Origin of the sequence: Methanohalophilus sp. RSK (assembly GCF_003722075.1) — an archaeon.
Lineage (GTDB): Archaea > Halobacteriota > Methanosarcinia > Methanosarcinales > Methanosarcinaceae > Methanohalophilus.
This window is the reverse complement of record NZ_RDSK01000009.1, coordinates 1-114,023: the sequence shown is the minus strand read 5'-3', so window position 1 is coordinate 114,023 and position 114,023 is coordinate 1. Positions and strand designations below refer to the sequence as shown.

Below are 114,023 nucleotides of genomic sequence, written 5' to 3'. Positions count from 1 at the left end.
AGTTCTACAATGTTATATCCATCCATAAATGTAGTTGCACCGCCAAGCCCCATTACATAGGGGTCCAGTGCTTTTTTTCCCAGGAACCTGCCAAGTACAAGTTTGGGGGAAACTACACGATTTGCACCTGCATATTTGAGGTATTTGATATTTGCTGAATCTTCGGCTACTGCTATTATGTGAACATCTGCAAGACTGGAAGCGGTAAGGACAATACTGGCGTTTTCTTCATCAGAGCGATTTGCTATCAAAAAGCGAGCATTGCGAATCCTGGCATTTTCCAGTGTTTCGTCATCTGTAGCTTTACCGTATATGCATGGTCTTTTTTTTTCAATAAGGCTTCGAAGTATCTCTTCATTGTCTTCAATGATTATGAAATTGACTTTCTGGTCCTCAAGTTCATCTATGAGTGTTTCCATTAACCGGTTGTAGCCACAAATGATTATATGGGAATAAAAGGAGTCCTGGGCTTTTGTTGGAAGGGGCATGTTCAGGGCTTTTTCAAACCATGGTGTGATGACAAAAGTAATCAAAATCCCAAATACCATGGCTACGCCACTCAATTCTACGAAGATGGCAAAAATTTTGCCAATTGGACTTGTTAAAACAATGTCTCCGTAACCTACAGTAGTGGTAGTTGAAATCACCCAATATAGAGCATCTACAGGATTATAAAACTGCGTTTGCCCCTCATAATTTACCAGCAGGAGGAAGAAGATCGTATCTATGATTACCAATCCCAGGGAAATTCCCAGGTAATGGTACAGTGATCGTCTCCACTTGGCCGGTAATTTCATTTTCATCCATCCTGTGTTTAGAAACCATGAACTATGTAAGGTCCGAATATCATCAGGACAAAGGACAATATGATTAGGATTGTAAATGTGCCTGCTATGGTTCCTGCAAGAGTGGTTGACTTGATTTCATCTCCTGTAAACCGTTTGAGGAACGATTGGAGGTAATCCCTGAATACATGTCCTCCGTCCAGCGGGACAGCCGGAAGGCAGTTGAATAAGCCTACATAGAAGTTCAGCCATCCAATCCAAAGAAGGCTGTTGGCAACCCAGAATATTCCTACACCGAGAGGCTCGCCCCACCCAACAGGTTCATAGAACTGGGCAAAAGTGCCACTAAAGCCGGGGAATCCTTCTCCTGTAAATCCTATTATGGGCAGGCCTAACATAATTACCCAGCCAGCTACACCGGTAAGCATAGAAGGCAGACCTTTGAGCATATCCAGATATTCGTGGGCGGGGTACTCGCCGATGGAAAGTCCGACCGGTATATTCTTTACGCCATCTGTGCCATAATAGACTCCCAAAAATCCTTTTTCAGAAGTGCCATCCGGATGTTGCCCCAGTGTCAGAGTGTATTTATTATATTCTCCCTCAGTTGTCTTGACCTTTATCTCCACTTCCTGGCCGGCAGTTGTGGTATTCATGAAATTGACAAATTCTTCAGGGGTTTGGGTAGTAACATTATTGATGGATAGTAAAAACATCCCTTTTTCAAGGTTACTTCTTTCTGCAGGTGAACCATCTACAATATCATTGATATATATTCCAAAATCTCCGGTATCCTGCTTGTCGGTTACTTTCAGTTCATACTCTCTTACCTTTCGGTCTTTGGCTGCTTTCAGGGTGACCGTAGATCCAATTTCTGTTTTGTTCAAATAGGCTACAACGTCATTGGCATAACGTATTTCCTGATTATCGATGCCGGTAATTATCATTCCCTTTTCAATACCTGCAATATCAGCTACAGAGTTTTCTTTAACATTCACGACCATTGTATCGCTCATAGGAGCTATAGCCCCCAGCACTGGTCCGAAAAAGAGAACAAAAGCAATCAGGGCCACTGCAAAATTAGACATCACTCCGGCAGCCAGGACGCGTGCACGCTGGTTTCTGGTGGCCTTTTTTTCATTTATTACAGGACTTCCAAATTCGTCTTTCCCTTCCCCGAAAAGTTGCTCCTCATCGGGTTCAGCAAATCCTCCAATAGGCACCAGGGCAAAAAGTATTCCCATGGATTTTACCCTGATATCTTCTACCCTGGCAAGAATGGCATGGGCAAATTCATGAACCACAAGTGTTACTACCAGGGCAATGATGCCCCAGGTAAGCGGGATAAATTCGTTGACACCGGGGATCAGGAATACATTACGTGCCTCGTTGAATTTCCCGGGTTGAGGCATTGCATTCTCTGTAAGGGAAGAAATAAGCGCGATATCTGAAAGAATGACAATAAAAAGCATGGCAAACATGCCTATGAACATTAGCACAATGCCGGTATTTGCAAATACTCTCCAGTAACGGCGGGGTTTTGCAAGTTTATCCAGAAGAGCCACACCCCTGACAGTTCTGATCATGAGTATAGGGCCATATGCGGATATGTTGTACTTCTCCAGTACACCCCTTTTGTTAAGATAGGCAACTGCGGCCCAGTATACTAAAAATATCGCCAATATGAGGTTAGTAGTGTCCAATTGAATTCTCCGAAGAATTATTCCAGTGATGTTTTGATGGTTTAATTAATATCTTTTTATATTAAAATCAAGTGGGCAGAGGATAGTGTTGTCTGCTATATAATAAATTACAAATCGTCGGGATAGACTCCAAATTGTTGGGTAAAATTGAGCTGGTCGACCTCTTCCCATTCCTCGGCAATCTTTTCACCCTTCACCCTGCTTATGGTCATTCCCGTAAAACTAACTTTGTGGTTTGTAGGAAATACACCCTGAAATGCCCTTTTATGGGTTCCTTCTGCTTTCCAGCGCGTAACAACCTTGTCTTTTTCAGCTATTATATCTTCTATTTCAAAATGAAGGTCTGGAAGGGCATGGTGTATGGCACCCATGAATTCCTTGAGATTTTCCCTGTCCAGTTTTTCTCCGCCATAATGCATCAGATAATCATCTGTACAGTGCTTATCTACGATAACAGGATTCCAGCCTTCTCTGGCGACTTTCAGCACAATTTCTTTGTTTTTGTCAAGAGAGCCACAGGTTTGCTCATCGTTAGTCTCATTTTTTCCCATTGCTAGTAATAGACAGGGTCTATATTTAAAAAGTTTATTTCACGAAAATTGCAGAATTATCCTGAAGTATCAGTATATGTCAGGTACAATTGGTTCTGACTTGTGGTTCTGTGATATATTTATTCTATATACTCTGTATATTATATTGTAGAAGTATAAATGCAACAGAGGAATGATTATAACTTCTGGAAGAGTAAGGCGGAGGTAATTGGGCTTAGAAACAAAAAGTCCCGAATTGTATGGTTTGCACCTGTTTTACAATACCTCTGCCTTCTTCCAATCTCTGAATCTTATTTCTAATTATTGAAACCTTGGGCCATCCACATCTGCATTATTATTGTAGCCGCGGCTTTCCCAGAATCCTTCATAACTGTCGTTGTCCGTAACCTCTATCGCTGTGATCCATTTAGCCCATTTGTAACCATATTTTCCCTCTGCTACAAGTTGCAGGGGAAAGCCTCTTTCCTGGGGGAGGGTGACGTTGTTAAGTTTGTAGGCAACGATAATATTGTTATCAATCAGGTAATCCAGGGAAAGGGATGTAGAATAACCGTCTTTTGAATAGAAAATAACCGTATTCGCCCCTGCACTGACTCCCGCTTCTTCTAAGAGGATTTCCACTGGTACACCGGTCCACAGTGCTGTAAAGCGCCAGCCTTCTACACAGTCAAGCGGCACAACCCTGGAAACGGCTGGGTAGGAGGTGAGCTGCTCATAACTTATATTTTCAGTTTCATTTACCATTCCACTGATTTTGAGTGTGTAGGTATCTCTATCAATATACTGGCTTCCCTTGATGCCATTGTTGCGCTGCTCTTCAATAGGTGTAAGTTCAACACCGTCATTTTCCAGTGTTTCTGTCTCATTGTCCTGCACACCACTTTCTGTTTCCTGCGGTGTGTTGGAAATGCAGCCTGCTACAAGCACTATAATGATAAAAAAAAGGAATATTGGATATCTAATGAAACCACCTCTGTATATGGAACTTGGAACTTATTGCAAAAATAGGTTTTGTATGATGTATTGAGGTGTTCCTGCTATCACTAAAAAGGAAAATGTGGGCTTTTCAGCCCCTAAACCAGCCCTTTGTACGCAGGCATATCTTTACCAGCATCAGCATTACCGGCACCTCTATCAATACTCCTACGACCGTTGCAAGGGCAGCTCCGGAGGATATTCCAAACAATATGGTCGCTGTTGCAATGGCTACCTCGAAGTGATTGGATGCTCCTATCATTGCCGTTGGGGCAGCATTTTCATAGGTAAGACCGATTCCTTTTGAGACCACGTATCCCAGGGCAAAAATCACACACGTCTGGATAATCAGTGGTACTGCTATCCACAGGATAGTCAGGGGCTGTGCTACGATCATGTCACCCTTGTAACTGAACAGGAGGACCAGTGTAATGAGCAGTGCAGTGATGGTTATCGGAGTCAGCAGGTGGAGGAAATTGGTATTGAACCATTCCTCTCCTTTTGTCCTCATTATGAACTTGCGTGACAGGTAGCCTGCAATAAGTGGCAGGGCGACATATATGCCAACCGAGAGAGCAAGGGCTTCCCATGGGACTGGAAAACTGCCTATGCCCAAAAGATAGCCTCCAAGTGGGCCATAGAGTAGTAGCATTGCAAGTGAATTGATTGCGACCATGACCAGTGTGTGGCCGTCATTGCCTCTGGCCAGGTGGCCCCAGACAAGCACCATTGCGGTACAGGGTGCAATACCAAGCAGGATAGTTCCTGCAAAATAACTGCGCCAGAGGGGTACCTCAAGCATTTTCACCCCATTTTCAAGCACTACCGTACCTTCACCATAGGTTGCACCCACAGGCAGGTTTAGTCCAAGAGGCATCTTGATTAGATCCACTGCTTCCGGGCCAATGAAATGCAAAAAAAGGCCGCCGAGGAAGAACAGGGATATTGCATACATAGTGAAAGGTTTGACAGCCCAGTTTATGAAAAGTGTCAGGCCGACGGGTTTGAAATTCTTCCCGGCTTTGAGTACTTCATCGAAATCGATTTTCACCATGATAGGATACATCATGAAGAACAAACAGATTGCTATCGGGATCGAGATTACGGGGGCACCGTTGGAATAAATAGCAAGACTATCAAGGTATATTGCAACTCCGGGGGCGAACCTGCCAAGCAGGATACCGGCAACAATGCATAGTCCTACCCACAGGGTCAGGTATCTTTCAAAGAAACCAAGACCTTTTGCTTCTTTTGTAATGCAGGATTTATCTTCCATTTATAAGACCTCTGTTGCCATAATAATGCATTTCAATAATTGTTAAATCGCGTTCTATCTATATCAATATATCTGTTTCAATAAATATTGAAATGGATTCCATATGCACAAAATCACAAAAGTTTCCACATTTCCTGCGATAGATTTATAAAAAATCATGTTATTTAGACGTTGCAATATTTTGCTTGCAGGATAATTATTATCCTTAACTTCAAAACCAGTGTGCGAGAGTAGCCAAGCGGCCAACGGCGATGGACTCAAGATCCATTCTCGTAGGAGTTCGTGGGTTCGAATCCCCCCTCTCGCACCAATCAACATCTAATATTTTAAAATTTGATTTGTAATTTTTTTGGTTTTAAAACAATACTATGTGAATATATTGTAACCCAACTTTGACAGTTTTATTTTTAATCAACTGAATGTCTCTCTTTTTAGGTTCTATTCTAATCTCTATGTTTATCTTTTTTCTTCTGGTCGTTCGCTAGCATCTTTTCTTTCTTCCATGCTTGTTTTTATAATTTTATCCATTTTTTGCCCCATTGATTTGACAGTATCACATAAGTCATTGGATTGTGTTTTTTCTGATTTTTGCCCATTTTTTGGACAAAGAATTTGACAGATGAGCATTATTCTTATGAACATAAGGGTTCAGCGAGTAAATTCAGGCCAAGATTCCTGAAAATTGCATCCATTTTAAAGAAAACCGATGAAATCGGAGTTTTTCACATGAAATTGTTTGAACTGTCAAATAGCTTTTCCTGACAAAAAAAATGAAAATTTTGGGTTGAAAGAGAAGACATTCTCTTCAAGATAGAGTAGAAACTGTCAAACTGGGGTTATTTGATAAAAAGGGAAGAAAGTATCTTCTCAAGACACTTTTTTAACATCCGACACATAATCATAGATTAGCGCTGCAACAAGTGCTCCGATGATAGGTCCGATCAGGTATATTGGGTATTGCCACCACAGATTTTGCCCGCCTAACAGAAAGTCTGCAATATATGGACCAAAGGTACGAGCTGGATTCAGGGATGAACCCGTTATATTACCTACTACAGTGACATCCGCAGCAACCACAAGACCTATGGCAAGACCTGCAAATCCCCCTGGAGCCCTTTTATCCACAACAGTTCCCATTATGGTAAGCATCAGGAAGAATGTTGCTACAGCTTCACATAATATTGCTTGCCCATAGCCCAGACCGCCTAACATGGCAGTTGCGCCAAGGCCGCTTGCAACGGCCCTCGAACCAAGAATGCCCACAATGGTGAAGGATGCAAGACTTGCACCTATGAGCTGGGCTACAATATAACTGACCATATCCGAAGTTTTCATGCGCTTTGTAGCCCACAGCGCAATGCTGACTGCCGGATTGATGTGCGTTCCCGAAATATGCCCGAAAGCATAGATCATTGCCAATACAGCAATTCCGAATGAAATTCCTATGGCAAACCATGCAGCGATATCAATTCCTATATTGAAAGTATTGCTAGGAATCAAAGTATCCCCTTGTGTCAGCAGGACAGTTGTCACAACTGAACCTGTTCCCAGGAAAACCAGTACATAAGTCCCTATCAATTCTGCGATGGATTTTTTAAACAGACTTACTTCTGACATAAAACCTCCTGCCTGAAAACAAAATGTGCCTCATCGAGGCACATCTGTGATCAAACTGCCTCCGTCCAGTTACAGTCCTTGCACTTGTAATCGAAGTAGTTTGCTGCACAGAACTTGCAGGTACGTGCAGGTGAATGTGGTTCGGTCTTGTGCAGAGCTATAATGTTGGTCAGCATTGTAGCAGTTACGGGCTCACTTGTCAGCATGCATGGGAAATCAGCCAGACGCATAAGTGCCGAGAAACGAACGGTGATGGCACAGGCAGGATATGTGTAGCGCTGAGGGTTGTTGAGGACCTCGTTCTTCTCGATCGGACTAAAGTCAATTGGTATGCCCTGGATCATTCCGCCCATTCCCCTTGGCTTGTGATCAATGATACGTTCACCCTTTTCGATCAAGTCCATAAAGTCAACGTTGTGAAGTTCAGCTGCGGCACCTCTTGTTGGATTGGTGAGCACAAAGTTATGGAATCTCTTGACTAGCAGGTCGAGAACCATCATAGTTGTGAATCCATCCATCCAGAGTAATTTCGTAGTTGCTCCTGCGGCTGCATCTGTTGCAATGGTCAGCGGTGAGTACTCATTTTTGAAATTGCCCATGGCATTCTTCATGGTCCCGTCCATGACGTCTGTCACGGCATTGATAACTGCCATTACGACATCATCTTTTGTCATGTTGAACATCGACTGCGATATGTGATGAGCAACATCTCCCACACTATATGCAGGAACTGTGACGATATTACCGTAGAAAACATCAGCATCCATTGCAGCTTTTATAGTTGGCTTCATTCTCTGCTTATACTGGTTCATGTATTTCTTCACATCAAAAGACGTGTGGCCAGCTTCATCCATTAACTTGATCTGTGCAGCCATGGGAGTATCATAGACCATCTGGAGCATCTCAATTTCTTCTTTAACAGCTTCATCAGGAGTCTTGCCGTTCTCAATTGCCATCTGGAACTTGGCACCTATTCCGTATGATGTGTTCATTCCCCATGACTTGGAAGAAAGGATTGCGCGTTTGTGATCTACCGGAATGTCTGTTTCCTGCAGTATTCTGTTAACAACATTACTTGTGCTTCCTGGAGAAAAGGCAAAGTCTACCACACATGTAGGACCATAGAAGCCTGCATATCTTCTCATGGATTCTTTGCCTATAAGTGCCTCTGACCTGCCAATCATGTCAATGAACTTTTCCACTGACTCCCTGAAGGCTGGGTCTTCCTCATACAATATCTCCAATACGGGGGGCGTCTGATAATGTTCTACATAAGGATCGTCTTCCGGCCTTACAGTGTCGGTTAACCCGGAGAGGACCTCATAATGCGTGTTAACTGAATTGATGTGCAGATCGAATACTTCTTTGCACTGTTCACCTTTGGCCTGCATTTTATTGACTGCATCTACGTATGGTTTTGCATCCTCTACTTTAAAGGCAGTGCCTCGCTTCTTATTTATAGTACTTACAACTGCCTTCTGTGCGTTCATGGCTTCCATTGCCATTTTGTCATATATCTCTTTCATTTAATACCCCTACCTAGAAGATATGCTCAAAACAATCAAAATACTCTGCACCCTAGATTTAACCAGGCCTTTAAGGATAAGACCCTGCATTAATACATAGAGCATCGCTTAAATATTTCAAGTTATCTTGGCATACCTCCATAAAAACATGGGGCATGGTGGTATTTATATTTAATGGGACTCCTAATAACCCTGGTCTTGATTTTTACTCTTCAGGGTGAAATGATAATCAAATATCCTCTCCATATTGCCTTGATTGCTATACCTATCATAGTGCAAACATATTTTATATTTGCAATCAGCTATGATGGTGCAAAAAAGCTGAAAATCCCCTTCTATGAAGCTGCACCTTCTACATTTATTGCACCAAGTAACTTCTTTGAACTGGCAGTAGCCACTACATTAATACTGTTTGGTGCAACTTCAGGAGCAACACTGGCAACTGTAGTAGGTGTACTGGTCGAAGTACCTGTAATGTTATCACTTGTAAAGATAATGAAAATTAACAGGCACAAATTCCAGTTTGAAGAAGGAATGTGACAGTTGGTATGAAAATTATGAAATGTACAGCATTTTTTGTAATGCAGGTGATCTTTCTTGGAATCAGGAATTAAACACGAAGACATTGTGGAAGCAACCGTCTCAGCCATACAAAGGGCAGAAACTGAATTGCCGGATGATGTAGTTGCTTGTCTGGAAAACGCTGAACAGGAGGAGAGCAGTGAGATTGCACGCTCCCATTTGCAGGCAATACTGAAAAATACAGGGATTGCTCGCAGGCATTCTGTGCCCATATGCCAGGATACCGGAATTATCATCCTTTTTGTGGAAATCGGCCGCAAAATCTCACCCCTTCCAGATATTGAACAAGCTCTTATTGAGGGGGTCAGGAAAGCCACATCTGCCGTACCTCTTAGGCCCAATGCCGTACATCCTCTGACACGCATTAATAGTGGGGATAATACCGGAGATGGGTTGCCGGATATAAAATATTATTTTAATGACTCAGCAGAACTGAGGATCACAGCCGTTCCTAAAGGTGCAGGCTCGGAAAATATGAGCATACTGAAAATGCTTAATCCAACAGAAGGTGATTCAATCGACCGTCTTGTCCTTGAAACTGTCAGGAATGCCGGGGGGAAGCCCTGCCCACCTGTGATACTGGGTATTGGTGTTGGTGGATCATTTGACAAGGCCGCCCTGCTTGCCAAAAGCGCTTTGCTGGAGCAGGTAAATGACATGGATGAAAAGGAACATGCTCTGCTGAAAAAAGTCAATTCCCTGGGAGTTGGTCCTATGGGTACAGGTGGCGATACGACGGCTCTGGCGGTTCATATCAGGACAGCCCACTGCCACACCGCTTCCCTTCCCGTGGCTATCAATATCCAGTGTTGGGCCAACAGGCATGCCACAGCTGTTATTGGAGGTGATGGCAAATGGAATATCATCTGAAAACCCCTCTTTCCATCGAGGACATAGAATCCCTGCGTATTGGTGATGTGGTCTATATATCCGGCAAGGTTTTCACAGCCCGGGATGAAGCTCATAAACGTATCCTGGAAACTCCTCTGGAAAACATGCCATTTGATCTGGAAGGAGCCGCTATCTATCATTGCGGCCCCCTTATGCAAGAAAAGGAATCCGGAATATGGGAACCTGTGGCTGCCGGTCCGACTACCAGTGCACGTATGTCTGTGATGACTCCTCCACTTCTGGAAAGACACAATGTGAGAATGTTGATAGGTAAGGGTGGGATGGACCATGTCGCCGATTCAATGAAAGGAAAATGTGTCTATCTTGTCTATACGGGAGGATGTGCTGCACTGGCGGTCAATTCCATAACAGAGGTTTGTGATGTTCACTGGCTTGATCTGGGCATGCCCGAAGCGGTATGGGTACTTGAAATGGATGAATTCGGTCCTCTGGTAGTGGGAATTGATACTGAGAGACAAGATATTTTCAGGAATATCAGGGAAAAGGTAAACGAAAATCTTGAAAAGGCTCTCAGATAAGGAAGGTGAAAGTGGCCCAGGCTATGATGGTCAGCAATAAGGAGTGCTTTAAGCCTGCTGATACCTGTCCTTCCCCCATCTGGCCTGCTACGATTCCTGTAACAAACCCCTGGATCACAGAAGCGTGGAATAATATACGGGTGAAATGATCCGGATCAAAAGCACCTATGAATTGACTTCCTGCACCTGCAGATGCTGCTGCATTCCCGGCTTCTGCCATGGTTGGTACGAATTTAGAGGTTAACATAAGAACCACAAAGAGGAAAACAAGGAATGACATGTAACTGATCACAACATAAACCACCATGTTCCCCTTTCTTTCCCTCTGCAAGGTCTTGATCTCATTTGCATCCCTGGCAGCTGCATCAAGTACGGATGAAGTTCTTCCGCCGGCCCTGTTTGCCTGTGTAATTAAAGCTACAGACCTTGATATAAGGGGGGTATTGAGACGTTGGGCAAAATTCTCCAGGGTTACCTCAAAAGAAATGCCCCAGGAAAGGGAAGCATCCATTTGTTTAACTTCTTCTGTTAGTACTCCATAGTCAGCTTTTGTCAATGTATTGACTGCTGCAGGCAATGTAAGTCCGGCACGGCTCATCTCTGCCATGTCCCGGAGGAAATTTGGTATGTATTCCTCTACCTGATTTATAAAACGCCTTTTTTTGAAGAAAGTGTATGCAGGAAGCGAAATTGAAATTAGAACTGAAAATATTATCACATCATCTATAAATGGTGTACCCCACGTCAACTTCAGTCCTATTATCAGAAAGATCAATGAAAGTGGTCCGCTGAAGACTATAGAATATAATGGGTTTTTGAATAAGAATTCCTTTGGGGTTTTAGTAAATTCCTTTATTATCACATGTTCTTTGGCTTTTTCCAGTTTTTCTTTTATAGTGAGGTCTTCAAGTACCTGAAGTTTTTCCTCACTTAAAGGTTCATTACTTTTTACCGGATCTTTGCCAATAAGCTTCATTTTACTCCTCCGGAGTCAAACTACTGATAAGAATTACAAACAAAATACTTCCTACAGGTACTATGGCATACACAAGAATGTAGAGAAACAGCATATTTGCCCCACCCATTATAGACATGATCGATATGACTATTATAAGGAAAAGCGGACCTGCTACAAATGCAGTAACATAAGTTTCGCCGAGAAGTCCCAGTGTTTCAAGAAATTCTTTTTGTCTCTGCCTGTTTTCCACTATATATTGATCGGTCTTTATCTTAAAATATGGTTCCAGTTCGCCCCCTGATGTAACAACCGTAATTGCCCCCTGCAAAAATTCCTGAAGCATAGGTGATGGAGTGGTAAGCGAGATATTCTTCATGGCGGTTACCAGGTCCTTCCCCAACACTTCTATGTCCCTTACCAGATAACGCACTTCAACTGCAACTTCCCCGTAAATGGAATTTTTAGCCAGGGACTTAAAAAGTTCTACGGGAAGCACTCCTGCTCCTGACATTGCAGACATATAATTTATCGCATAGGGCAGGATTTGTTCTATGTTGCGTTTTCTGTCTCCTGCAATCAAAGCTGGATAGAGAACAAAGCCTTTAAAGATGGATACAAAAGATAATAGCAGGATTGCTATACTTCCAGATACCTGCACAATAAGGGCTTTATATGGAACAATGGGAGCAAACCAGTAAGGCAAATATAAACGTGTGCCCGGGACTTCCGGTACACCCGTAATGAAAATTAATATATTAAAGAATAGAAATACAAGTATGCTCCCTATTATAGCAGAAAGCATTGCTCCGGATAAATACATATCATAACCTATGTTCATCCTGCTTTTCAGCAGGTTGTGGCGGAGACGATGGTATTTGAGTCTCTTTTTTGCAAAATGGTCCCCGAAAAGGGTATAGGCATAGCTGAAGTATCGTTTACTCATCTTGCATTTCCTGTTTTACCAGTTTTATTATTGTTTCAGGTTCTCTCTTATAGGCAACAATTATCTTCGAAAAATCCTTGTAATTATTAATCCCTCTTTGCAAAGCCCACTCTATAACATCCTGTCGTTGTTGTAATTCCTTTTTGGCAGTTGCATCATCCCATCCACGATCAAGCATCAAACTTTCAATTACATAGGATCTGCCTGAGTACTGGAAAGAGTCTTTTCCTGCCCCCCACAAAAACACTTCATTTGTAAGCAGTTCACCGGTTCGCGGGTCTACTCCAATTATCTCCGTAATAGACTTGCATCTCCTAACCCTTTCTTCACCAACTTTGACTTGTGCCTGCACACAAACAACATCAAGCGCCTGTATCATAATTCTGGGTACATTGATGGGAGGATTTTCAAGGCGATGGACGATTGATTGTACGGAATCTGCATGTATGGTGGAAAATGTGGTGTGGCCTGTAGACATTGCCTGAAAAAGTACATATGCTTCAGCTCCTCTTACTTCTCCTACAAGTATGTATTCCGGACGCTGACGCAGGGATGCTCTCAGGAGTTCATACATACCTATGGATCCTCTTTCTTCACCTGCAAAAGCCTGCCTTGTTACACCCGGAATCCAGTTGGGGTGAGCAAGATTAAGTTCCCTCGTATCTTCAATCGAAACTAATTTCATTTCGGGCTGAATGAACATGGAAATTGCATTCATGGAAGTTGTTTTACCTGACGCTGTACCACCGGCAAATATGATACTTTTGTTTGATTCAACAGCAAGCCAGAGGTAGGCCATCATGGCTGTAGAATAAGTATGGAAACCGATCAATTGGGATGGAGTTATTGGGTTTTCATTAAAACGGCGTATCGTAAAAGTGCTTCCATAGGTTGTTACTTCTCTTCCAAGGGTCAGCTGTATCCTGGACCCATCCGGCATTGTTGCATCAAGCAATGGATTTGCAATTGAGATGTGTTTTCCACAGATTTGGGCCATTCTTATTACAAAAGAATCCAACTTTTCATCTACATCAAATATTATACTTGAAGGAATTGATTCGTATTTTTTGTGGTAGACATAGATGGGGGTGCCAGGTCCGTCACAGGAGATATCTTCAATATCCGGATCACGCATCACCGCATCAATATCCCCATAACCCAGGAAATCCCGCTGGATATAATAGATAAGTTTTTCCCTGTTTGCAGGGGACAGGTCTATCCTGTAATCTCTCAGGAAATCGACAAACCTGGATCGGAGTACATCTTTTGCATCTGAGTTTTCGGTTTCCTTCAGATCAATATCCAGGGTCTCTATCAGGCGCAATTTAATGTTTTCAAGCAACTTTTTTTCCATATCAGTTAGTTCTGGCTCAATGACCTTGTACTGATATTCATGTATTTCCATGTCATAAAGGATGCGAATGTAGGAATAGGGAGGATTTATGGGATAAAGTTCAATTTCACGTACACCAGGTTTATCTTCTCCGGATAGGTCTACAAGAGGACCATGTTTTACAATATCGTATTTTTCGAATTCAATCTCACGTTTTGTGATTATGTCTTTTATTTTCTGCAACATTGAAGATTTGTGAATTTCAATATTTTTTTCATCAACCTTCATTTGTTCTTCTGTAATTTCCCGGATGGCTTTTTCCCAGACACTTTGAACTTCTTCTGGTATCTTTCCCTGTTGCAGTTCCTGATTTATTAATTCTTTTTCAACAAGTTTGTCAATCCCTTCATTGACATTAGGTTCACTAGCTAAATCTGAAAATACAGTACTCATTGTTTCAATCTGTTTTTCAAGATTGAAATCATCTGGATTATCGCCGTCCCCCCCAGACGCATTTTTATGAATGTCCGTATTCCTCTCTTTATAGGACTCTTCCGTGTCCTCCCTGCCCCTATTTTCTTCCATTCTCTGTATTTGTTCTTCTGAAGAGGAAGCCATATAATTGCACCTTCATTTATTGAGCAAAAAATATACCTTTAATTCTCTGGAAAAAACCCTTTTTAGGCTGCGAACCGGTTTCGTCCAGGTAGGCAGGGTCACTTTCAATACCTGCCATTTGCGCTGCTATTCTTTTCAAACTCAATGATGCAGCTGATGTTGGATAGTTGTAAACGACGGGTTTTTGGAGGGAAAGAGCTTTTTGGATTGCAATATCAGATGGTACTTCACCTATTATGTCCATACCACTTGATTCATGGACCTTGTCTCTCAAATTCTGACTAAGTCGATCTTCAATACGGTTAACTACAACCCCTCTTAGCGGCACATCATAACTTCGGGCTATTGTTGCCGTTTTAAGGGAGTCTGTAATTGAAGTAATCTCAGGATTCATGACCACCACAACATAATGTGAGAGTTTGAGAGGGATTATGATATTTGGATTGATTCCGGAAGGAGTGTCCATTATTATGAAATCAAATTCCCCGTTTAACTGGTCAAGCACTTTTTCAAGCATTTTGATATTAGCTTTCTGATAGCCTTTAATTGTGTATCCGGCAGGAAGTATTTTGACACCGTAGGGCCCCTCATAAATTGCCTCTCTTACATCAATATCTCCTGCAAGCACATCGTGTAGGGTTTTGTTTATATTAAAACTGAAGAGCAATCCCACATTTGCCATACCAAGGTCGGTATCAATAATTAGCACTCTTTTCCCCATACCCGCAAGAGCTGTGGCTACATTGGCAGAAACAGTAGTCTTTCCAGTCCCCCCTTTCCCAGAGGCAAATGTATAAATCGAAGCCACTTTATTACCCAATAAATATTATATTTATTTATTATATATTAAGATTTGTTTTCCTGCAGAAGTTTATATAGCTTTTTCGATATACGACTCCATTACGATTTGCCTTTGAATAAGCATAAATGAAAAGTAGATAATTTGATTAAACAAAATCCTCTTGAAAACTTAAATAAGTTATCAATGTAATATAGTACAAAACTCATATAAGGTGTAAAAATGGAACTTAAAGTCCAGCCAATCGATATCAAAGTCGGAAAATACAAAATTATACTTAACTCCATAGATGCGAAAGAACTGGGTGTTTATGAAGGTGACAGGGTTCGTGTAACAGGACATGTTACAGTTACAGCAATTGTGGATTTTACAGAAGATATGATATCTCCCGGAATGATCGGACTGTATCACGAAGTTAAAGAACAGCTTCAGAGGGAGTGGACCGAAATTGTAGAGATCGAACCTGCAGAGAAACCCAAATCTGCGCGCTTGATCCGCAAAAACATGGATGGGGAAAAACTTGTTCAGGAAGAGATCTACGGTCTTGTCAAGGATATTGCGGAAGAGAACCTGAGTGAAATCGAACTAGCTGCTTTCCTGACATCCACTTATATAAATGATATGACAGATAACGAAACCGAATGGCTTACCCGGGCGATGATAGATACAGGAGAAAAACTTGAATTTGCGAAGGGTCCGATCATGGATAAGCATTCTATCGGAGGAGTGCCGGGCAATAAGATTTCTCTTCTGGTAGTACCAATTGTAGCAGCTAACGGGCTACTGATCCCAAAAACAAGCTCCCGTGCAATTACAGGTGCAGGGGGGACATCTGATCTTATGGAGATTCTGGCACCGGTTGAATTTTCCGCTTCCCAGGTAAAGGAAATGACAGAAAAAGTTGGAGGTGTTCTGGTATGGGGTGGCGCCACCAACATAGCCCCTGCAGATGACAAACTTATCAAAGTAGAATACCCCCTCTCCATTGATCCACACTGTCAGCTGTTAGCATCAATAATGGCTAAAAAGGGAGCTGTTGGTGCTGATAATGTGGTTATTGACATACCCACCGGCCCCGGTACCAAGATTGCAAACGTGCAGGAAGGCAGAAAACTTGCTCGTGATCTTATCAATCTGGGTGAGCGACTCGGAATGAATGTGGACTGTGCCCTTACCTATGGTGCTTCCCCGGTTGGTCGAACTGTAGGACCAGCACTTGAAGTACGTGAGGCTCTTCAGGTACTTGAAACTGGCGAAGGACCAAACAGTCTTATCGAAAAAAGTATGGTTCTTGCAGGAATGCTACTTGAGATGGGTGGAGTGGCTGCCCGTGGTCAGGGTAATGAACTTGCCATGGAAACCCTTAAAAGTGGCAAAGCTCTTGCCAAATTCAGGGAAATAATAGAAGTACAGGGCGGCAATCCAGACGTCACTTACAAGGATATCATTCCGGGTGAATATACAGCTGAGATCACTGCGCCGGCAAATGGTTATGTGCTTGAATTCAAGAACAAGCGAGTGGTACAGATTGCTAGGCTTGCCGGTGCTCCCAACGATAAAGGAGCAGGTGTGCTGATTAACAAGAAACAGGGAGAGCCGGTTAAAAAAGGTGAACCCGTTCTTACCATTCACGCAGAAAAGAAAAATAAACTGGAAACAGCTCTGCAGAATGCCCAAAGAGATTCCCCTATAGTGGTTGAAGGCATGCTACTTGAACGAGTACAATCCTTTAAGGAAGTGTAAAGCGGCCATTACGCTTTAATATTATTTTTCCTATTTTTGCCCATGAAAAGAATTGTAATACTGCGTCTGGGGCACAGGCCTCAAAGAGATAAACGTATCACAACCCACGTGGCTCTTACAGCAAGGGCTTTCGGTGCTGAAGGGATACTCCTTGCAAGTAACGATCCCTCTATTACCCGGAGCGTGACCCAGCTATGCCAACGCTGGGGAGGAGATTTTTATATCCGTAATGATGTAAAATGGAAGACCGAGATTAAAAAATGGAAATCAGAAGGCGGAAAAGTGTGCCATCTTTCAATGTATGGTATCAATCTGCCAGATGCCGTACCCTCTATACAGGAATGTGAAAAACTCATGATCGTTGTCGGGGCGGAAAAGGTCCCCTTTGAGGTATATGAACTGGCTGACTGGAATGTTGCTGTGGGTAACCAGCCTCATTCAGAAGTGGCTGCTGTAGCCGTTACTCTGGACAGGATCGCAGAAGATGATCCCCTGGAGAATGAATTTAAGGATGCACAACTTCAGGTTGTACCAATGGATCACGGGAAAAAAGTAATCGAAAATCCCTGATTCAGTCTTCCTTTTTCTCTTTAACCTCGACACCCCTGTATATCTTATTGCGCTCGTATCCACCAAATCCCCGGTGCTTGCGATCCCTTTTTCTGGATGATTCTGCAAGCATGTCTTCCAGTTCTTCATCCGATATTTCATCTGAATCTATATTCTCACCTCAGGAAGTACGTATCAGGGGATTGTGGTCAATAAATTCGGTGTCGATACCCAGGTCATTTTCCAGACGGGTTGCAAGGGCTTGCATTGCAGGATTTTCGGTGGCATAGTGGGTGGCATCAACCAGCAGCATATCCGTAAAGTTGCGAATCACGTCATGTTTCATTTCAGAGGATACATAGGCATCTACCTCCATTGAATTAGCAATATCAAGAAAAGGTTCTTTAAATCCACTTCCACCGAAGACCATAACTTTGGAAATCATTTCTTTTTCACCGACGTATTGTACATGGGTGTTTAGGGACTTGCACACGTGGTTGATGAAAACATCCTTCGAGACAGGATCCATTTCTCCTATACATCCCATATCCAGTTTCTCAATATTTTTAAGACCCAGCTTTTCAGCAAGGATATCATTCACTCCTCCTTCTGCCCGGTCATAGTTGGTATGCATTGCATAGAGGGAAATATTGTTATCCAGCGCGATCTTCAGGTGTTTTGCCAGGTTGCAGGATATTGAATTAATCGAATGGAACAGTAGTGTGTGATGTGTGATTAACAAATCTGCACCTATATCTGCTGCCCTATTAAGTGTGTATTCGGTAGGGTCAAGAGCCACAGCTATTTTATTAACATCATTCTGTAGGTCAAGGGTCAGGCCTATCCTGCCTTCATCAAAATCTTCTGCAAGTTCGGGAGGTGCAATAATTTCCAGTTTATTTACAATTTCTGAAAGGTTCATATTTCTGAAATTAATTTGTCCCAATATCAAACTGTCGGGTTTTAAATCGATAGCTTTTTATTGATATGTACGCATGTACATAACACATAGGAAATAGCCGATTGTCTCTGTCGGAAAAAGCACTGGCCGAATAGATGTGACTTCTCTTAAAAATCGTTACATGCAGCATTTATCGTTAGTCTCCAAACCCTTTTAGTCTATTCGGAAAGTGTTATTCTATGTGTCTGGCAAAATGAGGGATGTCCAGGAATTTTTATACACTTAGGATTTGAAATGCTGGCGTAAATTAAAGGTTGGTTTAGTATGATAGAGTATTTTGAACATTACTTGCAGGAAGATTGTCCTTATGGGGATGAAACCACAGAATTGCTTCAGATAAATGGTGAAGGTACTCTGAACATTCTGTCACGGGATGAGGGAATTGGAGCATGTGCCGATGATCTGGAACAATTCTACAAAAACAAAGGACTGGATGTGACCTACAGAGTTGAGAACGGTGAATATTTTGAAGGAGGAGCTGTAATATTCTCCGCACAAGGAGATCTCAGAGAATTGTTCAAACTCTGGCGTGTCTCCCAGACTTTCCTTTCAATAGTATGTGCCATTGCAGCGCGGACTCATAATTTCGTAGAAGCTGCAAGAAAAGAAAATCCCGATATTATGATTGCCACAAGTCGCAAAACCCATCCAGGTTTTCGAAAATATGAATTAAAGGCGGTAAAGGTAGCTGGAGGAACACACCACCGTAATTCCTTGAGTGATTCCATTCTTGTGACACAGAACCATCTGGATGTGGCAGATGCACCGGAAAAACTCAAAGCAGTAAAAAAGATAGAAATCGAACCACGGGATAATGACGAAGCATTAAAGTACGCTGAAATTGCCGATGTCCTGTTACTTGATCATTATTCTCCTGAAGAGATGGCCGTGATTGTTACTAAACTTAAAAAGATAAATCCTAATCTGGAAATAGCGGTAGGTGGTATTAAATCGGACGAAATTCCGCAATATGCCCCTTATGTGGATATTATTGTCTCCACTGCGCCTTATTATGCCCAACCTCTTGATCTGACCACAAGAATTGAAAGAACGTGAGATGTACCAATGAGTGATATACTAACCAGATTGATTGACAGGCTTGCTAAAGAAAATGCTGATACTTTTCCTGAAAGCATTGTAGATGAAATAACTCTGGGAGTGGTTTACAGTGGTGCCAGAATTGGTAACCACGGTGGTGTTGCTGCAACTCAGATTCCTCAATCAGCCCACTGTGAAACCCTTTCATCCGCAGGTAATATTCATAATAACCCTTTGCCTCGGGTTCTTGAGATGGGAAAATCACCCAGTTCACTAAAACGAACAGTGGCGACCAGTGCACTCAATGCTTTCATCAAAAAGACCCGGGGCGAGATTTCTTCTTACGATTCGTCAGATGCCAGTGTATTGGATATTATAAAAAATAATGATAGTGTAGCAATGGTGGGTCATTTTGCCCCCATGATTCCCGGTATACTAAAAAAGGCCTCAACCCTTTATGTGGCGGAAAAAAAGCCAATAGAAGATGAAAGGATAACCATTGTACCTGAGGAAGAGCTGAAAGAAACCATAGCATCATCCGATGTTGCTATAATCACAGGTACCACTCTTTTGAACAATTCACTTGATCCTTTGATGAAATCAGTAAGCCAGGCATCTAACGCGATTTTGCTTGGTCCTACTACACCCCTTTACCCGGACCTTTTCTTTGAAGAGGGATTTAATGCTGTAATGGGTACAAGAATCGATGATGCGTCAACAATGCTAAAAATCGTAAGCCAGGCTGGCGGGACAAAACAGATTCACAGGAATTGTGGCACAAAGATATCCTTTGTGCAGTAAATATTAGATCAAGCGCTCAGGATTGGAATAGATGTAAAGATTGGGTCTGCGGGCAAATCCTACAAGTGTCATATTATTTTCCTTGGCATGTCTAATCCCCTGGTTCATTGGTGCTGCTTTACTCACCATAAGGGGGATTCTGGCATTGACAGCTTTTCCCACCATTGTAACGGACAACCTCCCTGAAGTTGCCATTATGCAGTTATTAAGTTTCACATCGTCCAGTGCAGCTTTACCGATTGCCTTATCAACTGCTGATGCCCGGCTTACATCCTCACAAAATGTGAGTATTTCCCCCTCAGAGGTTGCGATTACAGTAGAATGGGCACCACCGGTACGCCTCCATATTTTACCCTTTTCAAAAATGTAGTCGATAAGATCGAACAGGGTTTCTCTCCTGACCCTCATATTGGGGTTGGGAATGGTTTTGTTTTTTGTAAGCTGATGTATCTTCCACAGTGCACAGTCACATAAGTAGGAAGAGATGATAGCATTTTTATCTTCCGAGGAAGATTTTGTTTTACATAACAGTTTATTTTCATCAACATCAATTGAAATAATCTGGTCAATATTTTCAATGTGTCCCTCACATAGGAGGTGGCCAGCAGCCATTTCCTTAAGTTGCCGGGGACTTGCCAAAAAAGAAGATATGAAATTGCCATTCAGGAAAACTTCAAACATTTCCTCAATAACAACATCCACACTGATCTCTTTTGGAGAATTGTCTCCTTTCACTTCGATACATTTTATGGGAATATAAGGAGCGGTATTATCCCGCTCCTCTTCTTTCCACGTAATCTCTGTATCCGGTTTCTTATCGAAGTGCCAGTCTTCCTTACTCATGCTTAACTCTTCAGTTCCTTTATCTTCGCAAAGAGCTGCTTGAGGGTATCCTCATTGCTTTCTGTGAAGTCAAAAGGAGAGGTTGTGAAGGGCTTGAAGTAAACGGACACATTGTCCAGCCTGTAGAATGTACCATCACATTCCATAGCATCAATTACGCCGGGCAGTATTACATCCGCTGCAGTTGGTGTTGGGCCTGGAGCAATGTCTATGCATACCATTGGAATTTCTGCAAGATAGGATGCACAGTTTGCTGGAGTGTGTGCCATAAGGTCGGCACCTACAACCATTGCCGCATCCGTATCCTTTTCCCTGAGAATATCCACACAGGTGGTTTCACCGGGGTTATACCTGGGGTAGCCGCGTGTGAAATCAAGACCGAAGGGATAACCGTAGAGATAGGACGCAACCATGTTAAATCCTGCAACATTGCAGTGGCCACGCAGTGCACCGATACTGGCTTTAGTGCCGTGGTTGTTGTTCAGCTCCTTGACCACGTTAAGTGCCATTTCGATGTTACGATATTTACCATATGATGAACTGACACCCAGACCAACGGCGAAACTGGCAAAGTTGGCATCGAGGATCATGTCCGCCATTTCTTCCATGATGGAGATTGGTACACCGGTGACTTTTTCAACGGAGTGGTGAGGTTCTTTCCCGTTAAGGATTGTCAAAAGAGCATTGAACAATTCATAATCACTGTTGGGATTGAGCTGGACATGAAGGTCTGAAGCATCGGCTGTCGGTGTTCTTCTTGGATCCACAGTAATAACTTTCCTGTCGAAACGTCCTCTCTTTGTCCAGTAACCTCTGGGGAAAATACCATACTTGGACATATGTCTGGGCATGGATTCCAATGGGTTGTTGCCCCAGTAGATGTTTACATCACTGCGGTTCTTTTTTGTACCCGCAGTTGCTGCAGCACAGCCTGCTTCCTGGATACCCATTACAGTTGGACCGTGACAGATTGTCGCATTGGAATCTACTGTTCCACCAAGATATTCGCCTATATGCAGACCTACTTCCTGGGCTTCACAGGAGGTTTCACTACCCATAAAGAGCATGGGTTTCTTTGAAGCAGTGAGGATTTCTGCGGCCTTTGTCAGGGCTTCTTCCCAGCTGACTTCCACGAATTCCCCGTCCTTTTTTACCATGGGTTTCCTGATACGATGCTCGCTTACTACCTCCTGGAACTTTGCATTCCCCATCTTACATGCGTTCTTGACAGTGATGCTGTTATCTTTCAGTTCAACCTGTACATCATCACAAGAAGCACCACAGACGGGACAGAATATGTTCTTGAACATTTCACTTACCTCCTGCATATACTTTCAATACAATATCCTCGGCTGTGAGAACCTCCTCGTCAGTAGGCTCTATATCTACAGGACTTCCCTTGTAAATCGGTGATCCTGTGGAGAAGGTGTGCGGATCGATTACTACGTTGGACCAGATAGCACGGGGCATGAATATGTTACCGCACATCACCCTGTCAGTGCATCTTGTGTATACAGCTACGGTATGTGTACCATCCATGCTGGTTACTTTAACCTTTTCAGGACATCCCATTTCTTCAAAATCCAAGGGAGAGATCCAGCACAGGGCACATTCCTTCATATAACCTTCGGAATATTTTTCGCCACCTTTGGCGAATTGTCCTTCGTAAATTGTACTTCCGGTATTTAGTAATGCTTTCATAATATCACCTCAGAGCTCCAGGTTTGCTTCTTTGCCAGCATACAGGACTCCTTTTGGTTTTTTGGATATGGCAAAGTCACCTGTGAATTTTTTGAATACTCCGCCACATTCGATGTCTTCGAAACATAGATCATATTGCTCGTCTTCATACTGCATACCGGGAGTGAAATTGGTAATATGGCCTTCAACCACAATTGTTCCACCGCTCATTTCGGCACCAATTGCACGTATAGCATTTCCTCTGATGACAATAAGACCACCGGACTGGCGTATACCACAGAAATTTTCGGCATTACCGTTAACAATGATCTCGCCGCCTGTTAATCCTCCGCCGATCTGGCTCTGGGCATTTCCGTCAACAACGATACGGCCTCCGGTCATCCCTTTCCAGCTGCCGCGGTAGGCACATCCCAGGTGATCGACTGTGTTGCCCTTTACATGGAGCAAACCGCCTTTCATCTCGGTTCCTGCCCAGGAATCTGCATCCCCTTCCACGACAATTTCGCCGCCTTTCATCTCAGCTCCGACTTTCAGGCCGGTGGAACCCTGTATAGTGATCTTGCCGGCCGTCATTTCCGCTCCAATCATTTTCACACGGGCTACATCCCCTTTGATCACAATGGAAGTCTCTTCAGCAGAGCTTCCACCCTTACCTTCTACATCAAAGAAGTTCTTCAAGGGCAATTTGTCCGGTCCCTGCCAGACAATCAACTGCTCAATTTCTTCCTTGCTCTTGCCTGCAAACTCATCTGGTTTGATTACATCGGCTTCGATCTTAATATCAATTTCAGTGTTTGGTGTAAGTACTACCTCTGTCATGACATCACTTCTCCATGTTTACGTTGATGGGGGTTGGGTTGACGAGGTATTTCTCAGGCGTCGGATAGTTCTCGAAACCAAGGGTGTAGTACCTGAACCAATTCTTCACGTCCTCAAGCATCTTCTTTTCCTCGTTTGCATCGACCTTTATGTCACTGTAGTAGGTCCTTCTTTCGGGAATCGACATTATCTCGCCGTTATGGGCTGCAATTTCTCCGCCCTTGATGGTATAATCGGCATACCTGAATTTGGTGAACAGATCATTGTAGTTGGCTGTAACGTCCAACCTGGTTGGATCGATATCATAAATAGTTACATCACCATCTGCTCCAACAGCAAGACTTCCTTTCCTGTGTGCCATACCATTGGTCTTTGCAGGAGTGGCACGGGTAATTGTTGCAATGTCATAGAGAGACAGTTCACGGCTGACACCGCCGAGTGTACTTCTGTCATTTGCCCATTTGTGGACTTCGCTGAATGTCTCATTCCTGTAAGCCTCTGACATCAACCAGGTCATGACATTCGGATATTTGGTGAATGGTCCACCGTTAGGATTATCGGTTGTCATGATGGTCTTCCATGGATCATCGATCAGAAGCAGAGATTCAAGTCCCATTGCCCACTGGACACTGTGTACGGGGTTGCTCTTAAGATATGTGAAAGGGCATACACCGGAACCACATTCAAGTTCCACATCACAGTTGGACCATTTACCGCCTGTAAGGACTGCGACATCATGAATAGACGGACCGTCACCGGTCATACATGTGGCTTCACCGAAAGGTACACTACCACTGTCAATTACCACATGGTCCTGACTGTTGACATAATCTGTAATATCCTTCACACCGGATTCAAAGTCTCTCCAGGATGTTCCGCCAAAGGCATTGAATTGCAAGTGAGTCAGGTAGATGGATTTATCCTTTGTAGGATCAATCTTGGTTTCTGCCCATTCAACTCCCATATCCTGATTGGGTTTGACTTTTGATGGAATGGTAAGGGATTCCTTTGTTGTTTCATAACATCCCGGGTGACCCAGGTTGTTGGCGTGTAGGTGTACCGGCATAGGAATACCGAGCATTTCATTGACTTCGGTAAGTCCTTCGATCATTTCCCTTGGTGTAATTTCAAAATGGATGTTGGTCTCATCCAGGGATTCGACATTCTTACCCCATCCCCAGTTCTCCACACCTGCAGGGTTGACACATTTTATACCATAGGTCTTGTGTGTCCTCATCATCCAGGCCACATATGCAGCAGCCTTGTCAATGTCGCCTTCCTTGAGATAGCGCATCATGAACCAGTTGTTACCAAGAACAAGGTATCCTCCCATGTCAAGCATTGGGATGGAATGCATCTCTTCATGGGTGTGACGTGCTTCCAGAGGCGGGACCGCAGCTTCAAAAGCTGTGGTATATCCCATCTGGGCATACTCATATCCTTCAAGATATACGGAAGGTACCGTTTCCCCGGTTCCGCAATGGGTTATTGAGGTCTTTGGACGATTCCACTTGTAACTATCCTCTGGCCGCATCAGACGACCGGAGTTTACTTTGGCACCCGCAATATGGGTGTGGGAATCCACACCACCTGGCATTACAGTTTTACCAGTGGCATCAACGACCTTTGCGTCTTTCATTTCCGCATCAGATAATTCAGGGACGACTTTTCCGTCCTTGATATAGATGTCCATGATATCCCCATTTATCTCATTGAGGGGATCAAAAACATGTCCATTTTTTATTGCAATAGTAGCTGCCATATTATTCCACCTCTCTCTTCTCCAGCCATATAGCGTTTGTCGGGCAGATCATGGCACATGCACCACAGGAGCCACAAACGTCCTGATCAACTACATTAACTGCTCCGTTCTCGACTTCCAGCAATGCTTTTTCATCCATGTTATTGAGGTGCCCTGCAGCAAGTTCCTTGTTTGCATAAGCGTTCACAGGACAGACAATTACACAGTTTCCGCAGCCAAGACAGTCATATTTATCGGTGACAAGTTTGGAAGTAAGTGTTGGCTTGACGGAAGGTTTGTCGAGGAGTTTTTTCTCGAATACTTTCTTCTTTTCCATTTCAGCTGCAATTGCAGTTTTCTTGACATCAATTGCCTGTACTGGACAGGAAACTGCGCATGCTCCACAGTAGATACATGCATCCGGCCTCTGGGCCACTTTGTCAACACGTTCCCCGGCTTCCCAGTCCGGGTTGAATAATGCATTGCAGGGGCATACATCAACACAGGTACGGCATGCCTGGCAGATATCCTCGTCCCTGAACCAGGTTCCTTCAAATGGTTTCTCAACTTCTATGGCATCAACCGGACAAACGGATTCACACCATCCACAGTGTACACAGCATTCCTGGTTGATTGTTGTTGTACCATCGATTTTTGCTTCATTATCGTTGGAGAGCCACTGGTCCACTTCAATGCAACCCTGTGGACATACCTGTTCACAAAGTCCGCAGTGTACACAATCATCATTGACAGTGGTTGGTTTAATAGCATTTATGAGGAAGGTTTTTTCCTCTACTGGCTTTCCGTCTTCTCTCATTTCAAGAGCGCCTGTAGGACAAACTTTGGAACACATTCCACATGTTATACATGTGTTCGGTCTGATATCCAGGAACTCTTTGTCGATGAGTCCTCTGGCAACCGGTCCGACTGAACCGATGACCAGTGTCTCTTTTGGACAAACCATGACACAAGTTCCACAGCCGATACACTTCTCAGGAATGTATACCACCTGTTTGTTGTCCTTTGTCGATATCACTGTTTCATTCATATTGTAGTCTCCGTTTGGCTATCATTACATGCATCACAAAGAACTTCATTGTTTCTTTGAATAAAACTTTCATTACATTTCTGGCATAATTTTATTGTCTTTTTCTTTTTTACCGGCACATCTATATCCACCATTTCATAGGAATAGACATTCTCACCGGCTTCAAGAAGCACAGGAACAACTTCTTCGTGGCGAAGTTTTTGCGTGTTCATATACCAAGCATGTAATTTAGGGTAATCTTTAGTCTTCTCCGGGTCGAGATATATTCTTACTCCCTTAACAGAAGCAATTCCCGATGGAGCTTGTTTGTTCACAGTCACAGCCATTTTACCTGTATCGTGAACTCTCAAACGTTTATTGCCGGTTGTGGCACTTTCAAGTATCTGAAAAGGGTCCGGTATACAGTTATACGTTTCACTTAATGCGTATATCCTTTCCCCTTCCTTTACATCAAGTACCCTTTTTGCAATATTTAGCATGTGGATTCCTATTAAAGCACCACTGCTCAAAAAACCGTGGAATGGGACGACCTTTTCAACCTGTGAAAATAGTTCTGGATATTCCACTTTTATCTTTTCTAGGATCTCATCCATAGTTTCCATATAAAAACCTCTAATAAAGAAGGCCGGTGAGATGCTTATAAGCGTCCGGATGCCTAAAGAACATAGCGATGAAAATTATATATAATTATCGATGTGCATCAACCCCGCAGACGTACCAAAAAAAAAGGCTATGCAGCCTTGTTAAAGGCTGCAATATCTATCTGCAAAGAATCTTGTCCTTCCTTTTATTCGGTTGCTGTGGAATTGTCTTCAGCCAGGCTCTGTGAAAGCTGGTTTAGCACATCTTCCATCTGATCTATTTCTTCCCCATAATCGGCCCAATTGCCTTCTTTCAGATATTCCTGGGCCTGGTTGTAATGGTCCAATGCCTGTTGTGCAAGCTCCCGGGAGGTTTGGGATACTTCCGGCTGATCGGTTCCTTCTTCCCTGTCAACCCGGCCTTCAACCAGCATTTGCAGGGATTCTTTCAGATTCTCTCCCATGACAACCTTTTGTCCCGAAGAAGCAACAACTCTTCTGAGCTCCGGAATTTCAGATTGTTCGGCACTTATGAACAGGGGTTCTGAATACAATATCGAGTTACCTATTGGAATCACAAGCAGGTTTCCCCTGATTACGCGGGAACCGGTTTGACCCCAGAGGGTCAGTTGCTCAGAAATATCAGGGTCCTGATCGATTCTGGACTCTATTTGGGTAGGTCCATAGACAAGTTCTCCCTTTGGCAATTCGTAATGCTTGAGCTGTCCATAGTTTGGCTTATCACATCTGGCTGCAATCCAGGCAATCATGTTCTCTCTGTTACGGGGTGTAAACGGTTGCAGCAACACATACTCCAATCCACCATTATCGGGTAATTTGGTGATCATGTAATAGGGTTCCATCTCAATGCTGCTTCCCCTGTAAACTTCCCTGGGTATTTCCCAGGCATCCTCTTTATTGTAGAATTCTTCTGCAGATTTCATGTGGTAATTTTCGTATAAGTCCATCTGAACACTAAAGAAATTCTTGGGATAGCGAATATGTTTTTGCAGGCCTTCTGGCATTTCATCAAATGACTTAAACAAATCCGGGAATATCTTAGAGTAGGTATTCACGACCGGTTCGTCCTCCATCATATAGAAATCAACCGTTCCATCATAGGCATCTACAACAACTTTCACTGAATTCCTGATGTAATTAATACCGTTAAACTGCGCTCCGTAATAGGTTTCAGAATAAGGATACTTGTTAGACGTAGTGTAGGCATCCATTATCCAGTAGAGCTTGCCTTCATGGATTACCGGATACGGGTCATTGTCATATTCAAGGAATGGTGCTATTTCCTGAGCCCTGTCCTCGATCTGTTGACGGTACAACAAGCGGGATTCATCATCGATATACTGGCTCAGGATAAAATTCGGTTCACTAAAGGTATATGCGAATATCAGCCGCTTTACAAATGAATCCAGTAGTATTCCACCTTTACCTTCATATTGTGTAAATGCATTCTGCCCTTGCTTTGGATAATCAAATTCATCCTTTCCGGTATTTACTATATTGTAATTCCGGTTGATTTCCCCGTAATATATCCGCGGATTATCAACTTCAAATTCTCCCCTTGGAGGAATATCCTGTAAGACGAATTCAGGTCTACCGTCTTCGGTCTTTGTACTGACAGGATTCATAACCATCCCGTAACCATGGGTATATACCAATTTTTCATTGACCCATGTCTTGGCTTCAGGGGATAGTCGAGAGGTATCCAGTTCCCTGGCCGATATCATATACTGCTTGTAGCCGTCGTCCATATGATAGCGATCTGTATCAACATCGTTGAAAGTATAATAGGTTCGGATCTGCTGAAGCTGTTTATAGGTCTGCTCCAGGGCACGCCGGTCCCATATCCTTATATTATCAATCACCTCTGAATTGTCTTCCAGCTCTGATGAAGTCAAATTCATATTGGCTTCGAATGGCTTTTCTTCAACATCAGAAAGACCGTAAGCAGTTCTTGTATAATTGATATTGTATTGCAGGTAGGGTTCTTCAAGCTGGATTTCAGTAGGTTCTACCTTGAATTGCTGATAAACCCCCGGGACAAAGGAACTGGCCACTATAAATAGTGCTATAAGGGCTATAGCCACAAAAGGTATTTTTATGTTTTTCAGCTTTACGTTGGCCAGTAAAGCAATTGAGGTCAGTACTGACAATACAGTCAGGATGGTGAAAATCGGCAGACTTACGTTCACATCGGTATATCCGGCGCCTGCGACAACCCCTTGCTGGGAGAATAATATTTCATACCTTTCAAGGAAAAATCCAAAAGCAATTAATGCAAACAGGAATGCAAGTATTGCGGAAATATGGACCAGAACTTTTGTGGGCAATTTGTCCATAATTTCTTTTAAATCGATTGACTGATTCAAAAAATAAGGTTCTTCAGAGTCTTCTATTTCAATTCTATCGGAGCTGAAAATGGGTTCAAGCCTGTAAAAATAAAGAGCCAGTACCAGTATCAGAGAAAGGATTGTCAGGCCGAGGAAAACGCCTCTTATCATATGAAGGAAAGGTAACTGGAATACGTAAAACCCAATGTCATTCATAAGAATGGGGTCTTCTAATCCGAAAGATGTACTGTTAAAATATAACAGTATAGTTTTCCAGTTTCCACTGAATATGAGGCCAAAGATAAATGATACAGCCACAATTGACACCAGAATTATCTGGGAATCCACTTTTTCGGATGTAATGTTCTTCTCTGTAAGGATCTTATCAATTGAGTCTCGGGCAAATTTTGCATTTATATAAAGGAATACAAATGCAATTATAAAACCGGGAATTATTGCAAGTAATTTCCATTGTAATATTGTTGTAAATACGGATGTATATCCTACCATGTCAAACCATAGGTAATCCGTGTAAATTCCTACCAGGGGACTGATCCCCACAAATAATGCCAGAATTAACAGGAATATAATTTTCATATCTTTCATAATAAACCCCATGAGTAATCTGACTCATATAAAAGTCTCATTTAGAGAAGAAGTTGAACGTTAATAAACCTTTTTTCCCATATCATTGGGATAATTATATGAGTATTGGTACATTAAATCAATACACAAAGTAAATATAATCTGCCTTATATACATCCCCACTAATAAAGAGGTATATCCATGCATTCAAGACTTTTCTTATCCCTCCTGTTAATTTGTGCTATGGCCACCACAGCATCTGCTTACACACTTGATGATATCGAGTGGGACACCAGTATCGATTCTACAACCCTTCATTGGGGAGATTCCGTGGAGGATAATGGCTATACTATTACTGCTGAGGATTTTCAAAAGGATGAACACGTCTATATCAGCATATCGCAAAGTGGACAAACCTTGAAACATGGAGCATTGCTTGTTGGCGATAATCTTGAATACAGGGATACTGAAGAGGGAAAAGACATACGGGTCCATGTAAATAAGGTCGAGGTCAATATTGACGAGTGGACTGGAAATATGGAAGACCCCACCGCTGAAATTCAGATTGATAATCGTGGGGAACCTGAGTTTGACATTAGCATCGAAACAGACAGGGATGAATACGACCCCCGTATAAATTCCGAAACCGAAATTGAAGTCACATTGAATATCAAAAACGATGGTTCAGCCAAAGCTGAAGATGTTCAGTTTACTGTTGATCCGGCAGGAATGGATGTTGTTGAAGGTGATCTTACAGAAACCATATCTTCGCTTGAGATCGATGAGACAACAGATGAATACAAATTGACTTTAAAGGTACCTCACCTATGGGAAGAGACTGACTTAGACATTGTTGTTACAGCAGGTGGATATGATCTCAACGGGGAATTGCATGAAAATGAGGAAAGTGAGACTGTAACCATCGCTCCTAAGGTTGAGTTAATGATAACCAAATCCATACCTGAAGAAATATATATGGATGAAACAGCTCGGGTTTCAGTTTCAATACGTAATAATGGTCTTTATCATGTGGGTGATATTGCTGTAGAAGATGAAATCTTCGATCATATGGAGCTGCTTGATGACGTAGCTCTTAATAAGAAAATTTCTCTTGAGGCAGGAGAAACCATTAAACTTTTTGAATATTCACTGAAACCCACCAAATCAGGAGAATTCACAGCACCCGGTACAGTTGCTTCTTTCAAAGCACCTAACGGGAAAACCTATGAATATGACTCGAATGAACCAGAAATTGAAATAAACGGCCCGGTAATATCAGTTACACAGAGCACGGAAACTTTAACAGTTAGGCCATCAGATGAAGTAAAGGTTTCTGTAAAAGTGAGCAACAAAGGAAACAGGGATGCGAGTGTGAACGCAATATCTGAAATACCAGAGGATGTTACCTTTGTAAGTGGAGAAACCGGTCTGGATCAGGTTATTCCAAAAGATGAATCGAAAAGTTATAATTACATTATTCGTGCAGGAAATGATGGTAATTTCACAGTACCTGCTGTTAGAGCTTCTTTTATTGACATGGAAAATTATAAAGGAGAAAGGGTCTCCAATATCCTGCAAGTTAATGTCACCAACACTTCAACTCAGGAAACAGCAACTGGCACATCAAACAAGGATGATTCACAAACATCTGATGATGATGGAGATGATAATAGTATTTTCAGTGATGATGAATCAAATGGTGGATCCGGTTCAGGTGAAAATAATGAAAACAACAAAGTTGAACCCGGATTTGGTGCATTGATGGCAATCTTTGTATTGGCAGGAATATATGTATTTGGGAAAAAACGGTAAGTGAAGGAAAAGTATGAAGTACAACCTCACATTATTGCCTTTCAGGATTTTTCTTTTTTTTCTGGTAATCCTTTTTGCGGTAAATATAGCTGTAATGGCAGTTTCGGCAGATGATATAGATCGGAAAGACCCGGAAGAATATACTCTCGATTGGGGGTGAAGAGGTTAATAAAAGATTTTGTGAATGTAACAATGAACATCATATATGATTCCCTCAATTTTTAATAATTGTAGTGCTATTGACACAACAAGACATGAAAAAAACTGATACAATTATATTCACACATGGTGATTCGGACGGAGTATGCTCGGGAGCCATAGCCAAAAGTGCATACCCGGATGCCAGGGTCTATTTTACCAGTCCGGTGAGTCTACATAATAGACTTGATATGGCTGAAGATTATGATAATATCATTATCTGCGATATAGCCGTGGATGAACGCTCATGTGTAAATCTCTACAATAAGATTAATGATATTGCCAGTCGTGCAGATGTCACCTATATTGACCATCATCCTCTTCCAAGGATGTGCTGGGATGAACCCTGGTTTTACCATGACCTGGATACATGTGCCGCAGAACTTACATACAAGGTTTTTAAATCCCGTCTGGAAAGGGATATCCGCAGGATTGCGGTGTATGGTGCAATAGGTGATTATAAGGATAATACACCTGCAATTAAGAAATGGACAAGGGATTGGGATAAAAGAAGTCTCTATTTCCAGGCAGGAACATTGATCCAAGCATTGCAATATGTTGGCAGGAACTATGATTTTAAGAGAGAAATCACTGACCCTCTTTCTACTGATCTGATTCCTTCTGAAATACCCAATCTCATTCCCTGTGCAAAAAAAGCATCAAGAATTGAAGAAGAGTTGAGGATACGTGTAAAGGATTTGGTCCATCCCCTTCATTCCATAGCTTATGTACTTGATCCTGAAGGTTACCTTTCCAAATCCGCAATCTATGCAGCTTCTTATGGAAGAAAAGGAATAGGGATTGCAGCCGAACACAGGAATAATAAAGCTGCTTATGATCTGAGCTTGCGCTCCCGGAACAGCAGTGTGGATATCAACCTCCTTTTGCGAGATCTTGCTCCCAAATACGGAGGTAGTGGCGGCGGGCATCCAGTGGCTGCAGGGGCCCGTATTCCGGAAGGAAAACTTGATGAATTCCTTCAGGAATTTGACCGTAGGGTGAGTCTGGCCGAAACAAAGCAGGAGGATTTATGAATCCTGCTGTAATCCCAAAAAACAATGATTTTGAAATTGTATTTGCCGGTCGCTCCAATGTAGGCAAATCCTCTATTGTAAGAGCTCTTTCCGGACGCAAAGTGAAGGTCGGCAAAAGGCCTGGTGTCACCCTGAAACCCACTCATGTGAAGAAAGGGGAATTAGTGATTACCGACCTTCCCGGCTTTGGATTTATGAATGGTGTAAAAGAGCGCAAACAGGATATCGTAAAGGATAAAATCGTACGTTATATAGAAGAGGGAAATCAGCGGATTAACATCGCTGCTATAGTAGTTGATGCAGGTTCTTTTGCTGAGGTTGTGGATCGCTGGGATCAACGGGGCGAGCTTCCCATTGATATAGAAATATTCGATTTTTTTACAGAAATGGATCTTGAACCCCTGATAGTTGTAAATAAAATGGATAAGGTCAAGGAAGAGGATAAAGATAGGGTCCTCGATGCTATTATTGAAAGATTGGGGCTTTTTCCACCCTGGAGACAGTGGATTGGCAGGGTAGCACCGATAAGTGCTAAAAAAGGAGATCTGCAGGCCTTAAATTCTATTCTAAAGAAGCGCATCCACTCGGCTAAAAGGGATTCCTTGCTAAAATACATATGAATATATGTAATTGTTAGCCCCTTATGCGGAAATCCACGCCCATGTCCCAAGCCATCTGGCTGCATTTTTCAGTATCGATTTCAGGAACATCTACCACGCTGAAACGTACATGGAGGCCTGCTTCTTTTGATTCTTCCGCAAATTTCAGCAGGGCAGCATAAGAGTTTTGGTAGAATGGTTTACAAATCCTGTCATAAACTTCTGCGGATTCTGCGTTAAGGCTGACTGAAACTGCATCCAATCCGACATCCACAAGACAATCAACCACATTGATCCCGGGATTTATAAGCTGGCCGTGTCCATTGGTATCCAGTCTTACATATGTTCCCTTTGCTTTCAACCAGCGGGTGACAGCAATCAGTACGTCAAAACGGGCTGTAGGTTCCCCGAATCCTGTGAAAACTATCTCTTTGTACTTTTTCAGATCATGCTTTTCCAGTTCTGCAATTATTTCATTTTCAGAAGGGTCCTTTTGAAGCCACAGATTATATCCATATAATCCTTCTCCCTGGTTGCGGATACAAAAATAACAGTCCGCACTGCATTGATTGGTTATGTTCAGGTACAGGTTACCATGGGCCTCATAGCATATAGAGGGTTCATCAGTTTTCATTTCTTCCAAACTCCATCGGGAATAAGAGGAAAGTTAGAGGTATTACATTCAGAAGTATCAAGAAAATACATCCCGGCTTCTCTGTTGCTTTCCAGTTTTACTTTTTTTCTTGTGAAGAACTTGCCTTCAAGTATATCAAGGCTATTTAACATATCCCTGTCAATACAATATACTTCTCCCTTGATATTACAACAATTGCCAGTGTCCACAACAGCTGGAAAACTACCCAGATCGAACATGCAATATTGATCAGCTGTAGTATCTTTTCCAATAAATACAGAATCCCTAATTATATGATGATTGGAGAATCCATTTTTAAGAGTCCCATAAACAAAAATATCCATGATTAACCCAATCCGAAATTCAGCTTTGTGAGTGTTTTTTTCACAGGATCAGGAAGTTTGCCACACTGGATTGCTTTCATGTGTTGTGGTGAGATAGTCTTTATGGCCTTTGACATCAATCTGTCAGATCTCATCAGGTTGTCCATCATTTTCCGGATATAAACAGCAGTTTTTATCTCCAGTCCCATTTGCTCCCTCCATCTCCTTTCATAAATGGAAAGTTCGCATTTACCTGCAATATATTTTCCAGCCGTTTCTCCTGCCAGTTTTCCCCCTATCATCGCCGTGGGAATCCCTCCGCCGTTGGTAGCGATCAACTGGCCTGCAGCATCACCGGCAAGCATTACATTGTTTGAGACAGTTTTCTCGGGAGCACCCCCTACCGGCACCACTCCGGAAACCACGGAAAGTATCCTTGCATCCTGCAGTTTATCGCTGGCAATCGGATGTTTGTTCATGAACTTTTCCAGATAATCCCGGGCACACATATTCTTCTCGAAAAGCACTTCCCGTATCCCCACACCGACGTTTGCGGTGTTTCCTCCCTGTGAAATAATCCAGGCATATCCACCGGGAACATACTCTTTTCCGAAATACATCTCTACGGCATCCCTGTCCGCCCCGGTGTTTGCAAGTTCATACTCAAAAGCCGTTCCGATTCCCATTGGATCATGTTCCCGTTTCATGCCATGGGCTCTTGCAACAGTAGAATTTGGACCGTCTGCACCTATCAGGACTTTGCCCCGGATTGTCGATGGTCCAAAGACTCCGTCCACTTCAATTGCATTTCCATGAACATTTGTGACATTGGTTCCAACCATCAATTCGGCGCCTTCTTCAGCTGCCCGGGATGCCAGGTGTCTGTCAAACCGTCTCCTGTCTAGTGAATCAGCCTCTACTTCAAAACCCTTTGAGTAGCCGTCGGGTGCAATAAAACGCTGGTAATTGCTGGTAGCATGCACACAGCTCTTCGGATAATCAAGCAGGGTGTAGGGAAGGTCTGCATCGGGCACAAGTTCATGCAGGGTATCGGCATGGGGCATAAACCCACCGCATTGAAGGGGCACACCGATGTCTTTTTTCCTGTCCACAAGTAAAACGGATGCATCTCCCCGTGCGGCATACATTGCAGCTGTGGTGCCCGCAGGGCCGGCTCCGACAACTACCACATCATATATTTCATCGGGATGCATGGGAATAATTGCTACTTTGGTATTGCTTATAAACCTATTTCGTCAATCACATGCCGCCCCCAATCTGGGACAGCTCGAATTCCATGTCATCGGGGACTCTTGCAGTGAATACAAAAACAGTATACCTGAGTTTCCTGGCCTCGGAGATAGCTGTCTTTTGCCTGTCGCTTAATTCCTCAGTAGAACTTATGCACAGCATCTTGCGGTTTGCTCCAACCAAAAAATCAAATTGTTCCGCATAAGCATTCAAGAAATCAACCATATCCCGGAGTTCATCCCAGCGACTGCACATATGCAGGCTTTTCGTAGAAGAATTTTCTACATACCAATCTTTACTCATATAGGGGTAGGAATCATACTGATCCTTAATTTCTTCATAGGCTTTCTGAATTCTGGGCATGTCCTTTGCAAGGTTTACCCATTTCCATTCATTCTGCGAAAAGTATTTCCCGGCCAATATGTCAGCAATTTCTTTTTTATCTTTTGAATCAAGTTTCATGAGATCACCTGTTAAAAATCATCGTCCTGTACATAGCTCCTGTCAAATTCAATCGCAATTTCAGCTTTTTCCAGTTCCCTTCCAAGATAACCGGCATGCTCAAGACTTGTGACAAGTCCTTTATCTATTATCATGTCCAGGATTTCTGCAGCATTTTTACCGATGATAGTTTCCTTTGCATGTTCTGCGACTATGTACCTTTTTCCATCATTTATATGTGTAATTCCTATATGGAATGCTCCGGCTGGATCCAGTTGCCAGTTGGGGTTACTCTTTGCAGTAGATGCATCATCGGGCATATCTATATCCGGTCGCTTTCGTTTTTCTTTGATCATGAACATGTCAATTCCCAGGTCCTTTGGGGAACTGTGCCTTTCCTCTGCCAGTTTCATCATTGAAGAGGCAGTTTTTAGCTCGGCAATGGAACCCTGGGTCTTATCACTGTATTCGGGTGTGAAAAGAATGGCTGCCCCGACCTCATGTGCGATTCCGCACAGGGTTGCATTTATACCTATAGAATCAGCATCCATAAGTTCTGTAACATTGCCGGCCCCAAAGAATAGAGGGATATCCGGGTAAGTATCACGGAAATTTCTGTATCTTTCTACAGAAGATGTAAATCCATGGCCAATTGGATCCAGCACAGGGTCTGCAATTATATTTTCAATTCCTAAGTCCTTTGCTCGTTTGATATTCTGCACCAATGTGTCATATTTGCTGCCACTGTCGGGGATGATCACAACCGCACACCCCTTTGCCGCGATCTCATCTCCAAGCTCATCAATATTTGTGTCATTGAGGCTGAGGATCATATCAATATCAGCATCAATTGCACTACGTATATGGCCAGAATCCAGTGTATCCACACTTAATGGTAGTCCGGTCACTTTTCTTGCATTGAGAATGGCTTCATGGACGTTTTCAGGGGGTGTATCTATAGCCATACCCAGATCGATGATATCAACACTTTTACGGGTGAATTCTGCCACTTTACTCTGAAGATGGTCACAATCCATATTTCCCGCATCAACGATTTCGCCCATGATTTTCATTTGGGAATTGCCCCCTATTTTGGTGTCATTGAGTATTAAAGGAGCAAAAGCATTCTTTTCCATCTGGCCCAATTTTTTGTATGCTTCCTGTTGGCGTATATCTTTAAGCAATTCACAAGCAGGGACTTCATTTGAAAATTGCACATCTCCTGCAAACCGTATCGCGTAACCCAGATCATAAGCGTGTTTTGGACCTAAGTAGACAGGGCAACCTATTTTGTTTGCAACGCCTGTGAAATCACCGGGGACAAGACCGGGAACAAGGACCATATCAAATTGTCCGGGTTTAAAATTATTGTCTTTATAGGAATGAATTAACCTGTGTGGAGTGATGAAAGCAGCCACATCAGTATCCACAATAAGTACACTTGTGTCAGAACCAACCGCATGACGAACTGTGTTTTCCGCCAGCTGACCTGTAGCTACAAGAATTTTCATGGGAGAAGAATCGGTTGGATATTAAAAATAAGTATCTGTGAAAGATGCTTTTGATGCATCTTTCCAGATTTTAATTAATTATGTCTATGATAGAACCGCCATTGTCAGAAGAGCGATTCATAGGTTCAACTACCTGACGGCTTCCATTTGGAACCCTGGTATAACGTGATTCGGTATTCTTTTCTACAATATCGGCCTGATATTGAGGTCCGAGTACCTGTGCTGACTGCACTCCGGTCATAATGGCCATTACACGAATCTTTCCTTCATAGTCATCGCGAATTCTGGCTCCCCAGATTACATTTGCATTTGAGGACAATTCGTATGTCAGGGATGCTGCAACTTCTTCAGCTTCCTTGAGACTCAGGTCCGGTCCTCCGGTAATATGTACCAGGCTACCTGTGGCTCCGCGGTAATCGACATCGAGAAGTGGGTGATTCAAAGCTGCCCGGACTACATCTTCACTCTTGTCCTGGTTCTTACTTTCCCCGACAAGCATTACAGCCACTCCACCACAGCCCATAATAGCACGTATGTCTGCGTAATCCAGATTGATAAGGGATGGCTGTGTGATCGTTTCAGTGATTCCCTTTACGGTTTCAGCGATTAGCTGATCCATTACTGAAAACGCCTGCTCGATAGGAAGGTTTGGTACATAGTTGAGAAGCCTGTTGTTGTCAAGTACAATAACAGTATCTGCTGCATGACGGAAATCCTCAATTCCCTCTTCTGCTTTCACAGCACGGGCCCTTTCTACCCTGAATGGACTGGAAACCATACCTACTACAATTGCTCCCTGTTCTTTTGCGATATCAGCCACAACAGGGGCCACACCGGTACCGGTACCTCCTCCCATTCCTGCAGTTACAAAAACAAGGTCACTTTCCTTGAATACTTCTTCAAGGGTTCCGCGGGCAAGGTCTGCGGCTTTGGCCCCGACTTCCGGGAAGCCACCCGCACCAAGTCCACGTGTTAAGGTTTTACCCACAAGGATCTTCTTGTCAGCACGTATATGATCAAGATGTTGTTTGTCTGTGTTTATAGCAATAGTTTCGGCACCTTCGATACCGATATTATACAGACGGTTGATGGTGTTGTTTCCGGCGCCTCCGCAACCAACAATGGTTATCCTGGGAAGTCCGAATTCAAAATCGTCTTCCTCTTCAAAATTCTTGCGATACTCTCTTTCCTGTTCTGATAGTTTTAATGCATCTTGCACCATGGACTGCACATTCATCCCCTCTTGATGATTCGTGACGTTACGGTTTTTTAGGTAATGACAGGGTATCCAGCATCCCCGATATACGAAGAAACTCTTACCGCTATCCCCAATTAATTCTCTCATGGCCGCCCGCATACTTCACTTACGGACGGGAATCCCGCCGGAACTACATGTAAATCAATCAGGACCAATTGTTGTTTGGAAACCTGAAATTTATCTCTTAATTATTGTAGCCCTCAGGCATTCGACATTCGTTCGAATTAAGTCCGACTTTCAGCGGCCAAGCACCCGCCTTTGATCTGACTGAATTCTTACATTCGTCTGACTTATTATTTATAAATAGTTGTATATAAGGGTATCCATTTATATCATCCTTTTGTGATACAATCGTAATCTACACGGGTTTTGTTAAGCCTGGGTAGATTTCCCCACATACCAACATAATCGCCCTGAATAACAAAGGCACCATTTATTCCCTCAATCCCGTCTACTACTTTAAATGCTTTTTCCACTGCCTCCTTACCAGTATCAGTAGCATTTGAAAGAGCTGTTGCAGCAGCATCAGCAAGGGATACATTTTCTGAAAAAACGACTGCAGCATCTGCCATTCCAAAACTGATCGATGGGCCAACAGTGCCTGATGAAGTACATATCCCGGCCACATTGTCAATAGGTTCAAGCACAAACCCAATATCCTTTACTGCGGATTCTCCCGCATATATACCTACCACAATCTGTCGGTCTGTTATATAGGCTATGTCTCCTCCATTGTCAACCAGTGCAAAACTTGCCCCTGCCTCTACCATTGCTTCAACAGCAAGTGAAGCAATCGTACCGGCCACGGCACTCATTGGACCAAGGCCCATTGTACTTGAAGCATCTGTCATTCTCCTAACGACTTCAGGAGAATCTTCGGAGCATGAATGAGGTTCCAGTGTAATCTGAAAATAAGGGTCCCTTCGAATATAATCCTCAAGTAATGACCTGTGGAAGCCAATAGCTTCTTTGGCTGCTTTCACATGGCTGGCATCATCTGCATGGATGCTAACTATCGTTTCCTTGAGATGGTAATATTCTTTCATGCTTTGTGAGGAGCTTATTTCTCAAGGCTCAGGGCACGATGCGGACACATCTTGATACAGGTGCCACACTGTATACATTTTTCTGTATTCTGGGCAATACCCCAGTCATCATCAAAGGAAAACACATGTGCAGGACAAACCGATATACAGGCTCCACACTCTACGCATTCTTCTTCATCCCTGACTATCGGATAATCTAGAACTGTTACCTTAGCACCCTTTGATTCCAGTGCTTTTCTTATAGCCTTGAAATCGTCAGTTTCGACCTCGGCAATTATCTCTCCGTAAGTGGAATCGAAATGTGCCTGCGAGATGTTCAGGGCAGTTCTAGTTTTAATCATTGATTCTGCAAGTATGGGCTCACCTATGACATTGGATGAAATGTTGATTTTTATCATCATTCTCACCGCCTCCTCGCAAACAGTTTGCTGATATCATTACTCGTGATTATACCGATTACATATCCGTCATTATCTATCACAGGCATTGCTGATACATCCTTCATGTCAAGATTGCGTGCTGCAATATCTATGGGATCAGTGGCATTGGAGGTGAGAACCTTTTTTGTCATGATATCCTTCACATAATTACATCCCGTTTCAGCAACAGCTTTGGATATGTCCCATGCAGTCACAATACCTGCCAGTTTTCCATCCTCTGAGACAACAGGCAAATGGCTAAAAGTATTTTCCATGATCATTTTAGCTGCTTCATGGAAGGTTGCATTCTCATCGATGACTACTACATCTTTTGCCATTATATCCTGTACTAATGGATTTCTGGTTGTTTGTCTCATTGGTTTGCATGTGGCTTTTGCAGGAAGTCTCTGGGAGGGGCTGTTTACAAAAAATTCTCCAGCTGCGACCCATTTTTTCAGTTCCCCTGCAATCTCACGTGATTTTTTGAAACTTGACATAGAGGATGTGGGTGTATCTCTGCCGTTTATTTCGATGCTACCGGTGCGTAGTTCTTCATAATTGACCTTTCTGAGAACAGGCCTGTCCCTACTTGGCACGCCGTAATCCAGTACGTTTGTCACTACATCTTTATCTGTAACTGCGGTTGATTGTGCAAGTTGTTCATTCAGGATAGGTATAGGTATGCCCATCCCAACGTAGAGGGAAGTGCCGTATTCATGGAAATTCGCCGCACGAATATAATCGGCACTCATATCTTTCAGGTCACCCCTAAGCATCAATGTACCAAAATTAGTTTCCGGGCTGTGCTGTGTTCCTTCCCCAATAATATGTCCTTTTGTCCCACCAAGGAAGATAGGGGTACCAACTCCTATTGTCTGGTAATCAGGATCATTGGATAATGGTGACAGTACGCCGGCGCCGGAATAGGTTACATTTCCATAGTTGGGAAGTAACGAACCCATATATGTGTAAATCGTTCTGTTTATCCCGTTAGTAGCAACATTGTACTTCTGATACCCGTTACGGGGGTTGATCATAATTGCCTGGTTCAGGTCATATATGTTGAGTGTAGTGTCAAGCGTTTTTCTGGGATAACAATCAGTACCATAAGATGTGGCATGAAGATCAATGGATTTTCCGCGTATCAGGTCCTCAATTACATGGGCCCCACCATAATCGAAACCTTCAGTCTCGGAAAGTTGTCCTGCGCCTATAAAGGCATCTACTGCAGCTACGCCTGAGTAGGCTTCCACACCATTCAAAAAAACCTTATTCATTTTCATTGGTGGCTCTGGGTGTCCGAAATTGAGCCAGACTCCTGAGGAACACATTGCTCCAAATGTACCGGTAGTAACTACATCAACTTCCTTGGCAGCCTCTTTTGCACCCAGTTCTCCCAATATACCTACCATTTCCTCAGCCGTCACAACATTGACATTACCCTCTTTTATTCTCCTGTTTATCTCCTCTATGGATTTTTCTACCATGAAATCTACCTCTGTTAATATCAATTGGTAATATTAGAGTATATATATATTACTTCTGGTTATTGGATATAATTCTTTTTTGTTTTTGTGAATCAAAGAGTTATTATATTTGGTGAAATATATGGCAAATGGGAGTTGGTATGGTGTTAATGGGTACTAGCATGCATAATTCATTATTTGACGATATGTTTTACGAAATTCTGGCAGAGGATATATCATTTGACCAAAAGATGGAAGAAATTGCAAAAGCCCTTCCTCAAGTACTTCGGTATCCGGAGAAGGCATCTGCAAGGATATTGTTTGGTCCTTATTCTTATAAGTCTCCTGGCTTTAAGCAGGGTGAATATCAAATCTCTTCTTCGCATATATCCAAAAATGAAGAGAAAAGCCATGAGTTATGTCTTGAGTTATTTTATAATAACCTTTCATTGAAAAATAATTACGAACCTTTCACTTCTGATGAAAAACAAAAACTTGAGTTTATTGCAAAAATTTTGTCTGTATTTATTAATAAGGAAATCAAATTGAAAAAAGCCCGGTATGATTACGATTTCCTTTTGGGTAGTACCAATGAAATTCCTTATTCCCTAAACAGTGAAGGAAAAATTGTCTATATTTCACCCAAGATTCAAGAATACGGTTTACGTCCTGAACAAATGATTTCCCGGCCATTTACAGATTATTTATGTCTGGATGATAGGTATGAGTGGTTGAATATATTTAAAAAAATAAAGTCAGTGAATATCTTACCTCTTAAAGCACAGATGCGTATTCAGAATTACAGTAAAGAGTTGCATTGGTTCCAGAATCATATAGATCCAATATATGATGAAATGGGGAATTTTTTGGGAAGTAATGGTTTACTCAGTGAAATAAACAGGAGAAAAGAGGCAGAAATCCATTCTCAGGAACAGTCCAATGCGTTTCGTTTTCTAGCAAGAGCGTGCAATCAGTTCGTAGACCCGTTTTTTGAAGATATTGGTCTGCTTATAGAACCAATTCTGGAAAAGATCAGGGGAATTCTTGATGCAGATTCAATTTTTATCTATGAACTAAACCATAGCGAAAATAATATGCATCTAACACATTACACTTGCGTGCCACTTTTAAAAGGTAGATGCGAATTGGAAATGGATAAATTAAGCTCACTGTCAACTGCACAATTCCCGACTATAATTGAGAAATTCCAGAAAAATGAGCCATATTATGTGAATTCTATAGAGCAACTTCCAGATTCTGAAAAAAATCTGAAGGGACTCTTGACAACATTGGATCTTGAATCGGCTCAGATTATGCCTGTACATGTCGAAAATCAGTTGGTAGGATTTATCGGTGTAGTTTCGGCCACAAAAAACAAACATTGGCCATCCTATAGTGATGATCTCCTCAGGATATTGTTTGATTCTATATTCAATGCAAAGGAACGTGGTAAGACCTATATGATGCTTGATAATACAATGCATCTTTACCGTTCTCTTTTTGACAGATCAAACGATGCTATCTTAATCCACTCTTCTAAAGGTGACATAATAGATGCCAATAGAAGTGCCTGCAAAATAATTGGCTGTTCCCATTCTGATATGTTATCTATGAAATTTGCTGATCTTTATCCTCATGAATCTAAATATATGGCACAGTCACGATCAGCAATCCAGAAAACATTGAATGAAGGATCTACACGTTTCGAATCGAAAATGAAACATATGAATGATTCAGTTATTGATGTTGAGATCAGTTCTTCTGTACTTGATAAAGAAAATAGTATCATGCTCAGTATAGTCAGAGATATTACCGAACGTAAAAAGTACGAACTGGAACTGGAAAGTTATCGCAAACATCTGGAAGAACTTGTGGACAAACGTACCTCCGAACTGCAAACTGCCAATTTCTGGGTCTCTGCTCTCTATGACAATGCTCCTATCGGTATCGGTGTGCTTAATAAAGATCTGGAATTGATTGATTTTAATAAAGGCATGACCGAACTTACTGGTATTCCGAGAGAAAATATTGTAGGTAGATCCCTGTTTTCTATATGCACTGAAGGATCTTCGAAGTATCTTGATAAGGACTTAGGGCCAGATATTCTTGAAAAACAATTTTCCACAGAGTTGCACTGGGTATGCAATAAAAAACACATCTGTATACAGTTCAATTCTCAGCCACTGGATTTGAAAGATTCCCCCCAAAAGGTAATCTTTACTGCACAGGACATTACACGAAGAAAACAGGCTGAAATCTCCCTTATAGATTATGCAGGTCAATTGGAGAAATCTAACGAAATGAAGGACCTTTTTACCGATATAATGCGCCATGATCTTTTAAATCCTGCAAATATCGTGAAAGGTTTCACAGACATACTCATAAAGAAAGAAAAGGAAGAAAAAAAGATTCATTTCCTATCAAGGATCAGGAATAACACAGAACGCTTGATCGATATGATCGAAAACACAGCTTACCTGTCCAAACTTGAATCTACTGAAAACCTTGAACTGCAAAAGATGGACCTGGGTCGAATATTAACTTCCTGCATTTCAGAGATGGCTCCTCTGGCTGAAAATGAAAATATGGATATAATACACGATCTGCAACAGCCATATCCTCTAAAGGCCAATCCTATAATCAAGGAGGTTTTTATCAATCTGCTTTCAAATGCAATCAAATATAGCCCCTCTGAAAGTTCAATTCATGTAGGGGTACATGATAATGACGATTCATTTAAAGTAATGATTACGGATGGGGGTTCTGGAATTGCTGATGACGATAAACCATACATATTTAACAGGTTTAACAGAGCACAAAAAGGAAGCATAAAGGGTACAGGTCTTGGCCTTGCAATAGTAAAAAGAATTGTCGATTTACATGGCGGCAGCGTTGGAGTGGAAGATAACCCGCAAGGGCAGGGTAGTGTTTTCTGGGTATATATGAAAAAAAGACCCTGAAAAACAATACAAATTCAGGTCTTGGGTAATTTCACATGAACTGTAGTACCCAATCCTTCCATACTCCTTGCCCATATACTTCCGTTATGAATATCGATTACCTTTTTGCATATATGGAGTCCCAGGCCAACACCATTATAGATGCGGGTTGTGGAGCCATCTATTTGGTAAAACATGTCATAAATACGCGGAAGTTTTTCTTTTGGTATGCCTATACCATTATCTTTTATCTTTATGTGTATATATTCTTCTTCCTCTTTCAGGGTAATTTTTATTCTACCGGATCCCTGTGTGAATTTTGAGGCATTGTCCAGTATATTCAGGAAAACGTTTGTTAGCCTTTCCCTGTCACCACAGATAGGGGAGAGTTTACTTTGGAGATCAATGCCTATATCGACATCTTTTCCTTCTGTGTGGACTTTCATTTTATCCATAGCATCCTTTATGATTTCACCAACATCAACTTCTTCGAAGTGATACTGGTATTTCCCCTCCTTTTCCATACTCATATAAAGCAGGGAGTCAATTAGCCTTTTGAGCCGGTCTGCATTACGGACAACTGCCAGATTTGCTTTTTTCTGGTCTTCGTTTAATTCACCCAGTCGTCCTTTATCAAGCAGGTCACTGAATCCCTTGATAGATATCAGGGGTGTTTTCAGTTCATGGGTCAGGTTTGCGAGGAATTCACTCTTTAGCTTATCCAGATTTTTAAGGTCTTCATAGGCTCGCTGGGTTATCTCGAAAAGTTGGGCATTTTCAATTGCAATCCCGATGTGTTTGCCTACATGCTCCAATACTTGCAGGCTTTTTTCACTGACCTCATGATTGAGGGGGATAGAAAGCTGGATAAAACCCATTATTTTTTCCCTGGAATAGAGGCGGAATAAAAGATACTTTTTGCGCTGCATTTGGCCCTGGTAATGGAAAGTATCTTCTGCAACAAGGGGGCTGGATGGAGAACCTGCAGAATTATCAAACATGTTTTCGACTGCAGAATAGTGAATGCTTTCAGGATATTCTCTTTCAGGACCTATATAGGCACGCAACACTGCCTCCTTTTCTTCTGGATTTATTATGTATACCCCACCGGCAGTAATGTCAAGAAGGTCTCCCATTTCCATTAGCATTTCATCAAGGAGGTCATCCACATCAAGAGATTCTGATGCAAGAGCAGATGCTGAATATAGGATGGATATGTCACGTTCTTTTTCCAGAATTGTCCTCTCGGACATTTTACGGTCTGTTACATCAAGCAAAATTCCATGGTATTCCAGATTATCATCACATTTGCAGGGGAATGTAATCTCTGAAATCCATTTTATGCTGCCTGAAGAATCTACAACACGGTATTCACAGGTAAACTGATTTGACGAATTTTTCCGGAAACTTTCAAACTCATTATTGACAAAGCTGCGATCTTCGGGATGGATTAATTCATTATATGTCATCCTCCCTTCCAGGAAATCTTCAGGCCTGTATCCAAAAATTGTTACTCTTTCAGATACATAATTTGTCCTGACACGCTGTTCCCCCTCCCAAAAAAAAACAATCATGGGGCTTTTATTGATTATTTCTTCGAAGCTTGTTGCAACTGTGGAAATATCAGTGCCTTTATATTTGTTCCCGGGCTTAAGATAATTCAAATTGTAACCCTGTACGGACTTTTCTGTAACCATTAATATTCATCCCTTCTCCATCCTTAATTAGCAAAATTATATTTCAATGGAGTGCTCTTTTTTAAACATATATAAACTTATATATGTTTTGTGGAATATATAATATTGTTGTCAATGTATAGAAATCAAGTCCATACATATTATAATTGAGATGTTATTTTTATTTTAAATGTATTTCATTTTCGTCATTATTATGAGAAAAATATATATAGCATGTTTTGTTGCACTATTCTTGCATAAATGACTCATATGGTCGTTTTACCCGTTCATCCTGTCGTCTAGTTTCCAAAAAGTTATATAAAGGCAGAAGGCTATACGGGACAGACCTTTAACATATCATACCAAAACTAAATTCAGAGTTGATTATAGTGGCAATCGAGAACGGAGATTTCATAAAAGTATCATATACTGGTAAATTCGAAGGCGACCTGATTTTTGACACTACCGATGAGAAGCTGGCCAAGGAAAACCAGATATTCAATCCACGTGGAGTTTATGGCGGTGATGTGGTAGTTGTAGGTGCCGGTCATACCATTAAAGGACTTGACGAGGATTTTGTTGGCAAGGATGTTGGATACAATGGAGAACTTGTTATTCCTCCTGAAAAAGGATTTGGAGAACATGATCCCAAGCAGGTTGAGACTATTTCCCTGAATAAGTTCGAGGACCGTAAAGCAACTCCCGGGATGGGTGTAGAAATAGAAGGAAAACGCGGTGTGGTCACCAAGGTCATCGGAAGACGTGCACGTGTTGACTTCAATCATCCCCTTGCAGGCAAAGAAGTAACTTATGAATACACCATTGAAGAGAAACTCGAAGGAGATGTCGACAAAATTAACGGTCTGCTTTCCCTTTACACAGGAGTACCAGAAATCGAAGTTGAAGTTGAAGATAAGACTGCCATTATCAATATCCCCGTTGCACTGAGTTTCAACCAGCGCTGGCTCATGTCAAAGAACAGGATTGCTTCTGAAATAATCGAAAACATCGGAATGGAACAAGTCAAATTTGTCGAGACTTATCCGGTAGGATTCCCTGCAGAAGAGGCAGAAGCAGAAAGCGAAGCTAATGAATCAGGTGAAGAGTAATTCTTCGCCAATTTTTTATATCATAAGCGCTGTTCACCAGCTGCTTGTGATTGTTTTTCATTATGCTGAGGTAGCCAAGCGGCCTACGGCGCCGGTCTTGAAAACCGGTGGTGCTCTGCGCCCCGGGAGTTCGAATCTCCCCCTCAGCGTCTCTCTATTTTTCTAATAATCAAAAAAAAGAAGGTAGATTATTCTTTCAGGAATTCCAGAACCTCTTTGCCGAATGAGCGGGCAGCTTTTGGGTCTCTGGCAGTGATTATATGGCCGTCTCTGATAACATCCTGGTCCTTATATTCGGCTCCTGCCTTTTTGATCTGTTTTACGCTTTCCGGATCATTGAATACGGTGCTCTTTTTGCCTTTCAGTATTCCTGCTTTTGCCAGCACTACCGGCGATATACAGATAGCAGCGATTAATTTCCCCTGTTTGTAGGCATCCTGGACAATTTCATGCAGTTCCTTGTTATCCCAGAGATATTGCTTTGCACCTCCGCCTCCTGAAATAACGATGGCATCATAGCTATCTGCCTTTTCAGAGGAAATGGTTGTGTCGGGCTTGACTTTACCTCCAAGCATCCCTCTGGCAACTTTATTTTGGTTTGTTGCAACGGTTATATCAAATCCTGCCTTTTCAAAGATCTCTCTGGGTTGAAGGAATTCTTCGTCACGGAAATTTTCCTGGGCGATTACCATTAGTATTTTCTTTTTATTATTCATATCGATCACCGTATTATGGTATCTGTTGTATCCTATTTGGTATTACCGATTACAATCCTAATATAACAAATCATCCTGGACTTCTCAGTTAATCCTGGTTTATACAAAACTGGTAAATTAATTTTTCATAGTTTTGAGATTATTGATCAGTTGTACAAGTTCCTGACGTCGGAACATTCCTTTATGCATAATGCAGGCAACATTATCGTCAAGCATTTTTCTGTTTTCTTCGGTAAGTTCCTGTGCCGTACAGATAATAATAGATATATTCGAAGTCGAATCCAGGTTTTGAATATATTCAATAACATCATAGCCACTGTACTCTGGCATCATCAGATCAAGCAGGACTATATCAGGTTGCTGTTTTTGGAGAATTTTGATAGCTTCTTCTCCTCCGGCAGCATCCAGTATCCCAAAACCTTCCGAATCCAGCATGGAATGGATAAGTTCCCTATCTTGTTCCTCATCATCCACCACAAGAATCGTTGTCTCTTCTGGTTTCATATTTTTCCTGACTCTTTCAAGTGTTTCGATAAGGTCTGTTTTGTCAACAGGCTTTACAAAATAATCCTCCGCCATCCACATGTTATCGATTTTGGCCTTGTCCAGTACGGATATCATGATAACAGGTATGCCCCGTGTATGGCTGTCCTTTTTGAGTCTATCAAGTACGGTCCAGCCGTCCTGGCCCGGCATCATTATATCGAGGGTGACGGCAAGCGGTTTGATTTCCCGGACCTTTTTTATTATCTGATCTCCTCTTTCCACTCCGACTGCATGGTATCCTTTAGAACTCAGCATCGCAAGTAGAAGTTCTCTTGATTTTGGATCATCTTCAGCAACGACAACTACCGGGTCGTCTCCTTTAGGATTGTGAGGTGCAGCGACAAAGGTTTCCTCATCCACTTTCGTCTCAGGTATTTTCTTTTCAACTTTATCTTCCGGTATCAATTCGTTTGTTTCTGCAGGATCAACAGGTATGGAAAATGTAAATGTGCTGCCTTTTCCTTCTTCACTTTTCACTTCAAGTGATCCGCCGTGAAGTTCTATGAACTTAGTTATAAGTGCAAGACCCAGTCCTGTACCTTCATATTCTCTATTTGCCGATGAATCAAGCTGGACAAAGGGTTTGAACAATTTGTCCCGATTATTTTCAGCAATGCCTATGCCTGTATCCTCTACAGCCACAAGCACCATATTTTCGGATGTGGTAGGAATAATTCTAACATTCCCTCCCTCCGGGGTGAATTTTATCGCATTACTTAACAGATTATAAAGCACTTGCTTAATTTTTCCTTTATCTGCTTTTATTTTTGGAATGTTTTCGGCTGGTTCTATCTGTAAGTTTATGGATTTCTTGGATGCCAGTGGTGAAATGATTGTTTTAACTTCTCTGAACACATCATCAAAATAGAACATCTCGTACTGGAGATCCATTTTTCCTGCTTCTACTTTTGATATATCAAGGATGCTGTTTATGAGCTCGAGCAAGTGTTTGCCGCTTTTAAGCACATTTCCCACATACTTGGTTTGTTTTTCGTTCAGTTCTCCAAAAACCTGGTCCAGTAGTATATCCGAAAATCCGATTATGGAATTAAGTGGGGTGCGCAATTCATGACTCATTGTCGCCAGGAATTCACTTTTTGTGCGGTTGGCAGTTTCAGCTTCTATTTTTGCATTTTCCATCGCAAGTTCTGTATTTTTACGTTTTGTGATGTCCACTACAATACCGCTTACAATAACCGGATTCCCTTGTTTGTCTTTTTCTGTAATTGCACCCCTGTCGTGATACCATTTCCATTTACCACCCTTTGTCTTTATTCGATAGTCCACTTCATAGGTAGGACATTTTCCTTCTATATGGCAACGCATTGCTTCCATTGCAATTTCCTTATCATGGGGGTGCAGCAGTTTCATGAAATCAGTATAATGCGCATCTTTAAATTCATCAATGGAATATCCCAGTCTGGTAACTTTGCCCGGATCAAAGTTTACTTTGCCACTAGGGATGTCCATTTCCCACCAGCTAAGGTTGCCTTCTCCCATTGCATTCTGTAATCGGTTTTCTAATTTTCCAATCTCTTTTTCATAGCGGCGGCGCTTGTCTTTTACATTTCGGTTTCTGATGTCCTTGTTCAATCCCTTTGACACCAATTCAATCATTTTCACTTCTTCATCCAAAAAATCTGTATTTATTAATAATTTGTTCTTGAAATACTCCAGTTTGCCTTTTGTATTTCCATTGACGTTGATGCTGTGCTCAAGTTTAAGGTCAGTCTCAAGGAAGGTGGTGCTTGTAAATATTTTATCTTCAAAAGTTATGCGTGCAAAATATTGATTTCCACCACATCTGTCTGCCAGAAGTTCTGTAATATCCTCCATCAGCTTATCTGTATTCTCTGAAGATGCCAGGAGATCGTAAAAACTGTCGAGACATTCCAATATCTGAAGGCCACAAAAGTTTTCAGATTTTGTATCAGTATGTTTTTTGGTGGTCATGGCTATTGGTTCCTTTTGTATATACAAATTGTCTGTTTGGTATTTATTTATAATTATCACTTATAATAAACAGGTCTCTACTATTTTTGATCACAACTTATTTTTATGTGGAAGGTGTTAGCACAAATATCGTCTAGTACCGATTGAGCCTTTGTCCTGATGTTTTTTTCAGACATTAACATTATATAAGAGAAAGTCATATTGGGCCGAGTAAGTCTGTATCATAGGTTTTTACACAGCCTGTAAAAAGGCAGTGCTGGACCTTAGTTCCAGGGCTACGGGACGCAAGAATGTGTCCTTAAGGAGGTTTATAATGGCAGACGAAGAAATAAGACATCTTGTACGTATAATGAACACTGATTTGCAGGGTAAGCAGAAGGTCCTTTATGCACTCACCGGTATCAAGGGGATTGGCAGAAGGGCTGCAAGGCTCATTGCAGAAAGTGCAGAAGTAGATCCATCAGAAACCATTGGTTACCTTTCTGATGAGGGTATTGCCAGGCTTAATGAAGCTATAGAGACATTTGAAAACCATCTTCCTGTGTGGATGCTTAATAGGCAAAAGGATTTGTTGACAGGTGAAAATAAACACCTTCTTGGACAGGATATTGACCTGACTATAAGGGAAGATTTGAACGATCTTAAAAAGGTCCGTGCCTATCGTGGTATACGCCATGAAAGAGGTTTGAAGGTACGTGGACAGAGAACCAAATCCGCAGGACGCGGTGGGTCCACAATAGGTGTCAGTAAAACAAGATGAAGGTGATTCGACATGGTTTATCCCGGAAAGAAAAGAAAAAGTTATGACACCCCGAAGCACCCCTGGCAAGCTTCCCGTATGGCAAATGAGGTTGACCTGATTAAAAAATACGGCCTCAGGAATAAAAAAGAACTCTGGAAGGCACACAGTATTCTCAGACGTTACAGGGCAGATGCCCGTAGATTACTGGCTGATTCTGCAGAAGCTGAACTTACCGGTCACGCAAAGACTGAAGCAGACCAGATTCTATCCAAATTGATTCGTTATTCCATGATAAAAGGCGATGCCGAGATCGATGACATTCTTGGATTAAATACAGAAGCTATACTCGAAAGAAGGCTTCAGACACTTGTCCACAGACTTGGTTTAGCCAGAACTCCCAAACAGGCAAGACAGTTTATTACCCATGGTCATATTGCAATTGGTGGTAAGAAGTTGACAGTCCCTGGTATGCTGGTGTCAAAACAGGATGAGATGATGATAGATTACTATGGAACATCACCTATGACTACCGAGTCACACCCGGAGAGACCCGCTCAGATTGCATCTTCCCTTGTGGAGGAATGAAGGAGGTTTGAATTATGGCAAATGGAATATGGGCTGTTGCTCACATCAAATGTTCATTTAACAATACTATAATCACAGTTACCGATATAACCGGTGCTGAAACAATAGCGAAATCATCCGGTGGGATGGTAGTCAAAGCTGCAAGGGATGAGAGTTCTCCTTATACTGCTATGCAGATGGCCGGCCAGCTTGCTGATACTCTCAGGGATAAAGGTGTCGAAGGTGTACACATTCGTGTCCGGGCTCCCGGTGGTAACAAGCAGAGAAGTCCCGGTCCAGGTGCACAGGCAGCCATTAGGGCTTTCGCACGTGCAGGTATCAGGATTGGACGTATTGAGGATGTAACACCTGTGCCACATGACGGTACCCGTCCAATAGGTGGCAGGCGCGTCTAATTGCAGTGTAACACATATGACAGGTTTGTAATTTCACGAGGTTCCCGAAAATGGATATCGATATACTTGAGCTGTCTGATAGATCTGCCAGATTTATTTTGTCAGATGTGGATGCAGCTTTTGCGAACGGATTGAGGCGGACTATGCTTGCCGATGTCCCCACTCTCGCAATCGATGAAGTCAATATTTACAACAATACTTCAGTCCTTTATGATGAACAGGTAGCTTTGAGGCTGGCGCTGGTACCTCTTTTGACAAGCTTCGATGAGTTTACTCCTCATGAAGAGTGCTCCTGTGAAGAAGGGTGTCCGGCCTGTACGATTTCCCTCACATTGAGTGTGGAAGCACCAATGGGTGAGGAAAAGACTGTTTATTCAGGGGACCTTGTATCCGCAGATCCTAAAGTAAAAGCTGCTGATTCCAACATCCCGGTTGTTAAGCTTAAAGGCGGGCAGCAACTTGTCCTTGAAGCGATTGCAAAGATGGGTTACGGTCACGACCATGCTAAATGGCAGGCCGGAGTTGCCTGTGGTTATAAGAATGTGCCTGTGATCAATATCGAGGGTTGTGATCTCTGCGAAAAGTGCGTTGAGGCCTGTCCTCGCGATATATTGGCCCTTGGTGAGGAATCTGCAGAAGTTGTGGATGATAGACTTTTGAATTGCTCTCTCTGCAAGCAGTGTGTAGAAGCCTGCGGTATTGATGCAATCTCGGTTAGTGAGAATGATACATCTTTTATTTTCACTCTTGAATCCGATGGTTCATATAGTGCAGAAGAGTTAATTATAAATGCAGTGAATACAATCAGGACAAAAGCTTCAACCCTTGATAATATCCTGGGTGAATTGTAATAGGAGATATTCTTTCCTATTATCCCTTTATAGGATTTAATATCAGAAGTAAAAAACTATAATTGTAATTTTGTTGATTGTGCAAATGGGCAAGGTATATATAGTATCAGCCCGTTTATGGCGAAAAACAACAGCGTGCGAGGGTTGCCCAGCCAGGCCAAAGGCGCTAGGTTGAGGGCCTAGTCTCGTAGGAGTTCGAGGGTTCGAATCCCTTCCCTCGCACCAAACTTCTTTTTTAAATCACTGAGGATATTTTTATAATTGTGTTTCTTGGTTTTATGTTCTCATTATATCACATAGGCATTCCTTAACTGTGTTATTTTGAAGATAAGTTTTGGATTTACTGCAGGTCAACTTAAACTCTCCTTTATCTTTTTGGTGTGAATTTGGTAGGTTTGCGTTTTGCACAATAGTTAAGTATAATTGAGTTATTACAAAAGTAGTTGATTAAATATCGCTCCATAGTCAAAGGGGGATTTATTCATTTCAATAAATAATATCTGGGGTAAAATAGAGAATACACTAAAGTCAATAAAAGGCATCGAAGAAACTCTTTTACTGAATCAAACGGACAGGTCTTATATTTTTGGGCTTGAGGTTTCGGATGAAAAGAAAGCTTCCGGAAGCCTTGGAATAAAAAATAATACCGGGGTAAAAAAAACACTTGGCTCACAGATTCTCGTCTCTTTCCTGACAAACCAGGAATATGACTGGCCAGAAAATAATCTGAAACTCATATACAGGGATGAAATTGTGGGTGAAGATATCCGTGATCCGCTGGAGCTTGCACGACTTGAAAAACGCAAGGATTGCTGTGTGATGGGTAACATAGTGTTTTATAATGACCGTTTCAAACGCCTGAAATCACCGGATTTAGAACTTGAAATGTTAATTCAGGCAAAACCCTTCCCTGAAGTTGAGAATATCTCCTGTGTTTCAGAAGCTATGGTTGCATTACCCTCAAGGTTAAGTGATTCCTATATTAAATCCAGGATGGGTATTGAACCGAACAATTCTATGGGAACTTTCCTGTTAGGTCTGGATTTAAAACCGGACTTTTTGTACAAATATGGAATATTGCGAACCAGCCAAAGTTTGTAATTTTTAACTCGGATTCATCTTTTTTTTGCATAACGCCCAATAATCGGCAATAAATTGGTAAAGTATTAATGCTTGAACTCACTTCATATACTCAATAATCGAGAATTGATTATTTATGGGTGTAATTTTTAGATTTATATGATTTAAAAGGAGATTGATATGTCTGTTTTGAGGGATAGGAGGTGCAATGTTCCTTCTAGGATTGTTAGCAATTTTGATCCATTCTATAATCCGCAGAACATTGAGGGCATGATTATTGGCAACGATCTAGACTCTCTTCTGAGTGCCTCTTTCCTTAAAACAAAATTTGGATGGGACATAGTTGGTGTTTATGACTACAAGACATTAAGTTTTTCAGATACTGTGGGAGATTTCCACAATAAGTTGCTTGAAGGAAAATATATTGCTGTGGATCTGGACATATATCATCCATGCATCTTCTCCATTGGACATCACATAATAGGATCCAGCTGTCAAGACTGCCTTGAAGGTCATTCAAATTCGCTGAATCCGAACCTTCTAAGGGGTATCTATCTCCAAAGTTACAGGAGGAAATATCCCTTGAGTACCATTCATTTTCTTCTCTGGTTGTTTGAATCCGAAGCTGGCCTGGATATAAAGACCAGAAGCCTTGTATGGCTTGCAGATTCTTCTTATGTAAATGGACAGCGTCACAGATTCAGGTCGAATGTTCATGAATGGGTGATGAATTTTTTCAGATCACAGGCTTTTCTGGATTCTTTCGAATTAATTGACACGTATAAGTTTGAATATTTATTATCCGAATGGCTATTTCCTCTCCTTAAGGGAACCGGTTTGAATATCTCAAGGGGTCAGGTTAGGTCTTATCATCTGGGTCTTTCCGGTTATCAATGCCAGTGGACATCTACTGAAAATGAAAGAGATTGTATCATTGCGATGCTTGAGCTGATAGAACATATTACAGGTTGGCATGTCCCTACCTTCCCGCGTAAATTCATCGAAATAAAAGGTGTTCGCAGGAGTATTGTTCTAAGCGATATTTTTAAAGATAGTACTAACCTGGATTCTTTTCTGCTAAAAAATAATGTGTTTTCGTTTGTATTTCCCACATCAAAAACAATTAATTATACAACAGGAATTAAATTGTTATCCTGATTAAGTAAAGATGATTGGTTTTATTGTGGATGCTTGTTTTCATCCATTTTGCTAATTTTCTTAATTGCTTTCTCGATACTCCATCTTCCCCTGCCCAATTCCTCCCCAATTATCTCTATAGTATCTTTTTTGTTTTGTCCACTTTGGCGCAATTCCCTGTACCTTGTACACATGTAATCCTCCTCTTGTGAAGTCCAGGGGTTCCCCTGGTTTTCCAGGTTCTTGATTACAGGTTTGCGTAATTCCGGTATCATAAATCCTGGTTTGATAACATTGCTCTGGCCAATTTCACGGGTTCTTGTTCTAAACATCGTTTCTGATACTTCAAAACCAACGCAGCGTCTATTAAGGCCGATTGCAACAGTTGCAGTTGAAAATCCGCCCAGGAACATGTCACAAACAAGGTCGCCTTCATTGCTACTGTATTGTATAATTTTCTTCAGGAGTTTGTAGGGCAATTCATTTTTATTTTTAACTTTGCCGGGTTTGTACTCCCTGTTAATTACCCAGACATCTTCCCTGTCCCTGTAATTCAGCGATCTGCCATCGTCTGTTTTTTCACAGGTTCCATATCTTGATTCCAGATTGAAGGTGCGCCTTTTGCCGGGTTTTTCATAGTATAAAATATGATAATGGGAGGATACGTATTTTGCTTTTGTGTAAACACCAAAATTGTATTTCCATATTATGTGATTGATCTCTTCCAGATTTGTCTGGTACAGGGCATGGAGGATATGGTAAAGATTTGTGTATCCCGAAACAATGTAGATGGAGCCACCAGGTTTGAGAATTCTCTCTGCTTCTTTAATCCAGGCCAGGCTGAAATCTGCATATTTATCTTCCGGGATTTCTACATATCCATCAACTACAAATTTTTCATTCCTGTTGTAATGCTGGTGTAATTTGTCCCCTTTTATCCCATATGGAGGATCGGTAATAATAAGATCTACCGACGCATTGGGGATATGAGTTGCAGCTCCTGTAATACAATCCTCATTGTAAAATACATTGCCATAAATGTCAACGGGCTTCATTTTCAACTCCTTACGCCAGGTATTTTCATAACCTATCTGGAAGAATAAATAAATATTGTCTGAAGAGTGGCTGTTTTAGAGTCTTCTATATTACTTTCATCTTGCTTGGAGGTCCTTGAAATAGTTTATATTCTTATTTCTTATTGAGGTGATCAGTATGGATGAATTCTTCAAAGGACTTATAGAGAGAACCAAACGCTATGAAAAACTGGACCACTTTAGGAACAATTAACAATAAAAAGGCTGGCCGGTATTCATCACCCTCCCGTCATGGTTTCTGATGATACCGGCCTCTTATGAATTTTAGCTATTTTTTTTCAGGTAATTTTTTTGGTTGAGAATCAATATCTCTTACATCCAGTTTTTTCTCTATATTATGGATAAAATGCAGTGTCCTGTTGGCAAGTGTAATGTTTCTTTCTTCCTGTCTCTGCTGGTATGTACGGATGGAACGGAGGAAATCGATTTTCCTGAAATCCGGCCAGTAGGGGGCGCAGAAATAGGCTGCACATTCATTTCCACATGCTTGCCAGGGAAGGAAATTTGAAACCCTTTCATTTCCTCCTGTACGGATTATGAGATCAACGTTTGATACGGCCGAATTTTTTTCTGGATATAGGTGTCTTGATATGGTTTTTTCAGTTATTTCACCCATTTCGATATCCCCTGTTTTTACCTTCCTGGCAACTTCACGTATTGCCTGTATGATATCCTGTCTTCCGCCATAAGCAATTGCAATGTTAAGTTTTAGCCTGTCATAGTCCTTAGTTGCCATCTCAACTTTATCGATACTCTGCAGGAGGTCTTCGGGTAAAAGGGTTCTGTCCCCAATTACACGTACTTTTAGGCGTCTTTTATGTGTCCTTTCATCAACACACATCTCTTCAAGTCTGGTTCCTATAAGTTTTAGTATGCTTTTCTTCTCATCTTTTTTCCTGTTGAAATTCTCAGTAGAAAAAGCATATATTGTCAATTCCTTGATGCCGCTTTCATAGGACCATTCAATGACTTTTTCAGTAATATCGGCTCCCCTAGTATGGCCGTATGAGGTGAACTTACCAAGTTTTTTGGCGTATCTGCGGTTTCCATCCATTATAATAGCGATATGCTGCGGTAATTTAGAATTACGAATATTTTTTTCCAGAACAAATTCATATCCTTTATACAATAGTTTAGGTAATATCCGCCACATCATAATCAGAGCTACAGGCGATGTTAATAATTGTCAAGTACTGAGCGTACGATATCCCTGTAATCATTTTTTAATAAATAGATATTGTGATCGCCGGTTACATCAATACTCAGGATTCCCAAGCGTGTGTTCATGAGCCCAACCATAGCTGAAACTCCCCTGTAACTGATATCAAAATCCTTTTCGTGAAGGTATTTATAGATATCATTGGTGGTATATTTCCCGCCGTCAAGGAACAGTTTAAGGACCACTTTGCGTATCCCTGTGTCATCCCGGCCAAGATATTTTATCAGCCTTGATCTTACCCGGTTTTCTATGGTTTCCAGCACGAACACCTCTATCTAAACTATGTTATTTTTGCATATATATTTATGCTAACTTGTAATATGTATCCCTGAAAAGAAACAATCGCAAGACCTTTTATTTTTCTGATGCGGGATGCTTATTTATCTGCCTTTTAAAGCTTGAACTGCCCCTTATAATTCATTTTAACATAAAAACATATTGTTTTATTTTAAGTTCAAGGGTATTTTTGCACTTTAAACAGGCATGCTTTCCACAATAAGGCCATCTGAGGTAGGGTATTTTTCAATAATTTCAATTTTATCACTAATGTCCCGGATCTCATCTGCAATATCTTCAAGTATCCAGGATGCGATTTCAATATTGTTTGCCTTTAGTTCATACATTTCTTCAGGAACTTCAAATTCCTGCAATTGCTCAAGTATTTTAGCAGTATTTTTAGTATGTATTATTCCAAATATGATTGTTCCATCATCGGTTATTTCGTCAAATGGGCGTGAGGTATTTTCTGCAATCCTGATAAGACGTTTCCTTAGCTGTATAGCGTCTTTATACGTAGATGAGCAGAAATGTCCCCTTCTAAAAAGTTTCATAACTTTTAATGCACTATCTCGTGAACCTGCTACAGCATTTGAAATATCGTCCTTTAACCGGTACCCTCTGCGATGCAATTCCTCGTAATTTGTATCTGTAAATTCCAGTTCATTGAAATTGATGTAACAATCAACGTTATCACACAAACCAGCAAACTTTCCAATGCCTTCTATGGCAGGCACTTCGATTCCTGTTTCCAGACCTGCTTGTTTACAATTGATAATTGCCGTTTTAAATTTACTTTTTCCAATATTTTCCCATTCCTGCAGAGGAGGGTGAAAACGTATCTCATCCAGTCCTGCTTCAACAAGATTATTAATTGTTTTTTCATCTACGGGTAAGGCAGTATAGAGATGAATATGGTACTTTTGTCCGAATGTGCTTTTCAGTAGATTGATGTAATGCAGGACCCTTCCCATTTCAAGGAGGGGTTCACCACCCGTAATTCCTGTTCCCAGGGCCTGCATACGCATGCTTTCTTCTATTACTTCATCGTCGCATTGTACTTTCCTTTCATTGGCATATACGGCATCGCCTTTTCTCTCTTCTGATAGCGGACAATAGAAACAATTCTTACCGCAATGACCGGTTATGTATAATACCATTTTTGCACCATCGCGGCACATTTTGCAGCCGGTTGAAAGATAACTGTAAAAAGAGCCTGCTTCTGCTTGCTGAATATTTGCCATTGCTTTTGCATGAATATATCAGTATATAACTTTTTCTTTACCCATCAGGGTTAACTAATATGAAATCAGAAGACATTTCATGATTTATGCGTCACATGTGGCCGTATTTGGATGCAAAGGCTGTAGAAAATGTATATCTATTTGTGGTGAGAGTGCAATTTTCTATAGTGGCGGCCGCGTTCAAATAGACATACAAAAGTGTAATGCTTGTGGGCAATGTGTTTCTCATTGTCCAAATAATGCTCTTTTGTTGATGGATTAAGCAGCCGTTAATCCTATAGGCAAGTTACATAAGTGTTTCCCATCATGTTTTTATTTGATAGTGGAAATGATTGATACATGAAAAACACATGCTATCCGGAATCTGTTGGTTATGTGAAAAGTACCTTTAAGGAACCTGTATTTGATGAAAAAATGTATTCATCAATTTCCTTTATTGAAATCTATCCTGATTTTGCAGAAGCCCTGGATGGAGTTGATGAATTTAAGAAAATCCAGATATTGTTTCAGTTTGACAAAAGTCAGGGTTATAAATTAAAGCAAAAACGTCGAACAGATGGTAAATTGGTGGGACTATTTGCCACCCGGAGCCCCCATCGGCCAAATGGTATAGGGATAACAACGGTGAACCTGCTTTCAGTTGATGGATTAACTCTGGAAGTAGAAGGTCTTGATGCTATAGATGGTACCCCTGTACTTGATATTAAACCATATACCAGCAAATTTGACTGAAATAATTTTCCGGGATTCGATTTTACCAATAAGTATAAATGATTGTTTTTACATTCTGGGTGTGTCGTAAGCGGGCGTGTGGCCTAGCCAGGATATGGCGGCAGCCTCCTAAGCTGTAAGTCAGGGGTTCAACTCCCTTCACGCCCGCCATTTTCTTATTATGTAATTAATTATATTGTATTTCTTTTTATACTCAAGTTTGTAAATTCTTCTATTCTCTATTATAATTAAATACTATGAAGTACGAATTATATATTGTTATACTAAGAATACTATATGTATTTGTGCAATATCGATTAATTCATAGAGGTGAGTTGATGAGAATAAGGATGTTGAATTCCAAATATGAGATTGAAACGCTTAAAGAAGATGAAGAAATTGTACATCTTTCTTTCAGGCCGAGCAATACGGATATTATGCAGATTATCACCAGGTGTAAGGGCTTAAAGGCTCTGCAATTGCCTTCATCCTACAGGAAAACATTGTCAGATGTGGCAATTAAATTCCTTGAAATGGAAGATGTTGAGTTACTTGAAGGCGACCTGAAAAGTAGTGGTATCTCAATGTATAAAGAAATAGATTCAGAAGAGTGATTATAGTTTTTATAATATTATTTGTAATTTTTATATTATTTATCCCTGTCACGTGCATCTTCCAGACAGGGTTATTACAATTTTGACTCGATATTTTTATTTATCTTTTTGTTCATTCGTAACAACCATGCTACTATTTCGGAGGTATCTAATATCCATAAGCAGTTACCGGGTATAATTCGTAAGGCTGTAATTGAGGATGTAACTCCCATGAAAGACCTCATAAACAGCTATGCGAAAAAAGAGATTATGTTACCCCGCTCTGTGGGGGAACTGTATGAAAACATAAGGAACTTTTATGTTTATGAGGAAAATGGTGAAGTGGTTGGTTGTTGTGCTCTTCAAGTTGTATGGGAAGACCTGGCCGAAATCCTGTCTTTTGCTGTTAAACCCGAATGCACTGGAATGGGTATTGGGTCGATGCTACTCGATGTCAGTATCGAAGAGGGCAAAAACATCGGGGTGAAAAGAGCATTTACCCTTACTTACGTGCCAGAATTTTTCGAAAGACAGGGTTTTTCAAAAGTTGAAAAAGCATCATTGCCGCATAAGGTATGGGTAGGTTGCATAAAATGTCCCAAATTCCCGGATTGCAATGAAATTGCTTTGCTCAGGTATTTGTAATTTCTTTATCATGATTCCCACTTGCATTTAATAAAGGAAGGCTATGGATGATCAGGACCAGATTAAGGGATTTTGTACGCACAGATGAAGACTGTTTTTTTTCGGTAGTCGATTATTTCCACTCCGACGGTGTAAGGGGAATACTAAGGTATGCTCCGGATGAGGAGGGGAATCGCTTTGCAAATGGAATCAAGTACAGGAAATACGATTTCGCCGATTCTTTCGGTTACATGCGCAAGCATCACCCGGATTGGATAACTGATGTACATATAATTCCACAGGAACGGATTTCAGAAATTCTCAGCCCTGTAGATCGGCTACCTGAAGTAGTTGACTTGGATGAACGAATTAAAACAATAGTCAGGGTTCTTTCTGACGCCGGTATACCTATGAACAAGCAGGGAGTTACCGGTTCAATCCTCCCTGGTTTACAAAATGACATGTCGGATATTGATTTTGTGGTTTACGGGCCGGACTGGTTTAAGGCACGTGAAGCCATAAACAGGGCAAAACTATCCGGTTCCCGAATTGAGGCAATCGATGAGAATATGTGGCAACGTATTTACAGAAAACGCTCCCCTGAAATTTCATATGATGAGTTTCTTCTGCATGAATTGAGAAAAGGAAATCGTGGAATGGTAAATGGCACCTATTTTGATCTCCTCTTTACAAGAGATTGGGATCAGATACATCAGCCTCTGGAAAGGGGGACAGATACCGGGCATATACAAATAAAAGCGACTGTTACAGATGCGACATTTGCTTTTGATAATCCTGCATTGTATGAAATTGATCATGAGGAGATCGATCATATCCTTTCATATACGCACACTTATTCGGGTCAGGCATTAGCAGGAGAAAGAATAGAAGTAAGGGGAGTGGTTGAGGATCTGGGGCATAAAAAAAGGCTTGTAGTAGGTACTTCAAGGGAGCCACGGGGTGAATGGATGCGCTCCCTGACGTTGCTTGAGAAAGAAGGTTTATTGTAATCAGCCGCCTCCAGTAGACTGATATACATTCTCCAGATTTCCGGAAGAGGCTTCCTCGTCTTGGTTGAGCAGGTAATTCTTGACATCGGTGGAGCTGTATTCTTTTTCCCTCCTTATTCGTACTTTTTCGTCTGATACTTTCAACGTATCGACTCTGTAGTAAAGGTCTGTGGTATTCATCAGGGCCCATGTGCCTTCATCATCTTCCTTTATATCGATGATTTCTCCCAGGGTCCCGGTATTGAGATACCTCACCACCATGCCTTTTTCAAGGGGATGTCCATCGATGTCAGATATTTCCATATGTTCCATCTATATTTCCTTCTTTAACTATTTGCAATCTCATTTTTGAGATCACTGAAATCCGCAACCCTTTCTGCAAATGCATTATGCCTGTGTATACTTTCCTCATTTATCTGTTTAATAGTTACGACAGCATCATCGGGCAGGTGGGGGAACTTTTCTACAACTTTCTGTGCCATTGTTCTCACACAGTCTTCCACGAATTTTGGATTTCTGTGAGCGGTTTCTACCACAAAAGCTTCGTCCTGGCGCTTCAGTAATTCGAAGACACTTGTACTCATGGAGTTTTCGATAATCTTTATTATTTCTTCCAGGGACACTTCGACATCACAATTTGTCTGGATAGAAATTGTACCCCTGCCACGCTGATTGTGGGTGGGCATTGGCATCCTTTTGAGGAAAAGGGATACAGTCTTCTCATCCACTCCAAGTTCTGTAAGTTCTTTCATGGCCTTATCCCACATAATTTCCTGTGCACAGGGGCATGCAGTCATTCCTACAACTTCTGAACCAATAAGTTTCTTGACTTCGATGTTGTTTTTTTCATCACGGGTGGCAATGGATTCTGCGAATATATCGACAACTTCCTGACATTGCATTTTGTTCACAGGTGCTTCACGTTTGATCACATACTCACTTTTCATTCTCACTTCTGCCTGGGTGGCATATTCATGTCTTGTGAGTAGGTTCTGTGCAACATCGCCACAAAGTTCTTCTATCTCATAAACAGGCATATTGACCGCCTTTTCGAGAACCTCGTCTATAGCTTCAAAATTACGCGAAAGATTCGCCCCCTTTCTGTCAGAGGGCAGATCAACAAAAATATCAAAAGTAGATATAAGGACGATTGGTCTTTTATCTTTTCTCTTAATCTCCACCAGTTTTTTCACGTCGGTTACACCGACTCTGGTAAGATTTATCGGTATTTTTGGTTTATTTGCCTGAACATCTGGTAAGTCTAATACTGGGAGTTCCATATGAATGACCTCAAAACGGATTATGTAAAATCAATTGATTGCAATTGAAACTATATTTGAAACTTATTCATAGCATGTAAATGTTTTGTTGACGAATTTATTGTATGTGTTTACTACTGCGCATTAACCTTTTTGGTTTATTTTAGGCCAAATCATTATCAAAAGGCAACATTAAAAGTTAATTATATATATAACAACATTACAACTAATCAATAACCGGCAACGGTGGACAAGGTGATTAAATGTCTAAGTCAGAACCGAGAAATTTTGTATTAAGGGATGAGAAAGGAAACGAACATGGGGTATTTACAGGAAAGCAACCAAGGCAGGCAGCTCTTAAAGTTGCAAACCGTGGTAAAGGCACCAAGGAGAACCCTGATAAAATCATGCTCCGTGAAAGGGGAACCAAGAAAGTCCATATTTTCTATGGATGGAAACAGGAAGTTGATGCTCCCAAGAACAAACCAGACTGGATGCCTGACAGGATCAACAAGCCTTTTGTAAGGAAAGAAAAACCAGGCATAATCAAACTTGAGCAAGTCTGATTATTTCTGATTACTTTTTTAATGCTCATATAGGGGGATATCCCCTTGTTTACTTATTTTTCTTTACAAAAAGTTTAAAGCATTGTTTTCCTATGTAGCCTTTATGTCAGAAGGCCAGTATAAGAAGGAAAATATATTGATTGAAGCCCTTCCCTACATTCGTGAATTTTATGATTCTTTTATGGTGATAAAGGTTGGAGGGCACGCAATGGTAGATCCCGAAATAATGAGTGCAATTGTTGAGGACATTGTGCTTCTCAGATTTGTGGGTATACATCCGGTCATCGTACATGGCGGTGGACCTGAAATTACTGAAAAAATGGAGCAGATGGGCAAGAAACCCGAATTCGTAGGCGGCTTGCGTATTACTGATGACGAGACCGTGGAAATCGCCCGTATGGTTCTTGTAGGCAGCATCAATACGAAAATTGTGTCCCTGATTGGCCAGCACGGTGCAAAAGGTGTGGGTCTTTCCGGTAAAGATGGGAAAATGATAATGGCACGCAAAAAACCTGCCCAGAAGATTATGATAAAGGATATTGAGCACAGTGTGGACTTGGGATGGGTTGGAGAGACCGAGATAATCAATCCAGAATTGATCCATATAGTTACAGAACAGGGCTACATACCTGTGATCTCCCCGATTGCTGTGGATAATGAGGGCAATGCCCTGAATATCAATGCAGATACGGTTGCCGGAGATATTGCCAAATCCCTGCAGGCTAAGAAACTCATTCTAATGACTGATGTGGCAGGACTTATGAGGGATCCTTCAGACACTACTACAAGGATTTCACGGGTACTTGCACCCCAGGTCGAGGATCTGATTGCTGAGGGAATTATTGGTGGCGGTATGATTCCCAAAATGCGCAGTGCATCCACAAGTGTGGAAAACGGTGTAGAAAGGGTTCATATAATAAATGGAAGTGTGCCCCATTCCATCCTTCTGGAACTGTTTACAGATGGCGGGATAGGCACTATGGTATTCTAAGCTTCAGGGTCTGATGGGGCAGCCAAAGGTTAACCCGTCAAGTTCCAGTACTTTTTCCCATTCTTCCTTGCAATCACAGTTGAGGTTTTTCAGTATCGAGATATCCTGTGTAAGGGAATAATCCCTGATCGCATCGGCAACCATGTGGCTGCATCCCCTGCAGTTATGAGGTCCACGCTTTGAACCGGCTCCGACGGGATCGGATGTGATCACGAGTTCGGGGTGTTTCTTTTTGGACTCGATGAGTATCCGGACAATACTCCATAGCCAGGGCGGTCTGTACTGGTTCCTTTCCCATAGGCGTTCCACAAAAGTTCCCCTCTGGACATTACACAGGTTTATGGATACTGTGTCAACCAGATCGGCAATATCATCTACCGTATCTATAATGTCCTCCATTCCTTCGGTTTCTGATAAAAAGGGTGGTTTGAGAAGCAGGTATGCCTTCACAGTGACATCTTTCTCGTGAGCAAGGTGTACCGCACGGGAAAATCCTGCATATGTAAAACCCTTGTTTATGGAACGTTTGCGTATTACATCACTGCTTGTCTCAAGACCAATAGCGATTTCAAAACCGGTTTTTTTAAGTACTTCTGTGCAGGAAGTAAGGGTATCTTCTGTTACAAATTCAGGCCGGGTTTCTACGATTACTTTCTTGATCCTTTCGTCTGTTTCCAGCTTACTCAGTAGCTGTTTTCTAACCTCTGCATCAATTTCCTTTTCATCCAGGAAACTGCCGGATGTGAATATTTTGACTATGAATTCCTGCAATCCCGAAGAACGCTCAAGTGCTTTTTCGTACTGCTGTAAAAGGTCTTCAGGTGAAGGTGGGGTGGAGGCTCTGTCATAAACAAAACCACACATTGTGCACCCTCCTTTTATTCCCCACCAGCATCCACTGGTCTTGAAAATAAGGGTAAGGGTATTGGTTACTTCTCCTTGAAGAAGGTCTCTGCCTGTCCAGACAGCAGCAGGCTCATTGTTTGGGGCCTTTTTAATGCGTTGCTGCTGTCTAATTTCCAGTATTCTATCATTAAGATTCATTCGAACTCGATTGTAGCAGGTGGTTTTGGTGTTATGTCATAGACAACTCTTGCTGCAGTGGGAATTTCCCCGGTTATACGTGAGCTGATTTTCCTGAGGGTCTCCCAGGGCAATTCCAGGGCCTCTGCGGTCATACCATCTCTTGAACCTACTGCGCGCACGGCAACGATCCAGCCATGTACCCTGAGGTCGCCTTTCACGCCGGTCCCTTTGCCCAGGACTGCCGCGAATGTTTGCCAGGGGCAGAACTGTTCAAGCAGTTCTTCTTCCACAATCGCATTTGCTTCCCTGACAACATCGACTTTTTCTCTTGTAACTTCCCCTATTATCCTTACTGAAAGACCCGGTCCAGGGAAAGGCATTCTTTCACATATCTCTTCTGGCAGGTCGAGTGCATGGGCTACTACCCTTACCTCATCCTTGTAGAGGTCATCAATGGGTTCTATAATATGTTTGAAATTGATATGTTCGGGCAGGCCGCCTACATTGTGATGAGACTTGATACCACCATCGGATTCAATTTTATCCGGGTATATGGTTCCCTGGATCAGGCATTCTGCCTCAATATCTAGTGCTTCTTCTTCAAACACACGAATAAAAGTCTCACCGACAGCTTTTCTTTTTTCTTCAGGGTCCTTGATTCCCACCAGGCTGTCAAGGAAACGATCCTTTGCATCGATGATTTGGAGATTCATGTCACCGAATATTTCCTTTATTCGTTCGGTTTCCCCCTTTCTCATAAGACCCGTGTCTATATAGATCGGTATCAGATTATCACCAATTGCACGGTGTGCAAGGACTGCACATACGGAACTGTCAACACCTCCCGAGAGGGCGATGATAGTTTTCCCCTGTGCTTTGGCTTTAATTTTCTCGATTGCTTTTGGAATGAATTTTTCGGTTTTTACCATGAAAGGAAACTCCATATGGTTTATGATAATTTGTGCTTACTAGGTATTTTGTATAACTTAATCGTATCGATGCAATTTTTACATTTTAAGCGGGAAGTCCCCCTCCTCAAGCAGCCACTGGCTGCTAGGTGGGGGATGAAAGCGATCCATACCGTATAAAAACGATAACGGATACCAACATTTAAATAGTTTTAATATATTTATAAGTATGGGAATATTATATGCAGTTAACATTACCAATCCTTATTAAACCTACTCCTGAACAGGAATCAGTCCTGTGGGATATTTCTGGAAAATGTAGGCTTGTATATAATTTTGGATTGAATGAACGTCGTGATGCATATAAAAACAAAACCAGAATCAGTTACGTTAAACAACAGAATGGATTGCCTGGGCTCAAACAAAAATATCCTGAATATAACTGGGTATATTCCAAAGTATTACAGGGTACTTTGAAATGTCTTGATAGTGATTACAAGTCTTTCTTCAATTTGAGAAAGAATGGTGATAAGAAAGCAAGATTACCTAAGTTCAAAGGTAAACAGTATTTCACTACGATGATATACAATCAGTCTGGATTTGAGATCACTGATTCAAACAATCATATTGTTATACGTAAATCAATGGATACCAGAATCAATCGACTCGATTCAGGATATTCTATTCATGATAAATTATATATTGATTTTTCACATAAACATCCGTCTGGGATACCTTTGAGATTTGAATTACCTGTTGTTTTATTTGATGAACGAATATTCAAACAGGCTACGGATATTGATCAGGTAAACATTTACCAAAAGAATAACAGGTTTTATATTTCCGTTACTTATAAAGTTCCATCGATCCAATATAACAATAACAATTCATATCTTGCTATTGATATTGGTACTACAAAACAAACAATGGTAACTTCGGATGGTGATTTTACAGAACTGGTTAATCGTCGTCCTGATAAATACTGGGAACCTAAAATTCAACAGGTACAATCAAGACGGGATCATTGTCATAAAAATAGCAGGAAATGGAAACGATTAAACGATTGTCTGGTTAAGATGAAAAAACGGTCATCCAATCAACTCAAAGATAACCAGCATAAAATTACACGTAATATTATTGAAAATAATAATAATACCAATACCATAATTATTGGTGATCTTGACATTAAACAAATGGCTTCAAAGAAGCCAAATTCAAATAAACGTAAACGAAGTATTAATCGAGGTACCCATAACTCGGGCCATATGGGACGATTTGCTCAATTCTTAACCTATAAGGCTGAAAAGTCAGGTAAGAGAATAATAAGAATTGATGAATCATATACTTCAAAGAAATGTTGTGTTTGCGGAACTATCAAAAATATGCCACTCGGGAATCGAACATATGAATGTAATGTATGTGGAAATATTCTGGATAGAGATTCAAATAGTTCAGTAAACATTTTATTGAGGTATCTCAAACGTAATGCTCTGTGGACGAGCTATCAACAAACAGTTGATAATCTGCGACAAACAGGTTTATTGATCGGGATTATTCCTAACGGAATGATTTCGAAATGATATAAACACTCGCGGGAAGCCTCTTCCTCAAATTAATGTAACATCGTTACATTAATTAGGGAGAGGTAGTTCACTTTATATAGATATGTTTTCCGGTCGTCAACGTTTGCAAATAATACTTTCAATCCGCTATTTACAGCTTTATATGGATTCAGTGCAATCTATGTAGCATGCGGCAAACCCTCTACGACTATTTCGGTTATGACAAATTTCGTCCTCTGCAGGAAAATATTATCCAGGATGTGCTGGCCAGAAAAGATGTATTTGTATTGATGCCAACCGGGGGCGGTAAATCTTTGTGCTACCAGTTGCCTTCCCTGCTTATGGAGGGCGTTACTGTCGTTGTGTCCCCCTTGATATCCCTCATGAAAGATCAGGTTGACAGGTTGCTTTCACGTGGCATTGCCGCTGCCTATATGAACAGTACCCTTGACAATTCCGAAATGAACCATGTTAAGGATTCTCTGATAAGGGGAAAACTCGATATTCTCTATGTGGCTCCCGAAAGACTGGCTATGCCGTCTACTCTTAAATTGCTTGCAAAAGCAAATGTCAACCTTTTTGCCGTTGATGAAGCACATTGTATATCCCAGTGGGGGCATGATTTCAGACCTGAATACAGGAAATTAGGTGCCCTGCGCTCCGGTTTTCCAGATATTCCTCTAATAGCACTTACAGCTACTGCTACTCCTGCAGTTGCCCGTGATATAACAAAACAACTCAATATGGTCAGTTCTGAGAAGTATGTAGCAAGTTTTAATCGGACCAACCTTTATTATGAGGTTAAATCCGGAGAGAATGTAGATCAACAAATCACATCATACCTGCGCTCTCATCCCGATTCATGTGGAATTATTTATTGTCAGACACGAAAATCCGTAGAAGGACTTGCTGGCAGACTGAAAAAATTAGGAGTCAATGCGGCATTCTATCATGCAGGTATGTCAGATGATCTGAGGCACCGTGCCCAGGAAAGGTTCCTGAATGGTACTATAAAGGTGGTTGTGGCAACAGTCGCATTTGGGATGGGTATCGATAAGTCCAATGTTCGTTTTGTTATTCATTATGACCTGCCAGCGGACCTGGAAAGTTACTATCAGCAAACCGGCAGGGGTGGCAGGGACGGGCAACCATGTGATTGTATCCTTTTTTTCAAGAGAGGGGATTGGTATAAACAGCAATACTTCATTGAACAGATGTCTTCTAAAAAAGAACGCGAAATTGCCCTTTCCAAGTTACGCCTCATGATGGATTACTGTGAAACAGTTACCTGTAGAAGGAAAATCTTACTCGAATACTTCGGAGAGTCCACTGAAAAAGATTGTGGCCATTGTGACGTTTGTATTAACCCGCCACAACAGGTGGATGTTACAGAGGATGCATTGATTATTTTTAAGTGCATAAAGGAGTTGAACCAGAAATTCGGGGCAACACATGTTGCATCGGTAATTGCAGGTTCAAAGGCTAAAAAAATTGTGTCATGTGGTCACCACCGACTCCATTGTCATGGTAATGGTTCCCACAATCCGCAAGATTACTGGAAAGACCTTTCTCATCGGCTTTCCTCCCTGGGATTTCTGGAAGTGAAAGGCGGAAGATATCCGGTCTTAAAGTTAAATAAGAAAAGCCGTGCAGCTCTCAATGATGGTGCTAACGTAATTATACCTCAATTATCTGCTGCAACAAATTCAAAGAACAAATCATCCGGGCAAAGTAAGGTTTCTTCGAAGTCATCTCATGTTGATTGTGAATATTCGAAGTTATTTGAAAAATTGCGCAGACTCCGGTTGCAATTTGCAAAAAGGGATAATGTGCCACCCTACATTGTCTTTGCGGATACCAGTTTGAAGCAGATGGCCTCCAGCAAACCCCAAACTGCAAACCAGATGCTCACCATAACAGGAGTCGGGAAATGTAAAATGGAAAAATATGGTGACGCATTTTTGTCAGAGATCAAAAGTTTTTGTTGAGGATTTTTCAGGCCATGAAGTATAAGGTGAGTTTAAAGATCAGGTCACCGTAAAATACAGCTGCTAAAAAACCGGCAGTTATAGGGACTATAAAAGGCAAACCCGGGGTAACCCACACCATATTGTCGATAATTCCCTTCTTTGAATATGCTTTTAATTCCTCAAGGGTTTCCCTGTCTATTTCTTTGCCACTTCTCCTGAAATAGGTCCGAATGTTGCCATTTTCATCTTTTTTGTACTGCTGCATGAGTTTTACATGCCTGTTTTCAAGCTTTCCTATTGGTGCCCTGTAGCCTATAAACATAAAATAGGGTTTTTTGAGGGTGGTTTTAACGTCAGGTCGGCTCAGGTTATAGATAAAAAGCCCCAGAGGCACGATTATTGTCAGCAGTATTGAATTACCAAATACTGTAAAAGTAAAAAAGTTCATGATCGGAACACCTTCTGTGGGGAAATAGGTCCCTCCCATAGTAAATGCCGGGTAGAAAGGAAACACAATGGACATTACCATCAACAATTTGGCGTCTGCACCTCCGAATGCTCCCAGATAGAACAGGACGTAGGAAAAAACAAAAATTAGTCCAAAGGAGATTGCCATTTGTATAAGATATGTAACCGGGCTGGATGAAGTTGCAAACTCATAAATTATAAATGGGGAAAAGGCTGCCAGCATAATTATCCATGCCCTATTGCCTACCCTGCGCTCCTTTATGTCCCTATAGGAGGCATAGGCGAGAAATGCCAGGCATAGAAGTATCTTGGCAATAACTATCATTTTTGCTTCTCCCACTTTTTGAGTTTAAGAATTTCAGAAAGTGTCCCTCCCCTACGGATTTCATCAAATAATCTTTCTTCAGTTTTTTGTACTTCCTTTGCACGTCTTGCGATCTCGTAGGCTCTTTCTGCAGGCACTACAACAACCCCATTATCATCCCCGATGATGTAATCGCCAGGTTTGACCTTTTGCCCGCCACAGTTAATCAGTGCATTAACTTCCCCAAACCCCTTGGGATCACCTGCGTTTGGTACATTGGAAGTGGCAAATACCGGAAGTCCGAGTTTGCGTATTTCCTCTATATCCCTTACCGCTCCATCGACTACAATGCCTGCGATACCACGGTTCAGGCTGCTCTGTGTTGCCAGTCCACCCCAGGGTGCGATATGAGAACTTCCGTTGTAAATTACTATTACATTACCTTCCTTTGCTTCATCTATCGCTTCCACTGTTTTGGCCCAATCGCCCTCGAATGTCTGCACCGTTACAGCCGGTCCTACCATTTTGGTATCATTTAGCATGGGTTTGATGTTTTTCATGGCACCCTGTCGGTGCATGGCATCTGAAATATTGGGAGTGGAAATTTCCATGAACAACTTGCGTATTTCTTCGTCCATATCGAGTTTTTTTGCCTGATTTAATTGTGGATTATCTACACTATGGCGAATCGTTTTGGAAGCTTCTGTTACATTATCAGAGCGAATTATATTACCGCCCACAATGACAATATCAGCACCTGCTTCAACAGACCGGGCTGCAGTTTGTTCATCCAGTCCACCTGCTACAGCAATATCAGCCCTGATTTTGGAGGCAATCTCAAAAACAAGATCTACCGGTGTTTTCCCGGTCATCTGCTGGTCTATTCCCATGTGGATATTGATGAGGTCCACACCTATCCTGTCCAATTCCAGGGCCCTCTGAACAGGTTTTGGGGTGCTAATGAGATCTGCCATAAGCCGAACTCCATATTTTCGTGCGGCCAGGAGCGCATCTTTAATCGTTGAGTCATCGGCTGTTGCCATAACCATAACAATATCTGCACCGGCTTTTGCAGCCATTTCCACTTCAAGGCTTCCGGTATCTGCAATTTTCATATCTGCCACGATGGTGTGTCCGGGAAAGTTTTTCCTGAGAGTACGAATAGCATCCATGCCCTCGCTTTTTATAAGGGGAGTTCCGATTTCTATCCAGTCGATATCTCCCTTTACTGCTTCCTTAGCAATCTGCACAGCTCTATCTATCTCCAGTATATCAAGAGCAAGCTGTATTATGGTTTTAATAGGATCACCTTGTTAACTTTTATTTGGAATTATTGATAATGATTTCTTCAGGCTGGAGAATAGAAGTGAATCACTATAAAGTTTTCCAGATTAGTCTTTGATGCTGCCCCGGTCCCTATATCATTCGGTCCGCGGAAAGAGTCAAGTATAAAAGAACATGATAATTGGCAATAAGTTTATACGCTATCCGCAAATAATCGCATAGGAATAAAAAACGCCTGCGGTTGATTACTATGAAAATAATTCCTAAAGCTTTAATCTGCAAGGAGCTGTATTTTGATGTCATTTGAGCATATGCATATCATTTCTATGAAAGAATTCACACGTGATATGATTGACCATGTTCTGGAGGTCGCCGAAGAAATGGAACCAATTGCCAGGTCAAAGTCAAGTTCCGACCTCTTAAAAGGCAAGGTGCTTGGTGTTCTGTTTTTTGAACCCAGTACCCGTACAAGGATGTCTTTTGAGGCCGCCATGATGCGACTTGGCGGGGAAGTGCTGAGTCTTGGTTCGGTTGATGCAAGTTCTGTTGCAAAGGGTGAAACCCTTGCTGATACCATAAGGGTTGTAGCCGGTTACAGTAATGCCATTGTCCTTCGCCATCCTATGGAAGGTGCTGCACGACTGGCTTCTGAGTTTTCTGCAGTGCCTATACTCAATGCAGGCGATGGTGCAGGCCATCATCCCACACAGACGTTTCTCGATCTTTACACCATCAAGCGCGAAAGTCATCTTGAAGGCTTAAAAGTAGCTCTTGCTGGGGATCTCAAATATGGCAGGACTGTACATTCGCTTTGTTATGCCCTTTCTCTTTATGGTGCCGAGATAACCCTAGTATCACCGCCGGAACTTTCAATGCCTTCAGAGATTATCGAGGATCTGAAAAAGAAAAATATCAAGGTAACAGAGGAAAGTTCTATTGAAGATGCCATACAGGATGTGGAAGTGCTTTATATGACGCGGATACAGAAAGAACGTTTTCCTGATCCGGCAGAATATCAAAAAGTCGCTAACCACCTCCAGATTACACCTGAAGTATTGAAAAATGCGAAGAAAAATCTACGGATAATGCATCCTCTCCCCCGAACAAACGAAATCACCCCTCAGGTGGACGAGACGCCCTATGCTTCCTACTTTGACCAATCTTTTTATGGTGTTCCAATAAGAATGGCTTTACTTTGTCTTGTTATGGGGGTGTTTGAATGAGTGAGGTAGCAAAAAAAGAAATTCGTGTACAACCCATATGTTCAGGCACAGTAATTGACCATATTACAGCCGGTCAGGCTCTCAACGTTCTCAAGATTCTGGGTATAACCGGCACTTCCTGGGGAATTGTAAGTATCTTGATTAATGCCCCCAGTTCATATGGAAAAAAAGATGTGGTCAAGATAGAAGGGCGTGAACTTGTGAGTAGTGAGGTGGATAAGATATCTCTCATTTCTCCTGGTGCTACCATCAATATAATCCGGGATTATGATGTCCGGGAAAAGAATCAGGTAGGTATACCCTCGCATGTAGAAGGTGTTGTAAAATGTATCAATCCAAACTGCATTTCCAACAGTAATGAACCCATAGAATCTAAATTTGATGTGGATGCGGGGGAAGGTAAAATCGAATTACGTTGTGGCTATTGTGAAAGGGTGATCTGTGAAAATATTGCAGATCATCTCCTTTAATTTATAGTCCCAGAATATCTTCCATGGAATAAATGCCGGATTTTTTATCTTTTAACCACATTGCGGCTTTTACAGCACCTGCGGCGAATGCATCGCGAGAATGCGCCTGGTGTTTAATTTCAATCCTTTCACCTTCTCCGGCAAAAAGGACCGTGTGGTCACCGGCAATATCTCCTCCACGGATTGCATGAATACCTATCTCATTTTTACGAGGTGCATTGCCCTGACGTCCAAAGATGTACTCTTCACGCCCAACAGCTTTACCGATAACCTCTGCAGCCCTCATCGCAGTTCCACTGGGTGCATCCTGTTTCCGGTTATGGTGTGCTTCAATGACCTCTATGTCATAATCTGGAAGGTATTTGGCCGCTTCCTCAATAATCTTGAAAAATACATTTACACCAACCGCATAATTTGGAGCAATAACGGCTGATACACCATTTTTAAGGATACTCTCTTCTATAGTTTCCTTCTGTTCTTCGCTAAAACCGGTGGTCCCGATAATAAGGTTTACACCACTTGCGGCGACGATTGGTGCGTTGGAAGCAGTTGCTGCTGCAATGGTAAAATCAATTAGGACATCGGTTTTGCTTTCCTTGAGGACTTCTCCGAGGTCTTCTACGCTGGTAATTGAAACACCGAGGTTTCCTGCACCGGCCACATCTCCTGCATCTTCACCGATTTTATTCAGATCAAATGCAGAGGACAGCTCAATACCTTCGCTTCTGGCGATGTTCTGTATTATCAGACCACCCATTTTCCCGGAGGCTCCGATTACTCCTGCCCGTATCATTTGAGACACCCGATTCCCTTTAATGCTTCTTCCAGTATCCTTTCATTCTCCGGCAGGATAGGCGCCAGTGGTGCTCTCAGCGGACCTGCGGGCATACCTATCATTTCCATTGCACGTTTGACAGGTATTGGATTTGTTTCAGTAAACAGGGCACGTGTGAGGGGGGCAAGTTCATAATGTTTTTTCCTGGCAGTTACCATGTCGCCTTTAAGGGCAGCTTCTACCATTTCGGCCATTGTCTTTGGAACTACATTTGCGACAACTGAAATCACTCCAACTCCGCCCAGCGCGACAATAGGATAGGTTAGTCCATCCTCTCCGGAAATAACGCTGAAATCTTCATCCACTGTGTTTTCGATTATCTCTGAGATTTTGGGAATACTTCCACTTGCTTCTTTGATCGCAACTATATTGTCAATCTTGGCAAGTTCGACAATTACTTCCAGTGGAATATCCTGTCCGGTTCTGGAAGGCACATTGTATAATATGATGGGGATGTCTGCTGCTTCTGCTACTGCAGTGAAGTGACGGATCAGTCCTGCATTATTGGGCTTATTGTAATATGGGGATATAATAAGTGCTCCCCCTGCCCCGGCATCAGCAGCGTGTTTTGTAAGTTCTACGGCTTCAACTGTATTGTTAGACCCGGTTCCCGCAATCACCGGCACATTGGCACATTCCACCGCGGTATTGATCACTTTTTTGTGTTCAACCGTAGAAAGGGTGGCGGATTCACCTGTTGTTCCACAGGCCACAACTCCGCTGGCACCTCCCTCTTCAGCGTATCTTATGTTTTGTTTAAGACCACGGATGTCAATGGTATTGTTTTTTGTGAACGGGGTTATAAGAGCCGGTAGAACTCCTTCAAACATAAAAAAACCAGCTCCGGTTTCACTCGTGTCTCTTGTGATTGATCCTTCTTGTCACGTAGCCTGCAACACGGTTTCTGATTACTTTACTTTCGATTGTTGTGTATTTCGCAACAAGGCGCTTGTTAGCATCAAAATTAGATGTGAATACATTTTCGTGGTTGGCAAGCAGACGTGAGGTTATGTTCTTAATATTGTTTTGTCTAATATTTCCCATAATTAATAACTCCATATAGTTGGATAGGGTATTGTTAATTCTTCTTTTTTGAACCGGCTTTAGGTATTTATAACTTTTGGACACAGTGTTGTGTTATAAGTTCACTGCTGCAGGTCGGTTTTACCCAGCATTCTTTCGGTTGCATTTGCATCATTGAACACTTTTTCCCTCGTACCCTTTTTATTGAGGAACATGCCAATAAGCACTAATAATAGCCCTATGTTGGGATTTAGAGGTGTGATAACAGCTCCTATCAGTACGATTGTGGATGCGGCAATTCCTTTCATTGCTCCTTTTCGATATGATTCGAAACTAGTGCGGCGATAGATTCTTATGTCTCGCAATGTCAGGAATAATACTACGAAATATGCTGCAATTGCAATATATACATACATGTGGTACCTAGATTGAATTTTTTGATTATAAATCTTCTCAACTGGATTGGTTTGCTTTTGTTCGGCACTTATAGACTTTCTACGGCATGGCTTCCCAGACAAAACATTATTATGGACATAATACAATCCTGTCAACCATGTTCACGATTATTACCGGTGCCCAATTCGGTGATGAGGGCAAAGGCAAGGTAGTAGACCTGATGGCCGGTGACTATGACATTGTTGCCAGGTTTCAAGGTGGCGATAATGCAGGCCACACTGTAAAGGTTAAGGATGAGGTATATAAATTACATCTGATCCCCTCTGGTTTTCTTCTTGACAGCCGGGTGCTCATTGGGCCGGGTACGGTCCTGAATCCGGAAGTTATGGTAGAAGAGATTCGGATGCTTGAAGAGGCTGGTGTAAGAGTATCTGCTGAAAAACTGGGTATTGATGGTAAGACAAGCATAATTATGCCCTATCATATAGAACTCGATGGTCTCAGGGAAGCTTCTCGCTCGGAAAAGATCGGTACTACGAAAAGGGGTATTGGATTTGCCTATATTGATAAGATTGCAAGGGATGAAGTTCATTTTTCCGACCTGATAGATGAAAAACGCCTTATGCAACGTCTTTCAGATCTGGCTTCCCAGAAGGAAGAGGAAATTAAGGCAATGGGTGGAGACCCTTCCATTGTAACTGAAAGTTCTCTTGTGGACAGGTATTTATCCCTGGGTAGGGAACTTGCTCCTTATATTGCCGATGTTTCCTATGAGATAAATAATGCGCTGGATGAAGGCAAAAGTGTACTTGCTGAAGGGGCACAGGGTAGTCATCTGGATGTAATTCATGGCACTCAGAAATTTGTAACTTCTTCAAGTACCATTGCGGGTTCAGCATGTACCAATCTTGGTGTCGGCCCGACTCGGGTGAATGAAGTACTTGCCATCATTAAATCTTATATTACACGGGTGGGAGCAGGTCCGCTTCCTACTGAACAGGAAGGTGACGCAGGCCAGCACCTGCATGACGTAGGCCATGAATTTGGTACCACTACAGGCAGATCAAGGCGGTGTGGCTGGTTTGATATGCCTCTTGCTAAAAAGTCAGTCTACCTTAATGGTTATACTTCCATAGCTCTTACAAAATTGGATGTACTGACAGGTCTTGATCCTGTAAAAATATGTGTTGGCTATGAATTGGATGGAAAAGTGATTAATTATCCGCCGGAAGATACTTCGCAACTTGCAAGATGTGTGCCTGTTTATGAAGATATGGAAGGCTGGGATACAGATTTGACTTCTGTATCTGGTTACGAGGACCTGCCCCCCAAAGCCCGGGAATATGTTGAACGGCTTGAAAAATTGATGGGAATTCCGGTCAAATATATCTCTGTGGGGCCGGGAAGGGAACAAACGTTCATGAAATGAAGGTTTGCAACGTTTTCGATCCAAAAACCATATATATGAACCGATAGGTTTAAGAGTCTTATTCCAGTGCATATACAGACGCGTTTCAAAGTGAATGTCAGTCGTAAACGTTATGCCTGATGCTATCTTTATTTGAAGGAGGATAGAATGACTACAGCATATGATGTCCCTGCTAATGATATTATCAAAAAGACAGCAGAGAAACTTAAAGAAAATGAGAAGATCCAACCTCCGGAATGGGCAGCCTATGTGAAGACCGGTGCACACAGAGAACTTCCTCCAGTGGAAGATGACTGGTGGTATACTCGCTGTGCTGCGGTCCTCAGAAGGATATATACTGACGGTCCGGTAGGTGTACAGAGACTTCGTTCCATATACGGAGGAAAGAAAGCAAAGCGTGTAACCCCTGCCAAGAAAGCAAAGGGTAGCGGTGCAGTTGCCCGTACAATAGCCCAGCAGCTTGAAGATGCCGGTTTTGTAAAGAAACAGAAGGCAGGTAGGGTTGCATCTCCAGCAGGAAAGTCTTTGCTTGACAATACAGCTAATGAAATCAAGAAAGAACTGGTTTCTGAAATTCCCGAGATGCAGAAGTACTGAATTAATATAATCCGGGTTGGCTAATAACGCCAGTTCTTCTTTAAAAGGGGTTTTATACCATGGCAGATGATCTCGAAGCAATCCGCAGGAAAAGGCTTGAAGAAATGCAGAGGCAGCAAGCCTCCCAGCAAGAAAACAATCCACAGGCTGCATACCAGCAGGAACAAGCACAGGCAGAAAGGGAAGCAAAGATCCATGCTGTCCTTCGCCAGGTCACGACACCCGAAGCAAGGGAACGCCTTACAAGGTTGAAAATGTCTCGCAAAGAACTGGCAGAACAGGTCGAATCCCAGATTGTGGGACTAGCTCAGAGTGGCCGGTTGCAATCCACCATCGACGATGAGAAAATGAAAGCCTTGCTTACCCGGATGCAACCTAAAAAACATGATCCCAAGATCACAAGATTGTAATCTGATATGAAAGCAAGGGTGATGTTTAGTGGCGGGAAGGATAGTGCCCTGTCCGCCATTTTACTGGAACCATATTTTGATGTTGAACTTGTAACGTGCACTTTTTCCCTCGTCGATGTAGGAAATATTGCACGTAAAGTGGCTGATGAATTAGGTTTTGATCATTCGGTTGTAGAACTTGAGCGTTCAGTTTTGGATGAAGCTCTTGAGATGGCAGTTGAAGACAATTTCCCAAAAAATGCGATTAATCACATTCACTCACATGCCCTTGAAAAAATAGCGGCATGTGGTAGTGTTGATATGATCGTTGATGGGATAAGACGTGATGACCGGGTGCCCAGGATGGATATATCCAGACTACGCAGCATCGAGGATCGGTATGGGGTGCATTGTGTGTCCCCTCTGCAAGGGTTTGGTCGTGCTGCGGTTGATTTAATGGTTTGTGGGCATCTTGAAGTTGAAGAAGGATTGAGTGACAGAATTTCCAAGGCGGATTATGAAACCGAATTAAGGTATCTGATTCGACAGGAATACGACGATGAAAAGATCCTTTCCATATTTCCCGAACATGTTCAATCGAGAGTGCTGAGGAAAATTAAGGAAAAGACTACCAATTAAAATTTTATATCATTAATTGATTTATAAATGTAAATTTGAGAGCAATGTGGATCAGGTGAGACAATTGAGCCATAACACGAAAGGACAGAAAATGAGATTGGCAAAAGCCCACGTCCAGAACCAGAGGGTTCCTACATGGGCAATTATCAAGTCAAACAGAAAGGTTGTCAGTCATCCCAAGAGAAGGCACTGGAGAAGGAACAGCCTTAAAGTGAAATGAGGTGATGGCAATGGCAGATGATATAGTAAAAGAACAGGTTTATACCATCCCGCTCAGGGATGCAAAACTGGCTCCTAAATGGAAACGTACAACTCGTGCGATGACCCTGGTAAAGAAATATCTGGTCAGGCACATGAGGACGTCTCCTGAACAGGTCAAAATTGATAGCAGTATCAATGAATTGGTCTGGAATCGTGGAGCTGAGAAGCCACCTTCCTCAATCCGGGTACGGGCAGCAATGTTCGAAGACGGTGAGGTTCAGGCAGAATTGGCATAATTTGAATGCCGATGCAATTCCAAGTTCGAAGTAATTTATGATCCGAACCCTAAACATATATGAAAATCCCGTAATAGGGGTATTTGCAACCTGTACAGAGGATTTCGCCCTTGTGCCCCCGGGTACAAACGATAAGACATCTGGTATGCTGGAAGAGATACTCGATGTGGAAGTAGTTTCCACTCTTGTAAATGGAAGTGTAGTTGTGGGTTCCCTTTCAAAAGGGAATTCCTCAGGATTCCTTGTGCCGAGAGGCTCAGGTCCGCTTCCTAAAAAAGTAGACCTCCCAGTAGCAGAGGTTCCAGATAATTTATCGGCAATAGGAAACATAGTGCTTGCAAATGATTCAGCAGCTCTTGTCCATCCGGATATCTCTGACAAAGCGATTGAAATAATTGAAAAGACTCTTTCAGTTGATGTCAGAAGAGGCACGATTGCCGGTATCAAGACTGTGGGGATGGCGGGTGTGGTCACCAATCATGGATTGCTTGCCCATCCAATGATAAAACAGGAAGAAGTTTCCATTCTTGAGGACCTTTTTGGACTTAATGTGGAAATAGGTACTGTAAATTATGGATCCCAGGTAGTAGGTTCCGGTGTGCTTGCTAATTCTTCTGGATATGTTGCAGGTTCGGAAACCACAGGTCATGAACTTGGAAGAATTGAAGATGCATTGATGTTTGATTGATTTAACATATTATGCGGGTGATTTTATGAGCGACTTTGTTGTAAAAGGCACATTCAAAGCGGGTCCTATCTGGGAAAATTTCACAAAAAATGTGGAAAGCCAAAATGAAAAGAACGCTGTTGAGAAAGTTTATTCCCTTTTTGGAAGCAAGAACGGTATCAAACGCTACTTGATTAAGATAGACAGTGTCGAAGAGGCATGATTATATGGCAGAAGAAGGTCAGCAGAATATCCAGAACCTGGCCCTTCAGCACAGGGATCTCCAGAAACGTGCCCAGACCATACAGCAGCAGACAAATATGTTGCAGATGTCCATTGAGGATTGTGGGCGGGCAATAACAACTCTTGAGGATCTCCAATCATTTTCCAAAAATCCCGATACTCTTGTACCTATAGGTGCAGGTTCTTTTGTAAATGCAAATATAGTCAATGACAACAAAGTTGTTGTTGAGGTCGGTGCCGGGATTAGTGTCGAAAAGGATGTTGATGGAGCCATAGTCACTCTTAATAAGCGCAAAGAAGATTTGCAGAAGGTACTGGAACAGATGGACCAGAACCTTGAACAGATCAATCAGCGCATCCAGTCCATAGAGTCTATGGCAAAACAACAGCAGCCACAGCAATAATTTTTATGGGGCATAACCTTGTTTAATAAGCTTAAGAACAAACTTTCGGGATTTAAGCAAAATTTCAGTTCCAAAATTGAAGATAAAGCCACTCCGGTGGAAGAATCATCCTCTACTGAGCCTGAAGCCGCAGAAGGGATTAGTTTCCAGGAAAAAGAGGCTGTTGGAACTAAGGATGAAAACAAAACAGGGTTTGCACATAAAGCCAAAGCTTTGGTTTTTGAAAGGGAGTTTATCCTGGATGAAGCGGACGTCGAAGATATCCTCTGGGAATTGGAGATGTCTCTTCTGGAAAGTGATATTGCAATTTCGGTTTCTGAAAAAATTGTTACTGATGTAAAACAAGAACTTGTAGGCAGCCGTAAGAAGATAGGTGGCAACACCAGCAAGATCGTAGAAGATGCATTGAAAAAATCGATTAATGAGGTCATGTCTGCTAATGTATTCGATTTTGATGAATTCATTGATAGTCATGAGAAACCTGTAAATATTGTTTTTGTTGGTATTAACGGAACAGGGAAGACGACTTCTATTGCCAAGATTGCCCATCGCCTTAAAGCCATGAATAAGTCTGTCGTAATTGCAGCAGGGGATACATTCCGTGCAGGAGCGATTGACCAGATCGCGGTACATGCTGAGCGTATCGGTGTAAAACTGGTTAAACATCAGGAAGGAGGCGATCCTGCAGCTGTTGTTTATGATGCGATTCAGTATGCAAAAGCCCATGATAGTGATGTGGTTTTGTCTGATACTGCCGGCAGGATGCATACCAATGTAAATCTGATGGCACAGCTCCAGAAGATATGCCGTGTAAGTGCTCCGGATCTTGTGCTTTTTGTAGACGAGGCGGTTGCAGGCAATGATGCTGTCGAAAGGGCCGAACAGTTCAATGAGGCAGTGCCAGTTGATGGGTCCATTCTTACTAAAACAGATGCCGATTCAAAAGGCGGGGCTGCAATTTCCATTGCATACATAACAGATAAACCAATTGTTTTCCTCGGTCTGGGGCAGGAATATGAGGATCTGAAAAAATTCGATCCTCACTGGTTTGTTGACCAGATTTTCAGTTAAAATCTTATCTGCAACCTTCTTTCAAATCCTTTGTTATTTCTTTTAAGCGGGATATTACATTGTCTTTGCTGGCTATTATATTTACAAAGGTAGAACCCACGATTACAGCATCAGCTCCTGCAGCGACCATTTCTTCTACATGTTTTCTGTTTGATATTCCAAAACCTACGGCTTTTGGGAGGTTTGAATTGATTTTATCCAGAAGGCCTGCTACATTGGAAGAGATGTTTTTTCCTTCTCCGGTAACCCCGAGTTTGGATACTACATAAATAAAACCCGAACTTTTGCTGCTAATTGCATCCAGTCTCTGATCGCTTGTATTTGGTGCGACAAGGAATATATTATCTATTCCTTCCTCTTTGCAGATCTCAATCAGTTCATCTGCTTCATGCAATGGCAGATCGGGTATTATCAACCCCGATATTCCCGCCTCAGCACACTTCTTCACGAAATTCTTGCTACCCTGGCGATATATGAGGTTGTAATAGGTCATACAGATGAGGGGCACATTTACTTCCAGGTCTTTTATCATCTCAAAATAGCGCTCTGTGTTCATGCCAGCCTCAATTGCGCGGCAGGTTGCAGCCTGTATGGTTGGCCCGTCTGCTACAGGATCGGAGAAAGGCAGACCCAGTTCTATTATATCCGCGCCGGCTTCAACAAGCGCATTTACAATAGAAGGTGTGGTTTCCGGATCGGGGTCCCCTGCACAGACATAGGCGATCAGTGCTTTTTCATTTTTGTCCTTAAGTTCTTCAAATTTTTGGCTGATGCGCATATTCACTCCTCCATATCCATAATAGTCTGGAGATCTTTATCGCCCCTCCCGGAGAGATTGATGACGACTGTATCACCAAGTATGCCACTATCTGCCATTTTCATTACATATGCAATGGCATGTGAAGATTCCAGTGCAGGGATTATTCCTTCTAACCTGCTAAGCTCATGGAATGCCTCAAGGGCTTCCATATCGGTTATGTAACAGGGTTTCACCCGGCCTGTTTCTGAGAGCCGGGCAAGTTCGGGTCCCACGCCTGCATAATCAAGGCCGGCTGCTATTGATGTGGATTCCAGTATCTGCCCGTCCTTGTTCTGCAGGACCTTAGTTCTGGCACCATGCAGTATACCTTCCTCTCCTGTTGCCAGGGATGCTGAATGATAGGCGATTTTATCGTCTTCCCTTAGTTTTTCACCGCCTGCTTCTACTGCAAAGAGATTCACTTTATCATCCAGGAAAGGGTAGAAAATACCCATTGCATTACTTCCACCGCCTGCACAGGCCACGATCGAATCCGGGTATCTTCCCTCAACTTTCATTACCTGTTCCTTTACTTCCCTGCCGATAACGCTCTGGAAATCCCTCACAATCTTCGGGAAAGGGTATGGGCCGACTACCGATCCAATGAGGTAGTGTGTATCCCCGACATTTGTGACCCAATCTCTCAATGCTTCATTTATTGCATCTTTCATTGTCTTTGAACCGGTATCAACTGATACTACCTCGGTACCCATCAGTTTCATACGGTAGACATTTGGAAGCTGTCTCTTTACATCTTTTGATCCCATGTATACCATGGTTTCAAATCCCAGTTTTGCTCCCACCATGGCAGTTGCGGTGCCGTGCTGGCCGGCTCCTGTCTCTGCGATTAATCTTTTTTTGCCCATGAATTTTGCAAGAAGGGCCTGCCCCAGGGTATTGTTGAGTTTATGTGCTCCTCCATGTACGAGGTCTTCCCGCTTGAGGTAGATTTTTATGCCGTATTTATCACTCATGTTCTTTGCATAGTATAGGGGCGTACTTCTTCCGGCATAATTTTCAAGGTAGTCATCAAGCTGGGAGGTAAACTCAGGGTCTGCCTTGTATTGTTCATACGCTTCTTCAAGTTCTTGAAGTGCCGGCATCAATATTTCCGGTACGTATTGTCCACCGTAGTCTCCGTAATAATGGTTCATACTATCTCCTGCTTCTTATTTGCTTCAATAAGGTGTTTCATTTTTTCTTTCAGGTTGCCTTCCATCAGGTAGGTTCCAACAAGCAACGCGTCAGCACCTGCCTTTATCATCCTTTTCGCATCATCTGTGCCCTTGACTCCGCTTTCCCCTATTATCAGGTGTTTCTGGTTGTATTTACGGTCATGTTCTTTCACAAGAGGAATGAGTTCTTCAGCGGTTTCCAGACTGATTTCAAGGGTTTCAAAACTGCGGTTATTTATCCCTATAAGGTTTGTGTCACATTCAAGTACATATTCAAGCTCTTTTTCATTGTGTACTTCTACAAGAGGCTCGATGTTCTTTCTCCGGGCTATTTCTATAAATTCCGGTAGTCTTTTACCCAGTACCCCTGCAATCAGCAATATGACATCACTGTTGGCTTCATGCATCTGATTTTTGTCCACAATAAAATCTTTGCGCAAAACCGGTATTGAAGTAGGTTCTCGTGCACTTTCAAGGTTTTCTATACTTCCCTCAAAGTAACAGGGTTCCGTAAGGACAGATAAGGCTACAGCTCCTGCATTTTCCATATCACAGGCAATCTGTGAGGCTATTTCCGGGTTTACATCAGCAAATTTGCCTGTTGGTGAGGCAGGTTTCACTTCGGCAATTATTGGTATGTGTCCTCTGTTACAGGCAAACTCGATAGATTCGAAAATATCCCTTCTGTCATTACATCTGGTCTGTGTGTCAATTTCAGAAAGTGCATTTGCCCTTTCTTTTGATTTTTGGATTATTTGTTCGATCTTCGAATGCATCTGGACACCTATGTACTTCAATGTATTTGTATGTACATTAGTGTCATAGCATTTAAATTTATTGTCAGGGCATACGATCTATCATTGCCAGTGTCTTTTTTGTTTTGAAATAGAATTCCTTGCTATTATGGAGATAATCAGCTCTTATAACTCTTCCTTGATATCTGAAGATTCAATAACCTCAATTAAATTGATATATTCTGAAACCAACCTTAATTAGTGAATACATTAAGGGGGATTATATGCCAAAAGTAATTCTTTTATATGCAAGCTGGTGTCACAACTGTCCCAAGGCTGAAAAGCTCTGGAGAGGCCTCAAGGAGGAACATGATTTTGATTATGAAGAGGTCGACGTGGAATCTGAAGAGGGGCAAAAAATAGCTCAGGAATATTCTGTGATGGCTGTGCCAACTACTGTGATCGATGGAGAGGTGGCTTTTATAGGCATTCCTTCCAAAGATGAAGCTCTTGAAAGCATTAAGTAATCTTTAAACGTCGGGATATTGATGTATGATTTAATAATTCTGGGTGCTGGACCCGCAGGAGTTACTGCTGCAATTTATGCAGTGAGATATGGATTGGATACTTTGCTTGTTGATAAGGACAGTATGAGTGGCCTGATAAGCACTGCAAAAACGGTCGAGAACTATACAGGTTTTCCCTCGATCGGTGGAATGGAACTGATGGAAGAGTTCCTTGACCATGCAGAACAGGCCGGGGTCACCTTTAAAGTCATGGAACTCAACTCCGTGACTGAAGTAGGTGATCACTTTATTGTTTCTTCCAGTGAGGAAGAACTAAAAAGTAAATCTCTCATTGTTGCAACGGGTTCTTCTCCCAGGGAACTGGATGTGCCTGGTGAAAAGGATTTCCTGGGCAGGGGTGTTTCTTACTGTGCCACCTGTGACGGTCCCTTTTTCTCCGGCAAAGAAGTAGCAGTGATCGGTGGCGGGGAATCGGCTGTTACAGATGCTATATTCCTTTCGGATATTGCTTCAAAGGTGTACGTAGTTCATCGTCGTGATAAATTGAGAGCATCCCAAATCCTTCAGGACAGGGCATTTGATCGTCCAAATATTGAATTTGTATGGGATAATGTTGTGGATGCAATAGAAGGAAAAGATATTGTTGGATCCCTGCAGGTACATAATGTAATTACTGAAGAAACAAAAACACTTCCTGTAAACGGTGTTTTTATCTATATAGGCCTGAATCCCAACACCGATTTTATAAATGTTGAAAAGAACGATAAAGGTTTCATAATCACTGATGAATCGATGGCAACATCTGTCAGAGGCACATTTGCCGCCGGTGATTGCAGACAATCTCCCCTTTACCAGGTAATCACTGCAGCCTCAGACGGGGCCATTGCGGCTTATTCTGCTTTTAAGTACATCGAAGGCATCTAAAGAGATGTTTTTCTTTGTTTTTCGATAAGTATTATATTTTTTGAAGTCTATTAGTATGTAAGGTGGAATTATGATATGCTTGAAAATATGTAAAGACTCTACTGCAGAGGACCTGGAGCCAATTGCATCTGCAGTTCACTCTCTTCTGGGTATTCCGACTACCATACGCAGTGTAAACTGTAAGGGTATCCGAATGGAAAGGGGAGAAGTTGTAGACTGGGATTATACGGGTCCTATACTTGAAAAAGTCCTGGAGGACAAGACTACCATCCGTACAGTCCCCAAAGAAGGTGTATATAATGGAAAAGCGGTTGCTGTGACTCCGATAATGACACCTGACGGAGAATTGGTTGGTTCAATAGGGGTTGTGGATCTTGTGGCCGCTCTGGATATACTTTCTGTTTTCCGGGAATATCCCGATATAATAGATGAAGTGGAAGAGGCCAAAAAAAGGCACACTTAATTATCCTTTTTTATTTTGTGATACAATGATTGCCGATGTACTCAGGTTATTTCCTGGTATAACCTCCAGGGACTTTCGTATTCTAACAGGTATTGAAGTAGGCATGCAAGATCATGAATGGGTGCCTTTTGATGAACTTGTGAAATATACACGTATCGACCATCAGAATCTGGCCTATCTGTTAGGTGAATTGATTGAAAAAGAGCTTGTTGTGGCAACAACACAACCTTATGAAGGCTACAGGCTGTATTTCAATGGTTATGATGCTCTGGCTATCAATGCACTGGTAAAACGGGGTAGTATCTCTGCACTCGGGGATGAAATTGGTGTGGGTAAGGAATCGGTTGTTCATGAGGGTATGAAAGAACCTGAATTGCCCATAGGCGATCCTGAAACAGTGATAGTCAAATTCCACAGGGAAGGGCGCACCAGTTTCAGGGATGTTAAAAGGGTTCGTGGACACCTGGTTAATAAAGAACATTTTTCCTGGATATATGCCGCCCGGCTTGCAGCAGGGCGTGAATACGAAATAATGTCCCGCTTGTATCCTGATATCAGCATTCCCAAACCTATTGACGGTAACAGGCATGCTATAGTAATGGAACCTGCAAAAGGAGAACTTTTGTTCAAGGTCAGGCTGGAAGATCCCGAAATCTTTTTTGATATGATAATGGAGCAGGTTGAAAAAATTTATTGCCATAATATAATTCATGCCGATCTGAGTGAGTACAATGTTTTTGTCAATCCCGAAGGTGTGCAGATCATCGATTGGCCTCAATATGTAACTCCCTCTCATCCTCATGCAGAGGAGCTCCTCAGGCGTGATATTTCGAACATAGCTGCTCATTTCAAGAAAAAATATAATCTGAAAAGAGATGTCGACGCATTATATGGACAGATAGTATCCAGTACCGATAATATTAAAGATTAATACAAACAAAAATATAGATAATGACATCAAATGCCATTTATGGTATAGACGTTGCCAGGGGGTCGCCGCGTTCCGGTCAGGTACCACGTTATGCAGTTGCTATCCTGAAAGACGGTTCTGTTTACAGGCATTCGATGCTGAAAATGCATCGTATTTTCAGGATGATAAAAGACGATCATCCAATGATCATAGCTGTAGACAATATCTATGAACTGGCAAAAGATAAGAAGGAACTGATTCATTTTCTGGAAAAACTCCCTTCTGGTGTGAAACTCGTACAGGTCACAGGTGGATTGAAGCAGGTTTCCCTGCCCTTTCTTGCCCATAAGTATGATATTTCAATAGATCCCCGCGATCCCGGGGATGAAGCAGAAGCATGTGCAAGACTGGCTGAAATGGGGGTAGGAGTGGAAGTATCCCTTTTTGAGGATAAAACAAAAATAAAGGTAAGCAGGGCACGCTCTCTGGGTAGAGGAGGGTGGAGTCAGAATCGTTACCGACGTAAGGTTCACGGAGCTGTGAAAGTAAAAAGCCGTGAGATCGAGTCGATACTTAAAAGGGCGGCAAAGGAGCGCAATTTCAATTACACAAGTAAGGTCGTCAAGGGTTTTGGAGGTTATGTCAGGTGTGAATTTACCGTTAATGCACGCAAGTCCGACGTACCCATCCATTCTTCATCCGGTTTAGATGTGCAGGTAAATGTCAGGAGTCTTGTGAGGGATAAGATACAGTACATACCTTTGAAAAGCAAGGAACGCAGGCCTACTATTGTGGGTGTTGACCCGGGCACGACTGTTGGCCTCTCCATACTTTCCCTTGAAGGTGATGTTCTGCATTGCGCCAGCTATCGGGGTATTTCCCATGATGAAGTGGTGAAACTTATTTCTGAATACGGCAAACCTGCAATAGTGGCAACCGATGTATACCCCATGCCTGCAGCAGTGGAAAAAATCAGGCGCAGTTTCAGTGCTGTCAGTTATTCTCCTGGTGGCCCAATTCCATCGGAAGAAAAGATTGAACTGGCAAAACCTCATGGTTACTCCAATGACCATGAAAGGGATTCGCTTTCCGCTGCCATATCAGCTTATAAAAAGTACAGACAACTTTTCCTGAAGATTGAAAGCAAGTCTCCTCCTTACATGGATATCGATAAAATAAAAGTCGAAGTCATCAAAGGTTCATCCATAGAAGATGCCATTAGTTCTCTGAAAGAAAACAAGCAAGCAACTAAGGCCCAAAAAAGTGTAGCAGAAACTTCTGGCTCTTTTTCTGATGATATTGATGATGAAACCTATCGTAAAATGACAGAAAAGCTCAAACGCAGGGATTCGGAGATTGCTGAATTACAGGAATATGTGAAAGAGCTCATTGATCAACGCAGGTCAAGGGATAGTACAATCTCCAACCTGGAATCAAAAATTCGGCACATGCGTGAAACTGAACGGATTAAGCTACAGAAGGAAAAAGAGATTTCAATTCGTAATAAGAAAATTGCGAACCTTAAAAAGGATATCAAACGCCTGAATAAGAGGCTTCATGATTCTAAGACTCAGGTAAAACGTCTTAAAAGTATTAAAAAAATGGAAAGTAGGGGTGAAGGCATTCCTGTAAAGGTCATTTCCTCTTTTAGCCGCGAATCCATCTTGAATGTAGCAGATGTATATGGCTTAAAAAAAGGAGATGTCGTTTATTTCCAGGACCCCAGTGGGGGAAGTGCTTCAACGGCTGGCCTGCTTGCCGATTATTCTCCAATAGCGCTTATCGTGCCTGCAGGAATATCTTATGCGGCAAAAGAGGTATTTTTCGAGAAAAGTATTCCTGTAATTGAAGATCTGGAAATACAAAAGGAGGGTGATTTTGCAGTTGTATCTCCTAAAACTTTGAAAAGTGCAATTGAAAACTGGTTTGGCAAAGCTGATCACTGGAAAAAAGAAAAAGAGGAAGAGAAATTAAAATCCCTTGTGGATGAATATAGAAGTGAGCGCCGTCGTGGTATAACCTGATATTCAGGGCCATTTCCTGTCAAAGAAAGGGCTTTTTCCTGAAACGCTTAATGGAATGCCCAGAACGACATCCGCTTCAACCAAACCCAGTGAACGTGCGGCGTTTCCTGCCGAGTACATTATGCGGTTATCTATGCACAGGTCTTTTGCTTTAGCCACAGCAGATCCAATAGCAATTCCGAGGTCTATATTCTTGAAAGCACAGTTAGGACCCGCATAATCTCCTTCTATCCTTTTTTGAGCTTTCATTTCTGCACATGTTGCAAAGCCGCAGGCAGCACAGTTTAATTTAAGCGGCTCGGCATGCTTGACTCCTATAGCTATAAAGGCATCCGCCTGTCTTACATTTGCTGCATCCCTTTTCAGGAACTGGAATCCATTACCCTTTTCATCAGAGATCTTTTCCATCTCGGTTGCGATATCTTCCATATCTTTTCTGTCGGCCAGGGCAGTTACTATATCATCAATTCCCTTGCCCTTAGGAGCAGTTCTGGCTGCTGCTAATACAATCCTCGCCATTTCTGCTACTTCTTTTTTTTCCGGATTTTGTTCCATGCATAACGGATTGATTATAATGGTCTTTAATTGTTTCGGATATTGCACGAAAGTGTAATATTCAATGCCGGGATTGTTGGCACTATGCCACGTTCGGCCCTGATACTTGCAGGTGGAAAAGGAAAGCGGTTTGGTTATAAAGAAAAGGCCCTGATAGAGATTGAGGGAACGCCTGTAATCAGCCGGATAATCAGCACACTTGAGCCTCTTGTGGATGAAATAATAATATCCCTGCGGGATAAGCACCAATATGATTCACTTGCTCCAGTTATGGGAGAATTACCGACGGCTTTTGACGAGCAGGAAGGTGTCGGCCCCCTTGCAGGCATACTGGCAGGATTAAAAGCTGCCTCCTATGAATATATCTTTGTCACAGCCTGTGATATGCCTTTTCCTGACCCGAAAATAGTTGAGTTGCTCTTCTCAAAGTCCAAAGGTCACGATTGCGCTCTCATAAAAAGAAAAAACGGCAGTTATGAGCCTCTCTGTGCAGTTTACAGGGCTTGCCTGCTTATTCCCCTCATTGAAAAGTCGATACGGGATAACAGCTATTTCATTCTGTCACCCGTATTTGAAATGAATGACATGGTTGAAGTGGGTATAGCGGAAATAGAAAAAATAGATCCATTGTTTGCCTGTCTCCAAAATATTAATACCCTGGATGACCTCAGGTCAGTCAGGAATGATTTCAGCGGGTCATGAGGGTTTCACCGGTTGCAGGGGCATAGGCCTCAACACCAATCTCGTCCCGTATCCATTGTGCGAACTCTTCCGCATCATCCCCGTGCATTGTGTACACGGTTTCAGTTGTTCTGTCGCAAAAGTTCCTTACAAGTTCTTTCAACTCTTTATCTCCGCAATGAGCTGAAAAATCGTATTGCTCCAGTTTGCACCTCAGATGTTGTATCCGGTCCTTTATTTCGAGAAAACCACTATCAAGGGCAAGTCTGCCATTTGTTCCTTCGACTTGGTAGCCTGTAAGCATTACTTTTGTTTTCGGATCGTCAGCTTTCTTATCCAGATAATGGAGTACAGGACCCCCATTAAGCATTCCCGCAGTTGTTACTATGACCGAACCTTCCAGAGGAATTTTATTTCTCTTGTTTCCTTTTACAGTAGTAGCAAAACCAAATGCCTTTTCCAGTTTTTTTGGATCTTTTAGATATTCTGGATGATTCAGCATCTCACCTGTCATTGCCACTCCCATACCATCCACAAAACAGGGAATCTTTTCCGAATGGAGTAACATCATAATTTCCTGTGTTCGTCCAATGGCAAAAGCAGGGATAATGACCGTACCACCGATATCAATTGTATCAATAATAGACTCAATAAATGCTTTCTCGATTTCCTGTCGGGGTGGGTGGTCTTCTCCGAAGTATGTGCTTTCTGTAATCAATATGTCTGCATCAGGCATTGCGTCAGCCTTTGATACAAGTCTTGAATCACTGGTACTTATATCACCGGTATAAAGCAGACTTTCCCCTTTTTTATCCTCAAGATATATGGATGATGCACCCGGTATGTGCCCTGCACTGTAAATCCTGGCAAGATAGTCGTTTGTCCTGACCTCTTCTCCAAAATGCTTTCTTCTTGTAATCCGGGAAAGTTTCTGCAAATCTCCTTCATCATACGGTTCGGGTAATCCTCTTCTTTCTGATATTTTGAGTGTGTCCCTGCCCAGGATTTCAGTAAACCTGGAGGTCATATGTGTCATGTACACCTCTGGACTCAGGTCCATGAGGTTGGGAACCGCTCCGCAATGGTCAAGATGGCCGTGGGAGACAAAAATGCTTTTCGGAAAAATGCCATCTACAGGATAATCGGGTCGGTCTCCCGGTTTGATGCCGTAATCTATCAGGATCTCTTCATTCACCAGGATCGCAGATCGTCCTACCTCCCTGCAACCCCCTTTAAAATCAATACGCATAGTTTTCTCTCCCTTAATATGCAACTGCTTCCTGCCATCGGATTATTTTACCCAGAGGTATATTTGTAGTTTTTGAAATTTCATTTGCATCTGCATTTTCAAGTTCATCAACAGTTGAAATGCCTGCAGAATTTAGTTTTTCTTCGGTAACTTTCCCGATACCCGGAATATCACTGATCTTTTCCGGTCGAGGTGTTGCAGCTTTTTCTTTCTTTTGTTCTTCTTTCCATTCAAGATAGTTACAATAGGGACACCCCAGATCCCATGCTCTTTTCTTCTGCCCCTTTACTTTTATGTGGTACAGGCTGTGTTTGTCACATGTCTTGTCGGTAACAAGGATATGTCCGCTTTTTGGAAGGGGCAGGGAGAATGTGCAGTCTGGGTATCCTTCGCATCCGATAAATCTTGAACCCCGGCGTGAGCGGCGTACTATCAGGTCACAGCCACAATCCGGACATTTGCCAATGATCTTATCTTTTCTCAGGCCTTCCCTGAGGGATTCGGATATTTTTTCACGGTTATCTTCCAGTTCCTTAAAGACATCTGTCAGCATGTCCCTGGATTGCTGCAGTACATTTTCTTCAGATGTATTGCCCTCTGCAATGCGGTCCATGTCTTCTTCAAGGGTACTGGTCATATCTGGTCTGGTAATTGTGGGGGCATAATTTTCCAGACCTTCTACCACCGCATATGCAGTTTGGGTCGGCTGGAGGGGATTGTCATGCACGTATGCTCTTGAGTAAAGCTTGCTTATAATCTCATGACGTGTGGCTTTTGTTCCCAAGGCCATGTCTTCCATCATTTTGATAAGTCTTCCCTGACCGTATCTGCCCGGAGGGTTCGTTTCCTTATCAAGCATTTCTTTATCATTAACAGGAAGTATCTCCCCTTCTTCCAAAACAGGGAATAATCGATCTTCCGGAGCATTGTAGGGGTAATACCATCGCCATCCTGACTTTACAAGCCGGGAACCATTTGCCCTGAATTCTTCTTCATTGATGTCAAACCTCACTTTCATGGTTTCCCATTCTGCATTTTCGGCAAAAGTGGCAAAGAAACGCCTGACTACAAGTTCATACAGTTTCCATTCATCTTCCTTAAGCTGGGATTTCTTCGCAACTGATGCAGGAAAGATTGGCGGATGGTCTGTAGTTTCTTTCTTTCCCTTTGTGGGTTTGAGCTCTTTTTTTGCCAACAGCTTTTTTGCATATTCACTGAAATGGCCTTTAGAGAACATTTCTATCTGTTCCCGCAGATCAATTGTTGAAGGATAAACAGTATTGTCGGTCCTGGGGTATGAAATATAACCGTTGGTATAGAGGGATTCTGCGATTCTCATGGCATTAGCCGGGTTAAATCCAATCGAGTTGGCAGCCCTTATGAATTCGGTTGTATTGAACGGCGTGGGTGGCTTGTCTTCTTTAGTGGAAGTTTCCAGGGAGGAGACCAGTGCTTCCTCACCAATAACTCCAAATACCCGGTCTGCTTCTTCCTTTTCCCAGAAGCGGGTTTTCTTATGCCTGATCTTGAAATTTTCTCCGTTTCTAGCCAGGTCTACATATATTTCCCAGTAAGGTGTAGGTACAAAAGCCTCTCTCTCTTTTTCTCTGTCCACAATAAGGGCAAGGGTTGGCGACTGTACACGTCCGACCGATAGGAATTGCTTTCCAAGTCTTCTGGAGGCCAGGGAAATAAAACGTGTGAGACTGGCACCCCATACCAGATCAATCACCTGTCTGGAATGTCCTGCATCTGCGAGATTGAAATCGATTTTTGTAGTGTTTTCGAATGCTTCCTTGATAGCTGCAGGTGTGATTGCACTGTATACTGCCCTTTCATATTCGATGTTTTCGTTTACTCCTTTTACGATATTGAGAGCTTCAACACCAATAAGCTCACCTTCCCTATCGTAGTCAGTGGCAATCGTAACTTTTGTTGCTTTTTTACCGAGTTTTTTCAGGGCGCTCACAATTTTTGCGTGGGTAGGTGTAACAATAAGTTCGGCGTCTACGAGTTCTTTTGCTTCAACCTTCTGCCAGTTATTATATGCGGGAGGGAAATCGAGCTGGACGATATGTCCGCTAAGCCCGATAACTATGGTTTTTTCATCGTTCCCAAACTCATAGGAGTCAATACCGCTAATCCTTTTTTTCTGCGGCTTTTTTGGACTGAGAATGGATGCAATTCTTCTTGCTGCAATTTGTTTTTCGGCTATTATCAGGTGCATTGAGAATCAGGTTATAAGTTGTTTTTTCTATTATCTATAAATATTTCTGTCAAAAGAGTCATTGCATATAAATGTATCTTTCAGCAAATATCAATAATGTAGTCTCAATTTATCTGTTTAAATGCCATATCTACCGCTTTTTTTGCCGAATGGGCAGGGATTGTTCCTTCAATTTCCCACTTTGAACACAGTCTGATGACGGGTTTGCCGTTTTTAAGGGATAATGCAATTTCTGATAATGTACCATATTCCCCGCCAACTGCTATAGCCGCATCGCATGAAGCCGCAATGATTGCATTTCTTGCATGTCCCATGTCCGTTACTATGGCGATGTCAACATAAGGGTTTGCTTCATTTGCAGAAGACCCGGGCAGTATTCCAACAGTTTTGCCGCCTTCTTTCTTACATCCTCTGCAGGCAGCTTCCATAACACCTTCCATGCCACCACAAAGAAGGCAGGCTCCCCTTTTTGCAATCTCCCTCCCCACCTCTTCTGCGAGGCTGTCTATTTCACTGCCGCAGGACCCGGCCCCTATAACTCCAATCTGTATCTCCATGTTTTGCCTCCGTCTCAGATATATTCATTCTGGATTTGTATGATTTCTTCACTATTGATTGCTTTACTATAATCTTCCAGAGGTTCCTTGTTCAGTTCCAGGAAAGTATGTCCCCATCTAAATTTTGACAGAATATTTTCCGCCTGTTCCTTGTTTCCCAGAATATACAAAGCTGCGGCAAAAGCTTCGACAGAATTTAATTTAAAAGGTTTGCCAAAATTCACCGGGTTTGAAGCTAGTAGATAGGGCAACGCACGATGTTGTAACTTGCGGTGCAACAGTTTAGGAAAAATTTCTTCCACGGTATTCCAGGAGCAGTCAAGGACAATAATATCTGAAATCTCGCCGTCTGCAGGTGAAAGAGCTTTTTCTGCCATTGGGTCAAGTAAAATGGATCCCTTCGGGAGTGAAGGTATTTTTTCATGCAGTCGGACAAGATCAAATTTTTTGAGTCTTTTACCTGTGCATTTTTTGGGATCACATTGACGGGCATGATAAATATGGAGTTTGAAATCTTTCATTCAGGCAATATTATTCTTTAATGATACATATTGTTTGTTCAAAAAAGCTTGTGATCCGGCCGAGTTTGGGCCGGCCGGAATCAACAAAGGTGGTTGTATGATATTTTGCTCCCGGGATTTGCCGGGGCCGGGCAGACTTGCTAATCTGTCCCTCTACAAAATGAGGTAGTTCTATTATTTAAATGTTAACGGCGAATACTTTGTATAATTCCATTTCCTTTTTTGCATATTTGGGATGTCTGTTTAATATAATTAGGGCTTTTTCGGATGCCAGGGTATTTTACAATCAAAAATCATACCTGATTTTATCAATAATCTTTGCATCATCTTCCGTTTTCCCATATGTGTATATATCAAGTTGATTCTCTTCAATAAGGCATACAGCGCCCATTGCAGGGGTGCCATGGTTATTCAGCGTGGAATGTATTGAAAGTAATTTATTTCCAAACCACCATCTATATCCTGTATCCAGTGAGCTATGGGCACGAATAATCATTTGAAGGTCATTAAGGCGCAGAAACCCTTCCACAATGTCGGGGCCAAAAGTCCGTATATCTTTTCCCCTTATGGAGAAATTCAGGCCCGGTATATCAGAAGGATCATTCCAGAGATAATTAAATGAATTTCGTTTTGTGAGCGTTGTTATTTTCCTGATATCCTCGATACCGCCGTGCACACAGAATACTTTTTTGTTTATTACAGCTGCCACAGGCATTTCTTCAAACACGATATTAGCAAAATTGAACAGCTCACTATCTTTCAACTCATCAAGGAATCCACTTTTTTCGTTCATCTGCTTTGTTTCATGATTCCCTCTCAGGAGGAAGATATTTTTCGGTGAGGCAATTTTTAATTCCAACAACCTTGAAAGGACTTCTGCAGAATTTCTTCCACGATCTACATAATCTCCCAGGAATACTAGGTTTGCAGGTTCTAACTTTTCTTTGATTGAAATTACCGTGTTCAGGGCTTCAAGGTCTCCATGCAAATCCCCGATTATCATTGTGGGAAGTTCGTTTATTCTTATTACTGCATCTTCTTCCCTGAACAAGTTTCTCGCATCTGCTAGATTGGCCTGGAATTGTTCGTTCTGGTTCATATCCACTCTCTTTGAGACTTCTGTAGAGGAATATTTAAATTAATTCTGGTTGATATAGGCTCATATTGAAGGAGGCAAAAAGTGGGTTTGATTAAAGGTGCCGTCATAGGCTTGATAGTTACATTTGTACTTTATCTAGTTCCGGTTGTAAACATGTTTTCCCCATTTGTAGGTGGCTTTGCAGGAGCTTATTCAGAGGTGCGCTCTGCATGGGATGGCTTTTTAGTAGGCCTATTCATGTTCATACTGATGGTAATTCCCGGTTTTATTCTTGCAGGCTTTGTGGGTTCCCTTTTTCACAATAGTTTGATGGCAATTGTTACAGGAATTGGTGCAGGTGTGTTCGTCCTGATTATGTTGCATACCGGTATAATTGGTATTATTGGTGCAGTTCTCGGTGGACTGCTGGCTCATGATTAAAAGGATGTCAGATTTTTGGTATTGATATGCCTGAATCAGAAAAACAGGTGATGCATATTTATTATCTTTTTAGGCATATTATGATCTGACACAAACAACAATTGTTTGGGTTTATGGTTATGAATTGTAATTTATGGGAGTAGATACGAGAGTTGGGAAGTTATTGAAATATTTATGAATTTTACTTTATATTTGGGTTTTACTGATAACATTTATAAATTAAATATTCTATACTGTAGACCATGGGCTTTGTAAATAAATTAAAGAAAGCATATGATGCTTTCCAAGAAGATGAAGTAAATGATAATGAAGTAGCAAGCGAAAAACCTGTTTTTGAAGAACAACCAGAACCTATAATCGAAGAAAAAGAAGATCAAGTTAGTGATGATGAAAATAAAGTTGAAGAGAGCATAAAAAAAGGTGATTCTTTCGAGCAATTTGTAGCAGACAAATTCAGCAAAAAGTATTTTTCTATAGTCGATTGGACCACAGATGTTACTAGAAAATACAATCGTAAGGTTGAATCCAACTCCAATCCTGATTTATGTTTTAGATATACGCCAAATGATGACAGATTTGCGGTAGAGTGTAAATTCCGATCAGGTCTTTATCAGGGTGGTATAAGTTGGTGTAAAAAGTATCAAATGGACAAATACAAGGAATATTCTGAAAACAATGATATACCACTGTACATAGTAATTGGACTGGGAGGATCTCCAGAAAGTCCTGAAAGAATGTTTTGTATCCCTATTGAAGAAGCAAAATATACAAAATTGTATCCTTCGATATTTGAAAACTATGAAAGAAATACAGATGAATTATTTTTCTGGGATGCGGAAAATAAAAATTTAAAATGATTATCACAGCGACTGTCAGGAGTGTCCCTTCTTTAGTCCGTATGGCGGCCGCAGGAAATTATGTATCAGATTAACCAATCTGCTTAATATCTCATATTTTCCCCAAACCGGCTAATGGACCCGGGATTCTACGGAGCATATCAAAAGGCCAGGGAGGCAGGAGTAGATTTTTATCCGCTTCTGTTTCCCTTTCGGGAAGGGAATATTTATTTTAATAATATACTTCCTTCACATGAAATTTGAATTGTCTACATGTCATACTGGACAAAAATTGGTAATGTGCAAGTTGTATGTTCTTTTCAATACACTCAATAATAAGCATATACAGAGCCAATTACTTATTTGAGGTTGATTATGTATATGCCAATCATGAGTATATATTTTATGTATAACAAACCATAAATATGGTGTTTGATCATCTACTTTCTGCTATAGGGAAATCTGTTGGTGTATATGGATCAAAATATTATTGAATACAGGGACCTTAGCATTATTCATTCGCATCAGAAGGTTCTGGAGAATTTCAATCTTACAATAAAGGAAGGTGAAAAAGTTCTAATTCGGGGGAAATCCGGGACCGGTAAATCCACCCTTTTCCTGTGTCTGCTGGGATTGATGCGCCCTTCAGGCGGGGATGTTTATTTTGATAATTTGCCGGTTAATGGTAATTCTGTTTCTGTTGTGCGTACAAAAGTAGCCTATGTTCCCCAGGATGTTGATGTTGGAAGAGATAGTGTAAACGAGTTCTTTGACACTATATTCACCTATAATGCCGTTGGTTTTACTCCTTCTTTTGAAAAAATCCAAAGGTTGCTTGAATGGTTTGAACTTGATGATTCCATTCTCAAAAAAGAATTCAAATCTCTCTCTGGAGGGGAAAAACAGCGTATTGTACTCATTTTGTCTCTACTTCTGGAAAGAAATGTATTCTTGCTTGATGAACCCACTTCTTCCCTCGATTCTTCATTGAAATCAAAGGTAGTTGACTATTTTGCCAATGACCCTTCATTAACAGTAGTTGTCATTTCACACGATCCCCAGTGGGAAAGAGAAGGTTTGCGTGTTGTGGATATTCCAAACAAATGAGGTGCATAGATGGCAGAAATTAACGTAATTCAAAATATCGGTGTTTCCGGTTTCATATTCTGTACCTTGCTGCTCATTCTCCCCTTTCTGGTAAGTTATTATTTTAAATTGGGCATCATAAAGAAAAGTGTCATTATCGTATCGCGGATGTCTTTCCAGTTATTCCTGATAGGGCTTCTGCTTACCGTAGTTTTTGATATTAATAACCCGCTTATTAACGTTTTATGGGTATTTGTAATGCTGTTCTTTGCGACATATACCATACTCGAAGGAACGGATTTCAAGACAGGACCTTTTCTTCCCACAATGCTAATCCTTTTTTCCATTGCAAACATACTGGTTCTGTTTTATTTTACCGGTTTTATCATAAATCTTGATGATATCTTTGAGGCTCGCTACCTCATACCCATTGCAGGTATGCTTATGGGTAACTCCTTGCGTGCAAATATTGTTGCATTGAACGATTTTTATCAAGATGTAAAGAACAATGAGCAACGTTACCTGTACAGGCTTTGTGTTGGTGCATCCAGGAAAGAAGCCTTATTTCCCTATATGCAAAGGAGTATGCTATCTTCTCTCAAACCGACTCTTGCCAACATGGCAACTATGGGTATAGTATTCCTGCCGGGTATGATGACCGGTCAGATATTGGGGGGAGTGAACCCCATACTGGCTATCAAATACCAGATAACCATAATGGTAGCTATTTTTGTAACTACTGTACTGGGTGTCCTGGTTTGTGTGATTGTAGTCGTGGAGAAAGGCTTTGATGATTATGACCTGATGGTCGAAGATATTAAAAAAGTATAATTAAAAGGTTCTATAGAATTCTTCTTTTGAATAATTACTGAAACAGTGATAGCCAGTCTCCATTATAACTTAATAATTTGAACTTGACCACTTTCACTGATTTCTGTATTTTGTTGCCTTCAGTTCTTCCTCATATCTCCTTTTTAAAATATAGAAAGCCATTTTACAATGTTTATAATGATAGGTATCTTCATCAAATTCATCTTTCAAGTGAAAGGAAGTTATTTTCCTTTCCTTTTTTCCTTGGCAAGTTTCTTTTTGGCATCTTTGTCGCCGCTGGCTGCTAATTCTTCCAGTTTTGCCAGTTTTTCTCTCTTTGCACCTTTTTTTCTGTTTATATCTTTTTTCGACATTGCCATAATCAAATACCTTCGTTGCATTTTCCTTATACGGCAGTATAATTCAGTTTAAACACTATTTATGAGTTTCTATGAAATTGGCTTTGCAGAAAATCTATATTCCATGTATAAACCACAGAGAAAGCGAAGATTTTATATAAGACATCCAAAGCGTAAAACACAGGGATGGAGATTATTATTTCCATTTATCTGTTGAGAAAGAAAGGGGTAGTTGACTAGCTGATCGGTATGGTCTTTTAAAAACAGGTGGTTCGGATTATCATGGTCCGGGTCATAAGGGCAGATGTCCACTTGGCCAGTATTACTCTTATGGGTTTGGTTATATGATCAGGAGGAAGTGTTGCAGAGTGTCCAGGTAAGGCCACTGCTTTCCTGTATCCCATAAAATTTAAAGTTGCTTTATTCCAAGTTCTTCGGCAAGGGCATGAACTCTTTCCATAGCCTCTTTGGCGACACCCTTTTTCTTCATCCGGTTGATGCGCTCCTCTGTGGATATACGTTTTGTTCCCTTCACAAGGTTATCCGCATGAGCAACAATTTTCTCTTCCATGGAGAGGGGCATATAATCCTGTGGCGGAAGTCCCATTTCTTTTGCTTCATCCTTGGGGATACCTGCACCAATATGGTTCCTTATAATATCTATTAGTTTTTCATCAAGGCCCAGTTCAGTAGCACGCCGGCTACCGGCATCTGCATGCATAATGCCGTGTGTGGTACCTCTTCCGATATCATGTAAAAGCCCGCCAATTCTGGCGAGTTCGATATCGACATCATAGCCCCTTTTTTGAAGCCTTTTTGCAATCTCTTCTGATGCCCTTGATACTTCAATGCAGTGTTGGATTACTTTTTTGGAGCACCCTTCGTTTTCGAGTAATAGTATTGCATCCCTGTAAGAGATCATTGCTCAACTTTCCTGCAAGGCAGTAAGTCTTTCTTTTAGTGTATCAACCATTTCTGTATTTTCCTGGAAAGTCAGGTCTTCACCACATACCGGACAAAGGAAGTGGCAATCAGCTGCATTATTGAACAGGATCCTTATGCATCCTTCCGGGCAGACGTAAAAAACGTTATCCTCTTCAAAATCCAGACGAGCCTGAAGGTTCTTAACAAGTTTTTTCTTCTCTTTTGTCAGCTGGGTGTCAATGTCATCCAGGTCAAGTTGCCACAGGTATGTCAACCAGCCGCTGCTTGAATCCCTTTCCCGGCGACATATGGCGAGTTTATTCTCGTTCATTATGAACAGGTTTCTTCGGACAATATTCAATAACACGCCCGTAGCTTCTGCTATTTCCTCGTCGGTGACTTCACCTTCGGGCATGTTTTCAATAATTGTGATTCCTTCTTCTCCAAGCAGCTGTATCAGGTATCCTCGTACTACAGGGTCATTTAAATCTATCAATTGATCGCCTCATGGAAAGGAATTAGTAATAAGTAGAGTTTACGCTTTCTCTCTTCTTATTATTTATAGTTATGGGGTTGCATGGGCTTGCCCATAAAGTCCCCTACTTTGTGGTCAACTACCCTACTTTATAGTCAAATAACCCACTTTGTGGTCAAATCGCATATCGGCAAGCTATTTCCTACTATTGAGCGAATAAAAAAAGCAGCATTTTGATTGAAAATTCGAGGTTAGGTCCTCATTTATGTTGCCGCAACTAAAAAAGATGAATCAATGAACTTTTGAGAAATAACTACAGTCAAAACCAAGAGAATAAAGATGAGATTATCATTGGTTTACTTTAAACTTTCATCTGAATTCTAATGCAACACTAATGATTTCCACGGGATTCTCACTTTGTTCCAAAAATAGAGTATTAGCGGTCACAAACATGAATTTTCAGTCAATCGTTTGTACTCAACGGGGGCATAATTAATTAACTTAATTAACCAATGATTATAAATATTAATTAACTTAATTAACTATAATGCCTGATCAATTATCCTTTGAAAATGTCAGCATCTATTACAACAAGATCGTCAACGACGGGAAACTTGACAATAACAGCGACCTGAGTGCAAGATTGTACCTTTACTTGACTCTGATCAAGAAATTAGGTGACCCGACAATGTCAGAACTGGCAGCCAGTGCGAGAGTATCAAAACCCGCTGTAAGCAATGCTGTCAAAAAGCTTCAGGAAATGGGGCTTATAGGTGTTCGGGAATCTGATAAGGACAAGCGTGTCTCTCACCTATGTATTTCCAGCACTGGAAAAAAAGTCCTTGAAGTTCTTGATTCTGCAGATCAACAGTTCTTCAGAAAAATAGGGGAAATACTTGGTGATGAGGACTTCAAGCTATTCGCAGACCTGTGGGATAGGATGTCCAGAGGACTTGAAGAGGAAACAAAGTCCTGAATAACAAATAATTGACAGTTGAAAGTGTATGCTATATGATAAAAAATCAAAAGGTGGAGAAAAAAATGAGTAGAAAGGTTATTTTGTATATTGCAATGAGTTTGGATGGATATATCGCACGAAAGAACGGAGATGTTGACTGGCTGGAAGGTGATGGCTCTGAACCAAATGCTGATTTTGTTGATTCTGGTTACGACAAGTTTTATGGATCCATTGATACAGTGATCATGGGTCGAAAGACCTACGACCAGATACTTACTTTCGGAGAATATCCATACAAAGGAACCAAAGGGTACGTTTACACATCAGAAAAGATGGACAATAACGAGGAAGTTGAATTCACTGATGAAAATGTCGAGGATCTTATAGGGAAATTGAAGGACGAGAACGGCAAGGATATCTGGTTAATAGGCGGAGCAGGGATCATCGATGATTTCATGAAGAAAGACCTGATCGATGAATACCTCATTGCTGTTATGTCTTGTATCCTTGGAGAAGGGATTCCTCTTTTTAAAGACAACAACCCTGAAATCAAGCTAAAATTGTTAAAGACTGAAACTGCGAATGGAATGGCAATGCTCCATTATGCAAAAAGGTAAGTGGTATTCCTATGGACCAATTCATTGAAATAAAAGGAGCAAAAGAGCACAACCTAAAGAATGTGTCAGCTAAGATACCTAAAAACAAGTTAGTTGTTTTAGCTGGACCTTCTGGTTCGGGAAAGTCGACTTTTGCCATGGTATATTGCAAAGAGAGTGTCAACGGCAGTATATGGAATCAATGGGATTGGTCACCGACGGCATGAGTAAACCGAAAGTTGATGACATCATTGGATTATCTCCTTCTATTGCCATTAGCCAGAGGTTAACAAACAGAAGTCCCAGATCAACAGTAGGGACATCAACAGAGATACTCACTTATATGAGAGTATTGTACGCAAAATTAGGGGAAAGACCGTGCCCAAATTGTGGGCATATTGTAAAACCAGTATTTCTGGATGATTCAGATCTTGAAGATGAACTTGATGATCTGGATGATCAATACTCAGATGATGATTTCCAGAATGGGGAGTTTATTGAATGTAGAAACTGTCAAACTGGGGTAATACGGATGCTGTGTTCCTTGTCGAAAAATATTTGAAATTGCTACTATTTTCAGAAAATCGAGAGCATTAGAAGGTACTGATTTCTTGACTTTATGGTCAAACGTACTACTTTGTGGTCAAATGACGGAGTTTGTAGTCAAGAGGACTTTATGGGCAAGCCTGGGTTGCATTACAGTATTTTATGGAGCATTTTCGCCTGTTCTTTCATATGTCCAATTACATCGTTCCTGGAATTGCCCTCTGCTAGAATCGAAACAACCGGCTCATCCGGGTATGCCTCATAGCCGGGTTTCGGGATGTCTGCAAAACGTCCCTTTCCAAAGACTTCAGATATTTGTTTGCTTATTGTAATCGGTTTTCCAGAAGCGTAAATTATAGTTCTCCCGCCACATCGCTGGTATTTCGGTTTTTCGGGCAGTTTTCCGTTAAATGCATCCACATGTGCCTGGAATAAATTGATTCCTGTTGCAATTTCCACACTATCCAGGCTTCCCTGAAACCTAGCATTTATTTCCAGTATCACAGGTCCCTTCTCCGTAATTATGAAATCCATTCCATTGGAACCTTTCAGTTTAAAGTGTTTACATAATTTTTCGCAGATTCCAATCATTTCCTTTTCATAGGGTGTCTGCATGGGAGTAATATTTCCACAATAAGCAAACGGCATGTTGGTAAGCCAGGGAATTCCTATGAGTTGTTCATTAACAGCAATTGCAGTAGCCTGTTTTCCATTACTTATCATGGAAACACTTGCTGCAGTGCCTTGTATGACTTCCTGCAGAATAAGTTCATCCGGTTTGAAATTTCCGGTTTTGCATAGACTGTCAACCTGGTATTCCAGTTCATCTGCACTGGTTACTATTTTATTGAAAATCCCTCCGCCTCCCATTGCTGGCTTGAGTATCTTTGGGGTGTTTATTTGCGGAGGATTCGTAGCTACATGGGTTTCAGGATGAGGGATACCAAGTTTTTGTAATTCTTCTGCAAAACGTTTTTTATCCGATACAGTTCTCATCTGTCTTACAGAATTATTCAGGACTGGGCAGTCAAAGATTTCTCTCTCAAGATTTTCAAACCCCGAGCCCAGGACAACTCCGTCAAAATCCGTTTCGAAATTATCCATTATCCGGACAATTTCTTCCCTATCCACTTCATGGATGTCTTCTTCCATCAAAGCATGGCATTTGCAGGTATTATATTCCAGATCCCGGTCACAAAAAGCATCAATTGCATATACATTATATCCTGCACCCCTGGCAGAACAGGCAATATTCCTGCTGCTGTACCCGATTATCAGGATATTTTTCATGCTTTTATCTCTTCGGGGATGGGTATTATTCCATATTCGGTTTTAAGTACCGGAATTTCCTCTCCCTCTCTGGCAGTCAGGAAAAAGGGTTTTTTGAGGGTCACTGTCTGGTAGTTTGTGGGATCAAGGACCATTATGGCATTGTCTTCAATTGCCACCAGCACAGCCCGTATTGCATCATTGTATACTCCCAGGAATTCGGCCTTTTCGATATCTTCTATGGATGCAATAACTTTCTTGCCGGTTTGCAGGTCTATACATTTGGCCTTTTTATCACATTTTTTTATTTGCAATACCTGATTATTAAAATAGAGAATATCTCCGGGAACATATTTTGGCAGACGTACCGCATATGATACTCGATAGAGCTCCTTACCATCTCGCTGGCTGAACAGGGACGGGGATTCCTGATGCTCTCCTCCAAGTTTGGATGTTATAATTTTACAGATCTGCCTGCAGGCTCCGGATGAGCCGATATAGTAATCTGTTCCTTCCTTTGATGAAGACATGTTTGAAATAAAAGCCAGTCTGTCCCCCTTTTTTTCCATCCGGATCAGGGTGTCACGGACCAGGTGGTCACATTTTTTCTTTTCCTCATCTGTAGGATTCCTGTTACTTGCCCTAAGCTGGATAATTCCTTCATAGTAACCGGCAGCTATCCTGCTGCATGCATCACAGACACCGCGCTGGACACGGACCTCAGTTGTGAGTTTTTCTTCCAGAGGCATGCCGTAGATTTCTGCCTGAATGTAAACATTAACAATATACTGGTAGGGAGTCAGTTTTTGAGGTTCAAATCCAAGTTCAATTATGTCTGCATTTTCATGAAGCAACAATTGGCTTTCAACTTTTTCGAGTACTGTATCTGTATCGTGTTTTGTATCTGTCCAATGTCCTCTTTCGTACTTGGAGCCACATCTGGCACAGATCTGGATGCTTAGCACAGGATCTAATTCGGCAAGTTTGAACTGCTTGAAAAAACAGGTCTTGCAGACATTTTCATAAAGATTGTGAGTAGTATTGCCACATTTAGGGCATATGAGTTCTTTCATTAGACGCTGCATTTGATGTTGTGTTGTATATTAGTCTTTTGGACATATTGTCGGGGTTTCTGCTTTAATGTAGTTTTCTATTACTTTCTTTTTATAATAAGTGTTATAAGGATAGTTTCTTTTTCCTTATAAATGGCCAATTTATGTTACCCAAATGGGTTACACATGTTATCCTAAAACTTTTTTTTATATACTATGGATATACTCGAGATAGCAAGTGTAATTGATTTGTTAATCGGTCAAGTGAATTAATTATTGGGCAGTACAAGGTATAATAGAAACTTAGAGTAAGTTTCATTTGTCCGACATAATGGTGGTTGTATATCAATGAGTGCAGTATATTTAACGGTCATAGGAATTTTACTGGCGATAGCTGTGTTTGCAGTTAAGGCCGGAGTGGGATGCGGATGTTCGACTATCGATCGCAGACAGTCATTAGCCATTGCAGGGATGTATTTTGTATTATCAGTAATAATAGGTGTAATTCTTAATTATGTCGATATATCCTACCTGCTGAATGCTTACCAACTTGGTATGGGTCTGCATGTGGTAATGGCTCTCTTGCTTTTGGGCGTGGGAATATACACATCCAAAAAATGGAATTGCGGGGTGGATGTATCCCATAAGACTTTCCTTGTTATCTCCCTGCCCTGTCCGGTATGCCTTGCAGCCCTTTTCATGTCGATTATGCTGCTTTCTAATACCGTTGAGATCAGCAGTGCGCTTCTGGGACTTGGGGTCGGTGTCATCTTTTTTGCTTCCATCGTTTCTTCTTCCCTGGTTGTCAGGAGGCTTAAAAAGGATCCAACAACCCTGGGCAATGCCATGACTTTCGTGGGCCTGTTCTATTTAATGGGTGCAGTAATTGCCCCTGCCTACATGCATGCAAAACAAATGGGTCTTCCGACTTTCAGCGGCCCAGAATTCGATATTATTCCATTCATCGGCTTTGCAATTCTTATCTCGGCTGGCTTTGCACTTAATCGTATCAAAATCCAGCATTAATTTAAGGAGTGATAATAAAAAATGGCAATAGATTCTTCGTTATTCCAGATAATGTATACAGTTTCTTCTTCACTATTGTATCCTGTTATTATACTGCTTTTGTTAGCAGTTGTATCATCTCTGGCTCTGATCGGTGAGTTCATTTCCGAATATTCCAAGAGGCACCGCAATGTCACCCAGCTTGAAGCTATTGGTAAAAAGGTGCAGGATTCCGTGAAATCTTCTGATTTTGATTCTGCCGCTACACACCTGGGTGAACTGAAGCAAAATTCCCTTGTAATGGCATTTGCCCGGGATGCTGCTGCCCATCTTGGCAGCAGTGCTGCCACATCTATTGATTGGCTTTCCGAGGAGTATGAGGTGCGAATGACCAAGAACCTCGAGTATACCAAGATCCTTTCCACGGTTGCCCCGATGCTAGGCCTGATGGGAACGCTTATTCCCCTCGGTCCGGCGCTTATAGGTCTTGCAGAAGGTAACATCCTCCAGCTGGCTCATAACCTGATGGTTGCTTTTGCGACAACGGTACTCGGTCTGTTTGCCGGTATCGTAGGATATGTCCTGACCGTGGTACGTAAAAGATGGTACTGGCAGGATATGGCTGATATCAATTATCTGCTTGAATGCATGGAGGGAGAGGAATGAAAAAACGAAAATACAGGCGAAGTGGCCTGCTTTATGAAGGAGATGAACAGAACCCCTTAACAGGCGTGGCCAACCTTTTCGACATAGCCATGGTCTTCTCCGTAGCCCTGCTTGTGGCCCTGGTGATGTCCTTCCAACTTCCTGAGCTGCTGTCTCCCACGGATGATGTGACCATTGTAAAGAATCCGGGAGAGGAAAACATGAAGATCATCGTAAAGGAAGGTCAGGACATCGAAGTGCTCAACATGACCGAACAAATTGGAGGCGGGTCAGGTGAAGCACTGGGTACGGCCTACCAGCTGGCAGATGGCCGGGTGGTTTATGTGCCCGAGGGTAAAAACGAATCGGGAGGATAACCCGTTTTATTTTTTTGTTATATAAAAACAAGTTTATTGATTATATGTAAGGAGAAATTGTAGATAAATTTAAGTTGAAAATATTGTGGTGACATCCCGACCTGTCGGCTGGCGGGCTTTTGGGTCGGGATGTGCTGCATACTATCGAGGCGATAATATGCGATTTGGAAAAGTGTGTTTATTAGTTTTAAGTGTATTGATTATGTTGGCAGTGGCAATGCCGGCGGTATCGGCGGCAGAACAGGTTAACGTTACTTATATAGGTCTAGAAGACCAAAAAGGGATTTTGAACAATGCTTCTTCGGGCAATCCTTATTCTGACCAGATAAATTATACTTTCGTGCCTGCATATGACGGATGGTCGGTAAGTGATGAGATTCAAAATGCTTCAACCAACGGTTTAAATGAGTTCCTGCTGACTCAGGATGTAATTTTCTGCGATATGTTGTGGGAACCTAGCTGGGAACCTTTAAATGATACATTATATGCAGCTCATCTGAATGGGACGTCTTTGTTAGCTATTAGGTCATCCAGTATTCCTTCTTACTTTGATTACAAACCTGACGGGACTAAAGAAATATGGGCGGAAGATAAAATCTGTACGTATTTTAATAATATGGACAGTTCCTCATATTCAGGCAGGAAAAGTGCCGAAAACCTGTTGATACATCTTTCAAGGGATTATGGGAACCATCCTGAGATCACTGATAGCTGGCCTGTGATCAATATTACTTATATAGCCTATGATTCCAGCAACCCTCTTTCCAAAGCAAGCAGAACCAATCCTTATGCTGAGTTCATAGATTATACATATATACCAAGCTTTAACACATCTGATTGGAGTCCCAGTGATGAGCTCATGAATGCTTCTGATTCCGGATTCCTCTCTACACAGGATGTCATCTTCTGTGACATGATAATGTATGACGATTTTTATAACAGTACTTTCTACGGTCCACATGAAAATGGCACATCTCTGCTAGATGTTAATTCCTATGGGACACCTGACTTTTTTGATTATGTCTCAAATGGTTCTGTCAATGACCATATATGCAACTACTACAACAATATGGAATCTTCAGGAAACGGATTGAAGAGCGCTGAGAACTTTTTGCTTCATCTCTCAAGGAACTATGGTAATCATGCGGAAATTACAGATGAGTGGCCACAGTTGAACTTCACCTATGTCTATTACACTCATAATGAACCCATCGAGCAGGCAAGCCTTACTAATCCCTATGCGAAATTTATAAACTTCACATATATACCTTCCTATAAATCTGATTGGAGTGGTATGAGTGATGAACTCGGCAATGTTTCTGATTCGGGTTTCCTATCCACACAGGATGCCATCTTCTGTGACATGATAGGTTATGACAGTGAATTTAACAGCACTTTTCTGAAGGCGCATGACAACGGCTCTTCTCTGCTTGATATTAACTCTGCAAATGCCCCTGCTTTCTTTGATTATGTATCCAATGGGTCGGAAAATGATACGATTGCTCTGTATTATGCTAATATGGGTGAAAGTTCCTCTGGCAGGATTAATGCTGAAAACTTGTTGATATATTCTTCAAGAGAATATGGTAAGATGAATTTCTTGACCGAGGGCTGGCAAATTTCAGGTGAAGGTGATGTAATTCCTGAGGCGGGTCTCTATCATCCTGCTTCAGAGAAACGTTTCTTTGAGACAACCGAGGAATATATTCAATGGTATTCCAATGTTTCTGCAGGCAATCATAGTTATGATCCTGAAAAGCCCACTATAGGAATGTGGTTCCATAGATCGGACATCACAAAGGAACAACTGGATGTTGTAAATGCCCTGATAGAGGACATTGAAAACAAGGACTGCAATGTGCTGGTGGGCTTTGATACTTTCAATAATATTACCGAATATTACTGTAATGAGAACGGCACTCCTCTGGTTCAATCTGTAATATCTCTAAAGAGTTTCAGGTTAAATTATTGGAACAATGAGAAAGGAATTGAGGAACTTAAAGCCCTTAATGTACCGGTGCTGCGGGGTATAGTTGCCGATGTCCCTTCAGATCCTGATCCTGCGGATGCTAACAGGGGTATTCCTAATTCCCAGATGGTGTACAAAACAATCGCACCCAGCGTGGACGGTATCTTTGAATACATATTGATAGGTAATGCTGTATATGATCCGGATACTGAAAGCACCCAGTACATACCGCTTGATTCCCAGATTGACTGGATTAGCAATCGTTCCATTAAATGGGCTAATCTCAAACTCAAGGAAAATAAAGACAAGAAAGTTGCTGTGATTTACTATAATTATCCTTCTGGTAAGGATAATATCGGGGCCAGTTACCTTGATACCATAACAAGCATGAGACTTTTGCTTGAAAGAATGGATTCCAAAAATTATACGATTTCCAATATCCCTGAAAATAACTCAGTCCTTCTTGAGCAATTACAATCCCAAGGAATAAATGCAGGTTCCTGGGCACCTGGAGTAATGAATGAGATGGTTGAAAACAGGACAGAATGGGGACTGCAATTAATTCCTATGGAAACCTACCATGAATGGTTTGAACAGGAAGTTCCCGAAAATCTTCAGAATCAGGTGATAGAGGAGTGGGGTGCCCCATGGGAAGAAGATTTACCTGAGAATAAATCCCTCATGATCTGGGAGAATGAGACCGGTAAATATCTGGTGATACCGGCGGTACAATGTGGTGATGTCTGGCTCATGCCACAACCTGCCCGAGGAATGATGCAAAATGATGACACTCTCTATCACAGTGCACTTGTACCACCGCCCCATCAGTACATTGGTTTTTATCTCTGGCTCAATAAGGAGTGGAATCCTGATGCAATAATCCATTTCGGAACACACGGTACTCATGAATGGCTGCCAGGACAGACATACGGTCTCAACAGGACCGAAGAATGGGCTCCTGTATTATTACAGGATCTACCTAACATTTACCCCTACATTGTTGCTAATGTCGGAGAAGGTCTGACAGCAGAGTACAGGGGCAATGCCCTGATCATCGATCATTTGACGCCTACTCTTGAAAGGTCTGGCAGTTATGGTGAGATTGCCAACCTTTCCCAACTCATGCAAACATACTATGGGCCGGAAATGAGTGAACAGACAAAACAGGCCTATCAGGTTGAGATAATTGATGAAATTGTTGACCTGAACCTGAGTGTGGATTTGGGACTGAATGTCACTGAACTCTACGATTATAATACAAGTGAATTTGGAGATTTCATCAAGAACGTACTCCATGAATATGTGGAAGAAATCGAGGGAGAAAACATTCCTTATGGTATGCATGTTCTGGGAGAAGTTCCTTCTACCAATATGACATATCCTGAAAAGGATGAGCTTTCCTGTATGGTTCGGGCCATGATGGGTAACAAATTTGAAGAGAACGTAAGTGCAGCCTTCTATCCAGAAAGTGAATATCCTCTTGGAATTCCTTCGAATGACACCAGAGTTAATCTGCTTGTCTGGGAAGTGGTGACTAATGATACCAGTGTGAACGATTCCCAAATGCTTGTGTACAATGCGACTAACGCTTCAGTTTCCAGTGATCTGGAAAGGGGCATTGTCTACAGGGACAGGCTAATTGGATCGGCAGCCGAGATGGACAAGATGATGTCTGCACTCTCGGCTGGTTATATTGAACCAGGGCCTGGTACAGATCCGGTAATGAATCCTTCAGCAGTACCTACAGGCAGAAATTTTTATGGAGTGGATCCGCAGTTATATCCTTCCGAAGCAACATGGAGATTGGGTAAATACCTTGCAGAACAGATGCTCACGGATTATTATGACAAGCATGGTGAGTATCCACGGAAAGTATCTTTTTCACGTTTTGGTGTGGAATTCATAAGGGACCATGGTACTCTGGAAGCAGAAGCACTCTACCTACTTGGTATAAAGCCGGGATGGGATGCCAACGGCAGGATTGACCTGAGCAAGTTCGAAGTACTACCTGAAGAAGAATTACAGCCTTCTTATGGTGATTATCCGGGCAGACCCAGAATTGATATTGTCTATGCTACTGCGGGTATGCGTGACGCTTTCCCCGGGAAGATCAAGATGCTTGACCATGCTGTTGCAATGGCAGATAAAGCACCTGTAGGGAACTATTCCAACTATGTGAACGAGAGTACATCGGCCATCTATGATGAACTATATGCACAGTTTTCAAAGGAAATGACTGAGGAAGAAGCAGATGAGCTTGCACGTCAACTTGCTAACATGCGCTGCTTTGCCGTAATGGATGGCACCTATGAGATCGGAACAGGTAACGCGATTGCTGCAAGTGGCTCTTGGGATAGTGAAGGCGAGATCGCTGAAATATACCTTGAGAAGATGGGCTACGTGTACGGAAAGGATCTCTGGGGTTTCAAATGTTCTGAGTTGCTCACATCAAACCTGCGCAATGTGGATGCTTCCATTCACTCGGATTCTTCCAACCTTTATGATACGTTGGACAATGATGATTTCTTCCAGTATTTCGGTGCATTGAATCTTGCAACAAGGTATGTTTCAGGGACCACTCCCGAGATGTATGTATCAGACACCCGCGATCCGGATGCAGCCACAATGGCGGGTATGCAGGAATATCTGATGAAAAATCTACGTTCACGCTACTGGAATCCGAAATGGATGGACGGCATGCAGGAATCCGGCTATGCTGGAGGACGCATGATGGCCGAGTTTGTGGATAATCTCTGGGGATGGGAAGTTTCCAATCCCGAACTTGTGGATGATAGTGTCTGGCAGGAGACCTATGAATTGTATGTTAATGAAGATATGAATGAGTGGTTCGATGCTAACAATGCAGAAGCTTATCAATCGATTTCCGCAAGAATGCTTGAAGCCGTAAGAAAGGGTTATTGGGAACCATCCAATGAAGTAAAGGAAACTCTTGTTAGAGAGTATGTAGAATCAGTTGCTGAAAATGGTCCTGCATGCTGTCATCATACCTGTGGAAACCCTTTGCTGGACGATTATGTAGATGGAATTATGTCTGTTCCAGGTGCTGATGTTGTTGATCAGGAAACGATGGACAAATACAAGGAGCAATTAGAAGCTGCAATCGGATCATCCGAAAACCCGTCTGATTCCGAAAGTTCTTCCAGCAGCGGTGGTGTCGGCAGTGCACAGATCGTGAACACTACAACCACAGGTACTGCATCCAATCAGACCACCACTACTTCAGATGGAGGTTATGGTGAATCTGCACAACAACCAACATCCGAGTCAGCAGAATCCAGCAGCGATTACGTGGAAGGCTATGAGATGACCAAGGAAAACCCCAGAAATAAGGAATCCGGGGGCTCATCCTTCTCCGGTGCTGACATTGTTGGAACCGTACTGGTGCTTGCAGGTGTGGGTGCCATGTATGTTGGTTTCAGGAGAAGACAGCTGTAAGGAAAAGACGACAAAAAGAGCAGATAAGGATATCCTTAATCACAGGATATCCCTCTATTTTTCATAGCAATATGCAAAAAGAAAGACCTTTCAGTTTTCCTTTTACGACTAATGGGGTGTAGGGGTAGAGAAAGCCTATGACTTTAGTCATAGGATGAATCGTACCCCTCCTCGTAGTATTTTTAATTTTATCACAAACCATTTAAGCAAACAGTACATATTAAGATA

General features: G+C 41.8%; 119 protein-coding genes and 4 tRNA genes (1 of these 123 running past the window's edge). 62 read left to right on the top strand and 61 right to left on the bottom strand.

Annotated features, from left to right (window positions below; translation table 11 throughout):
• From EFE42_RS03515 to arsB, 5 genes are all read right to left on the bottom strand, one after another.
• Positions 1-797 carry the 5' portion of a TrkA family potassium uptake protein gene (locus EFE42_RS03515; protein WP_123136130.1) on the bottom strand. 208 nt of this gene lie to the left of the window's left edge, so only the first 797 of its 1,005 coding nucleotides appear in the window; the start codon lies at positions 795-797; the stop codon falls past the left edge of the window.
• A 17-nt stretch (positions 798-814) separates the two neighbouring features.
• Entirely contained in the window at positions 815-2,488 is a 1,674-nt protein-coding gene (locus tag EFE42_RS03510; protein ID WP_123135940.1) for a site-2 protease family protein, read from the bottom strand.
• Positions 2,489-2,595: 107 nt separating this feature from the next.
• On the bottom strand, positions 2,596-3,039 hold the full coding sequence (locus tag EFE42_RS03505) for an ester cyclase (RefSeq protein ID WP_123135939.1): 444 nt from the start codon (positions 3,037-3,039) through the stop codon (positions 2,596-2,598).
• Positions 3,040-3,339: 300 nt separating this feature from the next.
• Positions 3,340-3,966 carry a molybdopterin-dependent oxidoreductase gene (locus EFE42_RS03500; RefSeq protein WP_233564704.1) on the bottom strand — a complete coding sequence of 209 codons (627 nt, stop codon included), beginning with the start codon at positions 3,964-3,966 and terminating at the stop codon, positions 3,340-3,342.
• A 139-nt stretch (positions 3,967-4,105) separates the two neighbouring features.
• The gene (gene arsB / locus EFE42_RS03495; protein WP_123135937.1) at positions 4,106-5,290 is read right to left on the bottom strand and encodes an ACR3 family arsenite efflux transporter; all 1,185 of its coding nucleotides are present in this window, start codon (positions 5,288-5,290) and stop codon (positions 4,106-4,108) included.
• 224 nt (positions 5,291-5,514) lie between these two features.
• Here arsB and EFE42_RS03490 point away from each other — a divergent pair.
• Positions 5,515-5,600 (top strand) — tRNA-Leu (locus EFE42_RS03490).
• Between the two features lie 146 nt (positions 5,601-5,746).
• Here the strand turns inward: EFE42_RS03490 and EFE42_RS10480 are convergent.
• The 3 genes from EFE42_RS10480 to EFE42_RS03475 all read right to left on the bottom strand — a co-directional run bounded on the left by EFE42_RS10480 (position 5,747) and on the right by EFE42_RS03475 (position 8,433).
• On the bottom strand, positions 5,747-5,932 hold the full coding sequence (locus EFE42_RS10480; RefSeq protein WP_123135936.1) for a hypothetical protein: 186 nt from the start codon (positions 5,930-5,932) through the stop codon (positions 5,747-5,749).
• Positions 5,933-6,157: 225 nt separating this feature from the next.
• Positions 6,158-6,907 carry an MIP/aquaporin family protein gene (locus EFE42_RS03480; protein ID WP_123135935.1) on the bottom strand — a complete coding sequence of 250 codons (750 nt, stop codon included), beginning with the start codon at positions 6,905-6,907 and terminating at the stop codon, positions 6,158-6,160.
• Positions 6,908-6,957: 50 nt separating this feature from the next.
• Positions 6,958-8,433: a DUF2193 domain-containing protein gene (locus EFE42_RS03475; RefSeq protein ID WP_123135934.1), complete on the bottom strand. Its 1,476-nt coding sequence runs from the start codon at positions 8,431-8,433 to the stop codon at positions 6,958-6,960.
• Between the two features lie 174 nt (positions 8,434-8,607).
• Here EFE42_RS03475 and EFE42_RS03470 point away from each other — a divergent pair, with 174 nt between their 5' ends.
• The 3 genes from EFE42_RS03470 to EFE42_RS03460 are packed head-to-tail and all read left to right on the top strand — an operon-like array spanning position 8,608 to position 10,445.
• Positions 8,608-8,973: an arsenic resistance protein gene (locus tag EFE42_RS03470; protein WP_305021957.1), complete on the top strand. Its 366-nt coding sequence runs from the start codon at positions 8,608-8,610 to the stop codon at positions 8,971-8,973.
• A gap of 57 nt (positions 8,974-9,030) precedes the next feature.
• The gene (locus tag EFE42_RS03465) at positions 9,031-9,885 is read left to right on the top strand and encodes a fumarate hydratase (RefSeq protein WP_123135933.1); all 855 of its coding nucleotides are present in this window, start codon (positions 9,031-9,033) and stop codon (positions 9,883-9,885) included.
• Positions 9,870-10,445: a FumA C-terminus/TtdB family hydratase beta subunit gene (locus EFE42_RS03460; RefSeq protein ID WP_123135932.1), complete on the top strand. Its 576-nt coding sequence runs from the start codon at positions 9,870-9,872 to the stop codon at positions 10,443-10,445. Before EFE42_RS03465 ends, EFE42_RS03460 begins: the two co-directional genes overlap by 16 nt.
• On the opposite strand, the gene EFE42_RS03455 is transcribed toward EFE42_RS03460, so the two are convergent.
• Genes EFE42_RS03455 through minD form a run of 4 tightly spaced genes read right to left on the bottom strand, consistent with a single transcriptional unit; the run spans position 10,438 to position 15,117 of the window.
• Positions 10,438-11,421, bottom strand: coding sequence for a type II secretion system F family protein (locus tag EFE42_RS03455; protein WP_123135931.1), 984 nt, complete (start codon positions 11,419-11,421; stop codon positions 10,438-10,440). The two genes, EFE42_RS03460 and EFE42_RS03455, sit on opposite strands and share 8 nt — an antisense overlap.
• Before the next feature lies 1 nt (position 11,422).
• On the bottom strand, positions 11,423-12,346 hold the full coding sequence (locus tag EFE42_RS03450) for a type II secretion system F family protein (protein ID WP_123135930.1): 924 nt from the start codon (positions 12,344-12,346) through the stop codon (positions 11,423-11,425).
• On the bottom strand, positions 12,339-14,297 hold the full coding sequence (locus EFE42_RS03445) for a type II/IV secretion system ATPase subunit (protein ID WP_123135929.1): 1,959 nt from the start codon (positions 14,295-14,297) through the stop codon (positions 12,339-12,341). Before EFE42_RS03445 ends, EFE42_RS03450 begins: the two co-directional genes overlap by 8 nt.
• A 16-nt stretch (positions 14,298-14,313) precedes the next feature.
• A complete protein-coding gene (gene minD / locus EFE42_RS03440; RefSeq protein WP_123135928.1) occupies positions 14,314-15,117 on the bottom strand; it encodes a cell division ATPase MinD in 804 nt (267 codons plus the stop codon).
• Positions 15,118-15,318: 201 nt separating this feature from the next.
• On the opposite strand from minD, the gene EFE42_RS03435 reads away from it, so the two are divergent.
• Positions 15,319-16,839 (top strand): AMP phosphorylase, encoded by a 1,521-nt coding sequence (locus tag EFE42_RS03435; protein ID WP_123135927.1) that lies wholly within the window; start codon positions 15,319-15,321, stop codon positions 16,837-16,839.
• Between the two features lie 42 nt (positions 16,840-16,881).
• Complete coding sequence (locus EFE42_RS03430) at positions 16,882-17,409, top strand: tRNA (cytidine(56)-2'-O)-methyltransferase (protein WP_123136129.1); 528 nt, start codon at positions 16,882-16,884, stop codon at positions 17,407-17,409.
• A 160-nt stretch (positions 17,410-17,569) separates the two neighbouring features.
• On the opposite strand, the gene EFE42_RS03425 is transcribed toward EFE42_RS03430, so the two are convergent.
• Positions 17,570-18,310, bottom strand: coding sequence for a Nif3-like dinuclear metal center hexameric protein (locus EFE42_RS03425; protein ID WP_123135926.1), 741 nt, complete (start codon positions 18,308-18,310; stop codon positions 17,570-17,572).
• Between the two features lie 303 nt (positions 18,311-18,613).
• On the opposite strand from EFE42_RS03425, the gene EFE42_RS03420 reads away from it, so the two are divergent.
• Positions 18,614-19,405 (top strand): nicotinate-nucleotide pyrophosphorylase, encoded by a 792-nt coding sequence (locus EFE42_RS03420; RefSeq protein WP_123135925.1) that lies wholly within the window; start codon positions 18,614-18,616, stop codon positions 19,403-19,405.
• A 9-nt stretch (positions 19,406-19,414) separates the two neighbouring features.
• A complete protein-coding gene (locus EFE42_RS03415; protein ID WP_123135924.1) occupies positions 19,415-20,188 on the top strand; it encodes a DUF364 domain-containing protein in 774 nt (257 codons plus the stop codon).
• 3 nt (positions 20,189-20,191) lie between these two features.
• Here EFE42_RS03415 and fdhD read toward each other — a convergent pair whose 3' ends face one another.
• From fdhD to EFE42_RS03375, 8 genes are all read right to left on the bottom strand, one after another.
• On the bottom strand, positions 20,192-21,031 hold the full coding sequence (fdhD, locus tag EFE42_RS03410; protein WP_123135923.1) for a formate dehydrogenase accessory sulfurtransferase FdhD: 840 nt from the start codon (positions 21,029-21,031) through the stop codon (positions 20,192-20,194).
• Between the two features lie 2 nt (positions 21,032-21,033).
• A complete protein-coding gene (locus EFE42_RS03405; protein ID WP_123135922.1) occupies positions 21,034-22,341 on the bottom strand; it encodes a formylmethanofuran dehydrogenase subunit B in 1,308 nt (435 codons plus the stop codon).
• Position 22,342: 1 nt separating this feature from the next.
• Positions 22,343-22,732: a molybdopterin dinucleotide binding domain-containing protein gene (locus tag EFE42_RS03400; protein ID WP_123135921.1), complete on the bottom strand. Its 390-nt coding sequence runs from the start codon at positions 22,730-22,732 to the stop codon at positions 22,343-22,345.
• A 9-nt stretch (positions 22,733-22,741) separates the two neighbouring features.
• Complete coding sequence (locus EFE42_RS03395) at positions 22,742-23,551, bottom strand: formylmethanofuran dehydrogenase subunit C (RefSeq protein ID WP_123135920.1); 810 nt, start codon at positions 23,549-23,551, stop codon at positions 22,742-22,744.
• A gap of 4 nt (positions 23,552-23,555) precedes the next feature.
• Positions 23,556-25,313: a formylmethanofuran dehydrogenase subunit A gene (locus tag EFE42_RS03390; RefSeq protein WP_123135919.1), complete on the bottom strand. Its 1,758-nt coding sequence runs from the start codon at positions 25,311-25,313 to the stop codon at positions 23,556-23,558.
• 1 nt (position 25,314) lies between these two features.
• Positions 25,315-26,340, bottom strand: a complete 1,026-nt coding sequence (locus EFE42_RS03385) for a 4Fe-4S binding protein (RefSeq protein WP_123135918.1) — start codon at positions 26,338-26,340, stop codon at positions 25,315-25,317.
• Entirely contained in the window at positions 26,337-26,942 is a 606-nt protein-coding gene (locus EFE42_RS03380; RefSeq protein ID WP_123135917.1) for an FmdE family protein, read from the bottom strand. Before EFE42_RS03380 ends, EFE42_RS03385 begins: the two co-directional genes overlap by 4 nt.
• Before the next feature lie 185 nt (positions 26,943-27,127).
• On the bottom strand, positions 27,128-29,875 hold the full coding sequence (locus EFE42_RS03375; RefSeq protein ID WP_123135916.1) for a UPF0182 family protein: 2,748 nt from the start codon (positions 29,873-29,875) through the stop codon (positions 27,128-27,130).
• 180 nt (positions 29,876-30,055) lie between these two features.
• On the opposite strand from EFE42_RS03375, the gene EFE42_RS03370 reads away from it, so the two are divergent.
• From EFE42_RS03370 to engB, 4 genes are all read left to right on the top strand, one after another.
• A complete protein-coding gene (locus EFE42_RS03370) occupies positions 30,056-31,666 on the top strand; it encodes a hypothetical protein (protein WP_123135915.1) in 1,611 nt (536 codons plus the stop codon).
• Positions 31,667-31,679: 13 nt separating this feature from the next.
• Positions 31,680-31,826, top strand: a complete 147-nt coding sequence (locus tag EFE42_RS10475; RefSeq protein ID WP_158599183.1) for a hypothetical protein — start codon at positions 31,680-31,682, stop codon at positions 31,824-31,826.
• A gap of 94 nt (positions 31,827-31,920) precedes the next feature.
• Complete coding sequence (locus EFE42_RS03365) at positions 31,921-32,898, top strand: DHHA1 domain-containing protein (RefSeq protein WP_123135914.1); 978 nt, start codon at positions 31,921-31,923, stop codon at positions 32,896-32,898.
• Positions 32,895-33,518, top strand: a complete 624-nt coding sequence (engB, locus tag EFE42_RS03360) for a GTP-binding protein EngB (protein ID WP_123135913.1) — start codon at positions 32,895-32,897, stop codon at positions 33,516-33,518. The genes EFE42_RS03365 and engB overlap by 4 nt, the downstream gene beginning before the upstream one ends.
• 13 nt (positions 33,519-33,531) lie before the next feature.
• On the opposite strand, the gene EFE42_RS03355 is transcribed toward engB, so the two are convergent.
• The 9 genes from EFE42_RS03355 to EFE42_RS03315 form a co-directional block, all read right to left on the bottom strand.
• Entirely contained in the window at positions 33,532-34,131 is a 600-nt protein-coding gene (locus EFE42_RS03355) for a TatD family nuclease-associated radical SAM protein (RefSeq protein WP_123135912.1), read from the bottom strand.
• A complete protein-coding gene (locus EFE42_RS03350) occupies positions 34,128-34,475 on the bottom strand; it encodes a gamma-glutamylcyclotransferase (RefSeq protein ID WP_123135911.1) in 348 nt (115 codons plus the stop codon). Before EFE42_RS03350 ends, EFE42_RS03355 begins: the two co-directional genes overlap by 4 nt.
• Before the next feature lie 2 nt (positions 34,476-34,477).
• The gene (locus EFE42_RS03345; protein ID WP_123135910.1) at positions 34,478-35,668 is read right to left on the bottom strand and encodes an NAD(P)/FAD-dependent oxidoreductase; all 1,191 of its coding nucleotides are present in this window, start codon (positions 35,666-35,668) and stop codon (positions 34,478-34,480) included.
• 46 nt (positions 35,669-35,714) lie between these two features.
• Positions 35,715-36,167, bottom strand: coding sequence for a hypothetical protein (locus EFE42_RS03340; protein ID WP_123135909.1), 453 nt, complete (start codon positions 36,165-36,167; stop codon positions 35,715-35,717).
• 11 nt (positions 36,168-36,178) lie between these two features.
• Complete coding sequence (locus EFE42_RS03335; RefSeq protein WP_123135908.1) at positions 36,179-37,657, bottom strand: dihydropteroate synthase-like protein; 1,479 nt, start codon at positions 37,655-37,657, stop codon at positions 36,179-36,181.
• Between the two features lie 70 nt (positions 37,658-37,727).
• Positions 37,728-38,888: a cell division protein FtsZ gene (ftsZ, locus tag EFE42_RS03330; protein ID WP_123136128.1), complete on the bottom strand. Its 1,161-nt coding sequence runs from the start codon at positions 38,886-38,888 to the stop codon at positions 37,728-37,730.
• Positions 38,889-39,247: 359 nt separating this feature from the next.
• Positions 39,248-39,961 (bottom strand): UPF0280 family protein, encoded by a 714-nt coding sequence (locus EFE42_RS03325; protein WP_123135907.1) that lies wholly within the window; start codon positions 39,959-39,961, stop codon positions 39,248-39,250.
• A 14-nt stretch (positions 39,962-39,975) separates the two neighbouring features.
• Positions 39,976-40,362: a 4Fe-4S binding protein gene (locus EFE42_RS03320; protein ID WP_123135906.1), complete on the bottom strand. Its 387-nt coding sequence runs from the start codon at positions 40,360-40,362 to the stop codon at positions 39,976-39,978.
• A 2-nt stretch (positions 40,363-40,364) separates the two neighbouring features.
• Positions 40,365-41,867, bottom strand: coding sequence for a homocysteine biosynthesis protein (locus EFE42_RS03315; protein ID WP_123135905.1), 1,503 nt, complete (start codon positions 41,865-41,867; stop codon positions 40,365-40,367).
• A gap of 161 nt (positions 41,868-42,028) precedes the next feature.
• Here EFE42_RS03315 and EFE42_RS03310 point away from each other — a divergent pair, with 161 nt between their 5' ends.
• Entirely contained in the window at positions 42,029-44,806 is a 2,778-nt protein-coding gene (locus tag EFE42_RS03310) for a PAS domain S-box protein (RefSeq protein ID WP_158599182.1), read from the top strand.
• Between the two features lie 14 nt (positions 44,807-44,820).
• On the opposite strand, the gene EFE42_RS03305 is transcribed toward EFE42_RS03310, so the two are convergent.
• Positions 44,821-46,482 (bottom strand): ATP-binding protein, encoded by a 1,662-nt coding sequence (locus EFE42_RS03305; protein ID WP_123135903.1) that lies wholly within the window; start codon positions 46,480-46,482, stop codon positions 44,821-44,823.
• 368 nt (positions 46,483-46,850) lie between these two features.
• Here EFE42_RS03305 and EFE42_RS03300 point away from each other — a divergent pair, with 368 nt between their 5' ends.
• Positions 46,851-47,570, top strand: a complete 720-nt coding sequence (locus tag EFE42_RS03300) for a peptidylprolyl isomerase (RefSeq protein ID WP_123135902.1) — start codon at positions 46,851-46,853, stop codon at positions 47,568-47,570.
• 64 nt (positions 47,571-47,634) lie between these two features.
• A tRNA-Ser gene (locus tag EFE42_RS03295) sits at positions 47,635-47,719 on the top strand.
• Between the two features lie 39 nt (positions 47,720-47,758).
• On the opposite strand, the gene EFE42_RS03290 is transcribed toward EFE42_RS03295, so the two are convergent.
• Both EFE42_RS03290 and EFE42_RS03285 read right to left on the bottom strand, forming a co-directional pair.
• Entirely contained in the window at positions 47,759-48,286 is a 528-nt protein-coding gene (locus EFE42_RS03290; protein WP_123135901.1) for a DJ-1/PfpI/YhbO family deglycase/protease, read from the bottom strand.
• Between the two features lie 117 nt (positions 48,287-48,403).
• Positions 48,404-50,785, bottom strand: a complete 2,382-nt coding sequence (locus EFE42_RS03285; protein ID WP_123135900.1) for a response regulator — start codon at positions 50,783-50,785, stop codon at positions 48,404-48,406.
• Positions 50,786-51,098: 313 nt separating this feature from the next.
• On the opposite strand from EFE42_RS03285, the gene EFE42_RS03280 reads away from it, so the two are divergent.
• The 7 genes from EFE42_RS03280 to EFE42_RS03250 all read left to right on the top strand — a co-directional run bounded on the left by EFE42_RS03280 (position 51,099) and on the right by EFE42_RS03250 (position 55,596).
• Positions 51,099-51,545 (top strand): 30S ribosomal protein S13, encoded by a 447-nt coding sequence (locus EFE42_RS03280; protein WP_123135899.1) that lies wholly within the window; start codon positions 51,099-51,101, stop codon positions 51,543-51,545.
• Between the two features lie 12 nt (positions 51,546-51,557).
• Entirely contained in the window at positions 51,558-52,112 is a 555-nt protein-coding gene (locus EFE42_RS03275; protein WP_123135898.1) for a 30S ribosomal protein S4, read from the top strand.
• Positions 52,113-52,126: 14 nt separating this feature from the next.
• The gene (locus EFE42_RS03270) at positions 52,127-52,507 is read left to right on the top strand and encodes a 30S ribosomal protein S11 (RefSeq protein WP_013037689.1); all 381 of its coding nucleotides are present in this window, start codon (positions 52,127-52,129) and stop codon (positions 52,505-52,507) included.
• 50 nt (positions 52,508-52,557) lie between these two features.
• Entirely contained in the window at positions 52,558-53,358 is an 801-nt protein-coding gene (locus EFE42_RS03265; RefSeq protein WP_123135897.1) for a DNA-directed RNA polymerase subunit D, read from the top strand.
• Positions 53,359-53,495: 137 nt separating this feature from the next.
• A tRNA-Leu gene (locus tag EFE42_RS03260) sits at positions 53,496-53,583 on the top strand.
• Positions 53,584-54,111: 528 nt separating this feature from the next.
• A complete protein-coding gene (locus tag EFE42_RS03255; protein ID WP_123135896.1) occupies positions 54,112-54,459 on the top strand; it encodes a hypothetical protein in 348 nt (115 codons plus the stop codon).
• Positions 54,460-54,618: 159 nt separating this feature from the next.
• Entirely contained in the window at positions 54,619-55,596 is a 978-nt protein-coding gene (locus EFE42_RS03250; RefSeq protein WP_123135895.1) for a hypothetical protein, read from the top strand.
• Positions 55,597-55,616: 20 nt separating this feature from the next.
• Here EFE42_RS03250 and EFE42_RS03245 read toward each other — a convergent pair whose 3' ends face one another.
• From EFE42_RS03245 to EFE42_RS03230, 4 genes are all read right to left on the bottom strand, one after another.
• Positions 55,617-56,630, bottom strand: coding sequence for a site-specific DNA-methyltransferase (locus tag EFE42_RS03245; RefSeq protein WP_123135894.1), 1,014 nt, complete (start codon positions 56,628-56,630; stop codon positions 55,617-55,619).
• A 307-nt stretch (positions 56,631-56,937) separates the two neighbouring features.
• On the bottom strand, positions 56,938-57,822 hold the full coding sequence (gene uppS / locus EFE42_RS03240) for a polyprenyl diphosphate synthase (RefSeq protein ID WP_123135893.1): 885 nt from the start codon (positions 57,820-57,822) through the stop codon (positions 56,938-56,940).
• Between the two features lie 23 nt (positions 57,823-57,845).
• The gene (locus EFE42_RS03235) at positions 57,846-58,157 is read right to left on the bottom strand and encodes a DUF2551 domain-containing protein (RefSeq protein WP_199724076.1); all 312 of its coding nucleotides are present in this window, start codon (positions 58,155-58,157) and stop codon (positions 57,846-57,848) included.
• A 204-nt stretch (positions 58,158-58,361) separates the two neighbouring features.
• On the bottom strand, positions 58,362-59,408 hold the full coding sequence (locus tag EFE42_RS03230; protein ID WP_123135892.1) for a radical SAM protein: 1,047 nt from the start codon (positions 59,406-59,408) through the stop codon (positions 58,362-58,364).
• Positions 59,409-59,487: 79 nt separating this feature from the next.
• Between EFE42_RS03230 and EFE42_RS10975 the strand changes: the two genes are divergently transcribed.
• The 6 genes from EFE42_RS10975 (at position 59,488) to EFE42_RS03200 (ending at position 62,346) form a co-directional block, all read left to right on the top strand.
• Positions 59,488-59,670: a 4Fe-4S binding protein gene (locus tag EFE42_RS10975; RefSeq protein ID WP_123135891.1), complete on the top strand. Its 183-nt coding sequence runs from the start codon at positions 59,488-59,490 to the stop codon at positions 59,668-59,670.
• 77 nt (positions 59,671-59,747) lie between these two features.
• Positions 59,748-60,140: a tRNA (N6-threonylcarbamoyladenosine(37)-N6)-methyltransferase TrmO gene (tsaA, locus tag EFE42_RS03220; RefSeq protein ID WP_123135890.1), complete on the top strand. Its 393-nt coding sequence runs from the start codon at positions 59,748-59,750 to the stop codon at positions 60,138-60,140.
• A gap of 72 nt (positions 60,141-60,212) precedes the next feature.
• Positions 60,213-60,290 (top strand) — tRNA-Arg (locus EFE42_RS03215).
• Positions 60,291-60,457: 167 nt separating this feature from the next.
• Entirely contained in the window at positions 60,458-60,733 is a 276-nt protein-coding gene (locus tag EFE42_RS03210) for a DUF1699 family protein (RefSeq protein WP_123135889.1), read from the top strand.
• A 174-nt stretch (positions 60,734-60,907) separates the two neighbouring features.
• Positions 60,908-61,357, top strand: coding sequence for an N-acetyltransferase (locus tag EFE42_RS03205; protein WP_199724081.1), 450 nt, complete (start codon positions 60,908-60,910; stop codon positions 61,355-61,357).
• A 47-nt stretch (positions 61,358-61,404) separates the two neighbouring features.
• A complete protein-coding gene (locus tag EFE42_RS03200; RefSeq protein ID WP_123135887.1) occupies positions 61,405-62,346 on the top strand; it encodes a nucleotidyltransferase domain-containing protein in 942 nt (313 codons plus the stop codon).
• On the opposite strand, the gene EFE42_RS03195 is transcribed toward EFE42_RS03200, so the two are convergent.
• Both EFE42_RS03195 and mptA read right to left on the bottom strand, forming a co-directional pair.
• Complete coding sequence (locus EFE42_RS03195) at positions 62,347-62,658, bottom strand: DUF2098 domain-containing protein (RefSeq protein ID WP_123135886.1); 312 nt, start codon at positions 62,656-62,658, stop codon at positions 62,347-62,349.
• Between the two features lie 14 nt (positions 62,659-62,672).
• Positions 62,673-63,626 carry a GTP cyclohydrolase MptA gene (gene mptA / locus EFE42_RS03190; RefSeq protein ID WP_123135885.1) on the bottom strand — a complete coding sequence of 318 codons (954 nt, stop codon included), beginning with the start codon at positions 63,624-63,626 and terminating at the stop codon, positions 62,673-62,675.
• Between the two features lie 242 nt (positions 63,627-63,868).
• Here mptA and EFE42_RS03185 point away from each other — a divergent pair, with 242 nt between their 5' ends.
• Positions 63,869-64,171, top strand: a complete 303-nt coding sequence (locus tag EFE42_RS03185) for a non-histone chromosomal MC1 family protein (protein ID WP_123135884.1) — start codon at positions 63,869-63,871, stop codon at positions 64,169-64,171.
• 103 nt (positions 64,172-64,274) lie between these two features.
• Positions 64,275-65,162 carry an acetylglutamate kinase gene (gene argB, locus EFE42_RS03180; RefSeq protein ID WP_123135883.1) on the top strand — a complete coding sequence of 296 codons (888 nt, stop codon included), beginning with the start codon at positions 64,275-64,277 and terminating at the stop codon, positions 65,160-65,162.
• 3 nt (positions 65,163-65,165) lie between these two features.
• On the opposite strand, the gene EFE42_RS03175 is transcribed toward argB, so the two are convergent.
• Complete coding sequence (locus EFE42_RS03175) at positions 65,166-66,206, bottom strand: archaeosine biosynthesis radical SAM protein RaSEA (RefSeq protein WP_123135882.1); 1,041 nt, start codon at positions 66,204-66,206, stop codon at positions 65,166-65,168.
• A complete protein-coding gene (gene guaA / locus EFE42_RS03170; RefSeq protein ID WP_072359824.1) occupies positions 66,203-67,117 on the bottom strand; it encodes a glutamine-hydrolyzing GMP synthase in 915 nt (304 codons plus the stop codon). The genes EFE42_RS03175 and guaA overlap by 4 nt, the downstream gene beginning before the upstream one ends.
• Positions 67,118-67,338: 221 nt before the next feature.
• Here guaA and EFE42_RS03165 point away from each other — a divergent pair, with 221 nt between their 5' ends.
• The gene (locus EFE42_RS03165) at positions 67,339-68,676 is read left to right on the top strand and encodes an RNA-guided endonuclease TnpB family protein (protein WP_123135881.1); all 1,338 of its coding nucleotides are present in this window, start codon (positions 67,339-67,341) and stop codon (positions 68,674-68,676) included.
• A 170-nt stretch (positions 68,677-68,846) separates the two neighbouring features.
• A complete protein-coding gene (gene recQ / locus EFE42_RS03160; RefSeq protein ID WP_123135880.1) occupies positions 68,847-70,646 on the top strand; it encodes a DNA helicase RecQ in 1,800 nt (599 codons plus the stop codon).
• A 7-nt stretch (positions 70,647-70,653) separates the two neighbouring features.
• Here the strand turns inward: recQ and EFE42_RS03155 are convergent, their stop codons facing one another.
• Positions 70,654-71,421 (bottom strand): A24 family peptidase C-terminal domain-containing protein, encoded by a 768-nt coding sequence (locus tag EFE42_RS03155; protein ID WP_123135879.1) that lies wholly within the window; start codon positions 71,419-71,421, stop codon positions 70,654-70,656.
• Positions 71,418-72,689 carry a 3-hexulose-6-phosphate synthase gene (hxlA, locus tag EFE42_RS03150; RefSeq protein WP_370448659.1) on the bottom strand — a complete coding sequence of 424 codons (1,272 nt, stop codon included), beginning with the start codon at positions 72,687-72,689 and terminating at the stop codon, positions 71,418-71,420. The genes EFE42_RS03155 and hxlA overlap by 4 nt, the downstream gene beginning before the upstream one ends.
• A gap of 291 nt (positions 72,690-72,980) precedes the next feature.
• Between hxlA and pyrB the strand changes: the two genes are divergently transcribed.
• Both pyrB and pyrI read left to right on the top strand, forming a co-directional pair.
• Positions 72,981-73,907 (top strand): aspartate carbamoyltransferase, encoded by a 927-nt coding sequence (pyrB, locus tag EFE42_RS03145; protein ID WP_123135877.1) that lies wholly within the window; start codon positions 72,981-72,983, stop codon positions 73,905-73,907.
• Positions 73,904-74,377, top strand: coding sequence for an aspartate carbamoyltransferase regulatory subunit (gene pyrI, locus EFE42_RS03140; RefSeq protein ID WP_123135876.1), 474 nt, complete (start codon positions 73,904-73,906; stop codon positions 74,375-74,377). Before pyrB ends, pyrI begins: the two co-directional genes overlap by 4 nt.
• Before the next feature lies 1 nt (position 74,378).
• Here the strand turns inward: pyrI and dapB are convergent, their stop codons facing one another.
• From dapB to EFE42_RS03120, 4 genes are all read right to left on the bottom strand, one after another.
• The gene (gene dapB / locus EFE42_RS03135) at positions 74,379-75,170 is read right to left on the bottom strand and encodes a 4-hydroxy-tetrahydrodipicolinate reductase (protein ID WP_123135875.1); all 792 of its coding nucleotides are present in this window, start codon (positions 75,168-75,170) and stop codon (positions 74,379-74,381) included.
• A complete protein-coding gene (gene dapA, locus EFE42_RS03130) occupies positions 75,167-76,042 on the bottom strand; it encodes a 4-hydroxy-tetrahydrodipicolinate synthase (RefSeq protein ID WP_123135874.1) in 876 nt (291 codons plus the stop codon). Before dapA ends, dapB begins: the two co-directional genes overlap by 4 nt.
• Before the next feature lie 19 nt (positions 76,043-76,061).
• A complete protein-coding gene (locus tag EFE42_RS03125; RefSeq protein ID WP_123135873.1) occupies positions 76,062-76,256 on the bottom strand; it encodes a 30S ribosomal protein S17e in 195 nt (64 codons plus the stop codon).
• Between the two features lie 101 nt (positions 76,257-76,357).
• Positions 76,358-76,651, bottom strand: coding sequence for a hypothetical protein (locus EFE42_RS03120; RefSeq protein ID WP_123135872.1), 294 nt, complete (start codon positions 76,649-76,651; stop codon positions 76,358-76,360).
• A gap of 137 nt (positions 76,652-76,788) precedes the next feature.
• On the opposite strand from EFE42_RS03120, the gene EFE42_RS03115 reads away from it, so the two are divergent.
• The 10 genes from EFE42_RS03115 (at position 76,789) to ftsY (ending at position 82,567) form a co-directional block, all read left to right on the top strand.
• The gene (locus tag EFE42_RS03115; RefSeq protein WP_123136126.1) at positions 76,789-78,060 is read left to right on the top strand and encodes an adenylosuccinate synthase; all 1,272 of its coding nucleotides are present in this window, start codon (positions 76,789-76,791) and stop codon (positions 78,058-78,060) included.
• A gap of 147 nt (positions 78,061-78,207) precedes the next feature.
• Positions 78,208-78,657 carry a 30S ribosomal protein S19e gene (locus tag EFE42_RS03110; RefSeq protein ID WP_072561763.1) on the top strand — a complete coding sequence of 150 codons (450 nt, stop codon included), beginning with the start codon at positions 78,208-78,210 and terminating at the stop codon, positions 78,655-78,657.
• Positions 78,658-78,716: 59 nt separating this feature from the next.
• Positions 78,717-79,067, top strand: a complete 351-nt coding sequence (locus EFE42_RS03105) for a DNA-binding protein (protein ID WP_072359804.1) — start codon at positions 78,717-78,719, stop codon at positions 79,065-79,067.
• 6 nt (positions 79,068-79,073) lie between these two features.
• Complete coding sequence (locus EFE42_RS03100; RefSeq protein ID WP_123135871.1) at positions 79,074-79,685, top strand: alpha hydrolase; 612 nt, start codon at positions 79,074-79,076, stop codon at positions 79,683-79,685.
• Positions 79,686-79,749: 64 nt separating this feature from the next.
• Entirely contained in the window at positions 79,750-79,905 is a 156-nt protein-coding gene (locus EFE42_RS03095; protein WP_048902271.1) for a 50S ribosomal protein L39e, read from the top strand.
• A gap of 10 nt (positions 79,906-79,915) precedes the next feature.
• A complete protein-coding gene (locus EFE42_RS03090) occupies positions 79,916-80,182 on the top strand; it encodes a 50S ribosomal protein L31e (RefSeq protein WP_123135870.1) in 267 nt (88 codons plus the stop codon).
• A 37-nt stretch (positions 80,183-80,219) separates the two neighbouring features.
• Positions 80,220-80,870 carry a translation initiation factor IF-6 gene (locus EFE42_RS03085; protein WP_123135869.1) on the top strand — a complete coding sequence of 217 codons (651 nt, stop codon included), beginning with the start codon at positions 80,220-80,222 and terminating at the stop codon, positions 80,868-80,870.
• Positions 80,871-80,895: 25 nt separating this feature from the next.
• Positions 80,896-81,072, top strand: coding sequence for a 50S ribosomal protein L18Ae (gene rpl18a / locus EFE42_RS03080; RefSeq protein WP_123136125.1), 177 nt, complete (start codon positions 80,896-80,898; stop codon positions 81,070-81,072).
• Positions 81,073-81,076: 4 nt separating this feature from the next.
• On the top strand, positions 81,077-81,496 hold the full coding sequence (gene pfdA, locus EFE42_RS03075; protein ID WP_123135868.1) for a prefoldin subunit alpha: 420 nt from the start codon (positions 81,077-81,079) through the stop codon (positions 81,494-81,496).
• 18 nt (positions 81,497-81,514) lie between these two features.
• Positions 81,515-82,567, top strand: a complete 1,053-nt coding sequence (gene ftsY / locus EFE42_RS03070; protein ID WP_123135867.1) for a signal recognition particle-docking protein FtsY — start codon at positions 81,515-81,517, stop codon at positions 82,565-82,567.
• 4 nt (positions 82,568-82,571) lie between these two features.
• On the opposite strand, the gene trpA is transcribed toward ftsY, so the two are convergent.
• The 3 genes from trpA to EFE42_RS03055 are packed head-to-tail and all read right to left on the bottom strand — an operon-like array spanning position 82,572 to position 85,317.
• Complete coding sequence (trpA, locus tag EFE42_RS03065; protein ID WP_123135866.1) at positions 82,572-83,345, bottom strand: tryptophan synthase subunit alpha; 774 nt, start codon at positions 83,343-83,345, stop codon at positions 82,572-82,574.
• 2 nt (positions 83,346-83,347) lie between these two features.
• A complete protein-coding gene (gene trpB / locus EFE42_RS03060) occupies positions 83,348-84,520 on the bottom strand; it encodes a tryptophan synthase subunit beta (protein WP_123135865.1) in 1,173 nt (390 codons plus the stop codon).
• On the bottom strand, positions 84,517-85,317 hold the full coding sequence (locus tag EFE42_RS03055; RefSeq protein ID WP_123135864.1) for an indole-3-glycerol-phosphate synthase: 801 nt from the start codon (positions 85,315-85,317) through the stop codon (positions 84,517-84,519). Before EFE42_RS03055 ends, trpB begins: the two co-directional genes overlap by 4 nt.
• 242 nt (positions 85,318-85,559) lie before the next feature.
• Here EFE42_RS03055 and EFE42_RS03050 point away from each other — a divergent pair, with 242 nt between their 5' ends.
• From EFE42_RS03050 to EFE42_RS03030, 5 genes are all read left to right on the top strand, one after another.
• Positions 85,560-85,802 carry a thioredoxin family protein gene (locus EFE42_RS03050; RefSeq protein ID WP_123135863.1) on the top strand — a complete coding sequence of 81 codons (243 nt, stop codon included), beginning with the start codon at positions 85,560-85,562 and terminating at the stop codon, positions 85,800-85,802.
• Between the two features lie 21 nt (positions 85,803-85,823).
• Positions 85,824-86,726 carry a thioredoxin-disulfide reductase gene (gene trxB, locus EFE42_RS03045; RefSeq protein ID WP_123135862.1) on the top strand — a complete coding sequence of 301 codons (903 nt, stop codon included), beginning with the start codon at positions 85,824-85,826 and terminating at the stop codon, positions 86,724-86,726.
• A gap of 70 nt (positions 86,727-86,796) precedes the next feature.
• Positions 86,797-87,189 (top strand): DUF2111 domain-containing protein, encoded by a 393-nt coding sequence (locus tag EFE42_RS03040; RefSeq protein ID WP_123135861.1) that lies wholly within the window; start codon positions 86,797-86,799, stop codon positions 87,187-87,189.
• A 25-nt stretch (positions 87,190-87,214) separates the two neighbouring features.
• The gene (locus EFE42_RS03035) at positions 87,215-88,120 is read left to right on the top strand and encodes a serine/threonine-protein kinase RIO2 (protein ID WP_123135860.1); all 906 of its coding nucleotides are present in this window, start codon (positions 87,215-87,217) and stop codon (positions 88,118-88,120) included.
• A 20-nt stretch (positions 88,121-88,140) separates the two neighbouring features.
• Positions 88,141-90,123, top strand: coding sequence for a DUF460 domain-containing protein (locus EFE42_RS03030; RefSeq protein ID WP_123135859.1), 1,983 nt, complete (start codon positions 88,141-88,143; stop codon positions 90,121-90,123).
• Positions 90,124-90,126: 3 nt separating this feature from the next.
• Here the strand turns inward: EFE42_RS03030 and EFE42_RS03025 are convergent, their stop codons facing one another.
• Complete coding sequence (locus EFE42_RS03025; RefSeq protein WP_123135858.1) at positions 90,127-90,678, bottom strand: ferredoxin domain-containing protein; 552 nt, start codon at positions 90,676-90,678, stop codon at positions 90,127-90,129.
• Positions 90,679-90,762: 84 nt separating this feature from the next.
• Here EFE42_RS03025 and EFE42_RS03020 point away from each other — a divergent pair, with 84 nt between their 5' ends.
• Complete coding sequence (locus EFE42_RS03020) at positions 90,763-91,380, top strand: molybdenum cofactor guanylyltransferase (RefSeq protein ID WP_148039246.1); 618 nt, start codon at positions 90,763-90,765, stop codon at positions 91,378-91,380.
• Here EFE42_RS03020 and EFE42_RS03015 read toward each other — a convergent pair.
• The 5 genes from EFE42_RS03015 to EFE42_RS02995 all read right to left on the bottom strand — a co-directional run bounded on the left by EFE42_RS03015 (position 91,367) and on the right by EFE42_RS02995 (position 97,012).
• Positions 91,367-92,608, bottom strand: coding sequence for an MBL fold metallo-hydrolase (locus EFE42_RS03015; RefSeq protein WP_123136124.1), 1,242 nt, complete (start codon positions 92,606-92,608; stop codon positions 91,367-91,369). The genes EFE42_RS03020 and EFE42_RS03015 overlap by 14 nt on opposite strands.
• Before the next feature lie 13 nt (positions 92,609-92,621).
• The gene (locus EFE42_RS03010) at positions 92,622-94,835 is read right to left on the bottom strand and encodes a DNA topoisomerase I (RefSeq protein WP_123135856.1); all 2,214 of its coding nucleotides are present in this window, start codon (positions 94,833-94,835) and stop codon (positions 92,622-92,624) included.
• A gap of 104 nt (positions 94,836-94,939) precedes the next feature.
• Positions 94,940-95,392 (bottom strand): TIGR00725 family protein, encoded by a 453-nt coding sequence (locus EFE42_RS03005; RefSeq protein WP_123135855.1) that lies wholly within the window; start codon positions 95,390-95,392, stop codon positions 94,940-94,942.
• 14 nt (positions 95,393-95,406) lie between these two features.
• Complete coding sequence (locus tag EFE42_RS03000) at positions 95,407-95,913, bottom strand: DUF367 family protein (protein ID WP_123135854.1); 507 nt, start codon at positions 95,911-95,913, stop codon at positions 95,407-95,409.
• A gap of 286 nt (positions 95,914-96,199) precedes the next feature.
• Positions 96,200-97,012, bottom strand: coding sequence for a metallophosphoesterase (locus EFE42_RS02995; protein ID WP_123135853.1), 813 nt, complete (start codon positions 97,010-97,012; stop codon positions 96,200-96,202).
• A gap of 81 nt (positions 97,013-97,093) precedes the next feature.
• Between EFE42_RS02995 and EFE42_RS02990 the strand changes: the two genes are divergently transcribed.
• The 4 genes from EFE42_RS02990 to EFE42_RS02975 all read left to right on the top strand — a co-directional run bounded on the left by EFE42_RS02990 (position 97,094) and on the right by EFE42_RS02975 (position 100,185).
• Positions 97,094-97,432 carry a DUF5518 domain-containing protein gene (locus EFE42_RS02990; RefSeq protein ID WP_123135852.1) on the top strand — a complete coding sequence of 113 codons (339 nt, stop codon included), beginning with the start codon at positions 97,094-97,096 and terminating at the stop codon, positions 97,430-97,432.
• A gap of 242 nt (positions 97,433-97,674) precedes the next feature.
• On the top strand, positions 97,675-98,289 hold the full coding sequence (locus EFE42_RS02985) for a hypothetical protein (RefSeq protein WP_233564700.1): 615 nt from the start codon (positions 97,675-97,677) through the stop codon (positions 98,287-98,289).
• Between the two features lie 453 nt (positions 98,290-98,742).
• On the top strand, positions 98,743-99,375 hold the full coding sequence (locus EFE42_RS02980; RefSeq protein ID WP_123135851.1) for an ATP-binding cassette domain-containing protein: 633 nt from the start codon (positions 98,743-98,745) through the stop codon (positions 99,373-99,375).
• 9 nt (positions 99,376-99,384) lie between these two features.
• Positions 99,385-100,185 carry an ABC transporter permease gene (locus EFE42_RS02975; RefSeq protein WP_123135850.1) on the top strand — a complete coding sequence of 267 codons (801 nt, stop codon included), beginning with the start codon at positions 99,385-99,387 and terminating at the stop codon, positions 100,183-100,185.
• Positions 100,186-100,406: 221 nt separating this feature from the next.
• Here the strand turns inward: EFE42_RS02975 and EFE42_RS10605 are convergent, their stop codons facing one another.
• The 3 genes from EFE42_RS10605 to EFE42_RS02965 form a co-directional block, all read right to left on the bottom strand.
• Entirely contained in the window at positions 100,407-100,544 is a 138-nt protein-coding gene (locus EFE42_RS10605) for a hypothetical protein (RefSeq protein ID WP_199724075.1), read from the bottom strand.
• 388 nt (positions 100,545-100,932) lie between these two features.
• Positions 100,933-101,445, bottom strand: a complete 513-nt coding sequence (locus EFE42_RS02970; protein ID WP_123135849.1) for a TIGR00295 family protein — start codon at positions 101,443-101,445, stop codon at positions 100,933-100,935.
• A gap of 3 nt (positions 101,446-101,448) precedes the next feature.
• Positions 101,449-101,943 (bottom strand): transcription factor, encoded by a 495-nt coding sequence (locus tag EFE42_RS02965; protein ID WP_123135848.1) that lies wholly within the window; start codon positions 101,941-101,943, stop codon positions 101,449-101,451.
• A gap of 526 nt (positions 101,944-102,469) precedes the next feature.
• Between EFE42_RS02965 and EFE42_RS02960 the strand changes: the two genes are divergently transcribed.
• From EFE42_RS02960 to EFE42_RS02950, 4 genes are all read left to right on the top strand, one after another.
• Positions 102,470-102,898, top strand: a complete 429-nt coding sequence (locus tag EFE42_RS02960) for a MarR family winged helix-turn-helix transcriptional regulator (RefSeq protein WP_123135847.1) — start codon at positions 102,470-102,472, stop codon at positions 102,896-102,898.
• Between the two features lie 65 nt (positions 102,899-102,963).
• Complete coding sequence (locus tag EFE42_RS02955; RefSeq protein ID WP_123136122.1) at positions 102,964-103,497, top strand: dihydrofolate reductase family protein; 534 nt, start codon at positions 102,964-102,966, stop codon at positions 103,495-103,497.
• Positions 103,498-103,508: 11 nt separating this feature from the next.
• On the top strand, positions 103,509-103,703 hold the full coding sequence (locus EFE42_RS10970; RefSeq protein WP_199724074.1) for an ATP-binding cassette domain-containing protein: 195 nt from the start codon (positions 103,509-103,511) through the stop codon (positions 103,701-103,703).
• Complete coding sequence (locus EFE42_RS02950; RefSeq protein WP_199724073.1) at positions 103,670-104,038, top strand: hypothetical protein; 369 nt, start codon at positions 103,670-103,672, stop codon at positions 104,036-104,038. Before EFE42_RS10970 ends, EFE42_RS02950 begins: the two co-directional genes overlap by 34 nt.
• A gap of 134 nt (positions 104,039-104,172) precedes the next feature.
• Here the strand turns inward: EFE42_RS02950 and EFE42_RS02945 are convergent, their stop codons facing one another.
• Together EFE42_RS02945 and EFE42_RS02940 are read right to left on the bottom strand one after the other, a co-directional pair.
• Positions 104,173-105,312, bottom strand: a complete 1,140-nt coding sequence (locus tag EFE42_RS02945) for an ATP-grasp domain-containing protein (RefSeq protein WP_123135846.1) — start codon at positions 105,310-105,312, stop codon at positions 104,173-104,175.
• Positions 105,309-106,364, bottom strand: a complete 1,056-nt coding sequence (locus tag EFE42_RS02940) for a 60S ribosomal export protein NMD3 (protein WP_158599181.1) — start codon at positions 106,362-106,364, stop codon at positions 105,309-105,311. Before EFE42_RS02940 ends, EFE42_RS02945 begins: the two co-directional genes overlap by 4 nt.
• A 327-nt stretch (positions 106,365-106,691) precedes the next feature.
• Here EFE42_RS02940 and EFE42_RS02935 point away from each other — a divergent pair, with 327 nt between their 5' ends.
• The 4 genes from EFE42_RS02935 (at position 106,692) to EFE42_RS02920 (ending at position 113,795) form a co-directional block, all read left to right on the top strand.
• Entirely contained in the window at positions 106,692-107,369 is a 678-nt protein-coding gene (locus EFE42_RS02935; protein WP_123135844.1) for a DUF2162 domain-containing protein, read from the top strand.
• A gap of 21 nt (positions 107,370-107,390) precedes the next feature.
• Entirely contained in the window at positions 107,391-108,014 is a 624-nt protein-coding gene (locus tag EFE42_RS02930) for a MotA/TolQ/ExbB proton channel family protein (protein ID WP_123135843.1), read from the top strand.
• Positions 108,011-108,370 (top strand): DUF2149 domain-containing protein, encoded by a 360-nt coding sequence (locus tag EFE42_RS02925; protein WP_072561794.1) that lies wholly within the window; start codon positions 108,011-108,013, stop codon positions 108,368-108,370. Before EFE42_RS02930 ends, EFE42_RS02925 begins: the two co-directional genes overlap by 4 nt.
• A 202-nt stretch (positions 108,371-108,572) precedes the next feature.
• The gene (locus tag EFE42_RS02920; protein ID WP_233564699.1) at positions 108,573-113,795 is read left to right on the top strand and encodes a cobaltochelatase subunit CobN; all 5,223 of its coding nucleotides are present in this window, start codon (positions 108,573-108,575) and stop codon (positions 113,793-113,795) included.
• Positions 113,796-114,023 lie beyond the last annotated feature (228 nt).

What these genes read in the sequence shown, in the direction of transcription:
- pfdA (WP_123135868.1), top strand. Translation starts at nt 81,077, where the DNA reads ATGGCAGAAGAAGGTCAGCAGAATATCCAGAACCTGGCCCTTCAGCAC.
- EFE42_RS03505 (WP_123135939.1), bottom strand. Translation starts at nt 3,039, where the DNA reads ATGGGAAAAAATGAGACTAACGATGAGCAAACCTGTGGCTCTCTTGAC.
- EFE42_RS03120 (WP_123135872.1), bottom strand. Translation starts at nt 76,651, where the DNA reads ATGTATGTATATATTGCAATTGCAGCATATTTCGTAGTATTATTCCTG.
- EFE42_RS10480 (WP_123135936.1), bottom strand. Translation starts at nt 5,932, where the DNA reads ATGTTCATAAGAATAATGCTCATCTGTCAAATTCTTTGTCCAAAAAAT.
- tsaA (WP_123135890.1), top strand. Translation starts at nt 59,748, where the DNA reads ATGAAAAACACATGCTATCCGGAATCTGTTGGTTATGTGAAAAGTACC.
- EFE42_RS03380 (WP_123135917.1), bottom strand. Translation starts at nt 26,942, where the DNA reads ATGGAAACTATGGATGAGATCCTAGAAAAGATAAAAGTGGAATATCCA.
- EFE42_RS03425 (WP_123135926.1), bottom strand. Translation starts at nt 18,310, where the DNA reads ATGAACCTTTCAGAAATTGTAAATAAACTGGAAATTATTGCACCTCCC.
- mptA (WP_123135885.1), bottom strand. Translation starts at nt 63,626, where the DNA reads ATGGAACTCCCAGTATTAGACTTACCAGATGTTCAGGCAAATAAACCA.
- dapA (WP_123135874.1), bottom strand. Translation starts at nt 76,042, where the DNA reads ATGTTTGAAGGAGTTCTACCGGCTCTTATAACCCCGTTCACAAAAAAC.
- EFE42_RS03110 (WP_072561763.1), top strand. Translation starts at nt 78,208, where the DNA reads ATGACTACAGCATATGATGTCCCTGCTAATGATATTATCAAAAAGACA.
- EFE42_RS03105 (WP_072359804.1), top strand. Translation starts at nt 78,717, where the DNA reads ATGGCAGATGATCTCGAAGCAATCCGCAGGAAAAGGCTTGAAGAAATG.
- EFE42_RS03015 (WP_123136124.1), bottom strand. Translation starts at nt 92,608, where the DNA reads ATGCGTATTGATTTTAAAGGGGGTTGCAGGGAGGTAGGACGATCTGCG.
- EFE42_RS03270 (WP_013037689.1), top strand. Translation starts at nt 52,127, where the DNA reads ATGGCAAATGGAATATGGGCTGTTGCTCACATCAAATGTTCATTTAAC.
- EFE42_RS03390 (WP_123135919.1), bottom strand. Translation starts at nt 25,313, where the DNA reads ATGGCAGCTACTATTGCAATAAAAAATGGACATGTTTTTGATCCCCTC.
- argB (WP_123135883.1), top strand. Translation starts at nt 64,275, where the DNA reads ATGTCAGAAGGCCAGTATAAGAAGGAAAATATATTGATTGAAGCCCTT.
- EFE42_RS03245 (WP_123135894.1), bottom strand. Translation starts at nt 56,630, where the DNA reads ATGAAGCCCGTTGACATTTATGGCAATGTATTTTACAATGAGGATTGT.
- EFE42_RS03405 (WP_123135922.1), bottom strand. Translation starts at nt 22,341, where the DNA reads ATGTTCAAGAACATATTCTGTCCCGTCTGTGGTGCTTCTTGTGATGAT.
- EFE42_RS02940 (WP_158599181.1), bottom strand. Translation starts at nt 106,364, where the DNA reads ATGAAAGAACTCATATGCCCTAAATGTGGCAATACTACTCACAATCTT.
- EFE42_RS03395 (WP_123135920.1), bottom strand. Translation starts at nt 23,551, where the DNA reads ATGACAGAGGTAGTACTTACACCAAACACTGAAATTGATATTAAGATC.
- EFE42_RS03420 (WP_123135925.1), top strand. Translation starts at nt 18,614, where the DNA reads ATGATAGAGTATTTTGAACATTACTTGCAGGAAGATTGTCCTTATGGG.
- pyrB (WP_123135877.1), top strand. Translation starts at nt 72,981, where the DNA reads ATGTCATTTGAGCATATGCATATCATTTCTATGAAAGAATTCACACGT.
- EFE42_RS10970 (WP_199724074.1), top strand. Translation starts at nt 103,509, where the DNA reads ATGGACCAATTCATTGAAATAAAAGGAGCAAAAGAGCACAACCTAAAG.
- fdhD (WP_123135923.1), bottom strand. Translation starts at nt 21,031, where the DNA reads ATGAGTAAGGAAGACTGGCACTTCGATAAGAAACCGGATACAGAGATT.
- EFE42_RS03230 (WP_123135892.1), bottom strand. Translation starts at nt 59,408, where the DNA reads ATGGCAAATATTCAGCAAGCAGAAGCAGGCTCTTTTTACAGTTATCTT.
- EFE42_RS03315 (WP_123135905.1), bottom strand. Translation starts at nt 41,867, where the DNA reads ATGGTAGAAAAATCCATAGAGGAGATAAACAGGAGAATAAAAGAGGGT.
- EFE42_RS03155 (WP_123135879.1), bottom strand. Translation starts at nt 71,421, where the DNA reads ATGATAGTTATTGCCAAGATACTTCTATGCCTGGCATTTCTCGCCTAT.
- EFE42_RS03350 (WP_123135911.1), bottom strand. Translation starts at nt 34,475, where the DNA reads ATGGATATTTTTGTTTATGGGACTCTTAAAAATGGATTCTCCAATCAT.
- EFE42_RS02920 (WP_233564699.1), top strand. Translation starts at nt 108,573, where the DNA reads ATGTTGGCAGTGGCAATGCCGGCGGTATCGGCGGCAGAACAGGTTAAC.
- EFE42_RS03250 (WP_123135895.1), top strand. Translation starts at nt 54,619, where the DNA reads ATGTCTGTTTTGAGGGATAGGAGGTGCAATGTTCCTTCTAGGATTGTT.
- EFE42_RS03340 (WP_123135909.1), bottom strand. Translation starts at nt 36,167, where the DNA reads ATGAAACTTGATTCAAAAGATAAAAAAGAAATTGCTGACATATTGGCC.
- trpA (WP_123135866.1), bottom strand. Translation starts at nt 83,345, where the DNA reads ATGCGCATCAGCCAAAAATTTGAAGAACTTAAGGACAAAAATGAAAAA.
- EFE42_RS03355 (WP_123135912.1), bottom strand. Translation starts at nt 34,131, where the DNA reads ATGAAAACTGATGAACCCTCTATATGCTATGAGGCCCATGGTAACCTG.
- EFE42_RS02970 (WP_123135849.1), bottom strand. Translation starts at nt 101,445, where the DNA reads ATGATCTCTTACAGGGATGCAATACTATTACTCGAAAACGAAGGGTGC.
- EFE42_RS03335 (WP_123135908.1), bottom strand. Translation starts at nt 37,657, where the DNA reads ATGAAAATTCTTGTAGCTACAGGTCAGCTGGCGGAAAACACAGTTCGT.
- EFE42_RS02935 (WP_123135844.1), top strand. Translation starts at nt 106,692, where the DNA reads ATGAGTGCAGTATATTTAACGGTCATAGGAATTTTACTGGCGATAGCT.
- trxB (WP_123135862.1), top strand. Translation starts at nt 85,824, where the DNA reads ATGTATGATTTAATAATTCTGGGTGCTGGACCCGCAGGAGTTACTGCT.
- EFE42_RS10475 (WP_158599183.1), top strand. Translation starts at nt 31,680, where the DNA reads ATGAAGTACAACCTCACATTATTGCCTTTCAGGATTTTTCTTTTTTTT.
- EFE42_RS02930 (WP_123135843.1), top strand. Translation starts at nt 107,391, where the DNA reads ATGGCAATAGATTCTTCGTTATTCCAGATAATGTATACAGTTTCTTCT.
- EFE42_RS02985 (WP_233564700.1), top strand. Translation starts at nt 97,675, where the DNA reads ATGGGCTTTGTAAATAAATTAAAGAAAGCATATGATGCTTTCCAAGAA.
- EFE42_RS03200 (WP_123135887.1), top strand. Translation starts at nt 61,405, where the DNA reads ATGATCAGGACCAGATTAAGGGATTTTGTACGCACAGATGAAGACTGT.
- EFE42_RS03010 (WP_123135856.1), bottom strand. Translation starts at nt 94,835, where the DNA reads ATGCACCTGATAATAGCCGAAAAACAAATTGCAGCAAGAAGAATTGCA.
- EFE42_RS03175 (WP_123135882.1), bottom strand. Translation starts at nt 66,206, where the DNA reads ATGAATCTTAATGATAGAATACTGGAAATTAGACAGCAGCAACGCATT.
- EFE42_RS02945 (WP_123135846.1), bottom strand. Translation starts at nt 105,312, where the DNA reads ATGAAAAATATCCTGATAATCGGGTACAGCAGCAGGAATATTGCCTGT.
- EFE42_RS03320 (WP_123135906.1), bottom strand. Translation starts at nt 40,362, where the DNA reads ATGATGATAAAAATCAACATTTCATCCAATGTCATAGGTGAGCCCATA.
- pyrI (WP_123135876.1), top strand. Translation starts at nt 73,904, where the DNA reads ATGAGTGAGGTAGCAAAAAAAGAAATTCGTGTACAACCCATATGTTCA.
- EFE42_RS03375 (WP_123135916.1), bottom strand. Translation starts at nt 29,875, where the DNA reads ATGAAAGATATGAAAATTATATTCCTGTTAATTCTGGCATTATTTGTG.
- EFE42_RS03265 (WP_123135897.1), top strand. Translation starts at nt 52,558, where the DNA reads ATGGATATCGATATACTTGAGCTGTCTGATAGATCTGCCAGATTTATT.
- EFE42_RS03165 (WP_123135881.1), top strand. Translation starts at nt 67,339, where the DNA reads ATGCAGTTAACATTACCAATCCTTATTAAACCTACTCCTGAACAGGAA.
- EFE42_RS03480 (WP_123135935.1), bottom strand. Translation starts at nt 6,907, where the DNA reads ATGTCAGAAGTAAGTCTGTTTAAAAAATCCATCGCAGAATTGATAGGG.
- EFE42_RS03000 (WP_123135854.1), bottom strand. Translation starts at nt 95,913, where the DNA reads ATGAAAGATTTCAAACTCCATATTTATCATGCCCGTCAATGTGATCCC.
- EFE42_RS03345 (WP_123135910.1), bottom strand. Translation starts at nt 35,668, where the DNA reads ATGCATCCCGATGAAATATATGATGTGGTAGTTGTCGGAGCCGGCCCT.
- EFE42_RS03055 (WP_123135864.1), bottom strand. Translation starts at nt 85,317, where the DNA reads ATGCATTCGAAGATCGAACAAATAATCCAAAAATCAAAAGAAAGGGCA.
- EFE42_RS03020 (WP_148039246.1), top strand. Translation starts at nt 90,763, where the DNA reads ATGCCACGTTCGGCCCTGATACTTGCAGGTGGAAAAGGAAAGCGGTTT.
- rpl18a (WP_123136125.1), top strand. Translation starts at nt 80,896, where the DNA reads ATGAGCGACTTTGTTGTAAAAGGCACATTCAAAGCGGGTCCTATCTGG.
- EFE42_RS03370 (WP_123135915.1), top strand. Translation starts at nt 30,056, where the DNA reads ATGCATTCAAGACTTTTCTTATCCCTCCTGTTAATTTGTGCTATGGCC.
- EFE42_RS03275 (WP_123135898.1), top strand. Translation starts at nt 51,558, where the DNA reads ATGGTTTATCCCGGAAAGAAAAGAAAAAGTTATGACACCCCGAAGCAC.
- EFE42_RS03475 (WP_123135934.1), bottom strand. Translation starts at nt 8,433, where the DNA reads ATGAAAGAGATATATGACAAAATGGCAATGGAAGCCATGAACGCACAG.
- EFE42_RS10975 (WP_123135891.1), top strand. Translation starts at nt 59,488, where the DNA reads ATGATTTATGCGTCACATGTGGCCGTATTTGGATGCAAAGGCTGTAGA.
- EFE42_RS02975 (WP_123135850.1), top strand. Translation starts at nt 99,385, where the DNA reads ATGGCAGAAATTAACGTAATTCAAAATATCGGTGTTTCCGGTTTCATA.
- EFE42_RS03185 (WP_123135884.1), top strand. Translation starts at nt 63,869, where the DNA reads ATGTCTAAGTCAGAACCGAGAAATTTTGTATTAAGGGATGAGAAAGGA.
- EFE42_RS03470 (WP_305021957.1), top strand. Translation starts at nt 8,608, where the DNA reads ATGGGACTCCTAATAACCCTGGTCTTGATTTTTACTCTTCAGGGTGAA.
- EFE42_RS03280 (WP_123135899.1), top strand. Translation starts at nt 51,099, where the DNA reads ATGGCAGACGAAGAAATAAGACATCTTGTACGTATAATGAACACTGAT.
- EFE42_RS03445 (WP_123135929.1), bottom strand. Translation starts at nt 14,297, where the DNA reads ATGGCTTCCTCTTCAGAAGAACAAATACAGAGAATGGAAGAAAATAGG.
- arsB (WP_123135937.1), bottom strand. Translation starts at nt 5,290, where the DNA reads ATGGAAGATAAATCCTGCATTACAAAAGAAGCAAAAGGTCTTGGTTTC.
- EFE42_RS03005 (WP_123135855.1), bottom strand. Translation starts at nt 95,392, where the DNA reads ATGGAGATACAGATTGGAGTTATAGGGGCCGGGTCCTGCGGCAGTGAA.
- EFE42_RS02995 (WP_123135853.1), bottom strand. Translation starts at nt 97,012, where the DNA reads ATGAACCAGAACGAACAATTCCAGGCCAATCTAGCAGATGCGAGAAAC.
- EFE42_RS03310 (WP_158599182.1), top strand. Translation starts at nt 42,029, where the DNA reads ATGCATAATTCATTATTTGACGATATGTTTTACGAAATTCTGGCAGAG.
- EFE42_RS03325 (WP_123135907.1), bottom strand. Translation starts at nt 39,961, where the DNA reads ATGAAAGAATATTACCATCTCAAGGAAACGATAGTTAGCATCCATGCA.
- recQ (WP_123135880.1), top strand. Translation starts at nt 68,847, where the DNA reads ATGCGGCAAACCCTCTACGACTATTTCGGTTATGACAAATTTCGTCCT.
- EFE42_RS03365 (WP_123135914.1), top strand. Translation starts at nt 31,921, where the DNA reads ATGAAAAAAACTGATACAATTATATTCACACATGGTGATTCGGACGGA.
- EFE42_RS02925 (WP_072561794.1), top strand. Translation starts at nt 108,011, where the DNA reads ATGAAAAAACGAAAATACAGGCGAAGTGGCCTGCTTTATGAAGGAGAT.
- EFE42_RS03125 (WP_123135873.1), bottom strand. Translation starts at nt 76,256, where the DNA reads ATGGGAAATATTAGACAAAACAATATTAAGAACATAACCTCACGTCTG.
- EFE42_RS03210 (WP_123135889.1), top strand. Translation starts at nt 60,458, where the DNA reads ATGAGAATAAGGATGTTGAATTCCAAATATGAGATTGAAACGCTTAAA.
- EFE42_RS03430 (WP_123136129.1), top strand. Translation starts at nt 16,882, where the DNA reads ATGAAAAGAATTGTAATACTGCGTCTGGGGCACAGGCCTCAAAGAGAT.
- EFE42_RS03435 (WP_123135927.1), top strand. Translation starts at nt 15,319, where the DNA reads ATGGAACTTAAAGTCCAGCCAATCGATATCAAAGTCGGAAAATACAAA.
- EFE42_RS03035 (WP_123135860.1), top strand. Translation starts at nt 87,215, where the DNA reads ATGATTGCCGATGTACTCAGGTTATTTCCTGGTATAACCTCCAGGGAC.
- EFE42_RS03305 (WP_123135903.1), bottom strand. Translation starts at nt 46,482, where the DNA reads ATGGTTACAGAAAAGTCCGTACAGGGTTACAATTTGAATTATCTTAAG.
- guaA (WP_072359824.1), bottom strand. Translation starts at nt 67,117, where the DNA reads ATGGTAAAAACCGAAAAATTCATTCCAAAAGCAATCGAGAAAATTAAA.
- EFE42_RS03400 (WP_123135921.1), bottom strand. Translation starts at nt 22,732, where the DNA reads ATGAAAGCATTACTAAATACCGGAAGTACAATTTACGAAGGACAATTC.
- trpB (WP_123135865.1), bottom strand. Translation starts at nt 84,520, where the DNA reads ATGAACCATTATTACGGAGACTACGGTGGACAATACGTACCGGAAATA.
- engB (WP_123135913.1), top strand. Translation starts at nt 32,895, where the DNA reads ATGAATCCTGCTGTAATCCCAAAAAACAATGATTTTGAAATTGTATTT.
- EFE42_RS03100 (WP_123135871.1), top strand. Translation starts at nt 79,074, where the DNA reads ATGAAAGCAAGGGTGATGTTTAGTGGCGGGAAGGATAGTGCCCTGTCC.
- EFE42_RS03195 (WP_123135886.1), bottom strand. Translation starts at nt 62,658, where the DNA reads ATGGAACATATGGAAATATCTGACATCGATGGACATCCCCTTGAAAAA.
- EFE42_RS03290 (WP_123135901.1), bottom strand. Translation starts at nt 48,286, where the DNA reads ATGAATAATAAAAAGAAAATACTAATGGTAATCGCCCAGGAAAATTTC.
- EFE42_RS03285 (WP_123135900.1), bottom strand. Translation starts at nt 50,785, where the DNA reads ATGACCACCAAAAAACATACTGATACAAAATCTGAAAACTTTTGTGGC.
- EFE42_RS03090 (WP_123135870.1), top strand. Translation starts at nt 79,916, where the DNA reads ATGGCAGATGATATAGTAAAAGAACAGGTTTATACCATCCCGCTCAGG.
- EFE42_RS03450 (WP_123135930.1), bottom strand. Translation starts at nt 12,346, where the DNA reads ATGAGTAAACGATACTTCAGCTATGCCTATACCCTTTTCGGGGACCAT.
- EFE42_RS03415 (WP_123135924.1), top strand. Translation starts at nt 19,415, where the DNA reads ATGAGTGATATACTAACCAGATTGATTGACAGGCTTGCTAAAGAAAAT.
- EFE42_RS03115 (WP_123136126.1), top strand. Translation starts at nt 76,789, where the DNA reads ATGTTCACGATTATTACCGGTGCCCAATTCGGTGATGAGGGCAAAGGC.
- EFE42_RS03030 (WP_123135859.1), top strand. Translation starts at nt 88,141, where the DNA reads ATGACATCAAATGCCATTTATGGTATAGACGTTGCCAGGGGGTCGCCG.
- uppS (WP_123135893.1), bottom strand. Translation starts at nt 57,822, where the DNA reads ATGTGGCGGATATTACCTAAACTATTGTATAAAGGATATGAATTTGTT.
- EFE42_RS03455 (WP_123135931.1), bottom strand. Translation starts at nt 11,421, where the DNA reads ATGAAGCTTATTGGCAAAGATCCGGTAAAAAGTAATGAACCTTTAAGT.
- EFE42_RS02955 (WP_123136122.1), top strand. Translation starts at nt 102,964, where the DNA reads ATGAGTAGAAAGGTTATTTTGTATATTGCAATGAGTTTGGATGGATAT.
- EFE42_RS03040 (WP_123135861.1), top strand. Translation starts at nt 86,797, where the DNA reads ATGATATGCTTGAAAATATGTAAAGACTCTACTGCAGAGGACCTGGAG.
- EFE42_RS02950 (WP_199724073.1), top strand. Translation starts at nt 103,670, where the DNA reads ATGGAATCAATGGGATTGGTCACCGACGGCATGAGTAAACCGAAAGTT.
- EFE42_RS03085 (WP_123135869.1), top strand. Translation starts at nt 80,220, where the DNA reads ATGATCCGAACCCTAAACATATATGAAAATCCCGTAATAGGGGTATTT.
- EFE42_RS03050 (WP_123135863.1), top strand. Translation starts at nt 85,560, where the DNA reads ATGCCAAAAGTAATTCTTTTATATGCAAGCTGGTGTCACAACTGTCCC.
- EFE42_RS02980 (WP_123135851.1), top strand. Translation starts at nt 98,743, where the DNA reads ATGGATCAAAATATTATTGAATACAGGGACCTTAGCATTATTCATTCG.
- EFE42_RS02960 (WP_123135847.1), top strand. Translation starts at nt 102,470, where the DNA reads ATGCCTGATCAATTATCCTTTGAAAATGTCAGCATCTATTACAACAAG.
- dapB (WP_123135875.1), bottom strand. Translation starts at nt 75,170, where the DNA reads ATGATACGGGCAGGAGTAATCGGAGCCTCCGGGAAAATGGGTGGTCTG.
- EFE42_RS03025 (WP_123135858.1), bottom strand. Translation starts at nt 90,678, where the DNA reads ATGGAACAAAATCCGGAAAAAAAAGAAGTAGCAGAAATGGCGAGGATT.
- EFE42_RS10605 (WP_199724075.1), bottom strand. Translation starts at nt 100,544, where the DNA reads ATGGCAATGTCGAAAAAAGATATAAACAGAAAAAAAGGTGCAAAGAGA.
- EFE42_RS03385 (WP_123135918.1), bottom strand. Translation starts at nt 26,340, where the DNA reads ATGAATGAAACAGTGATATCGACAAAGGACAACAAACAGGTGGTATAC.
- EFE42_RS03460 (WP_123135932.1), top strand. Translation starts at nt 9,870, where the DNA reads ATGGAATATCATCTGAAAACCCCTCTTTCCATCGAGGACATAGAATCC.